The sequence below is a fragment of the Pseudomonas triticicola genome, assembly GCF_019145375.1.
Classification (GTDB): domain Bacteria; phylum Pseudomonadota; class Gammaproteobacteria; order Pseudomonadales; family Pseudomonadaceae; genus Aquipseudomonas; species Aquipseudomonas triticicola.
The window spans coordinates 4614025-4727972 of record NZ_JAHSTX010000001.1; the positions used below are offsets into that span (position 1 = coordinate 4614025).

The window sequence follows — 113948 nt, forward strand, 5'->3', positions numbered from 1 at the left end:
GTCGGGAGGAAAGATGGAAACTGTAGTTGGTCTAACCGCTATCGCTGTTGCACTGTTGATCGGCCTGGGCGCACTGGGTACCGCAATTGGTTTCGGCCTGCTGGGCGGCAAGTTCCTGGAAGGCGCAGCGCGTCAGCCAGAAATGGTTCCAATGCTGCAAGTGAAAATGTTCATCGTTGCCGGTCTGCTCGACGCCGTAACCATGATCGGTGTTGGTATCGCTCTGTTCTTCACCTTTGCGAACCCGTTCGTTGGTCAGATCGCTGGCTGATTACTCGGATCTTCCGGGTAATTTGGTGTGATGGACAACGTAACTGCGAGGTGTTGGCGTGAACATTAATGCGACCCTGATTGGCCAGTCCGTTGCGTTCCTGATTTTTGTACTGTTTTGCATGAAGTATGTATGGCCTCCGGTCATCGCTGCTCTGCACGAACGTCAAAAGAAGATCGCTGATGGTCTGGACGCTGCCAGCCGTGCAGCTCGCGACCTGGAGTTGGCCCAAGAGAAAGCGGGTCAGCAACTGCGCGAAGCGAAAGCTCAGGCAGCTGAAATCATCGAGCAAGCCAAGAAACGCGGTAACCAGATTGTCGAAGAGGCTGTTGAAAAAGCCCGTATCGACGCTGACCGTGTGAAGGTTCAGGCTCAAGCCGAGATCGAACAGGAACTGAACAGCGTCAAAGACAAGCTGCGTGCCCAAGTGGGCTTGCTGGCTGTTGGCGGCGCCGAGAAGATCCTGGGTGCCACAATCGATCAAAACGCGCACGCAGAGCTGGTTAACCAACTGGCTGCTGAAATCTAAGCGAGGGCGATCATGGCAGAACTGACCACGTTGGCCCGACCTTACGCTAAGGCGGCCTTCGAGCACGCTCAGGCCCACCAGCAACTGGCCAATTGGTCAGCCATGCTCGGCCTGGCAGCAGCGGTGTCGCAAGACGACACCCTGCAGCGCGTGCTCAAGGCCCCGCGACTGACGAGCGCAGAAAAGGCCGCCACGTTCATTGACGTGTGCGGCGACAAGTTTGATGAAAAGGCACGCAATTTCATCAACGTCGTTGCCGAAAACGACCGTCTCCTGCTTCTGCCGGAGATCGCCGCTCTGTTCGACCTGTACAAGGCCGAACAAGAGAAATCGGTAGACGTTGAAGTGACCAGTGCATTTGCATTGAACCAAGAACAGCAAGACAAACTCGCCAAGGTTCTCAGTGCACGACTCAACCGGGAAGTGCGCCTGCAAGTTGCGGAGGACGCTGCCTTGATTGGTGGTGTCGTGATCCGCGCCGGCGACCTGGTTATCGATGGCTCGATTCGCGGCAAAATCGCGAAACTTGCCGAAGCATTGAAATCTTGAGTTTGAAGGGGCAGCAGAGCAATGCAGCAACTCAATCCTTCCGAAATAAGTGAAATTATCAAGGGCCGCATCGACAAGCTCGATGTGACCTCCCAAGCCCGTAACGAAGGCACTGTCGTCAGCGTATCTGACGGCATCGTGCGGATTCACGGTCTGGCCGACGTCATGTACGGCGAGATGATCGAGTTTCCGGGCGGCGTCTACGGTATGGCCCTCAACCTGGAGCAGGACTCCGTAGGTGCCGTGGTATTGGGCTCCTACCAGTCGCTGGCTGAAGGCATGAGCGCCAAGTGCACCGGCCGCATCCTCGAAGTTCCTGTTGGTAAGGAATTGCTGGGCCGCGTAGTCGATGCTCTGGGTAACCCTGTTGATGGCAAAGGTCCACTGGGCAACACCGAGACCGACGCGGTCGAGAAAGTTGCTCCAGGCGTGATCTGGCGTAAGTCGGTAGACCAGCCTGTACAGACTGGCTACAAGGCTGTCGATGCCATGATCCCTGTCGGCCGTGGCCAGCGTGAGCTGATCATCGGTGACCGTCAGATCGGTAAAACCGCTCTGGCGATCGACGCGATCATCAACCAGAAAGACAGCGGCATTTTCTGCGTCTACGTAGCCATCGGTCAGAAGCAATCGACTATCGCCAACGTGGTTCGCAAGCTGGAAGAAAACGGCGCCCTGGCCAACACGATCATCGTGGCTGCCAGTGCTTCGGAATCTCCTGCGCTGCAATTCCTGGCACCGTACTCCGGTTGCACCATGGGTGAATTCTTCCGCGACCGCGGTGAAGACGCGCTGATCGTTTATGACGATCTGTCCAAGCAGGCAGTGGCTTACCGCCAGATTTCCCTGCTGCTGCGCCGTCCACCAGGCCGTGAAGCTTACCCAGGCGACGTGTTCTATCTCCACTCCCGTCTGCTGGAGCGCGCATCCCGCGTTTCGGAAGAATACGTAGAGAAGTTCACCAACGGCGCAGTGACCGGCAAAACCGGTTCCCTGACCGCACTGCCGATCATCGAAACCCAGGCTGGCGACGTTTCCGCGTTCGTTCCGACCAACGTGATTTCCATCACCGACGGTCAGATCTTCCTGGAATCGGCCATGTTCAACTCGGGCATCCGCCCTGCAGTGAACGCCGGTGTTTCGGTATCCCGTGTGGGTGGTGCCGCTCAGACCAAGATCATCAAGAAGCTCTCCGGTGGTATCCGTACCGCTCTGGCTCAGTACCGTGAACTGGCGGCATTCGCCCAGTTCGCTTCTGACCTGGACGAAGCGACCCGCAAGCAACTTGAGCATGGTCAGCGCGTTACCGAGCTGATGAAGCAGAAGCAATACGCACCAATGTCGATCGCTGACATGGCGCTGTCGCTGTATGCCGCTGAGCGTGGGTTCCTGACTGACATTGAAATCGCCAAGGTCGGCAGCTTCGAACAAGCGCTGATCGCTTTCTTCAACCGCGATCACGCCGATTTGATGGCCAAGATCAACGTTAAAGGTGACTTCAATGACGAAATCGACGCTGGCATGAAAGCCGGTATCGAGAAGTTCAAGGCCACCCAAACCTGGTAAGCCGCAGCGGGAGCCGCGAGGCTCCCGCTTGCTAACCTGATAGGTGTTACATGGCAGGCGCAAAAGAGATTCGCAGTAAGATTGCGAGCATCAAAAGCACGCAAAAGATTACCAGCGCCATGGAAAAAGTGGCGGTCAGCAAAATGCGCAAGGCACAAATGCGTATGGCTGCTAGCCGTCCTTATGCGGAGCGTATCCGCCAGGTAATTGGGCATCTGGCCAACGCCAACCCGGAATACCGCCACCCGTTCATGATCGACCGCGAAATCAAGCGCGTCGGTTATGTCGTCGTGAGCAGTGACCGTGGTCTGTGCGGCGGCTTGAACACCAACCTGTTCAAGGCCCTGGTCAAGGACATGGCGGTAAACCGCGAAAACGGCGTCGAGATTGATCTGTGTGTAGTCGGTAGCAAGGGTGCGGCCTTTTTCCGCAACTTCGGCGGTAACGTCGTTGCAGCTATCAGCCACCTGGGTGAAGAGCCGTCGATCAATGATCTGATCGGCAGCGTCAAGGTGATGCTGGATGCCTACCTGGACGGCCGTATCGACCGCCTGTCCGTGGTGTCCAACAAGTTCATCAACACCATGACGCAACAGCCTACCGTGGAGCAGTTGATTCCACTGGTGGCAACCCCGGATCAGGATCTCAAGCACCACTGGGACTATCTCTACGAACCGGACGCCAAAGAGCTGCTTGACGGCTTGATGGTCCGTTACGTCGAGTCGCAGGTCTACCAGGCGGTGGTCGAGAACAACGCGGCTGAACAGGCTGCGCGGATGATCGCGATGAAGAACGCTACCGACAACGCCGGTGATTTGATCAGCGATTTGCAGCTGATCTACAACAAGGCGCGTCAGGCTGCGATCACCCAAGAGATCTCGGAAATCGTCGGCGGCGCTGCCGCGGTTTAACGGTTCAAATATTCAGAGGATCCAGCTATGAGTAGCGGACGTATCGTTCAAATCATCGGCGCCGTTATCGACGTGGAATTTCCACGCGACAGCGTACCGAGCATCTACAACGCGCTGACTGTACAAAGCGCGGCCGCAACCACCCTGGAAGTTCAGCAGCAGCTGGGCGACGGCGTGGTGCGTACCATTGCGATGGGTTCCACCGAGGGCTTGAAGCGCGGTCTGGAAGTCACCGACTCTGGCGCAGCCATCTCCGTACCGGTCGGTAAAGCGACCCTGGGCCGGATCATGGACGTCCTCGGTAACCCGATCGACGAAGCTGGCCCGATCGACACCGAAGAGCGCTGGGGCATTCACCGCGCAGCACCTTCGTTCGCCGAGCAAGCAGGCGGCAACGACCTGCTGGAAACCGGCATCAAGGTTATCGACCTGGTCTGCCCGTTCGCCAAGGGCGGTAAAGTCGGTCTGTTCGGTGGTGCCGGTGTAGGCAAAACCGTAAACATGATGGAACTGATCCGTAACATCGCCATCGAGCACAGCGGTTATTCCGTGTTCGCCGGTGTGGGTGAGCGTACTCGTGAGGGTAACGACTTCTACCACGAGATGAAGGACTCCAACGTTCTGGACAAAGTGGCACTGGTTTACGGTCAGATGAACGAGCCGCCGGGAAACCGTCTGCGCGTAGCACTGACCGGCCTGACCATGGCCGAGAAGTTCCGTGACGAAGGTAACGACGTTCTGCTGTTCGTCGACAACATCTATCGTTACACCCTGGCCGGTACTGAAGTATCCGCACTGCTGGGCCGTATGCCTTCGGCAGTAGGTTACCAGCCGACCCTGGCTGAAGAGATGGGCGTTCTGCAGGAACGTATCACTTCGACCAAGGAAGGTTCGATCACCTCGATCCAAGCGGTATACGTACCTGCGGACGACTTGACCGACCCGTCGCCAGCGACCACCTTCGCCCACTTGGACGCCACCGTCGTTCTGTCCCGTGACATCGCTTCCCTGGGTATCTACCCGGCGGTAGATCCACTGGATTCGACTTCGCGTCAGCTGGACCCGAACGTGATCGGTCAGGACCACTACGACACCGCTCGCGGCGTTCAGTATGTTCTGCAGCGTTACAAAGAGCTGAAAGACATCATCGCGATCCTGGGTATGGACGAGCTGTCGGAAGCCGACAAACAGTTGGTTAACCGTGCTCGTAAGATCCAGCGCTTCTTGTCGCAGCCGTTCTTCGTGGCTGAAGTCTTCACCGGTGCTTCGGGTAAATACGTTTCCCTGAAAGACACCATTGCTGGCTTCAAAGGCATCCTCAACGGTGACTACGACCACCTGCCAGAACAAGCGTTCTACATGGTTGGCGGCATCGAAGAAGCGATCGAGAAAGCCAAGAAACTGTAATCCCGGCGCCCGGCAACGGGCGCTAATTTAGGTTGAGGCAATCAGATGGCTATGACAGTCCATTGCGATATCGTCAGCGCGGAAGGGGAAATCTTTTCCGGCCTGGTCGAGATGGTGATTGCGCACGGTGCACTGGGTGATCTTGGTATCGCTCTGGGTCACGCGCCGCTGATCACTAATCTCAAGCCGGGTCCGATCCGCCTGATCAAGCAAGGCGGGGAAGCCGAGGTGTTCTACATCTCCGGTGGTTTCCTCGAGGTTCAGCCGAACATGGTCAAGGTACTTGCCGATACCGTGCAACGTGCCGCCGACCTGGATGAAGCTCAGGCTCAGGCAGCTCTCAAGGCTGCCGAGAATGCCCTGAACGAAAAAGGCGCGGACTTCGATTACGGCGCCGCTGCCACACGTCTGGCCGAGGCTGCAGCCCAGCTGCGCACCGTCCAGCAGATCCGCAAGAAGTTTGGCGGTTAATCCGTCAGCCGCTTATTGTGCGATTGATAAAAAAGGGTAGCCTCGGCTACCCTTTTTTCTTTTCCGAATTCCCACAAACCGGTCGCAGTTGCTGACCACCCAGGATTGGTAGCCAGTCATGTCTCTCGAAATCGTTATCCTCGCGGCCGGTCAAGGCACTCGCATGCGCTCGGCGCTGCCCAAAGTGCTGCACCCGATTGCCGGCAACTCCATGCTCGGCCATGTTATCCACAGCGCTCGGCAACTTGATCCACAGCGCATCCATGTAGTGATCGGTCACGGTGCCGATGTGGTGCGTGAGCGTCTGGCAGCCGATGATCTGAATTTCGTGTTGCAGGACAAGCAACTGGGCACCGGCCATGCCACCGCCCAAGCGGTGCCGTTCATCGATGCCGACACTGTGCTGATCCTCTACGGTGATGTACCGCTGATCGAAGTCGAAACCCTGCAACGTCTGCTCAAGCATGTCGTGCCGGGCCAGATGGGTTTGCTCACTGTCGAGCTGGATGACCCGACCGGTTACGGCCGCATCGTGCGTGATGCTGACGGCAAGGTCGCGGCGATCGTCGAGCACAAAGACGCCAGCGAAGCGCAACGTGCGATCACCGAAGGCAACACCGGCATCCTCGCTGTGCCGGCCGATCGTCTGGCTGACTGGATGAGTCGCCTCTCGAACAACAACGCGCAGGGCGAGTACTACCTCACCGACGTGATCGAAATGGCGGTCAGCGATGGTTTGGTCGTGGCTACCGAACAACCGCACGACCCGATGGAAGTGCAGGGCGCCAATGATCGCAAGCAGCTCTCTGAACTGGAGCGTCATTACCAGTTGCGCGCCGGCCGTCGCCTGATGGCTCAAGGCGTGACCCTGCGTGACCCGGCGCGTTTCGATGTGCGTGGCGAAGTCAGCGTAGGCCGCGATGTGCTGATCGACATCAACGTGATCCTCGAAGGCAAGGTGATCATTGAAGACGAAGTACAGATCGGCCCGAACTGCGTGATCAAGGACAGTACCCTGCGCAAAGGCGTGGTGATCAAAGCCAACAGTCATATCGAAGGCGCCATTCTCGGCGAAGGCAGCGACGCAGGTCCCTTCGCGCGTTTGCGTCCTGGCACTGTGCTCGAAGCGCGCGCTCATGTGGGTAACTTCGTCGAGCTCAAAAACGCCCACATGGGCGAGGGTGCCAAGGCTGGCCATCTGACCTATCTGGGCGATGCTGAAATCGGCGCACGCACCAACATCGGCGCCGGCACCATCACCTGCAACTACGATGGCGCCAACAAGTGGAAAACTGTTTTGGGCGCTGATGTATTCATCGGTTCCAACAACTCGCTGGTTGCCCCTGTGGATATCTCCAACGGTGCGACCACCGCAGCCGGCTCGACCATCACGCAAAATGTGGATAACGCTCAGCTGGCGGTTGGCCGAGCCCGTCAGAAGAATATCGACGGCTGGAAGCGTCCGGTAAAGATCATAAAATCCTGATTTATCCACAACCTCCTGTGGGAGGGAGCCTGCTCGCGAATGCGGTTGCTCAGTCACGCCTTCAGTGGCTGAGACTGCCCTTTCGCGAGCGGGCTTGCTCCCACAGTCATTTCAACCTTTCTGAATTTTTCTCCCCGCGTCTTGACGGCGACCTTTCGATAGAGTTTCATTGCTTGCGTTATCTTTCGAATCGAAACTTAAGCAGCCATGTCCAAGCGCAATACTCCCCAACGTCGTCATAACATCCTCGCCTTGCTCAATGAGCAGGGCGAAGTCAGTGTTGATGAGCTGGCCAAGCGCTTCGAAACTTCCGAAGTTACGATTCGCAAGGATCTCGCGGCGCTGGAAACCCATGGTCTGTTGCTGCGCCGTTACGGCGGTGCGATCACCATGCCGCAAGAGCTGGTCGCAGAAACGGCGCAGAGTATTTCCAAGTACAAGCAGGCAATCGCCCGCGCGGCGGTCAAACGCATCCGCGAGCACGCGCGCATCATCATCGACAGCGGCAGCACCACCGCCGCGATGATTCCCGAACTGGGCCAGCAACCGGGTCTGGTGGTGATGACCAACTCGCTGCATGTCGCCAATGCCTTGAGCGAACTGGAACACGAGCCAGTGCTGCTGATGACTGGCGGCACTTGGGATCCACACTCGGAATCCTTTCAGGGCCAGGTCGCCGAGCAAGTACTACGCTCCTACGACTTCGACCAACTGTTCATCGGCGCCGACGGCATCGATCTGGTGCGCGGCACCACCACGTTCAATGAACTGCTCGGCCTCAGCCGGGTGATGGCCGACGTTGCACGAGAAGTCATCGTCATGGTCGAGGCCGACAAGATCGGTCGCAAGATTCCCAACCTGGAGCTGCCCTGGAGCAGCATCCATACCCTCATTACCGATGATCGCCTGCCCGTCGAGGCACGCGATCAGCTTCAGGCCCGCGGGATCACCTTGATCTGTGCGGCTGTCAGTCAGGAGAAATAACCATGTGTGGCATTGTCGGCGCTGTAGCTGAACGTAACATCACCGCCATCCTTCTCGAAGGCCTGAAGCGCCTCGAATATCGCGGCTATGACAGCGCCGGTGTGGCGGTTTATACCAACGACGAAACCCTGGAACGCTTGCGCCGTCCGGGCAAGGTCAGCGAACTGGAAACCGCCCTGGCCGAACACCCGCTGGCCGGCCGTCTCGGTATCGCCCATACCCGTTGGGCGACCCATGGCGCGCCGTGCGAGCGCAATGCCCACCCGCATTTTTCCGGTGACATTGCGGTGGTGCACAACGGCATCATCGAGAACCACGAAGCCCTGCGCGAACAGCTCAAAGCGCTGGGCTATGCGTTCAGCTCGGACACCGACACCGAAGTCATCGCCCACCTGCTGACCCACAAGCTCAAGGAACAACCGGACCTGACTGCCGCGCTCAAAGCGACCGTCAAGGAGCTGCATGGCGCCTACGGTCTGGCAGTGATCAACGCACAGCAACCGGATCGTCTGGTCGCCGCGCGCAGTGGCAGCCCATTGGTGATCGGCCTGGGCCTGGGCGAGAATTTCCTCGCTTCCGACCAACTCGCTCTGCGTCAGGTCACTGACCGCTTCATGTACCTGGAAGAAGGCGATATCGCTGAAATCCGTCGCGACAGCGTGCAGATCTGGGACGTAAGCGGTAACGCTGTCGAGCGCCAGACCGTGCAGTACACCGACGGTGCCGAAGCCGCCGACAAGGGCGAGTTCCGCCACTACATGCTCAAGGAAATCCACGAGCAACCGACCGTGGTCCAGCGCACTCTCGAAGGTCGCCTGGGCAACAATCAGGTGCTGGTTGAGGCCTTCGGTCCACAATCTGCCGAGCTGTTTGCCAAAGTACGCAACGTGCAGATCGTCGCCTGCGGCACCAGCTATCACGCCGGCATGGTCGCGCGTTACTGGCTCGAAGAACTGGCCGGTATTCCGTGCCAAGTGGAAGTCGCCAGCGAATTCCGTTATCGCAAAGTGGTGGTGCAGCCGGACACGCTGTTCGTGACCATCTCGCAGTCCGGTGAAACCGCTGACACCCTCGCGGCGCTGCGCAATGCCAAGGAGCTGGGCTTCCTCGCCAGCCTGGCGATCTGCAACGTCGGCATCAGCTCGCTGGTGCGCGAATCCGATCTGACCCTGTTGACCCAGGCCGGTCGCGAGATCGGCGTGGCCTCGACCAAAGCCTTTACCACGCAACTGGTCGGCCTGTTGCTGCTGACCCTGTCGCTGGGACAGGTGCGCGGCACTCTGGCTAACGGCGTTGAGGCCACGCTGGTCGAAGAGCTGCGTCGCCTGCCGACCCGCCTCGGCGAAGCGCTGGCGATGGACAGCACCGTGGAAAAAATCGCCGAACTGTTCGCCGAGAAAAACCACACCCTGTTCCTCGGCCGTGGCGCGCAATTCCCGGTCGCGATGGAAGGTGCCCTGAAACTCAAGGAAATCTCCTACATCCACGCCGAGGCCTATCCGGCCGGCGAGCTCAAACACGGCCCATTGGCGCTGGTGGATAACGACATGCCGGTGGTGACCGTCGCGCCGAACAACGAACTGCTGGAAAAGCTCAAATCCAACCTGCAGGAAGTCCGCGCCCGTGGCGGCGAGTTGATCGTGTTCGCGGATGAGAAGGCTGCGATGACCAACGGCGAAGGTACCCACGTGGTGCAAATGCCGCACATCCACGACATTCTCTCGCCGATCCTTTATACGATCCCGTTGCAGCTGTTGTCGTACTACGTTGCCGTGCTCAAGGGCACCGACGTTGATCAGCCACGCAACCTGGCGAAATCGGTCACCGTGGAATAAGTTATCCACAGATGATCTACGCTTCCACAATCGCAGCCTCGGCTGCGATTGTCGTATCCGCCGCCGAGGAATCCCATGGACCGCTTTCAGGAAATGCAGATCTTCGTTGTCGTCGCCCAGGAGCAAGGCTTTTCGGCGGCGTCGCGGCGTCTGGGTCTGTCGGCGGCAAGCGTCACCCGGGCGGTAGCGGCGCTGGAGCAGCATATCGGTACGCAGCTGCTGGTGCGTACCACGCGCACCGTGCATCTCACCGAAGCCGGGCAGCGTTATTTCGATGACTGCCGGCGGATTCTTGCCGAGGTGCAGGAGGCCGAGGATTCGGCGGCAGGCAGCCATGCCTTGCCGCGCGGGCAGTTGACGATTACTGCGCCGGTGCTGTTTGGCGATCTGTTCGTCACGCCAGTGATGGCCGATTACCTTTGTCGTTATCCGGATGTGTCGATCAACGCGCTGTTGCTGGACCGGGTCGTCAACATGGTCGAGGAGGGCGTTGATGTCGCGGTACGCATCGGTGAGCTGCCGGACAGCAATCAGCATGCGATTCGCGTCGGGGAAGTGCGACGGGTGATTTGCGCTTCGCCGACGTTTCTGGCTGAACACGGCCGCCCGGAGCATCCCCAGGCCTTGGCCGGGTTGCCGGTGGTGGCGACGTCGGCGATCGGTCAGCAACGCAACTGGCCGTTTCTCGACGGCGGTGAAGCCCTCAGCGTGCGCACCGAACCGCGCCTGACCGTCACGGCCAATCAGTCGGCGATCACCGCCGCGCGCAAAGGCCTGGGCCTGACGCGAGTGCTGTCCTATCAAGTAGCGGACAAGGTCGCAGCGGGCGAGCTGGAAATCGTCCTCGCCGAGTTTGAATTGCCACCGTTGCCGATCCATGTGGTTTATCAGGGCGGGCGCAAGGCGCCGGCGCGGATCCGTAGTTTTGTCGACTTCGCCGTGAAGGCGCTGCGTGAGCATCCGGCCTTGAGCGCTGCGGCGTTATTGCACGAGATGAAATAATCGATTGCAGCGGCTGGTTATTCTGTTGTTCCGGCAACCCATAGATGATGACTCCATCGGCGCGCTCATCCCCGTAGCGACGTCATTTTCCAGCGGAGTCGACCATGCAAGCGATCAAACTCTACAACTTCCCCCGTTCCGGCCACGCCCACCGCGTCGAGTTGATGCTGTCGCTGCTGCAACTGCCGACCGAACTGATCTTTGTCGACTTGGCCAAGGGGGAGCACAAGCAGCCGCAATACCTGGCGATCAACAGCTTTGGTCAGGTGCCGGCGATTGATGACAACGGCGTGGTGCTGGCCGATTCCAACGCGATTCTGGTTTATCTGGCGCAGAAATATGGCAACGGACGCTGGCTGCCGGCCGACCCGGTGGGCGCAGCGCGTGTGCAGCGCTGGCTGTCGGCAGCGGCGGGGCCGATTGCATTTGGCCCGGCGGCGGCACGCCTGATCACGGTGTTTGGTGCGCAACTGAATGCCGAAGAAGTCATTGGCCGTGCGCACAACCTGCTCAAGGTCATGGAACTGGAGTTGGGCAAAACTGCATATCTGGCGGGCGAAGAGCCGACCATCGCTGACGTGTCTGCCTACAGCTACATCGCACATGCGCCGGAGGGCAATGTCTCGCTGGATGACTACGCCAACGTTCGCGCCTGGCTGACACGGATCGAAGCCTTGCCGGGTTTTGTCGCTATGCCGCGCACGGTGGCCGGGTTGCAGAAAACCGCGTGACCTCCACTCAAGCGTAGGACAGAGCCTTTTCAGCCAGCAGTTCCTGATACAGCTCTGTCCACTTGCGACCCATCTCATCGGCGGTGAACAGCTGCCGATAGCGCGCTTCGGCTTTGACACCCATCTCGGCAGCACGCTCAGGGTTTTCCCAAAGCGTACGCATGGCTTCACGAAAGGCCTGTGGATTGCTCGGTGGCACCACCAGCCCGGTTTCGTTGTGGATATTGATGAAACTGGTGCCGGTGCCAATTTCGCTGGAGATCATCGGTTTGCCGTACATCGCGCCTTCGAGCAACGAAATCCCGAATGCCTCCGAGCGCAGGTGCGAAGGGAAGACAATCGCGTAGCTCAATTGCAGCAGCGCCACTTTGTCCTCTTCACTCAGACGGCCGAGGAAATGAATATTGCGCAGGCCCAGCGCGGCGGCCTGTGCATGCAGTTCCTGCTCCAGCGGACCGGCACCGACGATCACCACGGGATAATCGATGTCTTTGAGCGCATCGAGCAGGATGTGCAGGCCCTTGTAATAACGCATCACTCCGACGAACAGAAAAAACTTATCCCCAAGCTGTTGGCGCCAGCGGTTCATGCGTTCGGTATCGGGCTGTGGATAACCTGCTTTATTCAGGCCGTAGGGGATAACGCGGGTCTTGTGCTGAAACTGCTGCAGCACATCGCTGGTGTGCAGATAGTTCGGCGATGCAGCAACGATGCGGTCGGCGCTGGCGAGGAAGCGATTCATCAGTGGCCGATAGAGCTTGAGCAGATGCTTCTGGCGAATGATGTCCGAGTGATAGGTGACCACGCTCGGCTTGTTCACGGCGCTGGCGAAATGCACCAGGTCCATGAATGGCCACGGGAAGTGATAGTTGATCACGTCGGCTTCGGCGGCCAGCTCACGGAACTGCTTGAACACGCTCCAGGAAAAACCGGTCGAGGCGAACTGAATATCCAGCTTCGCCCGATGTACTTCGTGCTGGCCCAGTTGCACCACGGGCGGTGTCGGATCGGTGCTGAGGGTCAGCACTTGCCCATCAATGCCATGCTGGGCGCCGCTTTCGCACAACTGAAAGATGACTTGTTCGATGCCGCCGACCGAATCGGGCAGGTACGTCTTGAAGAAATGAAGAACGCGCATTCAACCTCCCATGGCCTGGCGATAGGCACCGGCCGTAGCCTGTGCACAACGTTGCCAGGAAAAAAGCCGCGCCTGCTGCAATCCTGCTTCGCGGCAGGCCTGCCAATGCTGCGAGTCGTCAAGCAGCCGGCTCATTGCATTGCGCAAGCCCTCGGCATCGTCCGCTTCAATATAGTTGCCAGCCGCACCGGCCACTTCCGGCATCGCCGAAGAACGGGTGGTCACCACCGGCGTGCCACTGGCCATGGCTTCCAGCACCGGCAAGCCAAAGCCCTCATACAACGATGGAAATATCAGCGCCCGGGCGCCGGCCAACAGTTGCGCCAATTGCTCATCGGGCAGATAGCCGAGCAGGCACACGTGGCCGCTGGCCAATGCCTGGCGTAGTGGCTCGCTGAACTGCTCGCGCTGCCAACCGGCCATGCCCGCGATCAACAAGGGAAAGCGCTGGCGCACAGCGTCGGGCAGCAGGGCGTGGGCCTGCAAAGCGAGGCTGAGATTCTTGCGTGGCTCCAAGGTGCCGACACAGAGGAAATATTCCCGTGCCTGGACGGCGTGAGCCTTGAGCACACTGTCGATTTCCTCAAGTGGCCGAGGACGGAAGCGCTCGGCCACACCCAACGGCGCCACCACGAATCGCTGTGCTGGGAGATTGAAGTAGGCCTGCGCCTCGTCAGCGATCGCCTGCGAATCGGTCAGAATGACCCGCGCTTGCTCGACGCCGGCGGCCAGACGACGTTCGATTTCCCTCAAACGTGCTGGTGGCTGGGTTTCTGGAAAATGCAGGTGCGTCAGGTCATGCAGGGTGATCACGGTCGGGCCGTCGAAGGCCAGCGGCCACAGGCTTGGCTCGTGATAAAGATCGATCCCTCGTGCACGTCGCTGATCGAAACGTTTCTGCTCCAGCCAGCGGCGGGCCTGATAGGCCCCGGGAATTTGCCGCAGCAATGGCGTCATGCGCGAGTAGCCGGGCATGGCTGCGGCCGGCAGGGCCGAACTCCAGCCCCATCCGTGAAACAGGCTTACGTCCACATCGGGTTCGCTGCGCAAGGCGTTGACCAGTTCGGCGACGTAGTGGCCGATACCGGTGCGCGGTGCTTGCAGGATGCGGGCGTTAAGAGCAATGCGCATGCGGCCTCGCTTGCATGCGCGGGGCCTGCTGAACATGGGCAAGGCTGCGTGTCGCCAACTGCTCACTGGCCTCGCGCCAGCCGATCCAGCGCCAGTCAGCGACGTCGCGGGCGGCGGGAAACTGTCCGCTGCGCTGATAGGTTTCGATCAGATCGGCAAGGCTTTGTGGATCCAGCAGATCGAAATACGCCATGAACTCGCCACCGATTTCGCGGAATACCGCGATGTCGCTACCCATCGCTGGCAAACCGCGCTGCATCGCTTCCACCAGCGGCAGGCCGAAGCCTTCGACGAACGAGGGGAAGACCAGCGCACTGGCCTGCGCGTATGCGTATTCAAGGCTGGTGTCGCTCAGATCATTGAACATGAACAGGCGCCGATTCAGTTCCGGATGATTGCGGATTCGCTCAAGCAGCGCCTCGCATTTCCAGCCGATACGCCCGGCGATGCACAAGCGTGCCGTCGAGCCGGCAGCCCAGGCGCGTTCGAAGGCGTCGAGCAGGTACCCATGGTTCTTGCGCGGCTCGATGGTGCTGACCATCAGAAAGATCGCTTCGGACCCGGCGAACAGATCCTTGAGGCGTGGTTCGATCGTTGCCGCGCTGTGATGCAGGTCGAGCTCGGACCCCAGATAAAAGTAATCGAACCAGCGCTTTTCAGTCTGCTCGGCACCGATTCTGCGTTGCAATTCACCACGCACCTGATCACGCACCGTGGCGGAAATTGCCATGTAGCCATCGGCCGTGCGGGTAATCCAGTCGAACCACTCATTGAAAACTTCGACCAGACGCGTGTCGTAAAACTGCGGATGCGTCAGTGGAATCAGGTCGTAGATCACCGCGATGATGCCCACGCCGTCGCGTTTGAGCTGCTCGACATGGGCGAAAAAGTCCGAGTGCCAGGATGAATCCAGCAGCACCAGTTGATCGCCCGGATGATGTTGAAGTGGCGAGCAGCGTTTAAGCAGCTGCCTGCGGTTGATCCGCCGGATCAGCCGAATCGGCAGGCCGAACACTGCAAATTGGGTCAATCGATAGCCCACATAAAGAACCCGGCGTGCCAGTTTTGAAGCGCACTGTGTATCGCGGCGCTGATGCCATTGCCAGAAGCGGTGGGCAAGGCGCTGCAAGCGTTCGCCGAAGGTTTCAAGGATGTTCCAGAACGGCGTATCGAACGGCGCCAGGCGCAGAACGCGATACAGCTCGCCATTGAGCACCACCACTGGCATGCATTCGACACCTTCGGCGCTGGCGGGCAATTGCTTTATGACGTTGCGCACCACGCGCTGGATCCCCGAATTGACCGTGGGGTGTTTGAATACGTGAGTGCATTCAACCAGCAGGCGGGTCATGGCGCACGCTCGACAGGCCGGGCCTCGGTTTCACGGGTAATGGTGGTTTTTGCGTCGAGCCAGGCACAACCGACGAAATCCTCCCGAGGGTTGTTGATCACCTGGAACACCAGTGCGCAGTCACGCCACTCGAAATTGCGATCCAGATGTGAGTCCAGACGCGACAGGCTCAGCGACACCGAATAATTGCCCTTGCCCAAGCCCATCACGAAGGCGAAACGGTAGGTAAAACGCTCCCCGGCGCGCAGATCGGTCAATGCCTTGTTCAGCCGGTGAGTGTTGATGCCGTACATCATCTGGCCGAGGCGATCCTTGAGGATAAAGCCCAGCACCAGCCGTTCGATGTCCTCGCGTACCTCGACCTGCACTTCGAGCACCACCGGTTGGCCGACTTCGACAGCGTCAATGCTGCGCTGGTTTTCATCGAGCAGGCGTACGCTCAGAATCGCCGCCTCGCCGGTGCCGGAGACCGTTTGCACCTCGCCGCCGGAGAGCGTTTCCTGGCGTACGACCTGACCCTCCCGTTCGGCCATCAGCGCATTGTAATAATCGAGAACCGGCTCCGGTTTGCCGCGCATGGCCACGCGCCCATCCTTGAGCAGAATCGCTGAGTCGCAAATCGACTGAATCGCGAAACGATCATGGGACACGATCAATAACGTCGTGCCGGATTTACGAAAGCTGCGGATGCGTTCGAAGCTCTTGTGCTGGAAATAGGCATCGCCCACCGACAGCGCTTCGTCGACGATCAGGATGTCCGGGCGCCGAGCCGTGGCGACGCTGAACGCCAGGCGCATCTGCATGCCACTGGAATAAGTGCGGACCGGTTGGTCGATCGCATCGCCAATTTCAGCGAAGTGCTCGATGTCGGGCATCAGCGCTTCGATTTCCTCGAGCTGCATGCCCAGTAACTGACCGGCCATGATTGCGTTCTGCCGACCGGTAAAGTCCGGATGGAAACCCATGCCCAGCTCCAGCAGGGCTGCGACGCGCCCCTGCAATTCAATCTTGCCCTGGGTGGGTTGTGTGGTGCCGGTGATCATTTTCAGCAAGGTGCTTTTGCCTGCACCGTTGGCGCCGACGATACCCACCGCTTCACCCGGAGCAATCTCGAATTCGACATCTTGCAGCACCCAGTGCTGTTGATGGCGGATCGGCGAAAACGGAATCAGCCACTCAGCCAGCCGTGCCCAGCGGTTTGGGTATTGCTTATAGGCCTTGCCCAGGCCGGTGACGCGAATATGTCCCATCAGAGTTCATCCACCATTTCTCCGACGCGCTGGCGAAACAGCCGCAGACCGATCAGACAGAACACCAGGCCGGTAATGAAAACCGGCAGCAGCGAACTCCATACCGGCCACTGACCGTAGAGAAACAGGTTCTGATAACTGCTGAACAGGTTGGTCAGCGGGTTGAGTTGCAGCAGGCGCTGCACCCATTCCGGCAGGATCGTGATCGGGTAGACGATCGGTGTCAGCCAGAACCAGAACTGCAGGCAGATGCCGAACAACTGGCCGACATCGCGAAAGAATACGTTCAATACGCCAAGGACCATGCCCAGCCCGGCGCAGAACATCATTTGCAGAGCAATCAGCGGAATCAGTGCCAGCAGAGCCATCCCCGGCCAGCGCCCGGTGATCAGCAGAAAACCGAGAAACAGGCTGATGATGATGGCGAAATTGATCCCGGCGTTGATCAGCACGATCACCGGCAGGCAGATCCTCGGGAAGCTGATTTTCTTCAGCAGGTTGGCGTTTTCCAGAAACATGTTCTGGCTGCGCAGGGTGATTTCGGAAAACAGCCCCCAGGCCAGCAGACCTGCGCACAGGTAGACGCTGTAGGCCATGCTGTCGTCCACACCGGGCAGGCGTGCGCGCATGATCTGGGAAAAGATCACCGTGTAGACAATGATCATCGACAGCGGATTGAAGATCGGCCATAGCGCGCCGAACAGCGAGTTGCGATAACGCGCTTGAAACTCGCGCTGCACGCTGCCGAGGATGAACCCACGGTAGCTGTACAGCGAGCGGTACAGGGAAAGCAGCATTCAGACCGTCCTGCCGTATTGATCTTCGAAGCGCACGATATCGTCCTCGCCCAGGTACTCGCCGCTTTGCACTTCAATGATGACCAGATCGATCACCCCGGGGTTCTCCAGGCGATGCTTGTGGCCGGCGGCAATGAACGTCGATTCGTTCTTGGCGACCAGGGTCGTGCCGGAGCCGTTGTTGGTGACCTTGGCCATGCCTTCGACCACCACCCAGTGCTCGTTGCGGTGATGGTGCATCTGCAACGACAACTTGCCACCGGGTTTGACCACGATGCGTTTGATCTTGAAACGCGGGCCTTCCTCCAGAACGGTGTAGGTGCCCCAAGGACGGCTGACCGTACGATGCAGCCGATAGGCTTCGTGGGACTTGTCCTTGAGTTGCTTGGCCACGCGGCGTACATCCTGTGCACGGTCGGCATGGGCCACCAGCACCGCATCAGCGGTGTCGACGATAATCAGGTTATCCACACCGACGGTCGCCACCAGCCGGCCCTCGCTCTGCACGAAGTTGTTGTGGCTGTCGATGAAGATCGCTTCGCCGCTGGCGCGGTTGTTGTCGGCGTCGGCGGGAATCAGCGCGGCGACCGCGTTCCACGAACCGATGTCGCTCCAGTCGAAACCGGCAGGTACCACCACGACTTTTTCCGAGCGCTCCATCAGTGCGTAGTCAATGGAGATGTCAGTGATTTCGGCAAACAGGGCCGGTGACAACTCCTGTTGCAGGCAGCCGACCGTTTCGACCGGTGCGCTGACGGCCATGCAGGCGCGGGTCTGTTCCAGCAACTCGGGTGCGTGCAGTTGCAGTTCGGCAATGAGCGTCGCGGTGGTGAAGCAGAACATCCCCGAATTCCACAGGAAGTTGCCGCTCTCCAGATAATGCGTAGCGGTCTGCAGGTCGGGTTTCTCGACGAAACGCTGCACCTTGGCCGCGCCTCTGGCGTCCAGCGGCGCACCGGTCTCGATATAGCCGAAGCCGGTTTCCGGCGCGGTAGGGACCACGCCAAAGGTCACCAGATAACCGTCCTTCGCCAGATTCACTGCGTGCTCGACCGCACTCTTCAGGGCGTCCTGATTGACGATCAAGTGATCCGCCGGCATCACCACCATGATTGCGTCGTCGCCGTGCAGCGCCTGCAATGACAGTGCTGCCGCTGCGATCGCCGGTGCGGTATTGCGCCCGCTCGGCTCCAGCAGAAAGTGCCCACGATGGCGCGATACGTGCGCCGCGCAATAGTGATCCTTGCTCTGGAAGTAATACTCGCGGTTGGTCACCGTGACGATATCGCCCCAGCCGTCCAGCAACGCCGCCGCGCGCTGGTAGGTCTTGCCCAGCAGCGACTGGCCGTCGGGCAGGGTCATGAACGGCTTGGGGTGGCCCTCGCGGGACACCGGCCACAAACGGGTGCCGGCACCGCCGGACAGAATCACCGGAATCAGCATGGCCTACTCCTTGGCGACGCGTTTCATGTCCGCATCCATCATCATGCGGATCAAGGTATCCAGGTCGGTTTTCGGTTTCCAGCCCAGTACACGCTGGGCCTTGGCCGGGTTGCCGAGCAGCACTTCGACTTCGGCCGGGCGGAAGAACGCCGGGTCGATCTTCACGTAATCGCGGTAGTTAAGGCCGACGTGATCGAAGGCAATGCGGCACATCTCGCGCACCGTGGTGGTGACGCCCGTGGCGACCACGAAGTCGTCGGGCTTGTCCTGCTGCAGCATCAGCCACATGGCCTCGACGTAATCGCCGGCAAAGCCCCAATCGCGTTTCGCGTCGATGTTGCCCAGCGCCAGCTCCTGCTGTCTGCCCTGCTTGATGCGCGCAGCGGCGTCAGTGACCTTGCGGGTAACGAATTCGATGCCACGCAGCGGTGATTCATGGTTGAAGAGGATGCCGCTGCTGGCGTGCAGGTTGAAGCTTTCGCGGTAGTTGACGGTGATCCAGTGGCCGTAGAGTTTGGCCACGCCGTAAGGGCTGCGTGGGTAGAACGGCGTGTTCTCGTCCTGCTGCTCAGCCTGGATCAGGCCGAACATTTCGCTGGTCGAGGCCTGATAAAAACGCGTGTGCGGACTGAACTGGCGGATCGCTTCGAGCAGGTGTGTCACGCCCAGCCCATCGACGATACCGGTGGTCACCGGTTGATCCCAGGAGGCGGCGACAAAACTCTGTGCGGCGAGGTTGTAGACCTCGTCCGGTGCCGATTTGATTACCGCACGCTGCACCGAACAGGCGTCCGCCATGTCGCCGTCGAGGTAGACGATATCGGCTTCGATACCCGTCTCGCGCAGGCGCCAGCGTGAATCGCTGCTGCGCCGGGCGACGAGGCCGTGAACCTTGTAGCCCTTGTCCAGCAGCAGTTTGGCCAGATAGGCGCCGTCCTGGCCCGTGATCCCGGTAATCAGTGCACTTTTTGTCATTGTTGTCGTACTCGCATCTCCCAGTCGGACAGGATCGCCCGCAGGGATTGTTGTGTGGTGGTGGCTGGCGCCCATCCTGTGGCGCTGGCCAGTTTTGCGTGACTGCCGCAGACGCGGCGCTGATCGGCGCGCCGCATGCGCGCCGGATCCTGCACCAGTTCTACCTCGACTTCGGCCAGATCGGCCAATTGCTCGATCAGGCTGCGAATGCTTTGCTCGCGGCCCGAGCAAATGTTGTAGACCTGCCCCGTTGTGCCGTTTTCCAGCAGGGCGAAATACGCTGCGATCACGTCGCCGACATCAAGAAAATCCCGCGTAACGTCGATATCGCCGACTTGCAGTTGCGGTGCTTGCAGACCCTGTCTGATACGGCAGATCTGCCGGGCGGCGCTGGCGATGACGAAGCTGTCTTTCTGCGCGGTGCCGATGTGGTTGAACGGACGCGCGATCAGCACCGGCCAGCCTTCGCTCAGGCCCCATTGCAGGGAGAGAAACTCCGCTGAAAGCTTGCTCACCGCATACGGATTGCGTGGCAGCGGCGGTTGTTGCTCGGTGATCGGCAGATGCTTTTCGCCGACTTGCCCGTAAACGTCGCCGGAGCTGACGTACAGGAAAGTGCCGGCAAAGCCGCGAGCCTTGAGCGCCTGCAGCAGGTTGAGGGTGCCGAAAAGATTGATATCGAAGGTGCGGGCCGGGTCACGAAAGGCTTCCGGCACGAAGGTCTGGCCGGCCAGATGAATGACTGCATCCGGCAACTCAGGCCAAAGGTCGATGAGGCTGTCGGCGTTCGTAAGGTCGTAGACCGATGCGGCAGGCAGCAGCGCCCACGACGAGCCCGGCGAAGCCAGACGAGACTGAATGTGTTGTCCCACGAAGCCGCTGAGGCCCGTGACGAACAGACGTTTTTTCAAACAGCGACCCCTTGGTCATGACTCGCGCCGCTTTCCTTGCACGCTTTGAGGAAAGCGCTGTCAGACCGGAGGAAATATCCAGTGAAACAGCAGGCGAAGCCGTTGTTGTAGTTGTTTGGGTGCCAATCTGTGCCAATTGCTCGGCAATTTCAACCGGGCAAACCGTGACTGGTCAGTTCTCGTCAGCATAGTCCGATTTATTCTCGCCGGGCGGTTCCCGGACTCGCGATGGATGTGTTTAGAATGGCCTTCGTCGTGAGTTGGCCGGTTGTTTTCCGGACGCCGCGACGCGGGGTGAAACTGACCACTAAAACAAGAACAGAGACGTGCCCGATGATGACGGACGAGTGCCGGCCCTGCCGACCCGATCCGCCACGCGGCCGTCATAGCATGAAGTCGCCGGGATGGCGCTTCATCGTGGGATGCCATGAATTTCATTCTCTATTCGGACGTCAACGACAGCTCCATCAGTTCCAGTCTCGGGCGTCCGGAATACAGCTATTACTTTGTCCTCAAGGCCTATCGCCCGGTGCTGGAAAGCCTGGGGCGCGTGCACGTGGCCGGATCTGTCGCCGACGTCGATGTGATTTACCGGCAATTGCTCGCCGCTGGCGAAGACAGTGTGTTTCTGTCCTTCACCCCACCGCAGAAAACTCCGGTTGATCTGCAATGCCCGACGATCTGCGTGGTGGCCTGGGAGTTCGATTCGATCCCCGATGAACAGTGGGACGACGATCCGCGTCAGGACTGGACACGCATGCTCGCGCACCACGGGCGGGTCATCACTCTGTCTAGCCACACGGCAACGGCCATCCGCCGCGCCATGGGCGAAGCGTTCCCGGTGCTGGTTTTGCCGACGCCGTTGTGGGACAGCTTCGCAACGATTCGTCAGCAACACCAACCGATGCCGGTCAACCCGGGCACTGCACTGGCAATCAAGGGGTGCATATTCGATTCGCGCACCCTCGGCCTGTCAGCCGATGCGCTGATCCCGACGCCAATCAGCCCTGAAGAGCAGGCTGCACTGGCCGCAGCAATTGAAGCCGCGCGCCCGCCACCGTTGACGTTCAAACGCCGACTGGTCATCGCTCGACATTATCTGCGCCTGTGGGCGCTGGATCTGGGACACGAGCAGGCGGAACCGGTGCCACGGGTGAAATTTCTGCACAACTGGTACTGGGAAGGCATTCGAGATCTGCTGCCGGACGCTTTGCATGGCTGGCTGCAACAACGGTTGCCTGCGATATGCGGCGCGGTCCCGATGCCAGTGATCGAACCTGCGCCACTCGATCTGCCGGACACCTCATCGGTGGTCGAAACCACAGTTGAGGGTGTGGTGTATGTCTCGGTATTCAACCCCAAGGATGGCCGCAAGAACTGGCATCGACTGATCAGCGCGTTCTGCTGGGCATTTCGCGAAACGCCCGACGCGACGCTGGTGCTCAAGATTACCCAGAATGATCTGGCGTCCTATTACAGCGAATTGATGACCCTGCTGGCGCAACTCACGCCGTTCGCCTGTCGGGTCGTGGTGATGCACGGTTACCTCGACGACGCGCAGTACGCCAGGCTTTATCAGGCGGCCAGTTTCTACGTCAACGCGTCACGCTGCGAAGGGTTGTGCCTGCCCTTGATGGAGTTCATGTCCAGCGGCAAACCGGTGATCGCTCCAGACCATACGGCGATGAAAGACTACATCGATGAGTCGGTGGCGTTCGTGGTCAGATCCAGCGAAGAGCTGACGATCTGGCCGCAGGACACGCGGATCATCTACCGCACGCTGCGGCACCGCCCCGACTGGGGCTCGCTGAAAAACGCCTACGAAAACAGCTATCGAATGGCCAAGGCCCAGCCGCAGGAATATCAGCGGATGTCTGCCGCCGCCGTCGCGCGCATGCAGCAATACTGCGCCTTCGCGCCGGTGCGCAAACGCCTCGCGGAGTTCTTTGCGCTGACAGCAGGCCCCACCGATGCTGCGTCTGTGACGGATAACGCCCCATGCTGATCATCATTCATTCGGAAACCAACCGGCACACCATTGCGCAGAACCTCGGACGCTCGGAGTACAGCTATTACTTCGTGCTCAAGGAATATCGTCCGGTGCTCGAACGCATCGGCCAAGTGGTGGAAGTGGCCGATCCGCAGACAGAAGTCGATGCGCTGTATCTGGAATGCCTGAGCCGTGGCGAGCCTTGCGTGTTTCTGTCGTTCTCGCCGCCGCATCGCACCCCCGTTCACCTGGCCTGTCCGACGCTGCCGGTGTTTGCGTGGGAGTTCAGCACGATCCCCAACGAGCCCTTTGCCGGGGAGCCGCGCAATGACTGGCGTAGCGTATTGCATGCCTGCGGGGCGGCGATTACCCATTCCAGTTATACGGTCAACGCCGTGCAGGAGGCGATGGGCGCCGAGTACCCGATCGTCGCGGTGCCGGCGCCGGTCTGGGACCGTTTTGCTGCCCGTGGCGCGAAAGTGCCCGAGCAACCGCTGGCCGCCGCGTACAGCCTGACGATCAAAGGCCTGGTCGCGGACAGCCGCACTCTCAATCTGAATGCATTCGGCCCTGCGCACCTGCGCAGCGGCGAGGGCATCGACTTCGCCGCGCCGGCCTGCGAGCAGACGCTGGTGCTTGATGGCGTGGTTTACACCTCGGTGTTCAATCCCGGTGACGGGCGCAAGAACTGGGAAGACATGCTCAGTGCGTTCTGTGTGTGTTTCCGCGATGTCGAAGACGCGACGCTGGTGCTCAAGCTCACTCACCATGACGCCGAAGAAGCGCTCAGCGATATTCTCCACCACTTGTACAAAAACCAGTCTTACCGCTGCCGGATCGTTCTGATCTACGGCTACCTCGCCGATCCGGACTACGAGCAACTGGTGCAGGCCACGCGGTATGTGGTCAACACCTCGTACGGTGAAGGGCAGTGCCTGCCGCTGATGGAGTTCATGTCCTGCGGCAAGCCGGCGGTCGCGCCGCGTACCACGGCGATGATCGATTACCTGAGCACCGCGAATGCCTTTCTCATCGAGTCCACGGATGAGCTGACAGCCTGGCCCCACGACCCGCGCAAGGCCTTCCGAACCCTGCGCTACGTGACCAACTGGACCTCGTTGTGCGAAGCCTATCGGGCCAGTTACGACGTCGCGAAAAACCAGCCGCAGCGCTATGCCGATATGTCCGCGCAGGCAGTCGACAGTTTGCAGGCGTTCTGCAGCCAGGCTGTGGCTGAACAGCGTTTGCGAGGGTTTCTGACGCAGTTGTTCGAGCATCGTGCGCCTGCCTTGGAAGCCCCCCAAGCATGAACGGCAAGCGCATCATGGACGTTGAGGTCCTGCGTGCGGTCGCGGTGCTCGCGGTGTTGTTCCACCATCTGCAGGACAATCTGTTCACCGACCCGGTGCCGTCGCTTGCCCGTATCCACGAATGGGCGCAGACGTGGTGGGGCGTTGACCTGTTTTTTGCGATCTCCGGTTTTGTCATCGCCCGGAGCTTGATCCCGGTGCTGCAAGGCTGCACGACGGGCCAGGAGCGCTGGCGACAGGTCCGCCATTTCTGGCTCCGCCGGGCCTTTCGTCTGTTGCCTTCAGCCTGGCTGTGGCTGGCGCTGATCCTGCTGGCCTGTATGTTTTTCAATCGATCCGGTGCGTTCGGAACGCTATCCGCCAATCTTCAGGCGACCCTGGCCGGGGTACTGCAATACGCCAATTTCCGCTTCGCCGACAGCTTCTTCCAATACGAATATGGCAGCAGTTTCGTTTACTGGAGCCTGGCGCTGGAGGAGCAGTTCTATCTGCTCTTTCCGTTGCTGATCCTGTTGTTTCGCCGACGCCTGGTCTGGACATTGCTGGCGCTGGTGGCGGTGCAGATTCTGACTGTGCGCACGCCGTTGCTGATGGTGGTGCGTACCGATGCGCTGGCCCTTGGCGTGCTGTTGGCCATGTGCAGTGCGCAGCCGGGTTTTCAGCGCTGGCAGCCCTCGTTCTTGCGCCGACCATGGCTTGGCATTTCAGCGTTGATGGTCATTGGAGCGCTGTTGAGCTTCATGGCTACCGACCGTTTTACCCTGGCCAATTATCGAATCGGTTCGATCGCCGTGCTCAGTGCGCTGCTGGTCTGGATCGCCTCGTACAGCCGTGACTACCTCATGCCTGCCGGACGCATTCAGAGCTGCCTGGCCTGGATCGGCAGCCGCTCCTACGGCATCTACCTGATCCACATCCCCGCCTATCTGCTGGTGCGTGAACTGATATTTCGTTTGCAGAGCAGCGGTCTGCCGAGCCCGGCCGGGCATCCAGTCATCATGCTGCTGATTGCCTTCGGCCTGATTGCGCTGCTCAGCGAACTCAACTATCGCTTGATCGAAATGCCGATGCGCAACCGCGGTGCTGCGCTGGTCAAGCGCCTCGACACCTCCCGAACCGCTGTTACCTCAACCGGAGCCACCTCATGCTGAGCTTTTTGAAGAAACTCTCGGCGACAACGCCTGCGCAAACTGCTGCAGAACCGGTCGCTGCGGTTGCCGACAAAGTCGATCCGTACATGCTCGGCCTTTACGATGCGAAGCTCAGCGGCTGGTTCAACCAGCAAACCCACGAGCTGTATACGGGATTTCCTGTGAGTGCCGACGACACATTGCTTGATGTCGGTTGCGGTGATGGCGGCAATGTGCACTTCTGCGGTGTGCGTGGAGCGAAGATCATTCTTGCCGACATCGATGCGGCCAAGGTCGAAGCCACGCGCCAGCGTCTGAGCGACACGCCGGCCCGGGACATCGAATGCCACGTTACCGACTGCAACCCCCTACCGATTGCCGACGCAACGGCGACGCGTGTGGTGTGTACCGAAGTCATCGAACACGTCGACGATCCTGCGCAGTTTCTTGCCGAACTGGTGCGGGTTGGCAAACCGGGTGCGTTGTATCTGCTGAGCGTGCCGCATCCCAGCTCCGAGGAGCTGCAAAAGGACATTGCCGCGCCGGAGTATTTCCAGAAACCCAATCACATACGCATCATCAGCGAAGACCAGTTCAAGGCCATGGTCAGCGAGGCCGGGCTGGAAATCGTCAGCCACAGTCAATATGGCTTCTACTGGTCGATGTGGATGATGCTGTTCTGGGAGGCCAAGGTCGAGTTCAGCAACCCCGATCACCCGATGCTCGAGCACTGGGCCAATACCTGGCAGGCGGTGCTGGATTCCCCGCGCGGTGCTCAGATCAAGCAGGCGCTGGATGCGGTGGTGGCCAAGAGTCAGGTGATCATCGCGCGCAAGCCTGCGGCATCCCTGTAGGCGCTGCGGCACGCTGCGATCTTTTGGTCTGGAGTCTTGAAGCAAGATCAAAAGATCGCAGCCTCGTTTCACTCGTCAGCTCCTACACGGTTTTTGTGTAACCTTGCGGCCTGTGGTCTCGGGGATTTTCAAGGTATGCGGTTTATTTTGGGTCTGTTTCTCGGCATCTTGCTTGCGGGGTGCGAGCAATCCGTCGCGCCTCCCCTCGACCAGCAACTCTACGTTTGGCAACGTCAATGGACGTCTGCGCATGAACCGGCATTGCGCGACAGTCGCACTGACTTCTCGACCCTGCGCGTGCTGGCGTTGCAGGCCTTTCCCGGCGAGCGGTGGAGCAGGGCGCGGGTTGATCCGGCGTTGTTGAAAGCTGACGGTCGCCCGCTGATCGCAGTGATTCGCCTCGATGGCCAGTTGCAGTCGCTGGACCAGCAGCAGGTCACCGCGCAGATTCTGCAAGTCATCGCCGATTGGCAGGCGCAAGGCCTCACGTTGAGCGGCGTCGAGATCGATCACGACGCCGGTACAGCACGGCTGCCTGCGTATGCCCAATTGCTCAAAGATCTGCGCGCGACCTTGCCGCCCTCGTTGCCTTTGAGCATCACCGCACTGCCGGCCTGGCTCGATAGCGCGCAATTGCCGGCGCTGGTGCAAAGCGTTGACAGCAGCGTGCTGCAAGTCCACGCGGTGAGCGATCCGCGACTGGGTCTGTTCGATCCCGAGCAGGCGTTGAAGTGGGCGAAGGCCTGGGCACGCATCAGCGACAAACCTTTCTATCTTGCGCTGCCGGCCTACGGCGTTGCGCTGTTGGACGCTGACGGCGGCGCGCCCGCAGTGGAAAGCGAAGTGCAACTGCAGCGCGGCGGGCAGCGCCGGGAGTTGCTCGCCGATCCTCTGCAACTCAGCCAACTGAGCCAGACCTTGCGTGAGGATCCGCCCGAGCATCTGGCTGGATTGATCTGGTTTCGCCTGCCGCTGGCCAGCGATCGTCGCGCCTGGAGCCTGACTACTTTACGCGCGGTGGCTCGCGGCGATGTGTTGAACAGTCAGTTGCGCCTGTCATTCAAAGAGCAGGGCGGTCTCTATGACATCCAGCTCGAAAACCACGGCAATCTAGACAGCCCGTGGCCTGCGCAAATCACGCTTAAGGCGCAGGGTTGTGCTGGCGCCGATGCGCTCGCCGGTTACTCGTTGCAACAAAGTGCCAATCTGCTTACCTTCACCCGCCTGCGTGACGGTCGCTTGCCGGCGGGCGGACAGCGCGCTGTCGGTTGGGCGCGTTGTGCACATATTGATCAAGGAGGTTCGCATGTTGACCCGTAACTGGCCCCGCCATCTGCTTTGCCTGAGCCTCAGCCTGCCGCTGGGTTCGGCGCTGGCGTGCGGCCCGGACTTCCCGATGCGCCTGCTCGACAACCGCGCGCAGACCCTCGCCGATCTGCCCGAAGGCAGTTTCAGCTTCGAAGTCAGTCGCCTCGGTAAAACCATTGCCGGGCTGAAAAATGTCACTGCTGCGACCCACAACCCCAACGATTATGCCGAAGACAACGCGTCAGAGCTGGCGCGCGAACAGGCTGAGCAGGTGGGCCTGAGCGTCGAGCAATACGCTTTGGTCAAGCGCCTGCGCGGGCTCAGCGATGCACGTCAGGCCGAAGAGCAGGGCGCCAGTCTGCCGGCGGAAATCCGCTTGTATGTCGCCGGCGCCGTGGCCTTTGCCACCGGCGATCATCAATTGGCTACGGCATATTTCAACAAGGTGCTGGCGCTGCCGGCAGACCAGCGTCCGTTGCGCAGCACGTGGGCGGCGTATTCCCTCGGGCGCATCGCCTTTGCCATGAGCAACGAGGCGCACGATCGCATCGAAGCGCTGGAAGAAGCGCGCGATGCCTTCCGCCAGGCCCGGCAACTGAGCATCGACGGCTTCAGCGATCCGTTGGAACTGGGCGTTGCCAGCCTCGGTGAAGAGGCGCGGGCGTTGCGCAGCGCGGGCGACTGGAGCGGCGCCATCGAACTGTACGAAGCACAGAACCTGCACGGTTCGGCCGTCGGTTACACCTCGCTCAAGCAACTGATGAACGAGCTGGCCGAATTGCCGGAATCTCAGCTGGCCAAACTGCTGCAGCAGCCAGCGGTGCAGCAACTGGTCACGGCATCGCTGGTCAGCCGTCAGGGCTGGTCATTTGGTGAGCAGCCGCCGAATGAAAAGAAACTCGTCACACTCCTGCAAAACAGCACCCGTGGCAGCCTCGACAATGCCGAGCGACTGGCGGCGATGAGTTATCAACAGGGCGACTACGCGTCTGCCAAGGCCTTTCTGGTAAACGCCGGGGACGGCGGACTGGCCTGGTGGCTGCGGGCAAAACTGGCAGTGCGTGACGGCGACACGACTGCCGCTGCCGCCGCCTACGCCAAAGCCGCCCAGGCCTTTCCACAGAATGAAGACTGGGGTTATCGCCGCACGCCGGACTGGGCGTTTGAAACGGTCCAGCCAAAATGCCGGGTCGACGGCGAAAGCGCGATCCTGGCGCTGCAACGCGGCGAATACCTGCAAGCGTTCGTGCAGCTGTATCGCAGCAACAGCCTTTACTGGTTCGATGCCGCCACCGTTGCCGAGCGGGTGCTGACAGTCGATGAGCTCAAGCAGTACGTCGATGAGAATGTGCCGGCGCCGCCGCCATTGACGCAGCAGGAGCGCGACAACTATGTGCCGCTGTCGGTTGCCGCCAATCTGCGCAATCTGCTCGGTCGGCGCTTGCTGCGTGAGGGCCGTTACGAGGAAGCGGTCGGTTATTTCGCCAGTGATGATCTGCAGCACAAGGCCCGGCTCTATGGCGAGCAACGGCTCAAGGCCGAGTCGGCGTGGTGGCCGAGCAAACGCGCCAGTGCGTTGTACAACGCCGCGTGGACGGCGCGGGAGTGGGGCATGGACATCCTCGGTTATGAGATGGCGCCTGATTACGCCACCTTCGGCGGCAATTACACGCTGGAGAGCACGAAGCTGGATGTCGGCCCGCTGATTTCAGCGGCGGAAGTGCAGCGCCAGCAGGCCAGCGCCGCGCAACCGGATCTGCGTTATCACTATCGTTTTGTCGCCACAGCACTGGCCAGTCGCGCCGCCGATAATTTGCCGCACACCAGTCAGGCGTTTGCTGCGGTGTTGTGCAATGCCGCCGGCTGGAACAGCAGCCTTGAGGACCAGAGCGCGCTGTATCAGCGCTACGTCAAGGAAGGCCCTTATGTGCCGTGGGCGCAAGACTTCGGCAATCAATGCCCGTATCCGGACTTCGAAAATGCCGACAAGCGCTACGTCACCCAAGTGACCGACGCGGTGCGTGCGACGCTGCGGCCGTACAAGTGGCCGGTGCAGATCGGCGCGGTGCTGCTGGTCGCTGTTGCTGCGTTAATGCTGATTACCCGTCGTCAGCGCAAGGTGCGCAAAGGCTAGGCCTGTTGAATGAAGCTCAGGCGTACGGCGAAGCCAATCAACAGACTGCCGAACAGCCATTGCTGAGCGCGCTGGGCGGTCGGACTGTGTTGCAGCCAACGGCCGAGTGCCGCGCCGGTCATGGCGACAACACTGTCGAACAGCAGGCCGACGCTGACCAGCACCAGGCCGAGTACGGCGAACTGTGTCAGCACCGGCGCGCCGCCGCTGACGATAAACTGTGGCAACAGTACCGAGCAGAACAGCAACGCCTTGGGATTGAGCAGGTTGGTCAGCAAACCGCGACGGATCGCACCGCGCCACTGGCCGTGGGCAGGCGCCTGCTCTTGGGCTTGCAGGTTCGGCACCAGCGAGCTGCGAAAACACTGGATGCCGATCCACAACAGATAGGCCGCGCCGGCGATGCGCACCACGTCAAACGTCCACGGCGCCGTTTTGAACAGCGCCGCCAGCCCCAATGCCGCCAGTGCCACGTGGCAGGCGCGGGCGATAGCCAGGCCCAGCGCGGTGGCCAGCGCCGCACCTCGACCTTGCCGCGCACCGGTTTGCAACAGCAGGATCATGTCCGGTCCCGGCAGTAGCAGAACCACAGCCAGCGTCAGAATAAACAGCCACAGACTTGCCACATCACACCCCTTTCGTTGTTTATTTGCTCGGGCCAGTCTAGAGCGAGAGGGCAGGGCAGGTGCTTGCGTAATCAGCTTCAAAAGTCAGTGGTTTTGGCATAATCTTCTGGTTTTCTGTTTGCAAACCATCAGGATCTGCCAAAGATGAAACTCGACGCCTATGACCGCAAGATTCTCGCCGCGCTGCAACGCAACGGGCGCCTGAGCAATGTCGAGCTGGCGGAAGAAATCGGCCTGTCGGCTTCGCCGTGTCTGCGCCGGGTGCGCATGCTGGAAGAGGCGGGGGTGATCCGAGGCTACCAGGCCAATCTGGATCGCGATGAAGTCGGGCTGGGGCTGACGGTGTTTGTTGGGGTCAAGGTCGAGCGGCACAACGAAGAACGCGCCGAGGCCTTTTATGCCGCTGTTACTGCGCTGCCTGAGGTGGTCTCAGCGTTTCTGGTGTCCGGCGAATCGGACTTTTTGTTGCAGGTAGTGGTGCCTGACTTGCGCGCTTATGACCGCTTTGTCAGCGGCCATCTGCTCAAGCTTCCGGGTGTGAGCGATATTCGCAGCAACTTCGCCATCCACACGGTGAAAGCGCCGGGGGCGTTGCCGTTAGGCCATCTGCCGCTGTAGACCGGGTGGCGCCATTCGCGAGCAGGCTCGCTCCCACAGAGGGAACGCATTCCAAAGTGGGAGCGAGCCTGCTCGCGAAGACGGCGGCAAGGTTTGGAACCTACATCTGCGTCGCCATCCCCTCGACATTCATCGCTGCCTGACGCAACGCTTCCGAACGCGTCGGGTGCGGATGGCAGGTCAGGGCAATGTCCTCGGCCGATGCGCTGAACTCCATCGCCACACAGAACTCGCCGATCATCTCGCTAACGCTCGGGCCAACGAGGTGCACGCCAAGCACTTCGTCCGTGCGCTCGTCGGCGAGGACTTTGGCGAAGCCCTCGGTTTCGTGATTGATCTTCGCCCGGCTGTTGGCAGTGAAGGGAAACTTGCCGACCTTGTAGGCGCGGCCCTCGGCCTTGAGCTGTTCTTCGGTCTGGCCGACGCTGGCCAGCTCCGGCTGGGTGTAGATGACGTTGGGGATCAGCGCGTAATTGACCTCGCCAGCCTTGCCGTGGATCTGTTCGACGCAGGCCATGGCCTCGTCTTCTGCCTTGTGCGCGAGCATCGGGCCGGACGTGACGTCGCCGATGACCCAGACCCCAGCCGCTTCGGTGCGATGTTGCTTGTTGGCGAGCATGCCGCGTTTGTCGGTACTCAGGCCGACGTTCTCCAGCCCCAGGCCCTGGGTGTACGGGCGGCGCCCGATGGCTACCAACACATAGTCGGCTTCGATCAGCTCAGCCGTGCCACCGGCGGCAGGCTCGACGCTAAGCTGCACGCCTGTGGCGGTGCTGGTGGCACTCGTAACCTTCGAGCTCAGTTTGAAGGCGATGCCTTGCTTGCTCAGTGCGCGCTGCAAGGTCTTGCCGGCCTCGCCATCGACGCCGGGGCAGATGCGATCAAGGTATTCGACCACGGTGACCTGCGCGCCGAGTCGGCGCCATACCGAACCCAGCTCCAGGCCGATCACCCCGGCACCAATGACCACCAGATGTTTGGGCACTTCAGTCAGCGACAGCGCGCCGGTGGAATCGAGGATGCGCTGGTTGTCGATCTCGACGCCGGGCAGGGGAGTGGGCTCGGAACCAGTGGCAATAATGATGTCCTTGGCGCTGAGTTCGCTCTTGTTGCCTTGGGCGTCGGTCACCGTCACTTTGCCCGGGCCGTCGATGTGACCCCAACCCTTGATCCAGTCGACCTTGTTCTTACGAAACAGAAACTCGATGCCCTTGGTCAGGCCGGCGACGCTTTCGTCCTTCTGCTTCATCATCTGCGCAAGGTTCAGCGTCGGTTTGACCTCGATGCCGAGATTGGCAAACTCCTTGCCCACCGCAGCGGCGTACAGCTCTGAGGCGTGCAACAAGGCTTTGGACGGCATGCAACCGACGTTCAGGCAGGTGCCGCCGAGGGTTGCGCGCCCTTCAACGCAAGCGGCCTTGAGCCCGAGCTGGCCGGCGCGGATCGCTGCGTTATAACCGCCGGGGCCGCCGCCCAGAATCACTACGTCATAGTTGCTCATGCGCTTGCTCCAGATTGCTCGAAGGGGATAGCCAAGATTAGTCGCGATAAAAATTATGTACGTAATATGAGCTTTGCCAGACATTTCGGTCAAGGCTTCAGGCAAGCGACAGCTGCGGCATCCTTGAATAAGCGTAATTGTGTACGAATATTTCACAGTTTGCGTTATATCGTAACGCTATGAACGCAGAGCCTATATTTTCGGGGTGTTATGCAAGTCGATCTTGAGTTGGACGCCACGCCAGTCACCGGGCTGCCGCGCTTTCAGCAGGCAGCCGCGCAGTCACGCAAATTGCGTCGGTTGGCGTATGGACTCGGCGCAGTGGCCGCGTCGGGGTGGGTGCTGGCGTTTTTCGTCGGCCTGTTTGCGCCGCAGTCCCTGTGGTTGCCGTTGTTGGTCAATCAGAGCGCGGCGTTGCTGGTGCTGGTCGCCGGTCTGCAATCGGCGTGGTGGGTGACGCGATGGCGCGCGCGGGTGATGCATCCGCCCGCTTCGCAACCGACCGTCGTGGAGGAGGGCGGCGCAGCCGAGGGCTGGTACGAAAGGCTGCTGGAGCGCTTGAGTCAGCAGAGCCGCCATCTGCTTGGACAAATCGGTGCGCCGACGTTGTGGCTCGGCGGCTGGGCGTTGCTGGTTCTGCTTGGTATTGAACAGGTGTGGAATCTCACGTTGCCTGCGGCGGCCTTGGGGCTGTCGGCGAGCATCGGTGCGGCATTGGCGTTGTTGCTGGCGTTTGCCCTCTTGGTGCTGGAGCGGCAACTGGCGCAGGAACCGCCGGCGCAATGGCCGGAAGCGGCTGCGCTGGCACAACTGACCCGGGTGGTGATCATCACCCTGTTGATCGGTGCGCTGTGTCTGTTGTTTGCCAGCGAAAGCGCAGTCTGGCCAGTACGCGTGGCGGTGCTCAGCGCAGTCCTGCCAATGTTGGTTGCCGGCGAACTGCTGTTGCGCGCGTTACTGTCTGTCTTCAGCCCGCGGCGTGAACAACTGGAACCGACCCTCCTGGCGCGCAGTTTTATCGCCGATATGCTGCGCTGGCCGCCGCAGCCCTGGCTGGCGTTGCAGCATGAAATGCACAATCGGTTCGGCATCGATCTGCGGCAGATCTGGGCCTTCAGTTACATGCGCCGAGCCTTGTTGCCGGTGTTGGTGGTGGTCGCCCTGAGCGGTTGGCTACTGACCGGCGTACATGAAATTCCCCTGCACGGTCGCGGCATCTACGAGCGCTTCGGTAAACCGGTACAGGTGTTCGGCCCGGGTTTGCATGCCGGTTTGCCCTGGCCATTGGGGCGTGTGATCTCCGTTGAAAACGGTGTGGTTCATGAACTGGCGACCAGTGTCGGCGACAAGCCAATCGCCGTGCAGTCCGACTCCGCTGAAGGCCCGGCGCCGCTGACCGCCAACCGTTTGTGGGACGCCAGCCACGTCAACGACAAATCCCAGGTCATCGCCAGCAGCCGCGGCGCGCAACAGGGCTTGCAAATCGTCAACATGGACGTGCGCTTCGTTTATCGCATCGGTTTGAACGACGAAGCGGCGCTTGCTGCGACCTACAACAGTGCCGATGTACCGACGCTGATTCGCAGCACCGCCAGCCGCATCCTGGTTCACGATTTTGCCTCGCGCACCCTCGACGGTCTGCTCGGCGACGACAGGGCTGGGCTGGCCGAGGAAATCGGTCGCGCAGTGCAAAGCGATCTGAACAGATTGAACAGTGGCGTGGAAATCCTCGCCACAGTCGTCGAAGCGATTCATCCACCGGCCGGCGCGGCGAATGCCTATCACAGTGTGCAAGCGGCGCAGATCGGCGCGCAGGCGTTGATCGCTCGCGAACGCGGGGCGGCTGCGCAGGCCACTAACGAGGCGCAGTTGCAGGCGAGCACGGCGCGGGATCAGGCAACGGCAAACGCGCGGGAGATCAGTGCCGCTGCGCAAACGGCAGACCTGAAATTCAGCGCCGAACAGAAAGCCTTCGCCAGTGCTGGCCAGGCCTTCGTGCTGGAGCAATATCTCAGCCAGCTCAGTCAGGGCTTGAGTAAAGCCAGGTTGCTAGTGCTCGACCATCGACTTGGCGGCAGCGCAAATGCGCCAACCATCGATCTGCGTACTTTCACACTGCCGACTGATTCGTCGCCCGCCCGTACCACCGCTCAACCAGGAGCCACCCATTGAGCCAGTCGCCTGTTCATGACGTTCACGACCACAGCGGCCACGACCACGGCCACGGCGGGCATCACCATCATCATGGTCATCATCACCATCACGGCGATCCGCAAGAGGCCGGGCCATTTCCATGGCGGCGTATGGGCTGGGCTGCGTTGCTGGTGGCGTTTGCCATTGCCGCCGCGAGTCTGGTGCAAGTGCGCTCCGGCGAAGCCACGGTCATCACGCGTTTCGGAAATCCGTCGCGGGTCTTGCTTGATCCCGGTTTGAGCTGGCGCTGGCCTGCACCGTTCGAAGCGGCGATCCCGGTGGACTTGCGTCTACGTACCACCTCAAGTGGTTTGCAGGACGTCGGCACCAAGGATGGTTTGCGCATCATCGTTCAGGCCTACGTGGCGTGGCAGGTGCAGGGTGACCCTGAACACGTGCAGCGTTTCATGCGTGCCGTGCAGAATCAGCCGGACGAAGCGGCGCGGCAGATTCGCACCTTTGTCGGCTCGGCACTGGAGACCACGGCCAGCAGTTTCGATCTGGCCAATCTGGTCAACACTGATGCCAAACAAGTGCGCATCGGCGATTTTGAAGCGCAGTTGCGTCAGCAGATCGACCAACAGTTGCTCGCCACTTATGGCGTGCGTGTGGTGCAGGTCGGTATCGAGCGGCTGACTTTGCCCTCGGTCACGCTCAGTGCAACCGTCGACCGCATGCGTGCCGAGCGTGAAACCATTGCCACCGAACGTACAGCCATTGGCAAACGCGAAGCCGCACAAATCCGTTCCGCCGCTGAGCGCGATGCGCGGATCGTCCAGGCCGATGCGACGGTGAAAGCCGCCGATATCGAAGCGCAATCGCGAGTCGAGGCTGCGCAGATTTATGGTCGCGCCTACGCCAGCTCGCCGCAGCTTTACAACCTGCTGCGCTCGCTCGATACCCTCGGCACCATTGTCACACCGGAAACCAAACTGATTTTGCGCACCGATGCCGCACCTTTCCGCGTATTGGTCGACGGCCCACCGACGCTCGACAACAAAGCTGGATCGCAACCATGAGCGAAGAAGTTCCACGTGGAACACATGCGTTGAACAGTCCGTGGATCCAGGCCGGACGTCTGACCTTCATCGCCCTGTATGCGATCACCGTGCTGGCGGCACTGGCATGGGCGTTCTCGAATGTCCGACAGATTGATCCGCAAAACCGCGCAGTAGTACTGCACTTCGGTGCGCTGGATCGCGTTCAGAATGCCGGACTGTTATGGGCGTGGCCGCAACCCTTTGAACAGGTTGTTCTGTTGCCGGCGGCGGATCGGGTGATCGAGCGTCGAGTGGAAAATCTGTTGCGCAGTGACGAGGCGTTGAAGGCTGACCGGGTAGCGTCCTTCGCCACGCCATTGAGCGATGCACTCGCCGGGTCTGGTTATTTATTGACCGGTGACGCCGGTGTGGTGCAACTGGACGTGCGAGTGTTTTACCAAGTCTCCGATCCGTACGAATTCGTGGTGCAAGGCGAGCATGTGCTGCCAGCTTTCGATCGGCTAGTGACGCGCAGCGCCGTGGCCCTGACCGCCGCGCGAGACCTCGACACCATTATGGTCGCTCGCCCGGAACTGATCGGCGCCGACAATCAGGCGGCCGAGCGTCGCGAGCGATTGCGCGGTGATCTGGTGCAAGGCATCAACGCGCGTCTCGCTGAACTGAAGGCGAGCGGGCAGGGCATCGGTATCGAGGTGTCGCGGGTCGATGTGCAATCGAGCCTGCCGGAGCCAGCGGTCAGTGCCTTCAATGCGGTTCTGACGGCCAGTCAGCAAGCCGATAAGGCTGTGGCCAATGCGCGTACCGAGGCGGAAAAACTTACTCAATCTGCCAACGAACAGGCAGACCGCACGCTCCAGGTGGCTCACGCGCAGGCGGGGGAGCGTCTTGCAAAAGCCTCGGCCGATACCGCAACAGTCTCGAGTCTGGCCACGTCTACCGACCCGCAAATGCTCCTGCGTCTGTATCGCGAACGCCTGCCGAAAATTCTTGGTCAGGCCGGGTCGGTCACCACCGTCAACCCGAAAGACGATTCCCGGTTGATCATTCAAGGAGCCAGTCAATGACGGCGACCACCGCTGCTCCAGGTCTGTTGTCCTCGGCCGAACAACGTCGTGCCGCGCGCCAGTTGACCCTGGCGATGCTTGCGCTCGGACTGCTGGGTCTGGGCTTGCTCTGGCGCTGGATGCTCCCGGAGCAAACCGGTGTCAGCCAATTGCTGCTCGGTTTCGCCTCGTTGCTGGTGGCGGTCCCGGTCATGCGTTCGGCGTGGTACAGCCTGCGTTACCCGAGCCTGCACGGCATTACCGATCAATTGATTGCGCTGGCCATGCTCGGTGCCTGGGCGACCGGCGATCTGCTCACCGCCGCGTTGTTGCCTATCATCATGATCTTCGGCCATGTGCTCGAGGAGCGCAGCGTGATCGGCTCCCAGGAAGCGATTAATGCGCTTGGCCAGTTGACCCGCAGCCATGCGCGCAAGCTGCAAGCAGACGGTTCGATCATCGAAGTGGACAACGGCACGCTCAGCGCTGGCGATGTTGTCGAGGTGCGGGCCGGTGATCGGGTGCCGGCGGACGGTCGGGTGTTGTCCGGCCAGGCGAGTCTCGATACGGCGTCGATTACCGGTGAGTCGGTACCGGTGGAAGCTGGCGTCGGCATGCTGGTGTTCGGCGGCGCGATCAACCTCGATGGATTGCTGCGCGTCGAAGTCACCCGCACCGGCGACGAATCCACCTTGGGTAAAGTCATCGCCCTGATGCAAAACGCCGAGCGCTCGAAACCGCCGATCACGCGATTGCTTGAACGCTATGCCGGCAGTTACATGGTGCTGGTCTTGCTGCTGGCGGCGGTGACCTGGTTCGTCACCCATGATGCACAGGCGATGCTCGCGGTGTTGGTGGCGGCGTGTCCGTGTGCGTTGGTGCTGTCGGCGCCGGCCACGGCGATTGCCGGTGTCGCCGTCGCCGCGCGTCACGGGATTCTGATTCGCAGCTCGGCGTTCCTCGAAGAACTCGCCGATCTGACCTCGCTGGTGGTCGACAAGACCGGCACGCTGACGTACGGCACGTTGCGTTTGCAGGCGATCGACAGCCTGAATGCGGACACCGCCGAAGTGCAGACACTGGCTGCCAGTCTTGGCGCGGCAAGCAGTCATCCGGTGAGCCGGGCACTCGCGGCGATGGCCGATCAAGAGACCTATTGGCCTCTAACTGATATCCATGAGCGCCAAGGCTTGGGCGTAGTGGCGACGACAGAGAAGGGCGAAGCTGCGCTCGGTCGTCCAGAGTTGTTCGCGCAACTGGGCATCACAACGCCCCTCGTTCCTGAACACGATGGCCCGATTGCCGGCCTGGCTTTGAACGGTGAATTCCTCGCCTGGCTGCTGCTAGCAGACAGCATCAAACCCGAAGCGCGCTTTGCCTTGAGCGAATTGCGCGAACTGGGGCTGGGACGCCAACTCCTGTTGACCGGTGATCGTCAGAGCGTTGCCCTAACCCTGGCGCAGGAAGTCGGGCTGAACGAAGTCCAGGCGCAAGCGCTACCGGAGGACAAACTCAATCGCGTGCTCAAGGAAATCGATCACGGCTTCCGCCCGATGGTGGTCGGTGACGGCATCAACGATTCACTCGCGCTCAAGGCCGGCGTGGTCGGCGTGGCGATGGGCGCTGGCGGGGCCGATATTGCTCTGGCTTCAGCGGACATTGTGCTGATCGGCAGCGATTTGCGCCGCCTCGGTACCTGCGTGCGCTTGAGTCGTCAGTGCCGGCGTACTTTGCAGGTCAATGTGATCATCGGTCTCGGCTGGACGCTGGCCATCGTGGTTTTTGCGGCTTTCGGTTGGCTCGGTGCCGCCGGGGCGATGATCGCGGCGCTGCTGCATAACCTGAGTACGTTGTTGGTGTTGGGCAACGCCGGACGTTTGCTGCGCTTTCAGGAGCCATTGCTCAGGCTCGACCCTCGGGATAAATGAAGGAAAATTCATCGAACCGCCGAGTGCGCAGGCAGTCATCTATCGTAAGGCGCGTCGTCTGTGGCGTTCAGCCGAAGTGCCGATCACGATAGACAAGGCCGATCGAATCGATAGCCTGCTATTTTTCCAGGTTGGTCTACCCTCAGATCAGACGTCTGAAACAAGGGGGGATTTTCCATGCTCGCGCAACTTCCACCGGCCTTACAGAATCTGCAGTTACCGCTTCGCCTGCGACTCTGGGACGGCCACGAGTTCAATCTGGGCCCGACGCCCAGCGTAACCATCGTCGTCAAGGACCCGCAGATGGTTACTCAATTCACCCACCCAAGCCTGGATGCGCTGGGTGCGGCGTTCGTCGAAGGCAAGCTGGAACTGGAGGGCTCGATCAGCGAGGTCATCCGGGTTTGCGACGAGTTGAGCAATGCGCTGCTCGACGAAGACGAAGGCAGGCAGCCGGTGCGTGCGCATCACGACAAGGACACTGACGCCAAGGCCATTTCCTACCACTACGACCTGTCAAATGCGTTCTACCAGCTCTGGCTGGATAGCGACATGGCGTATTCCTGTGCCTATTTCGAAACCGGCAGCGAAACCCTCGAACAGGCGCAGCAAGCCAAATTCCGCCATCTGTGCCGCAAGCTACGCTTGCAGCCGGGCGAATATTTGCTGGATGTCGGCTGCGGTTGGGGCGGCCTGGCGCGGTATGCGGCGCGAGAGTTCGGCGTAAAGGTGTTCGGTATTACTTTGAGCAAGGAGCAGTTGGCGCTGGCGCAGGAGCGAGTCAAGGCCGAAGGTCTGGCAGATCAGGTCGAACTGCAATTGCTCGACTATCGCGATCTGCCGCAGGACGGCCGCTTCGACAAGGTTGTCAGCGTCGGCATGTTCGAACACGTTGGCCATGCCAATCTCGCCGAGTATTGCGCAACGCTATTTGGCGCGGTGAAGGAGGGCGGCCTGGTGATGAACCACGGCATCACCGCCAAACACACCGATGGCCGCCCGGTTGGACGCGGCGCTGGCGACTTTATCGAAAAATACGTGTTCCCCAACGGCGAGCTGCCGCATCTGGCGATGATCTCAGCCGAGATCAGTGAAGCCGGGCTGGAAATCGTCGATGTCGAAAGCTTGCGCCTGCACTACGCGCGCACGCTCGATCACTGGAGTGAGCGACTGGAGGATAACCTCGAAGCTGCGGCGACACTGGTGCCTGAGCAAGCACTGCGAATCTGGCGCCTGTATCTGGCCGGGTGCGCGTATGCCTTTGCGCGTGGCTGGATCAATCTGCATCAGATCCTCGCCGTGAAAGCGCATCCGGATGGCAGCCACGAACTGCCGTGGACCCGCGACGACATCTACCACCCCTGAAACGGGGCGCTCAGAGTATCGGCGAAATCAGCCGGGCGATCCGCATGCCGACCTGTTGCAGGCGGTGGATCTCCCGGCTTTCTTCTTTGGCCACTTCATCGGCCAGGGCGAAATCGTCATTGAGCATTTGTTCCACGGCGGCGGCGAACTCGCTGTCGACGGTCAGCAACATCACTTCGAAATTCAGGCGAAACGAGCGATTGTCCAGATTGGCGCTGCCGATGGCGCTGATTTCGCTGTCGATCAGCACCACTTTCTGATGCAGGAAACCCGGTCGATAGCGGAACACCCGCACGCCGGCACGCACCGCCTCAAAGGCATACAGGCTGGACGCGGCATAGACAATGCGGTGATCAGGCCGTGACGGCAACAGCAGGCGCACATCGACACCACGCAAAACTGCCAGCCTCAATGCCGCGAACACCGCTTCGTCCGGGACAAAGTAAGGGCTGGTGATCCATACGCGTTGCGTTGCTGCGTGAATGGCTTCGACGAAAAACAGCGAGCAGGTTTCGTAGGCATCCGCCGGGCCGCTGGCGAGCAATTGGCAAAGCACGCCGTCCTCCGGATACGCATCCGGAAGGATCAACGGCGGCAGAGTACGAGCAGCCCAGAACCAATCTTCCGCAAACGATTCCTGCATGCAGGCCACCACCGGCCCGCGGACTTTGACGTGGGTGTCACGCCATGGCGCCAGCGGTGGTTTCTCACCCATGTATTCATCGCCGACGTTATGCCCGCCGACAAACCCGACTACGCCATCGACCACGACGATTTTGCGGTGGTTGCGGAAGTTGACCTGAAAGCGGTTGAGCCAGCCGCTGCGCGTGGCAAAGGCTTTGACCTCGACGCCGGCATCACGCAGCGCTTGCACGTAATGATGGGGCAGGGCATGGCTGCCAATGCGGTCATAGAGCAAATGAATCGACACGCCTTCGGCGGCTTTCTTCAACAGCAGATCACGCAAGCGCTGGCCGAGCCGATCGTCGTGAATGATGAAGAATTGGATCAGCACGGCTTCCTTCGCTTGTGCGATCGCCTGGAAAATCGCATCGAAAGTCTCGGTGCCGTTCACCAGCAGTTGCACCTCGTTGTTCGCCAGGCACGGCATGCGCCCCAGTTTCGGCATTGCGCGCAGTGAGGCGTAGGCACTCGACGCGCGAGCGGCCAAGGCTTCTTCCACCCACGGGCGCCAGTTCAACTCTGAAATGGCCAGACGCATCTGCTCGTTGGCCTGGCGCCGCGCCTTGATGTAACCATCGAAGGTGCTGCGACCAAAGACCAGATACGGAATAAGCGTGAGGTAGGGAATGAAGATCAGCGACAATGCCCAGGCGATCGAGCCTTGCGCAGTGCGCACGGTGAGCACCGCATGGATTGCAGCGATCGAACCGAGTGTGTGCAACAGGGCGATCAGGTAACCGAAAATGTGCGGTCCGAAAAAATCCATGGGGCAGCCTTGCTCCGTGAGATGCAATGCTTAACAGACCATGTTCTGCGGCGAATGTCTCTATTTAATCGGTGCATGAACCGACGCAACCGGCCGGCGTCTAACGGCCACAACTGATCAGGAGTTTCTCGATGAACGTTCGTCTGCTGGGTTTGGCGCTGGGCCTGGGTTTGGCATTACCGGTGGTTGCGCAAGCACAAATGCTGCAGCCGGGGTTGTGGGAAATGTCTTCGAGCAATCTGAAGGTCGATGATCAGGCCATGGACGTGCAATCGATCCTTGGCCAGATTCAAGGCCAGATCACCCCGCAGCAGCGCGCGGCGCTGGAGAAGAACGGCATCAACATCGGCGGCAAAGGTATCCGCGCCTGCCTGACGCCGCAGCAGGTCGCGACCAACGACATCCCGCTGGCCGATCCGCAATCGGGCTGCAAGCAGCAGATTACCGAGCGCACCGGCAACCAGTGGAAATTCCGCTTCAGCTGCCCGAAAGCCCAAGGCACCGGTGTGGCGACATTCCTCAGTGACCGCGAATTCACCACCGTCGCCAATGGCACCTTCAACGCCATCGGCATCAACCAGAAGGGCAGCCTGGAAACTCGCGCAGTCTGGTTGGGTCAGGATTGCGGCACGGTAAAACCCCGCGCTTAAACCCTCTGCGACGCCCACAGTTGGAAGCCATTCCAACTGTGGGAGCGAGCCTGCTCGCGAATAGATCGGAAGTGCACCTCAAGTCATGGCTGACTCAACGCCTTGTACAGCGTATTGAGGTTGTATTCGAACAGCCCGGTAAAGGTGCTCGCCGGTCCGCTCGCCGCCAGTGCATCCGAGTACAGCGTGCCGCCAATGTGCGCGCCGCTTTCATCCGCGATCTGCTTGAGCAGGCGCGCGTCCTTGATGTTTTCCATGAACACCGCTTTGACCTTGGCCTGGCGAATCTGCGTGATCAGCTCAGCGACTTCGGCGGCGGAGGGTTCGCTTTCGGTGGATAAACCCTGTGGCGCGATAAAGTCGATGCCATAAGCCTGACCCAGATAGCCAAAGGCATCGTGGCTGGTGACGATCTTGCGGTTGCCCGGCGGCAGCGCGCCGAGTTTGTTTTTGGCTTCGGCGAGCAGGGCATAGATCTGCTTGAGGTAGGTCTGGCTGTTGCGCTCGTAGTCAGCCTTGTTGCCCGGGTCGGCGGCGATCAGCGCCTTGGTGATGTTGGCGACGTACAACTCGGCGTTCGCCAGATTGTGCCAGGCGTGTGGATCGGGAACGGTCTCGCCGTCCTCATCGAGCGAACGTGGAATCACCCCGCGACTGGCACTGATCACCGTTGCCTTGCTGTCGGTGCTGGTCACCAGGCGATCCAGCCAAGGTTCGAAACCGAGGCCGTTCTTGATGATCACTTTGGCTTTGAGCAGCGCCTTGGCGTCATCCGGTGTCGGCTCGTAGGTGTGCGCATCGGCGTCCGCGCCGACCATGTTGGTGATCTGAACGTGCTCGCCGCCGACCTGATGAACCATGTCGGCGAGGATGCTGAAGCTGGTGACCACCGGCAGTTTTTCGGCGGCTGACAAGGACATCGACAGCATCAGGCTGAACAGCACGAGTAGAGCGCGCATCGGGAAACACCTCATTGGGATGTGAGCAAAGGCGGGCGGCGCAGCAAACCATGAACCGGTCCCAACAACACCGACAGCAGATAGCCGACCCCCGCGACCAGCACGATGGCCGGGCCGCTGGGCAGCGAGTAGTAGAACGACAGCAGCAAGCCCAGCCACACAGACACGCAGCCCATGACGGCGGCGGTGGCAATCAGTACCGGCAGACGACGACTCCAGAATCTCGACGCGGCAGCCGGAAGCATCATCAGCCCGACAACCATCAGTGCGCCGATGGCCTGAAAGCCGATCACCAGATTCAGCACGACCAGAGTCAGGAACACGCCATGAGCCAGTGGCCCGAGGCGACTGACCGTGCGCAAGAACAATGGGTCCAGTGTGTCCAGCAGCAGGGGTTTGTAGATCGCCGCCATCGCCATGAGGCTGACCGCCGAGACCCACAGCATGCCGGTCAGCGTCGGTCCATCCACGGCTAGCGCCGAACCGAACAGCAAGTGCAGAAGGTCGAGGCGCTTGCCGGCGATGCCAAGGATCAAAACGCCGCTCGCCAGTGAGATCGGATAGATCGCGGCGAGGCTGGCATCTTCTCGCAACCCCGTTCGCCGGGTGATCCAGGCAGCAAGTCCGGCCATGCTCAGCCCGGCTCCCAAGCCACCGAGGGTGAGTGCGGGAAGACTCAAACCGGCAAACCAGAATCCCAGCGCTGCACCAGGGAGAATGCCGTGGGCGACGGCGTCACCGATCAAACTCATACGCCTGAGGATCAGAAAAACACCCAAGGGCGCGGTGCTGCATGCCAGCACCAGGCCGCCGAGCAAGGCGCGGCGCATGAACACAAATTCGCTGAACGGCTGGCAGAAATGGCTGAGGGTGGCGAGCATCAGGCGACCTGCATGTGCGCTGTCGGCTGGATCAGTTCTCGGCTGGTTGCGTACACGCAGTGGCCGTTTTTGATCAACAGGGTATTCGGAATGTGTTGGCGGACAGCCGCCAGGTCGTGGCAGACCACGAGCAGTGTTCGGCCTTCGGCGTGCCAGTGATGAATGTGTTGCCAGAGCAATTGCTGGCCGAGTTCGTCGAGTGCGGCGTGCGGTTCATCAAGCAACAGCACCGGGGCGTCTGCGAGGCTCAGTCGCGCGAGCAGGGCACGTTGTAGCTCACCGCCGGACAGGGCCATCAACGGACGCTGTTCGAGTCCACTCAAATGCCAGTCTTCCAATGCGTTTTTCAGTCGCTGCGTGCGCAGCTGTGTCGAGAGCCGACGGCCCCAGAAACCTGCGGCGATGAGCTCTTCGAGGCTGATTGGAAACTGCCGATCCAAATGCTGCTGTTGCGGCAGAAAGGAAATTCCGCTTTGGCGTGGAACAGCCATTTCCACCTTGCCGGCCAAGGGCTTCTGCAAACCGGCGATGACTTTCAGCAGACTGCTTTTGCCGCAGCCGTTGGCGCCGATGATTGCGGTCAGGCTGGCGCTTTCGAACTCAAGACTCAAAGGCGTCGTCAGCGGTTGGCCGGGTGCGCCCCATACCAAGGATTGGCAGCGGATCATTTTTGCTCCCGCTGCCAGCTGCTTTCGGCGACCGCGTCGTGGGCATGCAGGCTTTCGGCGTGGATCACGCGGATGTGGAATTGGTTGACGCCGGGCGTGCGCTGCAGTGCCTGATTGAGGCGGCGGGCGGCGTCTTCGCAGAACATCAGGTTTTGCCCATTGGCAAGAGCGAAGGCTTGCTCGTCGGGGCGCTTTACTGCGGTCTGCACGGCGGTGCCGAGGGCTGCTTCGGCGCCATTGATGATCGCGGTCAGCGGTAGCTCGTCGATGAAACTGTCGAGATGCAGGTGCAGTTGCGCATAACTGCGTTGGCTGTGCGGTGTCGCCACGATCCCTTTGGTTGAGCCAAGCCATGCCAAAACATCTGCGTGTTGCAGAGCCTTGTTGGCGAAATCGTCGACGAATTGCTGTTGGATCATCTGCCTTGCCAAGGCTGCCGAGCATGGGCATGTCGAGGCATAGGGCACCTCGATTTTTAGTTCCACGTGGAACATTTGCTGTTTCAGGCTCGCTGAAATAATTGTCGGATAGGATTTCCAGCCGGCTAGGGGGCTGACTAACGCCGGCCGTTTCAGCAATAAGTCGGTGTGAATGTTCAGATATGCGCAGGCTGATAGACCTTGGTGACTTACCAGAAAACACTTGAGTACCTGATGCAGCAAAGCGGGAGAAAGGCTTCGCTGTTCGAGGGTTTCGAGTGCCAGATACAAGCGCGACATGTGAATACCACGTGCTTCACCATCGTCCAGACTCACACCAGCGTCGACTCTGGCGCTGAGACGTTGGCCTTCGAGCACAACGGGTAGAGCAATCCCACGCATTCCCACCCAATCCAGAGGCAATGTCTGGCGTGCAGATTGTGCGGCGATATCCGGGAGAGTAAGAGCATTCATAGTGAGACCGTCGTGTTGATCTCTATTTACGTTACAATATAACAATCCATTCGGCGATGCTTTTTTCATGAAAAGCTTTTCACTAGCAGCCCGTCATCCGGCTGCACGTGAACCTTGCGCTGCTACCACCCGAGCTGGAAAAGCGATTGAGTGTCGTCCAGCCGACACGACGGGTGTAGCCAACCCAAGCCTCGCCATCGGAGGCGATGCCGGTAAAAAAGGTTAATTGGCCGAAGCGGCTGTTGGTCTGTGCCCAATAGCGATGGCCGTCCTTCTCGAATCCGCGCAGGTAAAGCGTAGTGCCGACCGTATTGACGCTATAGGCGTTGCCGTCGGCGTCCACGCACGCCAGCAGATTAGCGCTGCGTGTGCAGTGCGCGAGCGCCGGCATCTGCGCTTGTGCTTGGCTGGCCAGCGACATGGCAAAGCTCAAAAGCAGGTATTTCAACCCCTTGTTCATTGCGAGTTTCCACGATCGGTGGTGCAGCAATTTGCGAAATCTCCTCTGCCGGACTGGCAAACTCAAGTTGTTATACTATAACATAAATCGCAACCAGCCTGAGCTGCCGATCACAATCGTATGCCTTCTTTGACCCGGTTAAATGAAGCGCAACACGCCAAGCGCACCTCAAAGCGCAAATCGGCTGCTATTTATGAGGATTATCCAATGTCAGCCAGATTGCCCGTCACCGTACTTTCAGGATTTCTCGGTGCCGGAAAAAGTACACTTCTGAATTACGTACTACGTAACCGAGACGGCTTGCGCGTTGCGGTGATCGTCAACGATATGAGCGAGATCAACATCGATGGCAGTGAAGTCCAGCGTGATGTCAGCCTGAACCGCGCTGAGGAAAAACTCATCGAAATGAGCAATGGCTGTATCTGCTGTACGTTACGTGAAGATTTACTGGAAGAAGTCAGCAAACTTGCCCGTGAGGATCGTTTCGATTACCTGCTCATCGAGTCCACTGGCATTTCCGAACCGCTTCCGGTCGCTGAAACCTTCACCTTCCGCGATGAACAGGGGCAAAGCCTCGCCGACATCGCTCGCCTGGATACCATGGTCACGGTCGTCGACGGCGTGAATTTCCTGCTGGATTACCAGGCGGCCGAAAGCCTTGCCTCTCGCGGCGAAATTCTCGGTGAAGAAGACGAGCGTTCCATCACCGATCTGTTGATCGAACAGATCGAGTTCGCCGACGTCCTGCTGATCAGCAAAATCGACATGATCAGCCAGCACGAGCGCGAAGAACTCACCGCTATCCTCAAGCGCCTGAATGCCCAGGCTGAAATCATTCCAATGGTGATGGGCGAAATCCCGCTGGAGAAAATCCTCAACACCGGTCGTTTCGATTTCGAACAGGCCGCACAAGCGCCCGGATGGCTACAGGAGTTGCGCGGTGAGCACGTCCCGGAAACACAGGAATACGGCATCGCCTCCACGGCCTACCGCGCCCGCCGGCCCTTCCACCCGCAACGCTTTTTCAGCTTCATTGACCGCCCATGGCTGAACGGCAAGCTGCTGCGCTCCAAAGGCTTCTTCTGGCTCGCCAGCAAACCCACCGATGCCGGTAGCTGGTCTCAGGCAGGCGGCTTGATGCGGCATGGATTCGCCGGTCGCTGGTGGCGTTTTGTGCCAAAGAATCAATGGCCCGAAGATCAGGAAAGCGCCCAGGCGATCATGGGAAACTGGATTCCAAGCGTAGGAGATTGCCGGCAGGAACTGGTTTTCATTGGTCAGAACATCGATTTCCTACAGCTCTCCGCCGAACTCGATGCCTGCCTTTTGACCGACGAAGAAATGGCCATGGGTGTAGAAGGCTGGCGTTTGCTGCCTGATCCATTCGGCCCGTGGCACGAAGAGGCCGCCTGATGCTCGTACTCAAGGACCGGCCGCTTCTTGCCCGTCATCAGTACCAGGGCCTGACACCGCAAACGTTGACGCGAATCTTGGAAGACCAGACCAATCTCGCGGTCTGGCAACGCCAGCTGCCCGTGCACATCGCCGATTTTGCGCAATTGGTGCTGTCGCTCAACGAGCCCTTGGCCGAGTCGCTTTGCCTGGAATTGGCTGACGAGGACGCTGAGCCGGATCTCGCCGGTCTGGCTGCAGGGCTGTGTGATCTGCAAGGATTCGAAGGCTTCATGAGCGACCTCAAGTGGCTGATCAGTGCCTTCGCCTGTCTGTTGGGCGCGCGGCGTATCGGCGTGCGTTTGCGCGTGCTGGACAAGGCCATGTGTCCGCGTTTCCACGTCGATCACGTGCCGGTGCGCCTGATCACTACTTACGCTGGCATCGGCAGCCAATGGCTTGAGGAGGGTGCGATGGACCGCGCGCAACTTGGCCAGTCCAATGCCGAACCGCAAGATCCAGCGTCGATTCGCCAGCTCAACAGCGGCGACGTCGCGCTGCTCAAAGGCGAAAAATGGCACGGCAATGAAGGCTTCGGCCTGATCCATCGTTCGCCGCAACCGGCACCCGGTGAGCGCCGTCTGTTGCTAACCCTCGACTGGCTCGGCTGACACATCAGGGCTTGCGCCAGACGCCCTGGCTCTGGCCTTCGCAATATGGCTTGAGATACGCCGTATCGGTGGCCACGCCGTAATAGTGGATATCCTGGCGATAGGGCATATTGGCGACTTGCGCGTTGCTGCACACGCCGAAAGCGCCGCTCGGGCACTGGTCGACGTATTCCACCTCGACCTTCTGCCCGGCCAGCGTCGGTTGGCAGAAGCCGTCATTGAACAATTTCTGCGGAATCGTCCGGTTCTGCTGACAGACTTTGACGTCGAGCCGTTCGCCCTGTGTGTGCACCACGCAGGCCTCGGCCCACGCTTCACTCGACAGCAGCGCCAACAGCAACGACCATCCCGACCAGCGCATCTTCGATCTCCTCAATAACTGTCCGCAGAAAGTACCCGCCATGTTGCAGAACATTCCGACCCACGTCATCGCCGGCCCGTTGGGCGCCGGCAAGACCAGCCTGATTCGCCAGTTGCTGGCGCAACGGCCGGCGGACGAACGCTGGGCGGTGCTGATCAACGAGTTCGGCCAGATTGGTCTGGACGCCGCGCTGCTGACTCGCGACGACGATGGTATCGCACTGGGTGAGGTGGCCGGGGGCTGCCTGTGTTGCGTCAATGGCGCGCCATTCCAGATCGGCCTTGGCCGCCTGCTGCGCAAGGCCAGGCCGGATCGATTGTTTATCGAGCCATCCGGGCTGGGCCATCCGGCGCAATTGCTCAAGCAATTGCACGAGGCGCCGTGGTTGGGCGTGCTGGCGGTTCAGCCCTGTGTGCTGGTTCTGGACGCTCAGGCGTTGCACGCAGGTAGAGCCTTGCCGGACGCCCAGCAGCAAGCATTGACCAGCGCGGGTTTGCTGCTGTTGAACAAGGCGGAAGATCTCGATGAAGCGATTCGAGAGAAAATCGCCAGCCAGTTGCCGCCCGTCAGACTGATCTGGACGCAGCAAGCGCAACTGCCTCTGAGCGAGCTTCCGGGGCTGGCAGTAAAAGCGAACGAAGGCGCAGGGCATCTGCCGCTGCCCACTGGATTGGCACAGCTGCCAGCGGTCTGGAGCGATCCGGCCGAACCGATTTGCCTGAGTCAGGCGCAGGAGGGTGGATGGAGCATCGGTTGGCGCTGGCATCCGCGGCAGGTATTTGATCAAGCACGTATCGCCGATTGGCTGAGCGCGCTCGACTGGAAGCGGGCCAAACTGCTTATCCACAGCACGGATGGCTGGCTCTCGGCCAATGCGCTGGAGGATGCCGAGCTGAGTTGGCAAGCCAGCGAATGGCGAAAAGACTCAAGAATCGAGCTGATCTTCGCTGAACCGCAGAACATCGAACAGCTGCAAGCCGGTTTGGCGGAATGCCGGATTCAGTGAGTCAGCTCAAGGCTTCCACTTCGTATGTTCCTGGCGCCACTGGCTCAGCTCGATGACTTCGGCGCGAGGCTTGTGCACTTCGACCACCGGCGGCGTATCGTCGAACGGCGCCGGGTAGGGTGCCAGTTCAATCTGCGCACTGTGCGCGCCGAACTGGGTGACGGTGCCGTTGTGGCGGCTTTCGCCGGTCACGGTGAACTCGAAGTTGTAGACCCGCGCCAGCCGCCGGCGACCGTTGGCATCCCTGATCAGACCGATCTTTTTCAGCGCGACGTTACCGTCCAGCAGTTCAACGCCAACATTGGTGCAATGCTGCTTGACCCGCTCCAGCGCGCGCTCGCGCAAGCCGTGGTTGTGCCATAGCCAGGCACCAGCGGCGGCGAACAGCATCAGCACGAAGATGTTTTCCAGGGTCAGCATCGACATCGAACTCCAAATGATGGCGTCAGCTTAACTGTCTCGCCGGTCTGTCGTACAGGCTGTGTTTCGTCGCATACTGCGCGGCTTGAATTTCAATCGTTTTACGGAATGACCCGAATGAAACGTACGCCTCATCTGCTCGCCATCCAGTCCCACGTGGTGTTTGGCCACGCCGGCAACAGCGCTGCGGTTTTTCCGATGCAGCGCGTCGGGGTCAATGTCTGGCCGCTCAACACCGTGCAGTTCTCCAACCACACCCAGTATGGTCAGTGGGCCGGTGAAGTGCTGGCGCCACAGCAGATTCCCGAACTGATCGAAGGCATCGCCGCAATTGGCGAGCTGGGCAACTGCGACGCGGTGCTCTCCGGCTACCTCGGCAGCGCCGCGCAGGGACGGGCGATTCTCAGCGGTGTGGCGCGGATCAAAGCGGTCAATCCGAAGATGCTGTATCTGTGTGATCCGGTCATGGGTCATCCGGAAAAGGGTTGCAGCGTGCCCACCGAGGTCAGCGATTTCCTCCTCGATGAAGCTGCGGCCGTGGCGGACATCATGTGCCCGAACCAGTTGGAGCTGGACAGTTTTTCCGGGCGCAAGCCGCAGTCGCTGTTCGATTGCCTGGCGATGGCACGGGCGCTGCTGGCGCGCGGGCCGAAAGCGGTACTGGTCAAGCATCTGGATTATCCGGGCAAACCGGCGGATGGCTTCGAAATGCTGTTGGTGACCGCCGAGGGCAGCTGGCATCTGCGCCGTCCGTTGCTGGCGTTTCCACGTCAGCCAGTGGGCGTCGGCGATCTGACCTCTGGTCTGTTCCTGGCGCGGGTGTTGCTGGGCGACAGCCTGCTGGCAGCGTTCGAATTCACCGCAGCGGCGGTGCATGAGGTGTTGCTGGAAACCCAGGCGTGCGCCAGTTACGAGCTGCAACTGGTGCGGGCGCAGGATCGCATTGCGCATCCGCGGGTGAAGTTCGAGGCTACAGCGATCAGTCTCTGAGACCGGGTCGTCTCTATTCGCGAGCAGGCTCGCTCCCACAGGAAGAATGCATTCCAGATGTGGGAGCGAGCCTGCTCGCGAAAGCTATTTGTCAGGCAACATCGATCAAGGCTGGTCAGGCGTCGCCCTTGATCTCCTGATAACGCTTCTCCAGCTCCTGGCGAATCTGCCGACGCTGCTGCGCCTGCATGAAGCGGCGCTTGTCTTCGCTGTTCTGCGGTTGCAGCGGTGGCACGGCGGCCGGTTTGCGCTGATCATCCACCGCGACCATGGTGAAGAAGCAGCTGTTGGTGTGGCGCACCGAGCGTTCGCGGATGTTTTCGGTGACCACTTTGATGCCAACTTCCATCGACGTGTTGCCGGTGTAGTTGACCGAGGCCAGGAACGTCACCAGTTCGCCGACATGAATCGGCTCACGGAAAATCACCTGATCCACCGACAGGGTTACCACGTAGCGCCCGGCATAACGGCTGGCGCAGGCGTAAGCCACTTCGTCGAGGTATTTGAGCAGGGTGCCGCCGTGGACATTGCCAGAGAAGTTGGCCATGTCGGGGGTCATCAGTACCGTCATCGACAGCTGGGCGTTTCCGGGTTCCATAACGTTCTCACGGATCAAGGCTGATTGCAGGAAGCGCCTCTGCGGGCACCTGGTGGCTTTTCAAAAAGCACCGTTATCGGGACGCCGCGCGGCGGGCCGCCGTCACGCCGGTAGCGATCTGTTTCCATATATTGCACCGGCTTCCAGAGCGAAGTCGCGGTGTTAACCTGCAAAAGCCCTGCCCAAGGGCAATTCCTACATCAAAAGCGGATTTTTACACTGCTCGCGCAGACCTTTCTGACGTCTGTCCGCGCGCCTCGTCATCAAGGAGCCCACGCCATGCATGCCATCAGTTTTATTCAGGACCTGGCAGTGATCATGCTGGTCGCAGGCGTGGTGACCGTGCTGTTCCACCGTTTCAAGCAGCCTGTGGTTCTCGGCTACATCGTTGCCGGCTTCATCATTGGCCCGCACACGCCGCCGTTCGGCCTGATTCACGACGAAGAAACCATCAAGACCCTGGCCGAACTCGGGGTGATCTTCCTGATGTTCTGCCTCGGCCTGGAGTTCAGCCTGCGCAAGCTGTTCAAGGTCGGCGCGACGGCGTTCATTGCCGCGTTTCTCGAAATCATTCTGATGATCTGGATCGGCTACGAAATCGGCCGCTGGTTCGACTGGAACACCATGGATTCGTTGTTCCTTGGCGCCATTCTGGCGATCTCCTCGACCACCATCATCGTCAAAGCGCTGAACGATCTGAAGATGAAGAACGAGCGCTTTGCGCAGTTGATCTTCGGTGTGCTGATTGTCGAGGACATCCTTGGCATCGGCATCATCGCGCTGCTGTCGAGCATCGCCGTCAGCGGCACGGTGAGCTCGGGCGAAGTGTTCTCCACGGTCGGCAAGCTGTCGCTGTTCATGATCGTCGCGCTGGTCATCGGCATCCTGCTGGTGCCGCGTCTGCTGGCTTATGTGGCGAAATTCGAAAGCAACGAGATGCTGCTGATCACCGTGCTCGGCCTGTGTTTCGGCTTCTGTCTGCTGGTGGTCAAGCTCGAATACAGCATGGTGCTCGGCGCTTTCCTGATCGGCGCGATCATGGCCGAGTCCCGGCAATTGCTGAAAATCGAACGGCTGGTCGAGCCGGTTCGCGATCTGTTCAGCGCAATCTTTTTCGTCGCCATCGGGCTGATGCTCGACCCGCTGATTCTCATCGAATACGCCTGGCCGATTGCGGTAATTACCGTGGCCGTAGTGCTCGGCAAGATGTTGTCCTGCGGCCTCGGTGCGTTTATCGCCGGCAACGACGGACGGACTTCGCTGCGAGTCGGCATGGGTCTGTCACAGATTGGCGAATTTTCCTTCATCATCGCCGCGCTGGGCATGACCTTGCAGGTGACCAGCAACTTCCTCTACCCGGTCGCTGTAGCCGTGTCGGTGATCACCACGCTGCTGACGCCGTACCTGATTCGCGCGGCGGATCCGTTGTCGATCAAGCTCTCGGCCGCTGTGCCCAAGCGGCTCGGGCGGGTGCTCGGCATGTATGGCGAATGGTTGCGCAGTATTCAACCGCAGGGCGAGGGTGCGCTGCTGGCGTCGATGATCCGGCGGATCCTGTTGCAGGTCGGGGTCAATCTGGCGCTGGTGATTGCGATCTTCTTTGCCGGCGCATACTTCGCCGAACGCATGTCGTTGTGGCTGCAGGACTGGATCAGCGATCCGAGCTGGCAGAAGGCACTGATCTGGGGCGGGGCGTTGCTGGTCTCACTACCATTTCTGATCGCGGCTTATCGCAAGCTCAAGGCGCTGTCGATGCTGCTGGCGGAGATGGGCGTCAAGCCGGAGATGGCCGGTCGTCACACGCAGCGAGTGCGCCGGGTGATCGCCGAAGTGATCCCGATTCTCTCGCTGCTGGTGATTTTCCTGCTGCTGGCAGCCTTGTCGGCCAGTATCCTGCCGACCAACAAGTTGCTGGTGCTGATCGCCGTCGTGGCGGCCGCCGTAGCGGCGCTGCTGTGGCGCTGGTTCATCCGCGTGCATACGCGCATGCAGGTGGCCTTGCTGGAAACCCTCGACAACCACAAGGAGTCGTCGGGGCATTGACCACCCGGGGCGTTTGGCGGATCAGCTTTCCAGCCAGACGTCCCGCGCCCAGTGCCACACCGATTCCCAGGTTTCTTCAGCAATCAGTTCTTCTTCGGCCTGCCACAGCACCACGGTGCCGTCTTCTTCGACACAATAGTAGTCATCGCCGTCCTGACAGATCGGGATCAAGCTGCGATCAACACCCACATCCCATGCATTGGCTGCCACATCCGGCAGGTAGGTGTGCGATTGCGGATCAGTGACGGTCACCGGCTCGAGACTGCCATAGACCACATCGCTGACGGTCAGCAAAAATTCTTTGAAGACGAATGGAATGTCGATGAACAGTTGTTCTTCGATTTCCACCAGCAGGTCTTCGTCAGGCAACTCCAAAGGAACCGGTACGGGTTCATTGGCTTCGCGCAGTTGTTCGATGATTTCTTCCACGTCCGGGATCCTCTTGCTGAATGGCGCGGTTTATATGGGCCGGTTTATACAGTAGCTCGCTATAGATGCAACCGTGAAATGAAAAACCCCGGCCGAGGCCGGGGTTCTGTTACCGCAAGTGAAGCGCAGCAGGGATCAGCCGTTCTGGCGGATACCGGCGACCAGCCAAGGCTGGTTGTCGCCCTGCGGACGTTCCATGTTCCAGCTTTCGCTGAACACTTCGCCCTGGTCGAAACGCGAGGTTTTCGACACGCCGGTGAAGGTCAGGGTGGCGATGGTCTTGTCGGCACGATCGTCGACGCCGTCCAGCTGTACCTGCAGGTTGTCGATGTAGGTCGACTGGAAGCCGTCGCCCAGATCCGCACGCTCACGCTTGAGGAACTCAAGCATTTGCGGGGTCACGAACTCGGCGATCTTGTCCATTTCGTTGGCGTCCCAGTGCTGCTGCAGCGACTGGAAGTGGCTGCGCGCAGCTTCAAGGAAGCGCTGTTCGTTGAACCAGGCCGGTGCATTGATCACCGGACGGGCAGCAGCCGGAGCGGCCGAACCACCGAAGATCGAACCCATGGCGGCAGGCTTCTGCTCGAACACTTCACGCTGCATCGGCGCGCCGGCCGGAGCGAATTGCTCCTGCTGCTTGCGACGACGGGCGGCGATGAAGCGGAAGATCACGAACGCGATCAGGGCCATGATCAGGATGTCGAAGATCTGCATGCCCTGGAAGCCGTCGCCCATGAACATCGATGCGAGCAGGCCGCCGGCGGCGATGCCCGCCAGCGGGCCGAGCCAGCGCGAAGCACCGCCGGCCTTGGCCGCGGCGCCAGCAGCACCGGCAGCGCCAGCGGTCGCTGCTGCGCCGCCCACGCCTGGAGAAGAAGGAGCCATCTGGCTGGTCTGGTGCGTCGGCGCAGCGCCGGCGCTTTTGCCACCACCAAAGCGCTTGGCGTTGGCGTCGAGGCTCATCGTCAGGCCGATGCACAACGCCATGGCGATGCTAAGAAAACGTTTCATAAAGGGTATTCCCGTTTTGTGGAGACACGCGCGCCATGTTGCACAGCTGAAGTGTTACTGGCTAGCGAGAGAGTGTTTCGGGCTTTTGCCTGACAGGTCGCGTTCAGCTTGGCGAGGCAATCAGCCGATGTACTTTTGTCTGTAGGAAAAGGCGATAGGTTCAGAGGGATTGATGCACTTGCGCCGCATAACCTGTGGGAGCGAGCAGGCTCGCTCCCACATGGGTTCAGTGCCGGTGGTTAGATCGCTTCCAGCTTGGCATAGCCGAGCATCAGCCACTTGCTGCCTTCGCTGAAGTTCACCTGCACCCGGGCCTGGGCGCCGGAACCTTCGAAGTTGAGGATCACCCCTTCGCCGAAGATCGAGTGACGTACGGCCTGACCGAGCACAAAACCGGTTTCCGGAATCTCGCTGCCGCTGAACAGGCTGCTGCCGCTCATCGACTGGTTGCCGCCAAACGGTCGGCTGACGCTGTTGGACAGGCGCACTTCCTGAATCAGGCCTTTGGGCACTTCGCGGACGAAACGCGACACCTTGTTGTAGGTCTCGCTGCCGTACAGGCGCCGGGTTTCCGCGTAGGTCATGACCAGATTCTGCATCGCCCGGGTGATACCGACGTAAGCCAGACGCCGTTCCTCTTCAAGACGTCCCGGTTCTTCCAGGCTCATCTTGTGCGGGAACAGGCCTTCTTCCATGCCCACGAGGAACACATAAGGGAATTCCAGACCTTTGGCGCTGTGCAGGGTCATCAGCTGAACGCTGTCTTCGTGCTCGTCGGCCTGAGTGTCGCCGGCCTCCAGCGATGCGTGGCCGAGGAACGCCGCCAGTGGCGTCAGTTCTTCGTCCTCTTCGGTGTTCTCGAAGTTGCGCGCGGCGCTGACCAGTTCCTCAAGGTTTTCCACCCGGGCCTGGCCTTTTTCGCCTTTTTCCGCTTCGTGATAAGCGATCAGGCCGGATTGCTCGATGACGGTTTGCGTCATCAGGTGCAGCGGCATCTCGGCGCACTTGGCGGCGAGGTTCTCGATCAGTTCGATAAACGCACCGAGCGCACTCGCGGCGCGACCGGTCAGGCCTTTGTTGGCCACCAGTAGGCGCATCGCTTCCCACATCGACACGTCGCTGTGCCGCGCATGCTCGCGGATCGCTTCGACGGTTTTCTCGCCGATGCCCCGGGCCGGTACGTTGATCACCCGCTCCAGCGCCGCGTCGTTGCCGCGACCCTCAAGCAAGCGCAGGTAGGCCATGGCGTTCTTGATCTCCGCGCGTTCGAAGAAGCGCTGACCGCCATAGATGCGGTACGGGATGCGCTCGCGCAGCAGGGCTTCTTCAAGCACCCGCGACTGGGCGTTGGAGCGGTACAGAATGGCGATATCGCTACGGGCCAGACCGGTTTTCAGCGCGCTTTCGATGGTTTCCACCACGTAACGCGCTTCGTCGTGCTCGTTGAACGCGGCGTACAGATTGATCGCTTCGCCGTCGCCACCGTCGGTCCACAGTTCTTTACCGAGACGCCCGGTGTTGTTGGCGATCAGCGCGTTGGCGGCTTTGAGGATGCCGGCGGTGGAGCGGTAGTTCTGCTCCAGACGAATCGTCTCGGAGTCCGGGAAGTCGGAAGAGTACTGATGGATGTTCTCGATCTTCGCCCCGCGCCAGCCGTAAATCGACTGGTCGTCGTCGCCGACCACCATCAGGCTGTCGCCACCCTTGCCGAGCAGGCGCAACCAGGCGTACTGCACGGCGTTGGTGTCCTGGAACTCGTCGACCAGAATATGCCGGAAGCGCTTTTGGTAGTGCGCCAGCAGACCCGGGTGATCACGCCACAGATCGAGGGCGCGCAGCAGCAGTTCGGAGAAATCGATCACGCCAGCCCGCAGGCACGCCGCCTCGTAGGCTTCGTAGATGCCGCGCATGGTGGCCAGGAACAGGTCGCCGCTGGCCTGAATGTGTTGCGGCCGCAGACCTTCGTCTTTCTGGCCGTTGATGAACCACTGCGCCTGTCGCGCCGGCCAGCGTTGCTCGTCCAGGCCCAGCTCGCGGATCACCCGCTTGACCAGACGCTGCTGGTCATCGCTGTCGAGAATCTGGAAGGTCTGGCTCAGGCCCGCCTCCTGCCAGTGCGCCCGCAGCAAGCGGTGCGCGAGGCCGTGGAAGGTGCCGACCCACATGCCGGCCGGGTTGATGCCCAGCAACTGCTCGATGCGATGGCGCATCTCGGCAGCGGCCTTGTTGGTGAAGGTCACCGACAGGATGGAGTGAGGCGAGGCGTTTTCGACCTGGATCAACCAGGCGATACGGTGCACCAGCACTCGGGTTTTACCGGAACCGGCGCCGGCCAGGACCAACTGACGGCCAACGGGGGCTGCTACGGCCTGGCGTTGGGCATCGTTGAGGGAGTTCAGCAGAAGGGAGAGATCATCGCGCATCGGGGCATTCTAGGGTGCGCCGCAGGCCCGGGCAAACCGTGCGTTGCATTAGCCGATGAAAGTGCTGCCGATGACGACCGGTCGGTCACTGGCTGCAGGCTTCGGCCCGTCTCGCCTGAGGGGTTGCAGCGGTGCGCAAGCGGCGGAAAATTTCCCCGCAATTGTGATCCGCAGCAGTTTGGCATCGGGATCGGCTTGTGTATGCTCCGTGCACGTTTCGGGCGCACGCCCTCCTTATAAGAACAAGAACGTTGCCCATGATCCTCAGCGCCGAACTGTCGGGGCCCTCCGTGGACCCCCGGGTGATCCGCAAGCACTATGCCGTCGAAATGGCGGTGGAGCGCACGCGTCTGCTGTATCAGGGCTCGTTGTTGCCCACGCTGTTCATGTTGATCAATGGTCTGGTCTGCGCCGCTCTGCTCTGGAGCCCGCAGCGCTACTTCGTGGTCAGCGTCTGGCTGGTATGGCTGCTGTCGCTGGTCGCGCTGCGGGTGATTCAGGTGGCCGCATTCGATTCGGCGATTCCCGATCGTCAGGCCCAGCCGATCTGGTTCCGCATGTTCCTGCTCGGTTCGACCATGACCGGTCTGACGCTGGCCGGAGCCGGCATCGCTCTGGTACCCGCTGACAACTTCATGCAGCAAGCCTGGGTGTTCGGCCTGATCGGCGCGGCAACGCTGTCGGCCAGCGTCGCCTACGCGGTGAGCCTGCCGGCGTTCCTGTCGTTTACCTTGCCGTGCCTGCTGCCAGCGATCGGCTACCTGTTCTGGGGCGGCGACGATCAGGCACGGGGCTGGGGCTGGCTGGGGTTGATCCTGCTTGGCTCGCTGAGCGTGGTGGCGTGGCAGGTCAATCGGCTGATCGATCGCGGATTGCTCCGGCGTTTTCAGAATCAGCACCTGATCGAGCATTTGCGGCAAGCGCAAACGCGCAGCGAACAACTCAATCAGGAGCTGGGCAAAGAGATCGAACAGCGCCGATGTGCCGAGGCGCAATTGCGTGAAGCGCAGGTCGATCTGGAAGATCGCGTGGCCCAGCGCAGCCGCGAACTGGATGCCGCCAATCAGGCCCTGAGCAAAAGCGAAGCGCGCCTGGCGCTGGCGCTCAAGGCCAGTGAACTCGGATTGTGGGACTGGAACCTGCAGACCGACGAGGTCCATCACACGCAGATTCAGGAACTGTTCGGCCTCGCCCCGGAATACGTCACGGCGCTGCTGCGCGACCTCAAGCCGCGACTGCATCCTGAAGATGTGCCGTCACTCAAGTTCGCCCTGGTCGAGCATCTGAAGGGGCGCACCGAGGATTATCAGGTCGAATATCGCCTGCGCCACGGCGACGGTCACTGGGTGTGGATCGAGGACCGTGGCCGCGCCGTAGAGCGCAGCGCCAACGGCCGGGTGATCCGCATGGTCGGCACTCGCCGCGATATCAGCGCCAGTAAAAGTCTCGAAGAACAGCAACGACTGGCGGCCACGGTGTTTGAAGCGGCCAGCGAAGGCATCGTGATTCTCGACCCGGATTACGCGCTGATCGCGATCAACCAAGCTTTCAGCCGGGTCACCGGTTACGAGATCGACGACATGCTCGGGCGCAACGTCGTCGAGTTGCCGTGCAGCCGCGATGCCCGTCGTCACTATGTGGCGATCCGTCATGCGCTGGAGCAGCACGGCAGTTGGCAGGGCGAACTCGTGGAAACCCGCAAGAACGGCGAGCTGTATCCGCAGTGGCTGCAACTCAATGCCGTGCGTGATAGCCGTGGCAATGTCAGCCATATCGTCGGCTTCTTCGCCGATCTCTCGGCGCGGCGGGAGTCGGAAGAGCGCATGCGCTATCTGAGCCATTACGACGAACTCACCGGACTGGCCAACCGTTCGCTGTTTCGCGAACGCCTGCACGAAGCCCATCAAAGGGTTCGGCAAGGTGGGCGGCGCAGTCTGGCCTTGCTGCACATCAATCTCGATCGCTTCAAGTTGCTCAATGACAGCCTTGGCCATGAAGTCGCCGATCAGTTGCTGCAGAAGATGGCGCGGCGGCTGGTCAATGCCTTGCCGGAAGCCGACACCATTGCGCGCTTGTCGGGAGACGAATTTGCCGTGCTGTTCGATGCCTACGGCAATCTGTCGAGCCTGGCTCGGGTGGCGACGCGGTTGTCGGCCAAGCTGCGGTTGCCGCTGAGCGTCGACGGGCATGAACTGGTGGTCAGCGCTTCGATGGGCATCAGCCTGTTGCCCGACAATGCGCGGGAAATCTCGGCGCTGGTCAGCCAGTCGAACATGGCCATGCAACATGCCAAGCATCTGGGCGGCAACAACTTCCAGTTCTACACCGACAGCCTGCAAGCCAGCACCCTCGAGCGTTTGCAGTTGGAAAACCACCTGCGCCGAGCCATTGAAGAACAACAACTGACGGTGTTCTACCAACCGAAACTGTGCCTGCAAACCGGCCGCATGAATGCCGCTGAAGCGTTGGTGCGCTGGGATCATCCGAGTATGGGCCAGGTGCCTCCGGCGGATTTCATTGGCCTGGCTGAAGAGACCGGTCTGATCGGGCCGATCGGTGAATTCGTTTTGCGTCAGGCGTGCTGGCAAGCGTGCGAATGGCAGCGCCAGGGCCTGGCGCCGATCCGCGTGTCGGTGAACCTGTCGGTGCATCAGCTGCGCCAGGGCAAGCTGGTCAGTCTGGTCCGGCAGGTGCTGGAAGAAACCGGGCTGGCGCCGCGCTACCTCGAGCTGGAGCTGACCGAAAGTCATTTGCTCGACAGCGTCGAGCACATCATTGCGACGTTCCAGCAACTGCGCGATCTGGGGGTGAAATTGGCGATCGATGATTTCGGTACCGGGTATTCGTCGTTGAGTTATCTCAAGCGCATCCCGGTGGATTACGTGAAGATCGATCAGGCGTTCATTCGCGGCTTGAGCGAGGGCAGTGCGGACGCGGCGATCACTCGCGCGATCATCGCCATGGCCCACGGACTGGCCCTGAAAGTCGTGGCCGAGGGCGTCGAGCGTGAGGATCAGCTGGCATTTCTGCGCGCCGAACACTGCGACGAGGTGCAAGGTTATCTGATCAGCCGGCCGGTAGACGCTGCTTGTCTGGCCGGGCTTTTGCTTGATCAGAAAAACCCGCAGTAAGGGCTACATGCTCCTCAGCGTGCCTGACGCCGGGACATCGAGTTACGCATTGAGCAGGCAAAATGCCCATTCATGTAGTATAACTACAAGCTTGCTACATCCTTGCCCACAAGAAGAGTCCAGCCCCTTGAATCTGCTGCAACACATCGCCCAGTCACGTCACCTGTTACGCAAGTCGGAGCTCAAGGTCGCCGACCACGTGCTGCTTGACCCTGCGGCAGTGATGCACAGTTCCATGGCCGACCTGGCTCACAGCGTCGGCATCAGCGAGCCGACCATCGTGCGTTTCTGCCGCGCGATCGGTTGTTCCGGCTTTCAGGATCTCAAACTGAAACTGGCGCAAAGCCTGGCCGCCGGCGCCAGCTTCGGCCAGTTCGCGATCCACGAAGATGACTCCGTCGCCGACTACAGCCTGAAGATTTTCGACACCACGCTGCACACCCTGATGGAAGTGCGCGAGAAGCTCGACCCGGTCGAGTTGCAGCGCGCGGTGACGCTGATGTCGCAGGCGCAGCGTGTCGAGTTCTACGGCTTCGGGGCCTCGGGCGCGGTGGCGGCGGATGCGCAGCACAAGTTCTTCCGTTTGCTGCTGACTGCGGCGGCGTATTCCGATCCGCACATGCAGGCGATGTCGGCGGTGACGTTGAAGCCTACCGATGTGGCGATCTGTATTTCCCAGTCGGGGCGTTCCAAGGACTTGCTGATCACCGCCAACCTCGTTCGCGAGAGCGGGGCGTCGTTGATCACCCTGTGTCCGAGCCAGACGCCGTTGGCCGAACTGTCGACCGTCAATCTGGCGATCGATGTGCACGAAGACACCGAGATCTACACGCCGCTGACCTCTCGTATCGCGCACCTGGTGGTGATCGATGTGCTGGCGATGGGCGTGGCCATGGCGCGCGGGCCGAGCCTGGTCAATCACCTCAAGAGCGTGAAGCGCAGTCTGCGCAGTCTGCGCTTGTCTCCAAAAGCCGTGAAAGCCCTGGATGATTGAGCAAGGTCGTTCCGACCTTGTTCGCGAGCAGGCTCGCTCCCACAGGGGATCTTCTGAGAACATAAATTCTGGGTCATAACGGGATCAAATGTGGGAGCGAGCCTGCTCGCGAAAGCGTCTTCAACAACAGCACACCCCTGCGCACATTTCATCACATTGTCATCCCCGCGCAGCCAAACCGTCATCCCCCACGCCTATCGTGAAACTCCCGTACTCGCCCTGGGAGACTCGAAATGGCTCAGCCCTACGAAGAACGCAACAGCGCCGCGAAAACCCGTCGTCAGCAGGAAGACCAGCGCCGCATGGAATTTCGCCGCGCAATCGAGGATCGCTTCGAACTTCGCCAGCTTCAGGCCGAGATCGGCGATTTTCCCGAGATCACGCACTGGCAGGCGACGCCCGCAGCTTCCCGTCGAAACGCTCAACCAACGCAATAATCTGCGCCCGCTCGCTGCGGATAAACGCCAGGAAGGCGTGCGCCACCGGTGACAGCCGCTTGGCTTTGGCCTGCACCAGACACCAGCTGCGCAGCAGCGGCAACTCTTCGACCGGCAGCTCGACCAGGCCGCCGGTCGCCAGCTCCAGGTTCAGGGCGTGGCGCGTCAGCAGCGCCAGGCCCAGACCCGCCACCACGCATTCGCGCTGGGCTTCGGCCGAGGCTACCTCCTGGGTCTGGGTGAAGTGCACGCGCTTTTCCTTGAAGTATTCCTCGCAGGCCAGACGTGTGCCCGAGCCCGGCTCGCGGATCAGCAGCGTATACGGTTCCAGATCCTGCAAGCGCAGCGGGCCCATGTGCGCCAGCGGGTGATCCGGGCGCGCCACGGCGACAATCGGATTGTTGAGGAACGGCAGGAATTCCAGGCCCATGTCCTGCGGCACCATCGACATGATCACCAGATCATCGCGGTTGTCCGAGAGGCGGCGGATGACCTGGCCACGGTTGACCACGGTCAACTGCAAATTGACTTCCGGATGCTGGCGCTTGAACGCAGCAAACAGATGCGGCACGAAATATTTGGCGCTCGATTCCACTGCCAGTTTCAGTTGACCCTGCAGCGAACCCTGCATGTCCGACAGTTGCATATCGAGGTTTTCCAATCGCCCGAAAATGTCGCGGCTGGCACGTTGCAGCGCTTCCGCCGCCTCGGTCATGTAAAGTTTTTTGCCGACATAGTCGAACAGCGGCTGGCCAATCAGCTCTTCCAACTGCCGAATCTGTAGGCTCACCGCCGGTTGTGTGAGGGACATTTCCTCGGCGGCGCGGCTGTAGGAGCGTAAATCACACACCTCATTGAAGATCTGCAACTGACGCAATGTCATACGCATCAATGACTTACGCATTTTATTCAGGCTCTGACGGAATACGGATGCTTCGACTATAAGTGTTTACTTATGCCTGACCCAATTTTTATTCATTTTTGTTAATCCCTCAGCAGCGCTAGTGTGGACCTGCGACTGAATTGAAACATTTGGTCACGCGTCGACCTAGCTCCAGCAGGTCGTGGTGCCACCGGCTCAAGGGAATTTCCAAGTGATAAAAAAGATCCTGATCGCCAACCGTGGTGAGATTGCCGTACGCATCGTACGAGCCTGCGCCGAAATGGGCATTCGCTCGGTTGCGATTTTCTCCGACGCCGATCGCCATGCCTTGCATGTGAAGCGCGCGGACGAGGCCCACAGCGTCGGTGCCGAGCCTTTGGCCGGCTACCTGAACCCGCGCAAGCTGGTGAACCTGGCCGTGGAGACCGGCTGCGATGCGCTGCACCCCGGCTACGGCTTCCTGTCGGAAAACGCCGAGCTGGCGGAAATCTGCGCCGAGCGCGGAATCAAATTCATCGGCCCGTCGGCGGAAGTCATCCGGCGCATGGGCGACAAGACTGAAGCGCGGCGCAGCATGATCAAGGCCGGCGTGCCAGTGACGCCAGGTACTGAGGGCAATGTCTCCGGCATCGAAGAAGCCTTGGTCGAAGGTGACCGCATCGGTTACCCGGTAATGCTCAAGGCCACCTCCGGTGGTGGCGGACGCGGTATCCGTCGCTGCAACAGCCGCGAAGAACTCGAACAGAACTTCCCTCGTGTCATCTCCGAAGCCACCAAGGCGTTCGGTTCGGCGGAAGTGTTCCTGGAAAAATGCATCGTCAATCCCAAGCACATCGAAGCGCAGATCCTTGGCGACAGCTTTGGCAACGTCGTGCACCTGTTCGAGCGTGACTGCTCGATCCAGCGCCGCAATCAGAAGCTGATCGAGATCGCGCCCAGCCCGCAGCTGACCCCGGAACAACGCGCCTACATCGGCGACCTGTCGGTGCGTGCGGCCAAGGCTGTGGGTTACGAGAACGCCGGTACCGTGGAGTTCCTGCTCGCCGAGGGCGAGGTGTACTTCATGGAAATGAACACGCGGGTGCAGGTGGAACACACCATCACCGAAGAAATCACCGGCATCGACATCGTCCGCGAGCAGATTCGCATCGCTTCCGGCCTGCCGCTATCAGTGAAGCAGGAAGACATCCAGCACCGTGGCTTTGCGTTGCAGTTCCGTATCAACGCCGAAGACCCGAAGAACAACTTCCTGCCGAGTTTCGGCAAGATCACCCGTTACTACGCCCCCGGCGGCCCGGGCGTGCGCACCGACACGGCGATCTACACCGGTTACACCATTCCACCGTTCTACGACTCGATGTGCCTGAAACTGGTGGTTTGGGCACTGACCTGGGAAGAGGCGATGGACCGTGGCCTGCGCGCCCTCGACGACATGCGTCTGCAGGGCGTGAAGACCACCGCCGCCTACTACCAGGAAATCCTGCGCAACCCGGAATTCCGTAGCGGCCAGTTCAACACCAGCTTCGTTGAAAGCCACCCGGAACTGACCAACTACTCGATCAAGCGCAAACCCGAAGAGCTGGCCCTGGCCATCGCCGCCGCCATCGCCGCCCACGCAGGCCTATGAATGAAGCAGCTGCGAGCTTTCAGCTGCAAGCGGCAAGTAAAAGCAGATTGGCTTTTCTTGCAGCTCGTAGCTTGAAGCTTGCCGCTATGAGGAGATACCAATGACTAAGAAGATCTTCGTTACCGACACCATCCTGCGCGACGCTCACCAATCGCTGCTCGCCACCCGCATGCGCACCGAAGACATGCTGCCGATCTGCGACAAGCTCGACAAGGTCGGCTACTGGTCGCTGGAATGCTGGGGCGGCGCGACGTTCGACGCCTGTGTGCGCTTTCTCAAGGAAGACCCGTGGGAGCGCCTGCGCCAACTGCGTGCGGCGTTGCCCAACACCCGTCTGCAAATGCTCCTGCGCGGGCAGAATCTGCTCGGCTATCGCCACTACAGCGATGACGTGGTCAAAGCGTTCGTCGCCAAGGCAGCGGTGAACGGCATCGACGTGTTCCGCATCTTCGATGCGATGAACGATGTGCGTAACCTGCGCGTGGCCATCGAAGCGGTGAAGGCTGCCGGTAAACACGCACAGGGCACCATCGCCTATACCACCAGTCCGGTGCACACCATCGATGCTTTCGTCACCCAGGCCAAGCAAATGGAGTCCATGGGCTGCGACTCGGTGGCGATCAAGGACATGGCCGGTCTGCTGACTCCATACGCCACCGGTGAACTGGTGCGCGCGTTGAAAGCCGAGCAGTCGCTGCCGGTGTTCATCCACTCCCACGACACCGCTGGCCTGGCCGCCATGTGCCAGCTCAAGGCGATCGAAAATGGCGCCGACCACATCGACACCGCAATCTCCAGCTTCGCCTCGGGCACCAGCCACCCGGGCACCGAATCAATGGTCGCCGCGCTGAAGGGCACCGAGTACGACACCGGCCTGAATCTGGAGCTGCTCCAGGAAATCGGCCTGTACTTCTATGCCGTGCGCAAGAAGTACCACCAGTTCGAAAGCGAATTCACCGCCGTCGACACCCGTGTGCAGGTCAACCAGGTGCCGGGCGGGATGATCTCCAACCTCGCCAACCAGTTGAAAGAGCAGGGCGCTCTGAACCGCATGAGCGAAGTGCTCGCAGAAATCCCGCGCGTGCGTGAAGACCTCGGCTTCCCGCCGCTGGTGACCCCAACCTCGCAAATCGTCGGCACCCAGGCGTTCTTCAACGTGCTGGCCGGCGAGCGCTACAAGACCATCACCAACGAAGTGAAGCTGTATCTGCAGGGCGGCTACGGCAAGGCACCGGGCGTGGTCAATGAAAAACTGCGGCGTCAGGCGATCGGCAGCGAAGACGTCATCGACGTGCGCCCGGCCGATCTGCTCAAGCCGGAAATGACCAAGTTGCGTGCCGATATCGGCGCACTGGCCAAGTCCGAAGAAGACGTACTCACCTTCGCCATGTTCCCCGACATCGGCCGCAAGTTTCTCGAAGAACGCGCCGCCGGCACTCTTACGCCGGAAGTGCTTTTGCCGATCCCGGAAGCGGGCGCCGTTGCCTCGGCGGGCGGCGAAGGCGTGCCGACCGAGTTCGTCATCGACGTCCACGGCGAAACCTATCGCGTCGATATCACTGGTGTCGGCGTCAAGGCTGAAGGCAAGCGCCACTTCTATCTTTCCATCGACGGCATGCCGGAAGAAGTGGTGTTCGAACCGCTCAACGAATTCGTCGGTGGTGGCAGCAGCAAACGCAAACAGGCCTCGGCGCCGGGCCACGTCAGCACCACCATGCCCGGCAACATCGTCGATGTGCTGGTCAAGGAGGGCGACACCGTTAAGGCTGGCCAGGCGGTACTGATCACCGAAGCGATGAAGATGGAGACCGAAGTCCAGGCTGCCATTGCCGGCAAGGTCACCGCTATTCATGTGGCCAAGGGCGACCGGGTCAACCCGGGCGAAATCCTCATCGAGATCGAAGGCTGAGATAACAGTCGCGATCCAACGCTTTAAACCTCGGGGGGGCATGTGCTCCCCTTTTTTTTGCCTGTGATTTTCGACCTTGTCAGGTCATTGCCAAGGATCACATGTGGGAGCGAGCCTGCTCGCGAATGCGCCAGGTCAGCCAAAAGCATCTTTGAATGATGCACCGCTTTCGCGAGCAGGCTCGCTCCCACAGAGGCGTGCTTACTCCATCAGAACGCCATGCGCCATTGACCCGCTACGCCATACGTTCGGCTGTCATTACCCAGCTCACCCGTTAAGCCCACGCCCAATGTGTGCGCCGCCGAAAGACCAAGATCGAGCCCCGCATCCACCGAGAGGCTGTTCCGATCCAGTGCCGCCCCGGTCACTTCAAAGCGCTTGCCGCCCTTGCGCAGTTGCTGGCGGGTGTCGCTGTCGACCTCGCCGAAGGTATGTTTCCAGCCTGCGCTCAAGCGCGGGGTCAAATACATGCCGTTATCCAGCGTATTGATCTGCGCAAGCCGCAGGCCAAAGGTGCTGCTGAAGTTGTCGCGAGTCTGCCCGAAGACTTTCAGTGCCGCATCGCCGCCCTTTTCGTTGTAGCTGTCGCGTTGATAACGCTGGTAGCCGAGGCTGGCGAAGGGTTCGAGGGTAAGGTTGTCGCGGCCCAAATTGAACCCGGCTTCGGCGAATGCCTGTTGAGTATGGGCGTCGTAGTTGCCCTTGAGACGATCGCTGAAACCCTTGAATGCGACCCGCCGTGTGCTGCTGCCGTCATGGCTGGCGTAGGTCGCGCCGAGGCGCAGTGACAGCGGGCCATCCTGACGCATGGCGTAGGCGCCGAAGTGCCAGCTGTCGAGGTCGCCGTCGTACTGGCGGGCATCGAATTTCGTCTGCGATTTGCCGCCAATCAGGCCGACATGCCAGTGCTCGTCGAGTCGCCAGTCAGCGCCCACGACCAGCCCTTGCGTAGCATGTTGGAGGATGCCGTCAGCGTCGCGATCAACCTTGCCGCCGTGGCCCAACGCCTGAATCCACACCCGCCCGGAGTCTTCGCTGCCTGCGGCCTGACGCGGTGAACTGCGCGAGCCGTAGGTCAAGGCGGAATGATTGTCCAGCTGCCGCATTGCCGAAAGCATGCTCGTACTGACCGGCGTGATACTGCTCAGCGTGGCTTTGGCGAGGTTGGCGTTGCTGGCGGCGGCAAGTTGATCGAGGGCGATGGGCGCGGTGGTTTTATCGCTGGTCAGCAGTGCGGCGACCGCTGCGTTGATCGGCCTTGTGGGCCCGGACGCGGACCGTGGGATAACTGCGCTGGTTTGTGAAGTCACGATTGTGTTTGATGTAGATGATTCCACCGAAATGGCGTCTTCAGCCTGGGTCGCAACCGAGGCCGGGGCTGGCGATGCTGCTGGGATTGCATCTGCTCTTGAGGCTGGAGCGGGCGTTTGCATCGTAGGCGTTGATATTGGTGCAGCGGGGGATCCTGGTGTTTCAGGCTCGATGATACTTTCGCCAAGTGAACCCCCGTTTTCTGAAGTGGCGAGATTTTGAATCGGTTCACCATTACGAGCGTAAGTCAGCCCAACCGATTTCTTGTTGTATTGAGCCGTGGCCGTCATATACGCCAGATCGTTCTCGATCCTGCCGAATTCGCCTTTCACCTCACGGGCTTCGATGATTTTGTATTGGCTGCTCTGCGGATATTCACCCGCCGCGACGACTTTCAGGGTGGCGCCGTCAAGCTGAGCTGTGCCATCGACCTTGATCGTCTGACCACCAGCGGGAGTGACCTCGTAAGCCAATTCGGCACCAGGCGCCAAGTGCAAATTACCCTTCACTCGCGGTGCGCCAAGCGCTGCATTGACGGTGAGCAGCCCACCTACCTCAAGATTTCCCAGCGTGCCTTTACCGGCGAAACTGCCGCCATTCTGGACATACACATCACCCTTGATGCTGCCGAGGTTGGTCAACGCTCCACCGCTGTTGACCAGAACACCTTCATGGAAATCGCCTTTGGAGCTCAGCGTCCAGTTGCCTTGGGCCACGAATAACCCATTGAAGTTGCGCGTGTCGTTCAACGTGCCGCCATCCGCAGCATTAAGGAACAACACATTATCGCCCTTGCCGCCATCCAGCCGACCCGTGAAGCTTGCGCCGTCGGTTAGGGTAATCAAGTCGTTGACGTCAGTCCCTTTGAACAAGGTTTCCGGTGTCGTAAAGGTTATCGGTACCGTGCTCGCGTCGGTGAGAAAACCCTGTAGCCGTTCCATCGCCTGTTGCTTGGGGTTGGTTTCGGGCTGCTCCGTCGTTTCCATGCTTGGGGGCTGCTCTATTGCTTCAGTGGATTGCTCGGCGTTAGCCAGCGCTACGCCACCCATTGCCAATGAAATAGCCAGAGCCAAGTGTTTTGGTGCGAATAGGTGTTGAGTGGGCATCAAGTCCGACCTCCTTATCGAGAAGACCCAACTCTATTGCTGCCTGAAAAAAACCGATGTCGGCCGCTTCCCACATCCACGCAGGCGACATCGGATCGTTGTGTAGAAAATCCTCACTGGTTTCCACAAATCACAGCTTTTGCGCAGTGGTGGCTGTTCTTTTTCCTACGGCTTTCTACCGTTGAAGAACCTTAACCAGCGGCAAGTCAGACGCTTAACTGCATTAATTTGCGTTCAGACGACCACATGGGAATGCTAATCTGCATTTTGTTGCAGATATTCCGGCGCGTGAAACTGCTTGGATGCACTATATTGCATGCATTAACAATTCTTTCTCGCTGAGCTGCATTTAAATGCATACGGAATCAACATGTACAACCTGACACTCCAGATCTTCACCGCCGGGCAATGGCACGACGCGATGATTCTTGACTTCGATGATCCGGAAAAAGGCTTCGAAAGCCGCTGCAGTTTTGGCTATGAAGCGGACTATCTGGTGGAAAACATCGAGTTGATCGGGTCGCCTTTTTCCCAAGCCGTGAGTGCCCTGTATCCGCTGGATTGGGAAGGTCGGCGCGCGAAGACACCAGCCTTTGTCCACGACATCGCACCGGCAGGGGCAGCGAGGCGGTTTCTGCTCGCCCGCCTGGGTCAGGAAAGACCCGCCGAGATCAGCGCCGATCTGTTTCTGCTGGGTCGCAGTACACCGGCTCCCATTGGCAACATGCGAATAAAGGAATCGGCGGAAGCAGTCGATGAGAGGAAGCCGATCGGATTCAAGCGCGAGGAGGTCATTGGCCGCGACAACCGCTTTCTTGAATATGCCTACGAGCTAGGCGCGGCCATCGGTGGCGCGACAGGGGCAGGTGGGGAAGCTCCGAAGCTATTACTGGCAGAGAACAGCGCCGGGCTTCTGTATCCCGATGCGGTATTGGACGATGAAGAAGTGCGACAGCACTGGTTCGTGAAATTCGCCAGAAACAGGGGCGGGCAGACCGACCAGGACATCCTGCGCAGCGAATTCCATTACTACAAAGCGCTGCAAACATTGGGCATCGAAACGGTCGCGGCAGAAGGCCTGGCCTTGGAAGAGGCGAACAAACCGAGTTTGTGGATGCGGCGTTTTGATCGACAAGTGAAAGATGGGGCGGTGTCGCGCTTTGCCGTCGAATCGATTTATTCGCTGGCTGAAGTGACGACGCCAGGCAGCGCCATGAATCATCTGGAAGTGATCCGCATGCTCGCCGGGCTCTGGCGCAAAGCGGGTCAGGCCAGCCAGATTGCCGGCCTCGTCGCCGATTATCTGCGTCGCGACCTGATCAATAAAATCCTCGGAAACTCAGATAACCACGGTCGTAACACGGCGATCATCCGGCAAGAGAACGCTTTCCAGCTCGCGCCGATTTATGACCTCGCCCCGATGGTCATGGATGACGAAGGCGTGACTCGTACGACCAAATGGCCAAGAGAATTGGAGCGGGCGGGCGATGTCGATTGGCGAGGTGTCTGCCGCGTATTGGCCGATAGCGCAGATCCGCACGATTCGTTGGCGGGGCTGGATGCCCCGGCGCTGTTCGAAGGCCTGCGCGCGGATGCCCACCGTCTGGCCGCACTGCCGGATATTCTTGCCGCCAGCGGTTTGCCCGCCAGAACCATGAATCACCCGAGCGTTCATCTGAAAAACCTCGAGCAACGTTTGAAAGAGTGGGACCTGCAATGAGTCTGACCGTCCTCGAGCGCACGGCGCTCATCGAAAGCATTCAGCAATCATTGGCCGAAGGCACTCTGGAAATCGGTGACGCCGTGCGCCGTTTACGGGTCGAAGTCACCGGTCTGCATCAGTCCCAGTTCGCGAAGATGTGCAAGATTTCAGTGCGCACGCTGGTGCATATCGAACATGGCGAAGGCAATCAGACCCTGAAGTCGCTGAACGCGGTGTTCCGCCCATTCGGCATGAAAATGGGCGTTGTGCGAATACGCCGGGACAACGCTTGATACCTTCGCGGCTGTTTAGCCACGCCGCACATACGCCTTGCCGTAATGCCGCTCCATCCGTGCCTGAATCAGCTCCAGCCCGATCGACATCAGCCAGTAGATGATCGCCGCCGTGGTGAGCATTTCGATGTAGCGATAGCTCGAGCGCCCGTATGACTGGGCGAGAAACATCACTTCCCAGACGCCCATTACCGAGATCAGCGACGAGTCCTTGAGCATCGAGATGAACTGGTTGGTGGTCGGCGGGATGATGGTGCGCATGGCCTGGGGCAGGGTGATGCGCCAGAAGATCACGCTTTCGCGCAGGCCCAGCGCCAGGGATGCTTCGCGTTGGCCGTGATCGACGCCGAGAATCCCGGCGCGGAAGATTTCGCTCAGGTAGGCGCCGTAATTCAGCGACAGGGCAATGATGCCGGCAACGATGGCGCCGGGCACGATGCCCAGTTGCGGCAGGCCGAGGTAGATCAGCAGGATTTGGATCAGCAGTGGCGTGCCACGGAAGAACGAGGTGTAGAAACTGGCGATGCCAAATGCCACGGCGCTGTTCGACAGGCGCGCCAGCGCGGTGATGAAACCCAGCAGCGACGAGGCGATGATCGAGCAGGCGCAGAGAAACAGGGTCAGCGCTGCGCCTTGCAGGAAGCCGTTAGGCGCCAGCTTCAGGCCAACGAGGTTGGGCAGCTTGTCGAGGATGATCGCGAGCTTCAGGTCGAAGCTGAGGAAGAATCCGGCGAACAGGCAGAACAGCGCCGCCCACGTCAGGTACAGGCGCGTGCGGAAACCAAAGAGCTTTTGCAGGCGTGTTTCAGCCACCGGTTGCGGTGGCTGTGGCGGGGTCGGAAAGGAAGTCATTGGCTGATATCGGCGCCGATCCATTTTTGCGACAGCTTGCTCAGGGTGCCGTCCTGTTTCAGTTGTGCGAACACCTCGCGTACCTTGGCGTCCCACTGCGGGTCACCCTTTTCGATGGCCACGGAGTTGGGTTCCGAGTACAGCGGTTCGCCGGCCAGTTTGAAGCGCTGGTCCTGGTTCAGGCGCGGCTGCGCGGTGACCAGATTGGTGAGGATCGCATCCAGGCGCACGCCGGCGCCCAGGCCCAGATCCTGGAAGGCGACGTTGTCGGTGTCGTACGGAGCGATCTGCACATCCTCGAACGGATACTGCAACTGCGAATCCTCGGCGCCTTCGATGACCAGGTTCTTGTTCAGATAACTTTCGTAGCTGGAGGCGCTGGTCAGGCCGACCTTTTTGCCGCTCAGGTCCTTGGCGCTGTGGATGCGCTCGTCCTTGGCATTGACCACGATTACCGCTGGCGAGGCGTAGTACTCGACCGGGAAGTCGAACACTTCTGCGCGGGCCTTGCTCGGGGTCATCGAGCAGATGCAGATGTCGTAGCGCCCGCTCCAGCGGCCGGCGGCGATCACGTCCCAGGACGGCGTTTCGAGACGCAGTTTGACGCCAAGCTTGTCCGCCACCGCTTTGGCAACGTCTACATCGAAACCGTCGAGTTGATTCTGCTCATTGAGAAACGAGAAGGGCGGATAGCTTTCCATGAGCACGCCGACCAGCTCTTTTTTCTGCTCGACGCGGTCCAGCGTCGCGCCGCCGAAGGCTTGGGTGGAGGCCAGAATGGTCAGGCCCAGGGCCAATAGCGGTTGGAGTTTCACAGTCGCTTCCTGTTGAAAAAAGAGGTTGTTATTAACTGAGTGGTGCGTATTAAATAGTTATAAGAACGACTCTGATAGTGAGTTATTTTCATAAGCATATGAGTGAAAAGCATATGGGCGCAGCGAACAGGGTTATTCTCGACGGCGGCATGGGACGCGAGTTGCAACGCGCCGGCGCGCCGTTTCGCCAACCGGAGTGGTCGGCACTGGCGCTGAGTGAAGCGCCGCAGGCGGTCGAGGCGGTGCATGCCGCTTACATCAACAGCGGCGCGGACGTGATCACCAGCAACAGTTACGCGGTGGTGCCGTTTCACATTGGCGAAGCGCGCTTTGCGGCTGAAGGCCAGGCGCTTGCGGCACTGGCGGGGGAGTTGGCGCGGCGGGCGGTGCAGGCATCCGGCAAGTCAGTGCGTGTTGCCGGTTCGTTGCCGCCGCTGTTTGGTTCGTATCGTCCGGATCTGTTCGAAGCGGATCGCGTGAGCGAGCTGCTGACGCCGCTGATCAATGGGCTGGCCTCGCATGTTGATCTGTGGCTGGCGGAAACCCAGAGTTCGATTATCGAGGCGCGGGCCATTCACGCCGGGTTGCCGAAGGACGGCAAACCGTTCTGGCTGTCGTTCACCCTCAAGGATGAAGACACCGATGAAGTGCCACGCCTGCGCTCCGGTGAGCCGGTAGCCGAAGCGGCTGCGCTGGCGGCTGAACTCGGCGTCGAGACCCTGCTGTTCAACTGCAGTCAGCCCGAAGTGATTGGCGCGGCCATCGACGCGACGCGCGCAACCTTTGAGCGTCTCGGCGTCACGATCAATATCGGCGCGTATGCCAACGCGTTTCCTCCGCAACCGAAAGAAGCCACGGCCAACGACGGGCTCGACCCGTTGCGTGACGATCTCGATCCGCCGGGGTATCTGCACTGGGCGCTGGACTGGCAACAGCGCGGCGCCAGTCATCTGGGTGGTTGCTGCGGGATCGGGCCAGAGCACATTGCGGTGCTGGCGCAGAAGCTGCGTCGTTAAGCCAGACTTCGCCAATTGTGGGAGCGAGCCTGCTCGCGAAAGCGGTCAGTCAGTCAATATTTTCTGTGACTGACACACCGCCTTCGCGAGCAGGCTTGCTCCCACAGGGCTTTGTGACGATCAGCTACGGCACTCGGCCAAGCCTTTCACCTGTCCACCAGGCGTCTGGTTTTCAGCGCTCAGCCAGCGCTCGAACCCAGCACCAATCGCTGGCCATTCCCCATCCAGAATCGAATACCACGCGGTGTCGCGGTTCTGCCCCTTGACCACCATGTGCTGGCGAAACACGCCTTCGAAACTGAAGCCCAGACGCTCGGCCGCATATTTGGAGCGGGCGTTGCCGTTGTTGCACTTCCACTCCAGGCGCCGGTAACCCAGCTCGAACGAGTACTTGGCCAGCAGGTACACCGCCTCGGTGCTTTTCGGCGAGCGCTGCATTGGCGCGCCAAAAGTGACGTGGCCGATTTCGATGCGGCCCTGCGCCGGGACGATCGACATCAGGCTGAGGATGCCTTGCACCTGACCAGTCGCGCGGTCGATGACGCTGAAGAAATACGGGTCGCTGTTGGCCGCATGATTGTTCAGCCAGTCGTTGAACGCGCTGCGCTCGCGAAACGGACCGTAAGGCAAGTAATCCCAGAGCTTCGGATCGGCACCCGGCCCTTCGAGGGCGGCGTACAGTTGCTCGGCATGGCGCGCCGGGTCGAGTTTTTCCAGGCGGATGAAACGACCTTCGAGCAAGGTGGCGGAGGGGGCGGGGACGCCTTTCCAGTCAGCGAGTGAAGCGGTCATGTGCGCGTCTCCTTAAAGGGCTTTACGAAACTGGATGAAGCCCGGACGTTCGGCAATGCGCTCGTAGAGCTGGATCGCCGTTGCATTGGTTTCGTGGGTCAGCCAGTGGACTTTGCAGCAACCATCAGCCTTGGCGGCAGCGTAGACATGCTCGATCAACAGCCGACCGACACCGGTGCCACGGGACTCGGGCAGCACCAGCAAATCCTGCAGATAGCAGGAATTTTCGATGCTCCAGTTCGAGCGATGATAGATGTAATGCACCATGCCCAGCGCTTTGCCTTCAGCCCAGGCGAGGGCGGCGTGGGTCGGTTCATTCGGGTCGAGAAAGCGCTGCCAGGTGCTTTGGGTGACGGCGCCCGGCAGTTCCGTGTTGTAGAAGCGCAGGTACGCCTGCCACAGCGGCAGCCAAGCGGCGTGGTCATTGGCGCTGACCTGGCGAATGTCGATCTGGGTCATGGGTAGATCCTTAGCGCATCAGGCTGGCAAGGGTTTGGTCGTTGGCGTCGGGGCTTGCGGCGAGGCCTTCGCGCACCCCGGCGATATCTTCGGCGCTACGGTTCTGGCTGAGCTTGCGTTTGCCTTCGAGGCGGTCGATGGGAATGGCAAACCCGACGATGGCCTTGAGCATGGCGTCGATGTATTCAGCTGGCGCGTCGTCCACCGACCACGGCTGCGCGCGGCCCGCTTCGTGGCGGTCGGTGAGGGTGCTGACGATGTCGAGCAACCGGCCGCCATCGCTGAAGGTCTCGGCCTGGCCGTAGGCGTGCACGGCGATGTAGTTCCAGGTCGGCACGACCTTGCCGTGCTCGGCTTTGCTCGGATAGAAGCCCGGGCTGACGTAGGCGTCCGGGCCGGCGAAGATCAACATCGCCTCGGCGCCGTCCCGCAGGTCCTTCCACTGCGGATTGGCCTTGGCCAGATGGCCGTAGAGCGTGCCGTATTCACCCTGTTCGCGATGCAGCAGCACCGGCACGTGGCTGGCTTGCAATCCGCTGTCACCGTGGCTGACCAGAATGGCCAGGCGCGTGGCGAGGATCAGTTCGTGCAGTTGGGACAAGTCTTCGATGGCAAAGGCGCGTGGCGTGTACATGGACAGATTTTCCTTGGCGAATGCCTGCATCCTAGGCAGGCTATTGGTCCGTTGTAAGAGCCATTGCTGAGCCATTTCATAGGTCCATTCGCCATGCCTGATCTGCCACCCTTGTCGATGCCTTTCAATCCGGCCGGTATCGAGCTTGATCGCCGCCAAGGTCTGAGTCGCCAGCTCTATCAGTCTTTGCGCCTGCGGGTGCTGGATGGGCGTCTGGCCAGTGGCACGCGATTGCCGGCCAGCCGAGACCTGGCCTCGGCGCTGGGCATTTCCCGCAACAGCGTGGTGCGCGCCTACGATCAGTTGTATGCCGAGGGCTTTATCGAAGGACGCGTCGGCGACGGTACTTACGTGGCGCAATTGGCTCAGGCATCCACGCCTGAGAAAAAACTATCCACAAATTCATCCACAGGCTTGTCAACAGGCTTACCCACAGCTTTATCCACAAATTGGCTGGATTTACCTGTGAATCCATCCAGCAAAGTTATCCAAGGCGACGGATTTGCCCGCATTGAAAAGCATCATTTGCCGCGACCACCGAGCGGTCCGCCGCGCGCTTTTCGGGTGGGAGTGCCGGCGTTCGATCTGTTTCCGTTCGAGGTCTGGGCCAAGCTCAACGCGGCTTTCTGGCGCAAACCGGATCTACAGCAGTTGTGTTACGGCGACCCGGCCGGGGACGCGCGGCTGCGCGGCATGATTGCTGCGTATTTGCGCAGTTCGCGCGGCATGCAGTGCACGGCTGAGCAAATTGTGATCACCAGTGGCGCGCAGCAGGGCATCAGCCTTTGTGCACAGCTGCTGGTCGAGCCAGGGGACGGCGTGGCGATCGAAAATCCGGGCTATCGCGCCGCCGGACACGCCTTCGCTGTAGCGGGGGCGAAATTGCATGGGGTGGCGGTGGACAGCGACGGCATCGATTGCAGCGCCATGGCTCAGCTCAATGACTGTCGGGTGGCTTACGTCACGCCTTCTCATCAGTACCCGACCGGCGTGGTGATGAGTCTGGCCCGGCGTCTGGAATTGCTCGCCTGGGCCGAGCGTGTCGGCGGCTGGATCGTCGAGGATGATTACGACGGCGAGTACCGCTACACCGGCGCACCGCTGGCGCCGTTGGCGGCACTTGATCGTCAGGGGCGTGTGCTCTACGTCGGTACGTTCGGCAAGGTCGCTTTTCCGGCGTTGCGCCTTGGTTATCTGGTGCTGCCGCCCGCGCTGGTCGAGGCGTTCGCGCAACGCCGCGCCGTCGATGTGCGGCATTCGGAGGTCAGCACGCAAGCGGTGATGGCCGAATTCATGGCCGCCGGGCATTTCCAGCGGCATATCCGCCGCATGCGCCGGGCTGCGCTGAGCCGACGCAACTGCCTGCTCGAAGGCTGGCCGACGGTCGCCGGCGTCGGTCAACTGCCCGCCGTGCCGGCCGGGCTGCACCTGACCGTCGCCGTGGACAGCATCGAGCGCGAGCAGCAATTGATCGCTCAGGCCGCTGATGTCGATGTTGAAATCAACGGCCTGAGCAGCTACTGGCTCCCCGATTCGACTACGCCCATGGATAAGCGCGCCGGCCTGGTGCTGGGTTTCGCTGCTGTACCAGAGCTTGCGATCAAAGCGGCGTTGTCGCGGCTGCGGCAGGCTTGGCGAGGTTGAAGAACAGCGTTTCGGCGCTGCGACTGGAAATTTCGCTGCGATGGATTTCAATCAGCCTCTGATTATCCACATCGGTTATTTCAGAGGTGCCTCCCAGGCGGTGCTGGGCAACTGTCTTCATATGTCCACGCAAAAATGCGCCATCGGGCGCGTCGGCGCTGCTGTAATGGAAATGCGCATAGCAGAGGACCTTGTCGGTATGCGCATCACGAATCTGATACTCGTCGAGAAAATCGTTCTGATGGCGCCTCAGACGCCTTCGGGTCAGGGTTTTCGAAATTTTCACTTCGCCCTTGTCCTTGAGCCACTCGACCCCCGCGGCTGTTGGCAGTTGTTGCTTGACCAGACGGATTCGCGTGCTGGTGCCCTTTTGCTCCAGTGTCGTGGCCGCAGCGTCGAGCTTGTGGTTGAGCGTTTCGGACGGTTCATGCAGAGCAGCGGTGAGGTTACTCGCCGTCAACGCTTCATCGATCGCGGCACCGGCCTTGCGCAACAGGGCGGCGTGGTTGTGGTATTCCTCTTCGACTTCCACCGGAATGCGCGAGCCGCGTTTCAGGCGCGCCTCGATGCGCCGGTGAAACGCGGCCAGGCCGTCGATCAATGCCTGCCCGGCGCTGATGCTTTTGTTGAGGTTGGGCCTGGCTTTTGGCGACGGCGTCGGCCGTGCACTCTGCTCGACCCAGATACCTGGCGACTCCTCCTTGAATGTCGCGATGACTCTCGTCAGTGCTGTACTGACTTCGACAAGACCGGTGTCTTCGCCGTCGAGGCTTTTTTTCCGTTCGCCGACCAGGGTGCCTTTGTTGCGTGTCTTGATGATCCGCCGATTCGAAGATGAGGTGGAAGGTCTCGACGGACCGGCTTGCGGCACCAGTAAATGCCGGTAGCGCAACAGGTCGGCGAGTCGGTTGTCGGCGCTAACCTTGAATGAGGCCACGCGCGCCTGCAATTGCCTGAGTTTTTCCGTGTGTATGTGTTCGGAATATTCACTCGCCAGGTCATCGAAACGCTTGTCCACGGAAGCGAACTGTTCGCTCACCTGGCTCAGGGCGTCGATGCGTATGCGCAGATCACTGAGGCTTTCATCGGCGCTCAGGTCGCGCGAACTCTGAACGTTCAGCGCAGCATCTTCGAACAGACCGGCCAGCGCTTGTTGTGCCTCGACATGGGCGGTGGAATCGCCGGGCTTGATGCAGGTGTACTGGCCGAGACTGATTTGCAGAGTCTTCAGATCATCCAGCGGGTAGGGCGCCAGGCTGATGTTGTATTCCTGCTTTATCTCCACGCCATCCGCTCCCAGCTTGGTCAGTTCCTCCATGCAGGCTTCAGCCGACTCCATTTTCTCGATAGTGGATTGAGTGACATCGTTCAACTGCTCGAACGCAGAGCTGACTGCCTGCGATTCGCCGCGCAGTTCGTCGTCCAATATCGCCTGCACCGCCAGTAGCCGCTGCTGATAATCCGAAGCGTTATTACTGAGCCACTCCTGTCCCAGAAACAACAGCAGGTCCAAACGCTGCGGCATGACCGTGCGGTAGTTGGGAATGGATTGTTTGCTGTTGAGCTTCTTGATCAGCTGAATGTTCGCGGCATATTCGTTGTGCTGTGAATCGAGCGTGGCGAGGTACTGCGCAAGCGCTTGCTCGCGTTCCTGCGGAAGGGCATCGAGCAGGCTGTTGCGTTCGGCATCGACACGGCTCCTTTTGCTCTCCATCGTCAAATCGAACGCAGTAATCTGCTCGGCCAATACGGCCACCTCCTTGTTTCTTATGCCTTGCGCGGCTTGGCGACCTTCCTCCAATCCGCCGCCGCGCAGACGCAAGCGCAGATCGATTACCCACTGGCCGTTGGCGGTATAGACCAGCCTGGGTCCGGCAGGTCGGGTGGGCTGACGCGTATCGACGATGTGCATGTCGCCATGCGCGTTGCGCGCTACTTCAAACCAGCGTTCACCGACGCGGGCGTACCATTTGTCTGCGTGGGCGTAGAGGCCTCGGTCCGCGCCCTCCCTGGTGGCAGCACCAAGCCCTTTGGGCTTGCCGACCTTGAACGTATCCAACAGCTTGGCGAGTGCCACCGGGGATCGTTTCAGCGCCGCGATGCTGTCGATCGATGTGCCATGGACTTCGGTCAATTGCGGGCCAGTGATATCCGGCTGGCGCAGCGCTTTGACGATTCTGGCGGCAGGTTTGCTCGTCGCTGTGTCCTCTTCGAGCGTTGTGTCCACGGGTGTCGATGGCGCATCGCCCATTGCCGCACGGTGGGCGAGCACCATGCCCAGCGCCAGGAGAATATCGGCGATGGCCGTCCAGGCGATCTTCCCCGATTGCTCGTTGGCGCTGTCGGTGATTTCCTGCAGATCATCCATGATCTGCCAGATCCACGCCGCTGTGCCTACGCTGCGGCCCAGAAACGGCAGTGCGGCATTGAGCATCACCCAGCCGCCCTGTTTCAGCGAGGCCCAGCGTGCTTCTGCATCGGAGACCGATTGCCGGTCGGCTTGGGTGACAAGCGCCTTGACGTTGCGTTCGTGCAGGGTTGCGAGGATATCGCTGGCGATGACCTCAGTGCCCAGCGCGACGGCCCCTGACATGTCCAGTGCTGTGGTCGGGTTGATCATCAGTTGCGGGATCGTCCACACCGACGGCAGCCTGGCGGTAAAGACGAACTGGCTGTAATTGAAGCGCGTATCGTCCGGCAACCAGGCCAGCACCGAGTCGCGCAGATGTCGCGAATGCTGGATCGCAAAGAGCAGATTGGCGGGCCCCGGATATTGCAGCAGAGTCTTGTCGAACAGCGGTCGATACAGCACGCACGGCCCTTTGTCCGGATCGCGCGGGCCTATGACATACATATTGTCGACAGTATCTGCGGTGGAACGGCTGCGATGAGCGACGAAAGCCAATGGGCGAATGACGATTTCCTCGCCTTCGACGTAGCGTTCCGCGCCAGTCGTGGCGAATGCGGCGACCACGTATCGATAACCCGATTCGTCAATGCCGGCTTTGCCCCGGATCTTGTGCTGCAACGCCAGCAATGGCAGCTCAATGCGCAGCTGACTGGTGTAGAGCCCTTGCAACAGCGGCGCTTGCACGGGGTCGTCTATCAGTACGGCCTTGAGATGCGCCGGGTAGGTCTTGCCGATGTCGACCGTGCTGACCAGCTTCTCCAGAAAAGTCGCGCTCATCCACTCGGGTACCGGGCTGCCATCCTTGTACCGCACGGTCTTGTTGCCCAAGGGCAGGCCTGCCAGGTTTTGCAGAGCAAGCTCCGATAGCGTCCATGTCTGAGTCTGAGTATTTCCCGGCAACACAAACGTGCCCCAGACCACGAGACTGGTGATGGTGATTTCGATGTTGTCGATGTTCACGTCTTTGGCGTCGGGCTGCTCCTTGAGAATCTGTTTGATCAGCGCTGCACGAGTGAACGCCTGAAGGCTGGTGATTTCGCTCTGAAAGGATTTGCCGTTGTTCTCGTGCTGCAGCGTCGTCAGATCCAGCAGGTGCCGACTGTAACGCGTCTGATCCATGGGCAGGGCGTCGTTCAGCCAGTCCGGAAGCATCGGCTGCAAACGCTCGAAGTGCGCTTCGAGGCGCGGTGTCGGTTGTGCCGGTTTGCCGGCCGTGCCGGTATGCGGATAGACGCGTTTAGCAGGGGAATCCTGAAAAAAACTGATTTCGCCCAAAGCGTCTGCTTCCATGGAAATCAGCGTGCAGGCCTGCTGGTCGAAGAAATTGCCCTGGGGTTCGACCAGCCGCCACTTGAGATCTTTGCCCGAGGCGCTTGCGCCATATATCCGCAGCAGAGCCTCGCCGAGTTCCTCCAGTGAATCGAAACGCTGAAAGCCCTGGGTGACCGCGTGGGTGAGAATCAACTTGCGCTCTGCAATTGTGCCGATCACTACTGCGGCGTCGACCAGGGTCAAGTGCGATGGCGTGTCGGCGCCTCCGCGATCGAGGTCAATCAGATATGCCTTTGCCGAGTACGGGTCGGGGGCCAGGCGTTGTTGCGGGTCGGGCTGTTTGAAAATCGCCTGGGCCAGGGCAATCTCGTCAGCGTCCCAGCCGACGCTGGCATCGACGTTCCACAGGTTGCGCAGCGCCTCGGACAGTTGCTGCCAGCGCGGTTGCCCGGGGTAGGTGAACTCGTCCCAGTAGTCGACGTGCTGCTCCTTGTAAGCGATGAACAGCAGCGGTGCCAGTTCGTTGAGCAACAGGCCGATGGCATCGATCTTCACCGGCAGATGCGCAGGGGCAGGTACGCCGGGTTGCAGGGTCAGATAATGCTCGCCATCGAGGTACGTCACCGTGGTACCGGACAGGCCGAGCCGCACCAGGGCGTTGGTCAGCGATCCAGCCTGATACCCGTCGGGTAGTACTCGACCATCCACAATGGCCCAGATGGGTTGCACGACCATCGCCAGACGCGGGTCTATGTCGAGATTCGGATACAACGTCTTGAGGGCATCGCGCAGCGTTTTTGAAGCGACTTCTTGCAGCGAGGGGCCGGTAACCAGCTGAGTCACGATATCGACGGCACTGGCTTTGGGAATGGCGGTCATGATGGTTTCCTGCTCTGTCGGGACGCCGCGAGGGCGGCGGAGCAGGGCAAGTTAAAAGGCGCGACACCGACCCGTGCGGTAGATAAAGCTGCCAGGCGAAAAAAGACCCGCATCGGCGGGTCTTGAGTAAACGAGCCGGTTTCAGGTCCCGGATTTGATTTTCGTCCAGGCGCGGGTTCGTGCGCGTTCGGCATCCCGAGGCAGCGGCTGCAAGGTGTAGAGCGTGCTCATTGCCGCGTCGGTCGGGTACAGGTTCGGGTTGTTGCGAATGGCTGGATCGACCAGGCCGGTGGCGTCCTTGTTCGGGTTCGGATAGCCGACAAAATCGCTGACCGGTGCAATCACCGCCGGTTGCAGCAGATAGTTGATGAAGGTGTAGGCGTCCTCGGTGTTCTTCGCGCCTTTGGGAATGGCGAGCATGTCGAACCAGATCGGCGCGCCTTCTTTCGGCAAACGCATATCGACCACCACGCCGTTTTTCGCTTCCTTGGCGCGATTGGCCGCTTGCGAGAAACTGCCGGAATAACCGACGGCCACGCAGATGTCGCCGTTGGCGATGTCGGCCATGTATTTGGAGGAATGGAAGTAGGTCACGTGAGGGCGGATCTTCATCAGCAGCGCTTCAGCCTTGGCGTAATCCGCCGGCTTCTTGCTGTTGGGGTCGAGACCGAGGTGTTGCAGAGCCAGCGGCAGAATCTCCGACGGCGAGTCGAGCAGGGCGACGCCGCACTGCTTGAGTTTGCTGATGTTCTCTTCCTTGAAGATCAGGTCCCAACTGTCCACGGGCGCGTTGTCGCCCAGCGCTGCCTTGATCCTGGCCGGGTTGAAACCAATCAGGATGGTGCCGTACATGTACGGCACGGCAAATTTGTTTCCCGGATCATTGGCCTCGATCAGCTTCATCAGTTTCGGATCGAGGTGATTCCAGTTCGGCAGCTTGCTGCGATCCAGCGGCTGGAACACCCCGGCCTCGATCTGCTTGGCGAGGAACACGTTGGACGGCACCACCACGTCATAGCCGGAGTTGCCGGTGAGCAGCTTGGCCTCAAGTGCTTCGTTGGTGTCGAAGATGTCGTAGATCAGTTTGGTCTGGCTATTCTGTGCCTTGAAGTCGTCCAGCGCCTTGGGCGTGATGTAGTCGAACCAGTTATAGACGCGCAGCGTGCGTTCTTCGGCGTGGGCGCCAGCGCTCAGCAGGGTCGCGCACAGCGCCGAGGCGATCAGTGGCTTTTTCATTGTTCAAAACCTTCCAGCACGTTTACTGCGTTGATGCCGATCTCTTCAACGGCGTAGCCGCCTTCCATGACGAACAGGGTCGGCTTGCCGAGGGCGGCGATGCGCTTGCCCATGGCCAGGTAATCCGGGCTGTCGAGTTTGAACTGCGAGATCGGGTCGTCCTTGAATGTGTCGACGCCGAGGGAGACGACGATGATGTCCGCGCCATAGCGCTCGATCTCGTCGCAGGCCTGATCCAGCGCCGCGCTCCAGACATCCCAGCCGGAACCGGCCGGCAGCGGATAGTTGAAATTGAATCCTTCACCGGCGCCTTCGCCGCGCTCGTCGTCGTAGCCGAGGAAGAACGGAAACTCCGCTTCCGGGTGGCCGTGGATCGAAGTGAACAGGACGTCGCTGCGTTCGTAGAAAATCGACTGGGTGCCGTTGCCATGGTGGTAGTCGACGTCAAGGATCGCGACTTTCTTGTGGCCCTGATCGAGAAAGGCCTGAGCGGCGATGGCGGCGTTGTTGAGGTAGCAATAACCGCCCATCAAGTCGCTGGCGGCGTGATGTCCCGGCGGACGGCACAGGGCGAAGGCCGCGCGTGCGCCACGCTGGATTTCAGCCTGCGCGGTAAGCGCCACTTGCGCCGCGCTGTAGGCCGCTTGCCAGGTGCCGGCGGTAATCGGCGCGCCGCCGTCGAAGCTGTAATAACCGAGCTGGCCATGCAGGCTGGTCGGTTTGATCGCACGCAGCGTGCGCGCCGGCCAGGTGTAGGGCAGCAGGTCGCCGTCAGTGTTGAACTCGGTCCAGCGCGCCCACGCACCTTTGAAAAATTCCAGATAGTCACGGCTGTGAATGCGCGCGATCGGCTCCAGGCCGAAATCCTTCGGCGCTTCGACGGCACCGAGGTTTTGCTTCTGCACGCGTTGCAGTACGTGGTCGGCACGCGACGGCATCTCGAAGCACGGCTTGAGCTGGCCATCGATAAGTTCGCAGCGGCCATGGTGCAAGTGGTGATCGTCCGAGTAGATCGTCAGCATTTGTTGTTCTCCGCAAGGCTGGTTCGGTGGCCTTCAGTGTTGCGGCGCGCGATGGATCGGAGAACGGCAGGAGCGGCCAAAAGGGGATGGATCCGGCCAAAAAAGCTGACCTTAAATCGCCCCTTTGTGGGAGCGAGCCTGCTCGCGAAAGCGGTGGTTCAGCCAGCCCTCATGTCGATTGACACACCGCCTTCGCGAGCGGGCTCGCTCCCACATCAGTGCGGGCGAAACTGGCTGGGTGCCACGCCGCTCCAGCGTACGAAGGCATGGCGGAAACTTGCGGTCTCACTGAAGCCCAAAGTTTCGGCGATGCGGTAGATCGGCAACCGATCCTCACACAACATCTGCTTGGCCCGCTCGAAGCGCAGCTCGTCTAGCAGTTCCTGATAGCTGCTGCCCATGTCCTTGAGGTGCCGGCGCAAAGTGCGCGGTGAGCATTTCATCTGCTGCGCCAGACCGTCGAGCCCCGGCGCGGCATTCAATTGTGCGCTGAGCAACTGCCGAATCCGCCCCAGCCATGCCTGGCGTCCGGTGAACTCCAGGTTCTGTTTGCGACAGCGCTCTGCCATGGCCTGATGGGTGATCGCGTCGGCCAGCGGCAGCGGCTGATCGAGCCAATGGCGGTCGAAGGCGAAGGCGTTGTCCTTGGCCGAAAAGTGCAGCGGCGAGTCGAAGGGTTCGGCGTAGCTGGCGCGATAGTCCGGCGCTGCATGTTCGAAACGCGTGGCGCGCAGCGGCAGCGGATGGCCGAGCAAGTCGTCGCAGATGACTTTCAGTGACACCAGACAGAATTCGGCGTTGAACACCGCCATCGCCGCGCTTTCACGGTAATCAGCAGCGACGAACCACACCTGCTCGCCATCGTCTTCCAGGCTCAGTTCGAACAACGTGCCCAACAGCGCCGGATAACGGATCGCCAGCCGCAAAGCGTCACCGAAGGTGGCACAGGTCAGCAGGGCGTAACCGAGCATGCCGTAACAGGACACGTGCATGCGTCGGCCCAGTTCGAGACCGATGTCACGCTTGAGCGCGACCGCGTTGGTGCAGACCTGCATCTCTTGATGGGTGGTGATGCGCGTATCGGCACGCTGCAGATCGGCCGCCACGATGCCGCTGCCAGCCAGCAGCGCCTCGCTCGACAGGCCTTCGGCCTTGAACGTGTTGAGGATCAGCGAGACCGCGTTGAGGGTGGTGAGGTGGGAGTGGAGCATGGGATCTTCCAGCCTGGAGGTGGCTGGAACGCAGCAAGTTGCATGCCGCAGGCCCTCACCCCAGCCCTCTCCCAGAGGGAGAGGGGGCCGAACGGGGGATATTGCAGAAATACACCGACGTGAGACACCGCCGTCGAATCCATAATCGACACTGTTTATCAGGTCGGTGTATAGCGCAAGACACTACGGTCAGTTCCCTCTCCCTCTGGGAGAGGGTTAGGGTGAGGGGCAATCCAGCGCCGAGCTCAGATCAACTCACCACACAAATCCAGTTCGATCAATCGACGCACTTCCGCCGTTTCCAGCCCGGCCCCCAGCAACCCATGCAACTTGCCAAACGCTGCTTCCCGGGTCATACCGCCACCGGACAACACGCCAACACCGCGCAAGCGGCTGCCAGCCTCGTAGACATCCAGCTCGACCCCACCTTCATGGCATTGCGTCACTGCAACCACCACCACGCCGTTATCCCGTGCGCGGCCAAGGCTGGCGAGGAACTCTGGATTGTCGCTCGGCCCGGTTCCGCTGCCGTAGCATTCCAGCACCAGACCTTGAATGCCGCTGTCGAGCAGGCCGTCGAGAACCTCGGCACTGATCCCGGGAAACAGCGGCAACACCGCCACTTTCGCCAAGTGCTTAGGCTGGTTGTAGCTCAAACTGGCTGGAATCGAAGGCGCCTTCACACCACCGCCCTGACGCTCCAGGCGTTTGAACGGATGGCGGCCGAAGCTGCGCACTTTCGCGCAGCGGGTCGGCGCCAGCAGTTCGCCGTGGAAGTACAGGTGCACGCCCGGCGCCAGGCCCTGGCCGAGGGCGACCAGCGCGCCGCCGAGGTTTTCCCAGGCATCGCTGTCGGTCACACCTGCCGGCAGCATCGAGCCGGTGAAACACACGCGGGCATGCAGGCCGAGCAATTGAAAACTCATCGCCGCCGCGCTGTACGCCAGCGTGTCGGTGCCGTGCAGGATCAGCACGCTGTCGCAGCCTTGCACGTCCACGGCATCGGCCACCGCTTCGCGCAGTTGCTGCCAGTAGGCCGGGGTCATGTTGGCGCTGTCGATCAGCGGCGACATTTCCCGAAACTGCCACTGCGGCACTACCAGCTCAGGCTGGCTGTGCAGGTAGTCGCGCATCCGCGCTTCGAAACCGGACGCCGGGGCCAGACCGTTGGCGCTGGCCTGCATGCCGATGGTGCCACCGGTGTAGAGCACCATGACGTGTTGAGCGGCGGGGTAGGTCGACGAGCTCATAGGATTCTCCGAAACGATGAGGGCCTTGCAGGAGCGAGCAGGCTCGCTCCTGCAGGTTATTGCATCACAATAACTGACGGGCGCAGGGGATGCGCCCGTCATTCACCTGTCAGCGTTGCGCTGCAGGTACGCCTTGCGGCGCAGTTTCAGTCTGGCCCGGCGCTGCTGGCGGGTTGACCGGCCAGGCGTTGCGATCCAGATCCAGGTCGGCGAATTTGCTCGAATCGAACACTGGCTGTTTGACGCCGGCGCGACGCTGCTCGTCGTAGTCGCGCATCACCCGCAGGCCGACCTTGAACAGCATGGCCAGGGCCACGAGGTTGACGAAAGCCAGACAGGTCATGGTGATGTCGGCGAAGGCGAATACCGTCGTCAGGTCCTGCATCGAACCCCACACCACCAGCGCCAGCACCAGGCCGCGGAACAGCATCAGCAGGGCGCGGTTGCGGCTGAGGAACTGCAAGCTGTTCTCGCCCAGGTAGTAGTTGTAGAGGATGCAGGTGAAGACGAACAGCGACAGCGCGACGCTGACGAACATGCGACCCCAGTCACCGACCACGGCAGCCAGCGAGTTCTGGGTCAGGACGATGCCGTCACCTTCGAAGCCCGGGGTGTAGAAGCCCGACAGCAGGATCAGCAGCGCGGTGCAGGTGCAGATCACGAAGGTGTCGAGGAACACGCTGAAAGCCTGGACCACGCCCTGCGCGCCCGGGTGCTTGACGGCGGCCACAGCGGCGACGTTCGGCGCACTGCCCAGGCCCGCTTCGTTGGCGAACACGCCACGCTTCACGCCCATGACAATGGCGCTGCCGAGCAGACCGGCAAAGGCCGGGTCGAGGCCGAAGGCGCTCTTGAAGATGGTTTCCAGCATGGCCGGTACGTGTTCGATCTGGGTGCCGATCACGTACAGGGTCACGCCGATGTAGGCCAGGGTCTTGATCGGTACCAGCAGGTCGGAGACCGAAGCGATGCGCTTGATTCCGCCGATAAAGGTGATGGCCAGCAGCACCGCGAGGACGATACCGGTGTGTTGTGGGTTGAAGTCAAAGGCGTTCTGCAGCGAGTGGGTCACGGTGTAGGACTGCAGGCCGATGAAGGCGAAGCCGTAGGTGACCAGCAGCAGAACGGAGAAGACTATCGCCATGCCCTTGAGCTTGAGCCCGTGCTGGATGTAATACGCCGGGCCACCACGGTACAGGCCGTCGCCATCGGCGCGCTTGTAGACCTGGGCCAGGGTGCACTCGAAGAAGCTGCTGGACATACCGACCAGTGCGGTCACCCACATCCAGAACACCGCACCCGGACCACCGAGGGTCACGGCGATGCCGACACCGGCAATGTTGCCTGCACCGACGCGGCCGGCGAGGCTGAGCATCAAGGCCTGGAACGAGCTGAGTTGCCCGGCGCTGCCTTTGAGGCTGTCGCGGAACACCGCGAACATGTGGAAGAAGTGACGCAGTTGAACGAAACGCGAGCGAATCGTGAAGTAGCTACCGAGCCCGACAATGAGCACGATCAGTACTTTCCCTGAGAGGAAGTCGTTGATGACTTCGAGCATGGATTTATCCTCGCTGTTTTTTGTGGGTGCAAATGCTGGATCGGAGAAACATCGTGTTACACCGGCCTGCGCGCGGCACGACGGGTGAGGCGAAGGTTTCGTCCCGGATCCATATCGCGGGTTTTGTTATTAGTTCGGGTTTCGCATGGGTTATGGCCTCGTTACCGACGACCGCTCACGCGAAGAGGGGCGGCACTATACCGATCAGTGGCGCGCCCGTCTGCACGGTAGTGGTGCAAGCGACGAAACGAGGTTGCTGCAAATCAAAAGATCGCAGCCTTCGGCAGCTCCTACAGGTGCACGTCAATCCTGTAGGAGCTGCCGAAGGCTGCGATCTTGGCGGTATCGAATACACAAAGCATCTAACGTCCTGCCCGCAAAGAAGTTAAAAAAAAGGGCTCGGGGACAAAATCCCCAAGCCCTCAAAAGGTGAGAGGTGTCTAGTCCCTCGACCTGGTGAGCGGTGCTACAAGTTCGCGTCGGCTCAGGCTTTGAGCGGAACCAGACGCGGGGCAATCATGTTTTCCGGGCGCAGGATGTCGGCGAGCATGGCTTCGTCGAGCAGACCTTCTTCGCGCACCAGTTCCAGCACGCCACGGCCGCTTTCAAGGGCGATACGGGCGATGCGGGTGGCGTTTTTGTAGCCGATGTACGGGTTCAGTGCGGTGACCAGACCGATCGAATGCTCGACCAGTTCGCGGCAGCGCGCTTCGTTGGCGGTGATGCCGACGATGCAGTGCTCGCGCAGCATGTCCATGGCACGTTGCAGCAGGCGGATCGAATCGAGGATCTTGAAAGCGATCAGCGGCTCCATCACGTTCAGTTGCAGCTGGCCGCCTTCGGCTGCCATGGTCAGCGCCAAGTCGTTACCGATGACCTGGAACGCGACCTGGTTCACGGCTTCCGGGATCACCGGGTTGACCTTGCCGGGCATGATCGAGCTGCCTGGCTGACGCGCCGGCAGGTTGATTTCATTGATGCCGGTGCGTGGGCCGCTGGACAGCAGACGCAGGTCGTTGCAGATCTTCGACAGCTTGACCGCGGTGCGCTTGAGCATGCCGGAGAACAGCACGAAGGCGCCCATGTCGGAGGTCGCTTCGATCAGGTCGGCGGCCGGTACCAGCGGTTGTCCGCTGATCAATGCCAGACGTTGAACAGCCAGCGCCTGATAACGCGGGTCGGCGTTGATGCCGGTGCCGATCGCGGTGCCGCCGAGGTTGACTTCGGTCAGCAATTCCGGGGCCAGCGTCTTCAGGCGCGCGAGGTCTTCGCCCATAGTGGTGGCGAAGGCGCGGAATTCCTGGCCGAGGGTCATCGGCACGGCGTCTTGCAGCTGGGTACGGCCCATTTTCAGGACGTGGTCGAACTCTTTGCCCTTGGCCGCGAAGGCCTGGATCAGGCTGTCGAGACTGGCCAGCAGCGCGTCGTGACCGAGCAGCAGACCCAGACGGATCGCCGTCGGGTAGGCGTCGTTGGTCGACTGCGCCATGTTCACGTCGTCGTTCGGATGCAGGTACTGGTATTCGCCTTTCTCGTGACCCATCGCTTCCAGAGCAATGTTGGCGATCACTTCGTTGGCGTTCATGTTGGTGGAAGTACCGGCGCCACCTTGAATCATGTCGACCACGAACTCTTCGTGGTAATCGCCGCGGATCAATCGGGCACAGGCTTCGCTGATGGCAGCGTGCTTGGCTTCGCTCAGGTGACCCAGCTCGCGGTTGGCGTCAGCGGCGGCCTGTTTGACCATCGCCAGGCCCACAACCAGTTTCGGGTAATGCGAAATCGGAACGCCCGAGAGGCGGAAGTTGTTCACCGCTCGCAGGGTCTGGATGCCGTAGTACGCATGGGCCGGTACTTCGAGGGCGCCAAGCAGGTCGGTTTCTGTGCGGAAAGATGCAGCGGAGGACATGATAGAAATCATCTCGATAAGGACCCGGTCTGTGCCGGAACGCTGCGAATGCTAGGCTTGTGGGGATTTTTGGGCCAATGCTGTTCAGCACTGCCCTATGCACATTCGGCATAATGCCCATGTGACGCCGCCTGTGCGGCAGACGTGTGACCTGTTTTGGTGCGTGTCCGGGAGGACGTGATGAATCTGGAAAGCAAATGGCTCGAGGACTTCAGTGCCCTGGCCGCCACCCGCAGCTTCTCGCAGGCGGCCGAACGGCGCTTCGTGACCCAGCCGGCGTTCAGTCGGCGGATCCGCAGCCTCGAAGCCGCGCTGGGGCTGACCTTGGTCAATCGCTCGCGCACGCCGGTCGAACTGACGGCGGCGGGGCAGTTGTTTCTGGTGACCGCGCGCACCGTGGTCGAACAGCTCGGTGAAGTGCTGCGCCATCTGCATCATCTGGAAGGCGGGCAGGGCGAGGTGATGCAGGTGGCGGCGGCGCACTCGCTGGCGCTGGGCTTTTTCCCGCGCTGGATCGCCCAGTTGCGTAACGAAGGGCTGAACATCGCCACGCGGCTGGTGGCGACCAACGTTGGCGACGCCGTGCACGCTTTGCGTGAAGGTGGCTGCGATCTGATGCTGGCGTTCTACGACCCGGATTCGGCGATGCAGATGGACCCGGAAATCTTCCCGTCGCTGCACTTAGGCCAGACCGAAATGCTGCCGGTGTGCGCGGCAGATCTGGATGGCAAACCGCTGTTCGATCTGGAAGGCGAGGCGAGTGTGCCGTTGCTGGCGTACAGCGCCGGAGCGTTTCTCGGCCGTTCGGTGAACGGCTTGCTGCGCCAGCGCCAGTTGCGCTTCACCACGATCTACGAAACCGCGATGGCCGACAGCCTGAAAAGCATGGCGCTGGAAGGCCTCGGCATCGCCTGGGTGCCGCAACTGAGCGTACGCGCAGAGCTGGCCCGCGGTGAACTGGTGGTGTGCGGCGGCCCGCAATGGCATGTGCCGCTGGAGATTCGTTTGTACCGCTGCGCCCTGGTGCGCAAGGCCAACGTGCGCTTGCTGTGGCGAAAACTAGAAGGCGGCGCCGCACAAAGCGCTTGAAGATGATGAAGATCGAATGTTGGAGCGAGCCTGCTCGCGAATGCGGAGTTTCAGGCGCTGAGGTATCGTCTGACGCAACGCTTTCGCGAGCAGGCTCGCTCCCACAGGGGGATTTTTGCGGTGTTCTTTCGCTGACCTCAAGGTCAATAAAACCGGGCGTTTCGCTCATTTGACAGATGGTCGTTTCGGGGGCTGTTTATTGCTTTCTTTGCGGTATACTGCGCGGCCTTCGGCCGGCACGTCCGGCCATTTTTCGTACAATCAAGCCACGCAACCTGCGTGGCTTGTTGTTTTATGACGCGCCTGCGGGCGCTCCAGAGAGAAGAGGCGCGACGATGAGTGCACTGGTTGGCGTGATCATGGGCTCCAAGTCCGATTGGTCCACCCTTAGCCACACCGCCGATATGCTGGAAAAGCTCGGCATCCCGTACGAGGTCAAGGTGGTTTCCGCCCACCGCACCCCGGATCTGCTGTTCCAGTACGCCGAAGAGGCTGAAAGCCGCGGCATCGAGGTGATCATCGCCGGTGCCGGTGGCGCAGCCCACCTGCCAGGCATGTGTGCGGCCAAGACCCACCTGCCGGTGCTGGGCGTGCCGGTGCAGTCGGCCATGCTCTCGGGCGTCGATTCGCTGCTGTCGATCGTGCAGATGCCGGCGGGCATTCCGGTTGCCACCCTGGCCATCGGCAAGGCTGGCGCGATCAACGCCGCCCTGCTCTCGGCGAGCATCCTCGGCGCCAAGCACCCGCAATTTCACGCGGTACTGAAAACCTTCCGTGCCGAGCAGACAGACAGCGTCCTGGACAATCCAGACCCACGTATTGCCTGAGGTTGTTGAAATGAAGATCGGTGTAATCGGTGGCGGCCAGTTGGGTCGCATGTTGGCCCTGGCGGGGACTCCGCTGGGGATGAACTTCGCTTTTCTCGACCCTGCGCCGGACGCTTGCGCCGCTGCATTGGGCGAACACCTGCGGGCCGATTACGGCGATCAGGATCATCTGCGCCAACTGGCCGATGACGTCGATCTGGTGACCTTCGAATTCGAAAGCGTGCCGGCGGAAACCGTGGCGTTTCTCTCGCAATTCGTGCCGGTGTACCCGAGCGCCGAAGCGCTGCGCATCGCCCGTGATCGCTGGTTCGAAAAAAGCATGTTCAAGGACCTCGGCATTCCGACCCCGGCCTTCGCCGACATCCAGTCGCAAGCCGATCTGGAAGCCGCCGTCGCTTCCATCGGTCTGCCGGCCGTGCTGAAAACCCGCACCCTGGGTTACGACGGCAAGGGCCAGAAAGTCCTGCGCAAGCCGGAAGATGTGGCGGGTACTTTCGCCGAACTGGGCAGCGTTGCCTGCCTGCTGGAAGGCTTCGTGCCGTTCACCGGCGAAGTGTCGCTGATCGCCGTGCGTGCCCGCGATGGTGAAACGAAGTTCTATCCCCTGGTGCACAACACCCACGACAGCGGCATTCTCAAGCTGTCGGTTGCCAGCACCGATCACCCGTTGCAGGCGCTGGCGGAAGATTATTCCAGCCGTGTGCTCAAGCACCTCGACTACGTCGGCGTGATGGCTTTCGAGTTCTTCGAAGTCGACGGTGGCCTGAAAGCCAACGAAATCGCCCCGCGCGTGCACAACTCCGGGCACTGGACCACCGAAGGTGCCGAGTGCAGCCAGTTCGAAAACCACCTGCGTGCCGTGGCCGGCCTGCCGCTGGGTTCGACCGCCAAGGTCGGCGAGAGCGCGATGCTCAACTTCATCGGCGTAGTGCCGCCGGTGGAGAAAGTCATCGCCATCGAGGACTGCCACCTGCATCACTACGGCAAAGCCTTCAAGGCCGGACGCAAGGTCGGCCATGCCAACCTGCGCTGCGCCGACATGGCCACCCTGCAAGCGCAGATCATCAAGGTCGAAGCGCTGTTCGCCGAGTAAACCAGTTTCATGTGGCAGCGGCGGAACCATTCAGGGGCCGCCGTTCTCTCATGGCAGGATGCCAAAGTCTGTCTAGGCTTTGGCATATCTACCAAATCAGAGGGAAATGCCATGGGAATTATCGGAACCATCTTTATCGGCTTGATCGTCGGCCTGCTGGCTCGGTTCCTGAAACCGGGCGATGACAGCATGGGCTGGATCATGACCATCCTGCTCGGTATCGGCGGTTCGCTGGCAGCCACCTACGGCGGCCAGGCTCTGGGCATCTATCAGGCGGGCGAGGGCGCGGGTTTCCTCGGCGCACTGGTCGGCGCTGTCGTGTTGTTGGTGATCTACGGTCTGATCAAAAAGAACTGATCGAAAGCGACCAAGCCCTCTCGGCCAGCGCGGCCGGGAGGGCTAGAATGCACGGCGACTCACCGTCCATTCCTTTGCCTGCCGAGCACCTTCATGCGCCGTCTTCTGTTGACTCTCCTCTTGCTGGGCAGCTATCTCGCCCACGCCGGCGAACTGCCGGAAACCGACTGGCTGGAACTGATGCCCAAGTCGGACCAAAAGGCCCTCGAGGCCATGCCGGAAATCGACCACAACTCCCCCGAAGCCACCGGCACCTTCACCGAGAAAGGCGGGATGAAGCAGGCCAAAGGTCTGCCGGCGGTGATGTATTCGACGAAAACCGTGGCGTCGATGAACGACAAGCACATCCGCATCGGTGGTTACCCGGTGCCGCTGGAGTCCGATGCCAAGGGCCGCAGCACGTTGTTCTTCCTCGTGCCGTATCCGGGCGCCTGCATCCACGTACCGCCACCGCCGCCCAATCAACTGGTGCTGGTGCGATATCCGAAGGGTTTGAAGCTGGACGATATCTACACACCGCTGTGGGTGACCGGCACGCTGAAGATTGAGAAGGTCAGCAATGACCTCGCTGATGCGGCGTATGCGCTGGAGGCGGAGAAAGTGCGGGTGGTGCAGGAGGCTGACCTCTAAAGCGCGCCGCACATAAATTCAGGAGCGAGCCTTTTTGGCGAGGGGATTTATCTGTGGTGAAGGGATTTATCTGTGGCGAGGGGATTTATCCCCGCTGGACTGCGCAGCAGGCCCCAGCTTTTGATTTAAAAAAAGCGGGGGCCGCTGCGCGACCCAGCGGGGATAAATCCCCTCGCCACAGGGCTCTTTGCCCTTTTGTATGGCGCTAGAGCTTAGAGCGGCGTAGCAGCTACGCTGACACCCATGGTATGGCTCGCCCCCGGCGCCAGGGTCACCAGATCATCCATCACGTTCGCCGTTTCGATGCACAGCATGCGCTGCCAGCCATCGTTGTCCATGTCCGGCAGGGCGGCGGCGCGGTCGATCCATGGGTTCCAGATCACCGCCGTGCGTGAGCCGGTGGAGGTCAGCACAATGCGTCGTTCCCAGCTCGGATCAACGATGCTCAATTGCGGCGGAACGTCGAGGTAGATGCGGTCGGTCTCGCCGGCGAAATGCAGATCGCCGCTCTGGCTGGCCGTGTTCCAGTCATCCAGGGTCTCGATGTAGTTGAGCCCGGCCACGCCGTCGACATGCACATTACGCACGTCACTCACGGCGAAATAGGTGTGCAGCGCCTGACTCAGCGTGACGCTGTCAGTACCCCGGTTATGGCTGGTCAGACTGTAATGCAGTTGATCCGCCAGATGCAGGGTCAGGGTCAGATCGACCTCGTGCGGCCAGCCCGGCAGGCCACCTTCGGGGTAGGGCAGCTTGAACTCGACCTTGATGCCGTCAGCCTCTGATTCGATGTTGCCCAACTGCCAATCCATCGCCCGCACCAGACCGTGCGCGGGGGCCGGTTGCGCGCCGGTGTACATGGCCTGCACGCTGCTCGGGTTGCGTTCGAATTTGCCAAACCACGGCCAGCACACCGGCACGCCGGCGCGGATGCTTTTGCCGGTCTTGAACTCGGCCTTGTCGTTGAGCCAGATGATCGGCGGCTGGCCGTCGATCTGATAACTGAGGATGTGCGCGCCTTGCTGGGCCACCAGCACTTCGGCCTTGCCGTGGCGGATGCGCCAGCAGTTCAGTTCATCCTGTTTCACGGCTTCAACGTTGGGCGTGTTCATGGGCAACTCTCGATCAGACACTGGGGACGACTATCGACCGCAAAACGGCCGCGAGGTTTAACGCGCGCGTGGCGGCACCGAACGGGTGCGACCGCTGCCGTCGATGGCGACGAAAACGAAAACCGCTTCGGTGACCTTGCGCCATTCGCTGGACAGTGGGTCATCGCTCCACACTTCGACCATCATCTGGATCGAGCTGCGACCGATTTCCAGGGTCTGGGTATAAAAGGACAACTGCGCGCCGACGGCGACCGGGACGAGAAACGCCATGCGGTCGATGGCGACAGTGGCGACGCGGCCACCGGCCACCCGGCTGGCCATGGCGGTGCCGGCCAGATCCATCTGCGCGACCAGCCAGCCGCCGAAAATATCGCCAAAGCCGTTGGTTTCGCGCGGGAGTGCGGTGATTTGCAGGGCCAGGTCGCCCTGTGGAATCGGATCTTCTTGTTCGAGCTCTATCATGCCGAGGGGCCTCTGACCCGTGACTCTTCGTGGGTATTGCGGGTGGTAGCCGTCTTCAAGAAAAACGATTCAACACCGAACACACTGCGTTCGTCACGTTTTCCATCAGGCGCCTAAAGGGAAACTCTGCGAAAAAGGCTAAATCCCGAGCAAAGGACGGGCCAACAACGTTTTCGCACAGCAACCTCTTACAAATCCTGCGCAGGTGGCGAGTATATCGGTCGATAGACCCCGCGACGACCACCCGGTTCTGATTTCGACCGTCAATTACGCGCCTCTATGTGCTTTTTCGAACAATTTGCTATGGTGCCGAACCTGTCCGAGCCACCGCCAGCGTTGTTGTGGCGACAGATTCGACTATAAGAGAAGCCCTTGCCATGACCACAGCGCCTTCGAGCCTCGCGCAGCCCGAGCAACCCGCACGACCGTTGACCCGCAATGACTACAAGACTCTGTCGCTGTCCGCCCTCGGCGGGGCGCTGGAGTTCTACGATTTCATCATCTTCGTTTTCTTCGCCACCGTCGTCGGCAAGCTGTTCTTCCCGGCCGACATGCCCGAGTGGCTGCGCTTGATGCAGACGTTCGGCATCTTTGCTGCCGGCTATCTGGCGCGCCCTTTGGGCGGCATCGTCATGGCGCACTTCGGTGACCTGCTGGGGCGCAAGAAAATGTTCACCCTGAGCATTTTCATGATGGCCGTGCCGACGCTGATCATGGGCCTGCTGCCGACCTACGCGCAGATCGGCATCTGGGCGCCGATCCTGTTGCTGCTGATGCGGGTGATCCAGGGTGCGGCGATTGGCGGTGAGGTGCCGGGGGCGTGGGTCTTCGTTTCCGAACACGTACCGCAAAAGCACATCGGTTATGCCTGCGGCACGCTCACCAGTGGCCTGACTGCCGGCATCCTCCTCGGCTCGCTGGTCGCCACGGCGATCAACAGCATTTATACGCCAGCCGAAGTGTCGGATTACGCCTGGCGGATCCCGTTCCTGCTCGGCGGCGTGTTCGGCCTGTTCTCGGTGTACTTGCGTCGCTGGCTGCACGAAACTCCGGTGTTCGCCGAACTGCAACTGCGTAAAGCGCTGGCCGAAGAAGTGCCGTTGCGCGCGGTGCTGCGTGATCATCGCGGCGCCATCGCCATTTCGATGCTGCTGACCTGGCTGCTGTCGGCCGGCGTCGTCGTAGTGATCCTGATGACCCCGACCGTGCTGCAAACGGTCTACCACTTCTCGCCGACCACGGCGCTGCAAGCCAACAGCCTGGCCATCGTCTTCCTCAGCCTCGGCTGCATTGGCGCCGGCGCGCTGGCCGATCGCTTCGGCGCCGGCCGTGTATTCGTCTTTGGCTGCCTGGGCCTGCTGATCAGCTCCTGGACCTTCTACCACAGCCTCGCCGACCACCCGGACTGGCTGTTCCCGCTGTACGCACTGACCGGTTTGCTGGTCGGCACCATCGGCGCGGTGCCGTACGTGATGGTCAAAGCGTTCCCGCCGGTGGTTCGCTTCAGTGGCTTGTCGTTCTCGTACAACGTCGCGTACGCGATCTTCGGTGGCTTGACGCCGATGGTGGTGAGCCTGCTGCTGAAAGAAAGCGCGATGGGGCCTGCTTACTATGTGGCAGTGCTGTGTGCGATGGGGATTCTGGTCGGGGCGTGGCTCTGGAAGAAGGGGCGCTAAAGCCCAGGATCTGCTCCACCAATACCGGCCACTTCGCGAGCAGGCTCGCTCCCACAGTTGGAATGCATTTCAATTGTGGGAGCGAGCCTGCTCGCGAATGGGGACGTCACAAATCATCCAGCAAAACCCGATGCTGGCCTTTCATCCAATTGTCATATTTCAGCCATAGAGTGTTCACATGGCCTGCTGATACTTGGCCCCGACTTAACACACCCTATCTGCTAGGAGTAAGGCATGAAACTGAAGCGTTTGATGGCGGCAATGACTTTTGTCGCTGCTGGCGTTGCGACTGCCAACGCGTTCGCCGCTGTTGACCCTGCTATCCCGAGCTACACCAAGACCACTGGTGTGTCGGGCAACCTGTCCAGCGTCGGTTCCGATACCCTGGCCAACCTCATGACCCTCTGGGCTGAGAACTACAAAAAAGAATACCCGAACGTCAACATCCAGATTCAGGCTGCCGGTTCTTCCACCGCGCCACCTGCACTCACCGAAGGCACCGCCAACCTGGGCCCGATGAGCCGCAAGATGAAGGACAACGAGCTGCAGGCTTTCGAACAGAAGTACGGCTACAAGCCGACGGCAATCCCGGTTGCCGTGGATGCCTTGGCGGTGTTCGTGCACAAGGACAACCCGATCAAGCACCTGACCATGGCTCAAGTCGATGCGATCTTCTCCTCGACGCGCCTGTGCGGTGCCAAAGCTGACGTCAAGACCTGGGGTGACCTGGGCGTAACCGGTGACCTGGCCAACAAGCCGGTTCAGCTGTTCGGCCGTAACTCGGTGTCCGGCACTTACGGCTACTTCAAGGAAGAAGCCCTGTGCAAAGGCGACTACAAGCCGAACGTCAACGAACAACCAGGTTCGGCGTCGGTGGTGCAGTCGATCAGCAGCTCGCTTAACGGCGTCGGCTACTCGGGCATCGGCTACAAAACTGCCAGCGTGAAAACCGTCGCCCTGGCCAAGAAAGAAGGCGGCGAGTTCATCGAAGACACCGAAGAAAACGCCCTGAACGGCAAGTATCCGCTGTCGCGCTTCCTCTACGTTTACGTCAACAAAGCCCCGAACAAGCCTCTGGCCCCGCTGGAAGCCGAGTTCGTGAAGCTGGTGCTGTCGAAACAGGGCCAGGAAGTGGTAGTGAAAGACGGCTACATCCCGCTGCCAGCCAAGGTTGCCGCCAAGGCACTGGCTGACCTCGGTCTGCAAGAAGGCGGCGCTGTCGCCAAGAAGTAACACCCTGAGGCCGGCCTGAAGCCGGACTCCTGTGGGAGCGAGCCTGCTCGCGAAGGGGGGGCACATGCAGCATCGATGTGACTGACCCGACGCCTTGGCGAACAGACGCGCTCCTGCAACCACCAAATTTTCGACTCCGCTGCCGGACTTCCGGCTGGCGGATTTGCTGCGTCACTGCACTGTCATCTTTCTGTCATACAGGATCGCTAGGGTGTGCGCATGAATGATCTGGCCAATTCCCCAATGACTACGTCTTCCCCTCCCAAGCGCATTGATTTCAATACGCCTGAGCTGCAACGCAAGCGCCGCATCCGCGCGCTCAAGGATCGCTTCACCCGTTGGTACGTCCTCGTCGGCGGCCTGGCGGTGCTCGCGGCCATCACCCTGATCTTCTTCTTCCTCGCTTACGTTGTAGCGCCGTTGTTTCAAGGTGCCGACCTGACCGCGAAAGACTCGATCACCCCAGCCTGGATGCAGGACGCGGGCAAGCCGCTGATGATCTCGCTCGAAGAGCAGAATCAGGTGGCCATGCGTGTATCCGACAAGGGCCAGGCGCTGTTCTTCGATCTCGACAGTGGCGCTGAATTGAGGCGTGTCGATCTGCCGCTGCCAGCGGGCGCTACCGTGACATCTATTGGCGAAGACCAGCCGGGTCATCCGCTGGTGGCCGTGGGGCTGTCCAACGGTCAGGCGCTGGTGTTCCGTCATACCTATAAAGTCAGCTACCCCGATGGCAAGAAAACCATCAGCCCGGCCATCGAATATCCCTATGGCGAAGCACCGATCGCGCTGAACGAAAGCGGCGGCGCGCTGGAGCATGTCAGCCTCAATGCCACCGACTCGACGCTGATGCTGGTCGGCTCCACCGGCTCGCAACTCAATGTGCTGTCGCTGACCAGCGAAGAAAACATGATGACCGGCGAGGTCACCAACGAGCAGACGCGCATCGATCTGCCGCAGATGACCGAGCCGGTGAAAAACATCTTCGTCGACCCGCGCCAGCAGTGGCTGTACGTGGTCAACGGGCGTGCCCAGGCCGACGTGTTCAGCCTGCGCGACAAGAGCCTCAACGGGCGCTACAAACTGCTGGAAAATGCCGACGCCCAAGTCACTGCCACCGCGCAGCTGGTCGGCGGTATCTCGCTGATCGTCGGTGATTCCAAGGGCGGTCTGGCCCAGTGGTTCATGGCTCGCGATACCGATGGCGAGCAGCGTCTGAAGCAGATCCGCACCTTCCAGATGGGCACCACGCCGATTGTGGAAATCGCTGCCGAAGAGCGCCGCAAAGGCTTCCTCGCCCTCGATGCCAGCGGCAAGCTCGGCGTGTTCCACAGCACCGCACACCGCACGTTGCTGGTCGATCAGGTGGTTGAAGGCCAGGGCCTGTTCGGTCTGTCGCCACGCGCCAACCGAGTGATCGTCGAAGCCGGCGGCAAGCTGCAGCCGTTGCTGCTCGACAACCCGCACCCGGAAGTATCGTGGAGCGCGCTGTGGAGCAAGGTCTGGTACGAGAACTACGACGAGCCTAAATACGTCTGGCAGTCGACCGCGGCCAACACCGATTTCGAACCGAAACTGAGCCTCTCGCCGCTGACCTTCGGCACCCTGAAAGCCGCGTTCTACGCCATGCTGCTGGCCGCGCCACTGGCCGTCGCTGCGGCGATCTACACCGCGTACTTCATGGCCCCGGGCATGCGCCGCAAGGTCAAACCGGTGATCGAACTGATGGAAGCGATGCCGACGGTGATCCTCGGTTTCTTCGCCGGCCTGTTCCTCGCGCCGTACGTAGAAGGCCATCTGCCGGGCATCTTCAGCCTGCTGATGTTGCTGCCGATCGGCATTCTGGTCGCCGGTTTTACCTTCAGCCGCCTGCCTGAATCGATCCGCCTGAAAGTCCCGGACGGTTGGGAAAGTGCGCTGCTGATTCCGGTGATCCTGTTTGTGGGCTGGCTGTCGCTGTACATGAGTCCGTTCATGGAGAACTGGTTCTTCGGTGGCGACATGCGCATGTGGATCTCCCACGACCTGGGCATCACCTACGACCAGCGCAACGCTTTGGTGGTCGGTCTGGCCATGGGCTTCGCGGTGATCCCGAACATCTACTCGATCGCCGAAGACGCCGTGTTCAGTGTGCCGCGCGGCCTGACCCTGGGTTCGCTGGCCCTCGGTGCGACGCCGTGGCAGACCATGACCCGCGTGGTGATCCTGACCGCCAGCCCGGGGATTTTCTCGGCGCTGATGATCGGCATGGGCCGTGCGGTCGGCGAAACCATGATCGTGCTGATGGCCACCGGCAACACCCCGGTCATGGAGATGAACCTGTTCGAAGGCCTGCGCACCCTGGCCGCCAACGTCGCGGTGGAAATGCCCGAGTCGGAAGTCGGCGGCAGCCACTACCGCGTGCTGTTCCTCTCGGCGCTGGTGCTGCTGCTGTTCACCTTCGTCATGAACACCCTGGCAGAACTGATTCGTCAGCGTCTGCGCAAGAAATACTCGTCGCTTTAAGCAAAGGTAGAAGTCTGTGAAACAGAACTCCCTGAAAGGATGGTTCAAGAGCGGCGCCCCGGGCGTCTGGATCAGCGGTGGCGCGGTGTCCATCGCGGTCATCATGACCATTGGCCTGTTGGCGGTGATTGCCGTGCGCGGTCTCGGTCACTTCTGGCCGGCGGACCTGATCCACGCCCATTACGACGTACCGGGCCAGGCCAATCACCTGGTGATCGGCGAAGTGGTGCAAAAAGAAGAAGTGCCGCGCGCACGTCTGAAGAGCGCCGGCCTGCCGGTGCCTGACGAAGGCCCGGAATTCATGACCCGCGAGCTGATCAAGGTCGGCAACCGTGACTTGAACGGCAACGACTTCACGTGGATCGTCGGCGAGTGGCTGACCAAGCAGACCACACCGCCAGAATTGATGGCGATCGAGCGTCGCGAGTGGGGCAACTTCTACGGCTACCTGGTCAACGTCAAACAGGATGGCAAGGTCATCGCCGAGGGCGAGGCCGCATGGCCTGAACTGCAAGCGCGCATCGATCGGGTGAACGATCTCGCGGCTCAACTGAAGACGCTGGAAAAAACCGATATCGGCGCGATCAACGCCGGTCTTGAACGCATCCGATTGCATGGGCGCAAACTCGAGCTGGAAGGCAAACTCGACGCCACCGCGCAAGCGGACATGGAATCCGAGCGCGCCGAGCTGGACGCGCGCTACAAAGACATCGAAGCACGTCTGTCTGATTTGCATGCTCAGTTCAACCGCGACGCCTTGACCGCCCGTGACGCCAACGGCAAGGAAATCGAAATCGGTCTGGGCAAAGTCGTGCATGCCTACCAGCCAAACGGCATGAGCACGTTGACCAAGGTTGGTTTCTACTTCAGCAAGATCTGGGAATTCCTCTCCGACGACCCGCGTGAAGCGAACACCGAAGGCGGGATCTTCCCGGCGATCTTCGGCACCGTGATGATGACCCTGATCATGGCGATGATCGTCACCCCGTTCGGCGTGCTGGCAGCGGTGTACCTGCGCGAATACGCCAAGCAGAACACCCTGACCCGCGTGATTCGCATCGCGGTGAACAACCTCGCCGGCGTACCGGCGATCGTTTACGGCGTGTTCGGTCTGGGCTTCTTCGTTTACGTGCTGGGTGGCTCGGTCGACCGCTTGTTCTTCCCTGAAGCTCTGCCGGCGCCGACGTTCGGTACGCCGGGCCTGCTCTGGGCTTCGCTGACCCTCGCGCTGCTGGCCGTGCCAGTGGTGATTGTGGCGACCGAAGAAGGTCTGGCGCGGATTCCCCGCACTGTGCGTGAAGGTTCGCTGGCCCTCGGCGCGACCAAAGCGGAAACGCTGTGGAAAATCGTGATCCCGATGGCCAGCCCGGCCATGATGACCGGCATGATCCTCGCCGTGGCCCGTGCCGCCGGTGAAGTGGCGCCGCTGATGCTGGTGGGTGTGGTGAAACTGGCGCCGTCGCTGCCGGTGGACGGCAACTACCCGTACCTGCACCTGGACCAGAAGATCATGCACCTGGGCTTCCACATCTATGACGTCGGCTTCCAGAGCCCCAACGTCGAAGCAGCCCGCCCGCTGGTGTACGCCACCGCGCTACTGCTGGTGCTGGTGATCGCGACGCTGAACCTGTCGGCGGTGTATATCCGCAACCACCTGCGCGAAAAATACAAAGCACTGGATAGCTAAAGCCATTAGCCACAAGCGGCAAGCTACAAGCCGCTTTTGCTCAAACTTGCAGCTTGCAGCCAGAAGCTTGCAGCTACGAACGGAGTGAGACCCATGCAGCACGAAACACACAGCCACGGCATCAACATGTCTGCCCTGGGCCGCGACAAGCAGAGCCTGGACCTGGCGCAGGAAACCGTTGCCATCGAAGTACCGGGCCTGAGCCTGTACTACGGCGAGAAACAGGCCCTGTTCGACGTCAGCATGAACATCCCGAAACAGCGCGTGACCGCGTTCATCGGCCCGTCCGGCTGCGGTAAGTCGACGCTGCTGCGTACCTTCAACCGGATGAACGATCTGGTCGACGGCTGCCGCGTCGAGGGCGCGATCAATCTGTACGGCAACAACATCTATCGCAAGGGCGAAGATGTTGCCGAGCTGCGTCGTCGCGTCGGCATGGTGTTCCAGAAGCCCAACCCGTTCCCGAAGACCATCTACGAAAACGTGGTCTATGGCCTGCGCATCCAGGGCATCAACAAGAAGCGCATCCTCGACGAAGCCGTTGAATGGGCGTTGAAAGGCGCGGCATTGTGGGACGAGGTCAAAGACCGTCTGCACGACTCGGCCCTCGGCCTGTCCGGCGGTCAGCAACAGCGTCTGGTGATCGCGCGCACCATCGCGGTTGAGCCGGAAGTGCTGCTGCTCGACGAACCGTGCTCGGCTCTCGACCCGATCTCGACGCTGAAAGTCGAAGAGCTGATCTACGAGCTGAAGTCCAAGTTCACCATCGTCATCGTTACCCACAACATGCAACAGGCGGCACGGGTGTCCGACTACACCGCGTTCATGTACATGGGCAAACTGGTGGAATTCGGCGACACCGATACCCTGTTCACCAATCCGGCGAAGAAGCAGACCGAAGACTACATCACCGGTCGCTATGGCTGATTGGGGCAGCTGCAAGCCGCAAGCTACAAGCGGCAAGAAAGAATTGGTGCGATATCAGGACTTACACATAACTGCTTGAAGCTTGCAGCTTGAAGCTTGCAACTTTCGCGGAGCGAACAATGATTTCCAAAGAAGGCCTTACTCATCACATTTCCGCGCAGTTCAATGCTGAACTGGAGGAAGTGCGCAGTCACCTCCTTGCCATGGGCGGGCTGGTCGAGAAGCAGGTCAACGACGCGGTCACGGCCCTGATCGAGGCCGACTCCGGCCTGGCTCAGCAGGTCCGTGAGATCGACGACCAGATCAACCAGATGGAACGCAACATCGACGAAGAATGCCTGCGCATTCTCGCCCGTCGTCAGCCGGCAGCCTCCGACCTGCGTTTGATCATCAGCATTTCCAAGTCGGTGATCGACCTTGAGCGTATCGGCGACGAAGCCACCAAGATCGCCCGTCGTGCCATCCAGTTGTGCGAAGAAGGCGAAGCGCCGCGTGGTTACGTCGAGGTCCGTCACATTGGCGACCAAGTACGCAACATGGTGCGCGATGCGCTGGACGCCTTCGCCCGTTTCGACGCCGATCTGGCCTTGTCGGTGGCGCAGTACGACAAGATCATCGACCGCGAATACAAAACCGCCCTGCGTGAGCTGGCCACCTACATGATGGAAGATCCGCGCTCTATCTCGCGGGTGCTGAGCATCATCTGGGTCCTGCGTTCACTGGAGCGCATCGGCGATCATGCGCGCAACATCTCCGAACTGGTGATCTACCTGGTGCGCGGTACCGACGTGCGCCACATGGGCCTCAAGCGCATGAAAGAAGAAGTTGAAGGCACAAGCGCTGAAACCGCTAATGTTCCGGGCGAAGCTGACGATAAGTAAGATTGCCTGAGAAAAGCGCCCGGCCCTCTGGCCGGGCGTTTTTGTTTCTGCTTTTCAGAAGCGGATTCGTATCAAAAGCAGCACCCGCGAACGAAAAGTCCCGGCGTGACTGAAGAGTTTTGGCAATGTGCCATCAGCCAGCGTTATGCTTGCCGGGATTTTAATAGGGGTGTTGGATGAGCAAGATCAGTGTGTTGGTCGTGGACGATGCTTCGTTCATTCGTGACCTGGTGAAAAAGTGCCTGCGTAATTACTTCCCGGGGATCCGCACCGAGGACGCCATCAACGGCAAAAAGGCCCAGGCCATGCTGGCCAAAGAGGCTTTCGACCTGGTGCTGTGCGACTGGGAAATGCCGGAAATGTCCGGCCTCGAACTGCTGACCTGGTGCCGCGAGCAGGACAACCTCAAGACCATGCCGTTCGTCATGGTCACCAGCCGTGGCGACAAGGAAAACGTCGTGCAGGCGATTCAGGCCGGCGTATCCGGTTACGTCAGCAAGCCGTTCACCAACGAGCAGCTGCTGACCAAGGTCAAGCAGGCACTGAACAAGGTCGGCAAGCTCGACACCTTGATGAACAGCGCGCCGACCAAGATGAATTCGGCATTCGGCAACGATTCCCTGAGCGCACTGACCGGCGGCAAGCCGGCCGTGGTCGGCGGCGCTGCGGCCAGGCCTGCCGCTGCCGCTGCTGCCCCCGCTCCAGCCGCTGCGCCGTCGCGCGGTTTGCTCAACAGCCCGCCAGTTCAGGCGCCCGGTGCATCCAAGGCGCCGGTGGGCGGTCGTGGTCAGGGCCAGTTGCGCCTGCCGAGCGGTACTCAGCAATGCGTGATCAAGGCCTTGAGCATCAAGGAAGCCCTGCTGGTAGTGAAGCGCACCGAAACCCTGCCGCAGATCCTCGACAGCGCTGTGCTCGATCTGGAGCAGGGTGACAACGCCGAGATCGCGCGGCTCAACGGTTATCTGCACGCCATCGTCGCCCACGAGCAAAAAGCTGACAGCGACTGGCTGCAACTGACCTTCCGCTTTGTCGACCAGGATGCGCAGAAGCTCGACTACATCTCGCGCCTGATCGCCCGGGGCACTGCGCAGAAGCACTTCGTACCCGGCGCGTAAGCTTCGTCGCCCGATAGGCCGCCTTCGCGAGCAGGCTCGCTCCCACCCTGGAACGCATTCCAAATGTGGGAGCGAGCCTGCTCGCGAAGGGGCCAGCCGAAACACCACTTGTCTCTCGTGCTCTGATCGTTCCCACGCGCAGCAAAGGAATGCCTCAACCGGACGCTCCGCGTCCTCTGTGCAGGGGACGCAGAGCGTCCCGGGCTGCATCCCCACGCAGAGCGTGGGGACGATCATTTGAAACATCTGTCGACTAGCCTGGTCTGTCTCAGCTGCTAGGCTGATTCCCAGGCCTTCCTTCGACAGACTTTTGCCCATGCTCGCGCGCCTGCTGTTTTTCTGCGGTCTCTGCCTGGCCTCCCAGCTGGCGATGGCCATGACCATCTACAAATCCACCGACGCCAACGGCGTGGTCTCGTACAGCGACCGCCCGAGCAAAGGCGCGAAAGTGTTCGTGTTTCAGGACCGCATGGTCGAGCGCCTCGACCGCCAGGTGTACCTGGACATCAAGAAGCAGAAGGGCGTCGACGTGGTGTTTGCGCGCAACGATCTGTACGCGCCGGTCGAGGTTGCCCTGGCCTTCATCGGCACGAGCAATGTGCGTGGCGCGCCGTCGCGAGCGATCCGTCGTGTGCTGCCACCGCGCAGCAACACGCGGCTGGCGCTGCTGACGGCGATCAGTCGTGACCAGCCGCTGGTGTATTCGCCGCAGTTCCAGTATTCGCTGGGCGACCCCGCAGGCACCGCGCAGAGCTATCGCTATCCGCTGCCCTGGCGTGGCGGGCCGTTTCGCCTGAGCCAGGGCGCCAACGGCCAATACAGCCACTACGGGCCGAAAAACCGCTACGCCATGGACATTGCCATGCCGGTGGGCACGCCGATCATCGCCGCGCGAGCGGGTGTGGTAGTCAAGACCGAGAACTCCCAGAGCGGGCGCGGCACCGATGCCTCCGGCAATTTCGTCCGAGTGCTGCACGACGACGGCACCATGGGCGTGTACCTGCATCTGAAACAGGGTTCGGTGAGCGTGCGCGAAGGCCAGCGGGTCAAGGTCGGCAGCCCGCTGGCGCTGTCCGGCAACACCGGCAACAGCAGCGGCCCGCACCTGCATTTCGTGGTGCAGCGCAATACCGGCGAAGGGTTGGTGTCGATTCCCTATCAGTTCAACCAGCCGCTGGGGGCGTTGCCCAACTTTGCGTTGGGCAAGCAGTAGGCGCGATAGGGTGTTGAGGGTTTTTGTGGCGAGGGGATTTATCCCCGTTGGGCCGCGAAGCGGCCCCAAATATTGCAACTCTGTACTAACTGACTGCATTCAATGGTTTTGGGACGGCTGCGCCGTCCAACGGGGATAAATCCCCTCGCCACAAGAGCCCCCCAAACTCCCATCAATCGAGCATCAACACCTTGGCCAGAACAATCTTCGGCCCTTTCATCTTCTTGATGATGATGCGCAGGCCTTCGACTTCCAGCACTTCTTCCTCTTCCGGCACCCGTTTCAGGGTTTCGTAAACCAGCCCGGCAAGGGTTTCCGCTTCGATGTGATCAAGATCGATGCCGAGCAGGCGCTCGACCTTGAACAACGGCGTATCGCCACGCACCAGCAACTTGCCCGGCTGATAGGCAAGGATGCCGCGCTCTGCCTTGCGATGTTCGTCCTGAATGTCGCCGACCAGCACTTCCAGCACGTCTTCCATGGTCAGGTAGCCGATGATGTTGCCGTCAGCCTCCTCGACCACGGCGAAGTGCGAGCCGCCCTTGCGGAACTGCTCCAGCAGCTGCGACAGCGGCATGTGCCGCGATACGCGCTCCAGCGGGCGGGTCAGCTCGGCCAGGTTGAACGACTCGGGAATGTGGTCCAGCGCCGCCAGTTCCAGTAGCAGATCCTTGATGTGCAGCAGGCCGACGAACTCCTGGCGCTCGCTGTCGTACACCGGATAACGGCTGAACTTGTGGCGACGGAACATCGCCAGGATTTCTTTCAGCGGCGCGTTGAATTCGAGGGTGATCAGGTCTTCGCGGGAATTGGCCCAGTCGACCACTTCCAGCTCGCCCATTTCTACGGCCGAGGCCAATACGCGCATGCCCTGATCGCTGGGATCCTGGCCACGGCTGGAGTGCAGGATCAATTTCAGTTCTTCGCGGCTGTAATGATGTTCATGGTGCGGGCCGGGTTCACCTTGCCCGGCGATACGCAAAATCGCATTGGCGCTGGCGTTGAGCAGGTAGATCGCCGGGTACATCGCCCAATAGAACAGGTACAGCGGCACCGCCGTCCACAGCGACAGCAGCTCGGGTTTGCGGATCGCCCATGACTTGGGCGCCAGCTCGCCGACCACGATGTGCAGGTACGAAATGATGAAGAACGCGGTGAAGAACGACACGCCTTTGATGATCTCGGGCGAGTCGACGCCGACCGCGCTCAGCAGCGGCTCGAGAATATGCGCGAACGCCGGTTCACCGACCCAGCCCAGACCGAGAGAGGCGAGGGTGATGCCGAGCTGACACGCCGACAGGTAGGCATCGAGCTGACTGTGCACGGTGCGCAGGATATGTCCGCGCCAGCCATGTTGTTCAGCGATGGCCTCGACCCGGGTCGAGCGCAGTTTGACCATGGCGAATTCCGCCGCAACGAAAAAGCCGTTGAGCAAAACCAGGATCAGAGCAAAAAGAATCATGCCGAAGTCGGCAAAAATGGTCGCGAGGGACAAGCCAGGGGAAGGGTCCATGATGGAGTTTTGCGGGTTCCGTGTGATTCGAAAGTAGGGAGAAACAGCGCCTGAAAGGCAGGCACAAGTCAGCCAATGTAGCGGCTGACCGTGCGATTGCCTAGTGGCGTGTGCCGGGCGGCATCACTCGGTGGCGCTGATCGCCCGTGCGCTGGCCACCTGGGCCGGGGCGAAATGGCAGGTGAAGGTGCTGCCGTGACCGGGCACGCTGCTGATCTCCATCCGCGCGCGGTGGCGCAGCAGCACGTGCTTGACGATGGCCAGGCCGAGGCCGGTGCCACCGGTGTTGGAGTTGCGGCTGGAATCGACGCGGTAGAAACGTTCGGTCAGGCGCGGCAGATGTTTGCTGTCGATGCCGATGCCGGAATCCTGCACGCTCAGGTGCGCGCCCTGATCGTCGCCCCACCAGCGAATGCGGATGTTGCCCTCGGCCGGGGTGTACTTGACCGCGTTGAACACCAGATTGGAGAACGCACTGCGTAGTTCGGCCTCGCTGCCCTTGAGCAGCACTGCGGCATTGGCCTCGAGGCTGATGCGCTGGTTCTTCGCCCCGGACAACTGCTGCGCATCGCTGGTGATCGATTGCAGCAGTGTGTCGATCTGCACCGGCTGGTTGTCCGACGGGTAGTCGGTGGCTTCCAGTTTTGCCAGGAGCAACAGGTCGTTGAGCAGCGTCTGCATGCGCCCGCCCTGTTGCTGCATCTGTTGCAGGGCTCGGCTCCAGCGCGGGTTCACTTCCTCGACATTGTCGAGCAGGGTTTCCAGATAGCCGCAGATCACCGTCAGCGGTGTGCGCAGCTCGTGGGAGACGTTGGCGATGAAATCCTTGCGCATCTGTTCCAGCTGATGAATGCGCGTCACGTCGCGGACCAGCATCAGGTGTTCATTGTTGCCGTAGCGGGTCAGGTACAGCTGAATGCGCACGCGATCGTTGGTCGGCGAAGGGATTTCCAATGGCTCGGCGAAGCTGTCCTGCTCGAAGTATTCCTTGAAGCGCGGATGGCGCACCAGGTTGGTCACCGGTTGACCGCTGTCCTGCGGAGTCTTCAGACCGAGCAGGGTTTCGGCGGCGCGGTTCCACCATTCGAGATTGCCGTCGCTGTCGAGCATGATTACCGCGTCTTTCAGCGCGGCGGTGGATTCCTGCACCCGGTCGATCACCGCTTGCAGACGCCCGCGCACCCGTTGGTCGCGGCGTTGCAGGTGATAGATGCTGTCGAACACCTCGCCCCACAGACCATAGCCATCGGGCGGTGCTTCGTCGGGTTGATGCTGGCGCAGCCATTCGTGCAGACGCAGCAATTGCTTGAGCGTCCAGGCCAGATAAAGCCCCAGACCCGCCGCGAGGCTCCAGCCGTAATAGCCGGTGATCAGGCCGATCACCAGGCAGGCGGTGACCAGCAACAGCATGTGGCGAATCAGGGTGCCATGCCAGTTTTGATTCACGGGGCGTCCTTAGCCGCAGCGTCAAGTTTCAAGCTACAAGCTGCAAGTCAGAGCGGCTCGCTGTTTCTTGCCGCTTGTGGCTGAAAGCTTGCAGCTGCTTTTATGCTTTTGTGGAGAAGCGGTAGCCGGTGCCGCGCACGGTTTGTACCAGATTTTCGTAAGCGTCGCCGAGGGCCTTGCGCAAGCGGCGGATGTGCACGTCGACGGTGCGCTCTTCGACATAGACGTTGCCGCCCCAGACCTGGTCGAGCAACTGGCCACGGGTGTAGGCGCGTTCCTGATGGGTCATGAAGAATTGCAGCAGGCGGTACTCGGTCGGGCCCATCTCGGCGGGTTTGCCATCGATGGTCACGCGGTGGCTGATCGGGTCGAGCAGCAGGCCGCCGACTTCGATCGGCGCTTCGCCATCGGTCGGTCCGGCGCGGCGCAGCACGGCTTTGAGACGGGCGACCAGTTCACGCGGGGAAAACGGTTTGGTGATGTAGTCGTCGGCGCCGACTTCCAGGCCCTGAATCTTGTTGTCCTCTTCGCCCTTGGCGGTGAGCATGATGATCGGGATGTCCCCGGTCAGCTCGTCACGCTTGAGGCGCCGGGCCAGTTCGATGCCCGAGGTACCGGGCAGCATCCAGTCGAGCAGGATCAGGTCCGGTTTGCGGTCGACGATGATGGCATGCGCCTGCTGCGAGTTCTCTGCCTCGAGGCAGTCATAGCCGGCCATTTCCAACGCCACGGCGATCATTTCGCGAATGGGCGCTTCGTCGTCGACGATCAGAATGCTCCTGCCAACCATGCCTTAATCCTCTTGTCATTTAACTGTCTTGCGCCGCATTAGATAACGGAATTATTGCAGTCGTGTGACAGTATTTCAGAGTGGCGGCGTTTGTGCTGATCCTGAACTAAGCTCCAAGTCCGAATCCTGACAACCACAAAAGAAGGTTTCCATGACTCAGATGACTGCTTCGTTCAAAGCCCTGCTGCTGGCCGCCGCCCTGACATTGCCGGGGCTGGCCATGGCGGCCGATCCGGCGATGGAAAAGGACGGCATGTACACCGATCAAAAGGGCATGACCCTGTACACCTTTGCCAAGGACTCCGCTGGCAAGTCCGCGTGCAATGACAAGTGCGCGGCAAACTGGCCGCCGCTAATGGCGACAGCGAATGACAAGTCGATGGGGGACTGGACGGTAATCACTCGTGATGATGGCAGCAAGCAGTGGGCCTACCAGGGCATGCCGCTGTACACCTTCGTGATGGACAAGAAGGCCGGCGACATGACCGGCGACGGCAAAATGGACGGCGCGTGGAAAGTCGCCAAGGCCAAATAACCACGGTCCAAAACCCTGTGGGAGCGAGCCTGCTCGCGAAGCGTTGTGTCAGTTGTCGCAGAGGTGACTGACATGACGCCTTCGCGAGCAGGCTCGCTCCCACAGGTGTCATGCATCAGCGCAGCGCGTAATCCAGCACGATCCCGACAAATATCGCCAACCCTGCCCAATGGTTGTGCAAGAAGGCCTGGAAGCAGCGCATGCGGTCTTTGCTGCGCGTGTACCAGAACTCCCACGCATAACATCCCGCAGCCACCAGCAAACCGAGGTGGAACCAGATCCCCAGCTCGAACTTCGACCCGGCCAGGATCAGACAGCCCAACGACAGCGCCTGCAAGCTGAGGATGATCACCCGATCCGCATCGCCAAACAGAATCGCCGTGGATTTCACGCCGATCTTCAGGTCGTCATCGCGATCGGTCATTGCGTAATAAGTGTCATAACCCACCGTCCACAGCAGATTGGCGATCCACAGCAGCCAAGCCGCCGCCGGCAATTCTCCGGTCTCAGCGGTAAAGGCCATCGGCATGCCCCAGGAAAACGCCGCCCCCAGCACCACTTGCGGGTAGTAGGTGTAGCGCTTCATGAACGGATACGTGAATGCCAGCGCCAGACCGCCCAGCGACAGCCAGATCGTCGGTGCGTTGGTGCACAGCACCAGCAGAAAACTGATGCCCATCAGCACGGCAAAGAACACCAGGGCTTCCTTCGAGCTGATCCGGCCAGCAGCAAGCGGCCGTTGCGCGGTGCGTTTGACGTGGCCGTCGACCTTGCGGTCAGCCCAGTCGTTGATTACGCAGCCGCCGGCACGGGTCAACACCACGCCGAGGACAAAGATGACGATGTTGGCCAGCGACGGCGAACCCTTGCCGGCAATCCACAACGCCCACATCGTCGGCCACAGCAGCAGGTAAATGCCGATCGGCTTGTCCATGCGCGTCAACTGAACGAAATCCCAGGCGCGCGGGTTCAGACGGTTGAGGGACTTGAGCAGGCTCTGATACATCAGCAGTTCTCCGGATGGGCGCGGGCGACGTCCCACAGGCTGGGCAGGAAGATTTCCGCGACCAGCACGCTCAGCGCGCCACGGTCGAAACGCGAACGCCGGCCCCACAGCTCAGGGGCTTGCACCGCTGGCGGCAACCATTGTTCAGGGTAGTGGCAGACTTCAATCGCGCGGCGCTGGAACGCCTGATCGCAAAACAGCAATTCGCCCAGCGAGCGGCTGCCCAGTTCATCCATGTGCAAACCATCACCTTGCAGGGCCGCCCGCGAGGCAACGCTGCGGGCAAACACCCAGGCCTCGCCGTGGCCGCGCAAATACACCTCGCGCACCCAGCCTTCGCTGCCCTCGGCCAGATCCAGTGCCGCGCATTCATCAGCGCGCAAGGTGTCCCAGCCTTCGAACAGCGGCGACACGCTGAAGCCGTCCTCGGACAAACGGGTCAAACGGCGGGTCAGCGAGCCTTCGTCGAACAACCAGTCCAGCGTCAACGAATCGGGGCGGGGCGTCAGGCGTTGCTGGGTCAGCCAGAGCGGGGCGGGGCAGGCATTTGAATGTTGCACAATGAGTCATTATTGGCCGCAAATGAGGCGGCGAGCTTACCATGGCGGGCGACAGGATTGAGCGGCGCCGGCCGCCGTTGCGCCGAACAGGCTTGCATCTGCGCGGCACCCTCAGTACAAAACGCCCTGAGCCGGATGGCAACGCAGCACCCATCGACCGTCCGCGCCGGCACTACGCCTGAACCCTGAGGAAGTACCTGAATGAAGAAGTGGCAATGTATCGTCTGTGGCCTGATCTATAACGAAGCCGATGGTTGGCCGGATGACGGCATCGCGGCGGGCACCCGCTGGGAAGACGTACCGGCAGACTGGCTGTGCCCCGACTGCGGCGTCGGCAAGATGGACTTCGAAATGATCGAAATCAACTAAGCAAATCAGAGGAGTAAGGCATGAGCGCACCAGTCGTCATCATCGGCACCGGGCTTGCGGGCTACAACCTGGCCCGCGAGTTTCGCAAGCTCGACAGCGAAACCCCGCTGCTGCTGATCACCGCCGATGACGGCCGCTCTTACTCCAAGCCGATGCTCTCCACCGGTTTCGGCAAGAACAAGGACGCCGACGGCCTGAGCATGGCCGAACCCGGCGCCATGGCCGAGCAGTTGAAGGCCGAAGTGCGCACCCACACGCGCATCAGCGGTATCGACGCCGGCCACAAACGCTTGTGGATCGGTGAAGAAGCCGTGCCCTATCGCGACCTGATTCTGGCCTGGGGCGCGGAAACCGTGCGCGTGCCGATCGAAGGCGACAGCGCGGAACTGGTATTCCCGATCAACGATCTCGAAGACTACGCGCGCTTCCGTGCCGCAGCGGCGGGCAAGCGTCGGGTGTTGTTGCTCGGCGCCGGGTTGATCGGCTGCGAATTCGCCAATGACCTGATTCTCGGCGGCTACGAAGTGCAACTGGTCGCGCCGTGCGAACAGGTCATGCCGATGCTCTTGCATCCCGCCGCTGCGGCGGCCGTGCAGGCCGGGCTGGAAAGTATCGGGGCGAAGTTTCACCTCGGCCCGGTGCTGACCCGGCTGGAGAAAGTCGCCGATGGCCTCGAAGCGCACCTGTCCGACGGCCAGATCATCCCGTGCGATGTGGTGGTCTCGGCGATCGGCCTGCGCCCGCGCATCGATCTGGCGGCGGCCGCCGGCGTGCAGGTCAATCGCGGCGTGATGGTCGATCGTTACCTGAAGACCTCTCACGCCAACATCTACGCCTTGGGCGACTGCGCCGAAGTCGATGGGCTCAATCTGCTCTACGTGATGCCGCTGATGAGCTGCGCGCGCGCTTTGGCGCAAACCCTCACTGGAAACCCGACCGCGGTCAGCTACGGGCCGATGCCGATCACCGTGAAAACCCCGGTGTGCCCGCTGGTGGTTTCGCCGCCACCACGGGGCAGCGAAGGCGTTTGGAGCGTCGAAGGGCAGGGCGCCGACATCAAAGCGCTGTGCCACAGTGCCGACGGTCAGTTGCTCGGTTACGCCCTGACCGGCGGGGCGGTCATGGAAAAACTGGCCCTGAACAAACTGCTGCCGCCGCTGCTGGCGTAAATGCCGGTCGTTCTGTCGCAAACACCGCTCTTTTGCCCCGACAAAGGTCTTGGGGAGACTGGCGCCGCCGTTGGCGGCGTGCCATTCTCACTCCCGTCTGCCGCAGAGTAGAGCCTGCGGCGCCTTGGGCGCTGTTCCAACGAGAACAGCACGGACATAACAACAAAAAACCGTCAAAGGGGCTTCACTAATGCGTAAACCAGAACTCGCCGCTGCAATCGCCGAAAAGGCAGACCTGACCAAAGAACAGGCCAATCGCGTCCTCAACGCCGTCCTCGAAGAAATCACCGGCGCCCTGCACCGCAAGGACAGCGTGACGCTGGTCGGCTTCGGCACCTTCCTGCAACGCCACCGCGG

Annotated in this window: 99 protein-coding genes (1 of these 99 running past the window's edge); 56 read left to right on the top strand and 43 right to left on the bottom strand. The window is 60.7% G+C overall.

Features of this window, described 5'->3' with window-relative positions; genetic code table 11:
* Positions 1-13: 13 nt before the first annotated feature.
* From atpE to KVG85_RS20370, 12 genes are all read left to right on the top strand, one after another.
* Positions 14-271 (top strand): F0F1 ATP synthase subunit C, encoded by a 258-nt coding sequence (atpE, locus tag KVG85_RS20315; protein ID WP_003097235.1) that lies wholly within the window; start codon positions 14-16, stop codon positions 269-271.
* 58 nt (positions 272-329) lie between these two features.
* A complete protein-coding gene (locus tag KVG85_RS20320; RefSeq protein WP_016772403.1) occupies positions 330-800 on the top strand; it encodes a F0F1 ATP synthase subunit B in 471 nt (156 codons plus the stop codon).
* Between the two features lie 12 nt (positions 801-812).
* Positions 813-1349: a F0F1 ATP synthase subunit delta gene (locus KVG85_RS20325; RefSeq protein WP_016772404.1), complete on the top strand. Its 537-nt coding sequence runs from the start codon at positions 813-815 to the stop codon at positions 1347-1349.
* Positions 1350-1370: 21 nt separating this feature from the next.
* Positions 1371-2915 (top strand): F0F1 ATP synthase subunit alpha, encoded by a 1545-nt coding sequence (atpA, locus tag KVG85_RS20330; protein WP_016772405.1) that lies wholly within the window; start codon positions 1371-1373, stop codon positions 2913-2915.
* 50 nt (positions 2916-2965) lie between these two features.
* Positions 2966-3826, top strand: a complete 861-nt coding sequence (atpG, locus tag KVG85_RS20335; RefSeq protein ID WP_007911960.1) for a F0F1 ATP synthase subunit gamma — start codon at positions 2966-2968, stop codon at positions 3824-3826.
* 27 nt (positions 3827-3853) lie between these two features.
* Positions 3854-5233: a F0F1 ATP synthase subunit beta gene (atpD, locus tag KVG85_RS20340; protein WP_016772406.1), complete on the top strand. Its 1380-nt coding sequence runs from the start codon at positions 3854-3856 to the stop codon at positions 5231-5233.
* A 45-nt stretch (positions 5234-5278) separates the two neighbouring features.
* Positions 5279-5704 (top strand): F0F1 ATP synthase subunit epsilon, encoded by a 426-nt coding sequence (locus KVG85_RS20345; protein ID WP_016772407.1) that lies wholly within the window; start codon positions 5279-5281, stop codon positions 5702-5704.
* Positions 5705-5822: 118 nt separating this feature from the next.
* The gene (gene glmU / locus KVG85_RS20350) at positions 5823-7190 is read left to right on the top strand and encodes a bifunctional UDP-N-acetylglucosamine diphosphorylase/glucosamine-1-phosphate N-acetyltransferase GlmU (protein WP_217864786.1); all 1368 of its coding nucleotides are present in this window, start codon (positions 5823-5825) and stop codon (positions 7188-7190) included.
* A 207-nt stretch (positions 7191-7397) separates the two neighbouring features.
* Positions 7398-8174, top strand: coding sequence for a DeoR/GlpR family DNA-binding transcription regulator (locus KVG85_RS20355; RefSeq protein WP_041476528.1), 777 nt, complete (start codon positions 7398-7400; stop codon positions 8172-8174).
* A 2-nt stretch (positions 8175-8176) separates the two neighbouring features.
* Positions 8177-10009: a glutamine--fructose-6-phosphate transaminase (isomerizing) gene (glmS, locus tag KVG85_RS20360; RefSeq protein WP_217864787.1), complete on the top strand. Its 1833-nt coding sequence runs from the start codon at positions 8177-8179 to the stop codon at positions 10007-10009.
* Positions 10010-10084: 75 nt separating this feature from the next.
* Positions 10085-11011, top strand: a complete 927-nt coding sequence (locus KVG85_RS20365; RefSeq protein ID WP_217864788.1) for a LysR family transcriptional regulator — start codon at positions 10085-10087, stop codon at positions 11009-11011.
* Between the two features lie 104 nt (positions 11012-11115).
* A complete protein-coding gene (locus KVG85_RS20370; protein WP_217864789.1) occupies positions 11116-11742 on the top strand; it encodes a glutathione S-transferase family protein in 627 nt (208 codons plus the stop codon).
* A gap of 7 nt (positions 11743-11749) precedes the next feature.
* Here the strand turns inward: KVG85_RS20370 and KVG85_RS20375 are convergent, their stop codons facing one another.
* Genes KVG85_RS20375 through KVG85_RS20410 form a run of 8 tightly spaced genes read right to left on the bottom strand, consistent with a single transcriptional unit; the run spans position 11750 to position 20738 of the window.
* Positions 11750-12880, bottom strand: a complete 1131-nt coding sequence (locus KVG85_RS20375) for a glycosyltransferase family 4 protein (protein WP_217864790.1) — start codon at positions 12878-12880, stop codon at positions 11750-11752.
* Entirely contained in the window at positions 12881-14011 is a 1131-nt protein-coding gene (locus KVG85_RS20380) for a glycosyltransferase family 4 protein (protein ID WP_217864791.1), read from the bottom strand. It abuts the gene before it with no gap.
* Positions 13995-15362 (bottom strand): glycosyltransferase family 4 protein, encoded by a 1368-nt coding sequence (locus KVG85_RS20385; RefSeq protein ID WP_217864792.1) that lies wholly within the window; start codon positions 15360-15362, stop codon positions 13995-13997. Before KVG85_RS20385 ends, KVG85_RS20380 begins: the two co-directional genes overlap by 17 nt.
* Positions 15359-16612, bottom strand: a complete 1254-nt coding sequence (locus KVG85_RS20390; protein ID WP_217864793.1) for an ABC transporter ATP-binding protein — start codon at positions 16610-16612, stop codon at positions 15359-15361. The genes KVG85_RS20385 and KVG85_RS20390 overlap by 4 nt, the downstream gene beginning before the upstream one ends.
* The gene (locus KVG85_RS20395) at positions 16612-17409 is read right to left on the bottom strand and encodes an ABC transporter permease (protein WP_217864794.1); all 798 of its coding nucleotides are present in this window, start codon (positions 17407-17409) and stop codon (positions 16612-16614) included. The genes KVG85_RS20390 and KVG85_RS20395 overlap by 1 nt, the downstream gene beginning before the upstream one ends.
* The gene (locus tag KVG85_RS20400) at positions 17410-18852 is read right to left on the bottom strand and encodes a mannose-1-phosphate guanylyltransferase/mannose-6-phosphate isomerase (RefSeq protein ID WP_217864795.1); all 1443 of its coding nucleotides are present in this window, start codon (positions 18850-18852) and stop codon (positions 17410-17412) included.
* Between the two features lie 3 nt (positions 18853-18855).
* Positions 18856-19827, bottom strand: a complete 972-nt coding sequence (gene gmd / locus KVG85_RS20405; RefSeq protein WP_217864796.1) for a GDP-mannose 4,6-dehydratase — start codon at positions 19825-19827, stop codon at positions 18856-18858.
* On the bottom strand, positions 19824-20738 hold the full coding sequence (locus KVG85_RS20410; RefSeq protein WP_217864797.1) for a GDP-mannose 4,6-dehydratase: 915 nt from the start codon (positions 20736-20738) through the stop codon (positions 19824-19826). Before KVG85_RS20410 ends, gmd begins: the two co-directional genes overlap by 4 nt.
* 427 nt (positions 20739-21165) lie before the next feature.
* Here KVG85_RS20410 and KVG85_RS20415 point away from each other — a divergent pair, with 427 nt between their 5' ends.
* The 6 genes from KVG85_RS20415 to KVG85_RS20440 all read left to right on the top strand — a co-directional run bounded on the left by KVG85_RS20415 (position 21166) and on the right by KVG85_RS20440 (position 29464).
* Positions 21166-22743 (top strand): glycosyltransferase, encoded by a 1578-nt coding sequence (locus KVG85_RS20415; protein ID WP_217864798.1) that lies wholly within the window; start codon positions 21166-21168, stop codon positions 22741-22743.
* A complete protein-coding gene (locus tag KVG85_RS20420) occupies positions 22737-24038 on the top strand; it encodes a glycosyltransferase (RefSeq protein ID WP_217864799.1) in 1302 nt (433 codons plus the stop codon). Before KVG85_RS20415 ends, KVG85_RS20420 begins: the two co-directional genes overlap by 7 nt.
* Positions 24035-25189 carry an acyltransferase family protein gene (locus KVG85_RS20425; RefSeq protein ID WP_217864800.1) on the top strand — a complete coding sequence of 385 codons (1155 nt, stop codon included), beginning with the start codon at positions 24035-24037 and terminating at the stop codon, positions 25187-25189. Before KVG85_RS20420 ends, KVG85_RS20425 begins: the two co-directional genes overlap by 4 nt.
* Complete coding sequence (locus tag KVG85_RS20430; protein WP_212617483.1) at positions 25183-26022, top strand: class I SAM-dependent methyltransferase; 840 nt, start codon at positions 25183-25185, stop codon at positions 26020-26022. Before KVG85_RS20425 ends, KVG85_RS20430 begins: the two co-directional genes overlap by 7 nt.
* A 135-nt stretch (positions 26023-26157) precedes the next feature.
* A complete protein-coding gene (locus KVG85_RS20435) occupies positions 26158-27342 on the top strand; it encodes a DUF3142 domain-containing protein (RefSeq protein ID WP_217864801.1) in 1185 nt (394 codons plus the stop codon).
* A complete protein-coding gene (locus KVG85_RS20440; protein WP_217864802.1) occupies positions 27329-29464 on the top strand; it encodes a hypothetical protein in 2136 nt (711 codons plus the stop codon). Before KVG85_RS20435 ends, KVG85_RS20440 begins: the two co-directional genes overlap by 14 nt.
* Here KVG85_RS20440 and KVG85_RS20445 read toward each other — a convergent pair.
* Positions 29461-30090 carry a LysE family translocator gene (locus KVG85_RS20445; RefSeq protein WP_217864803.1) on the bottom strand — a complete coding sequence of 210 codons (630 nt, stop codon included), beginning with the start codon at positions 30088-30090 and terminating at the stop codon, positions 29461-29463. The genes KVG85_RS20440 and KVG85_RS20445 overlap by 4 nt on opposite strands.
* 144 nt (positions 30091-30234) lie before the next feature.
* On the opposite strand from KVG85_RS20445, the gene KVG85_RS20450 reads away from it, so the two are divergent.
* Positions 30235-30708: an Lrp/AsnC family transcriptional regulator gene (locus tag KVG85_RS20450; protein ID WP_041476556.1), complete on the top strand. Its 474-nt coding sequence runs from the start codon at positions 30235-30237 to the stop codon at positions 30706-30708.
* A 100-nt stretch (positions 30709-30808) separates the two neighbouring features.
* On the opposite strand, the gene lpdA is transcribed toward KVG85_RS20450, so the two are convergent.
* Positions 30809-32209, bottom strand: a complete 1401-nt coding sequence (gene lpdA / locus KVG85_RS20455; RefSeq protein ID WP_217864804.1) for a dihydrolipoyl dehydrogenase — start codon at positions 32207-32209, stop codon at positions 30809-30811.
* A 210-nt stretch (positions 32210-32419) separates the two neighbouring features.
* Between lpdA and hflK (KVG85_RS20460) the strand changes: the two genes are divergently transcribed.
* From hflK (KVG85_RS20460) to cfaB, 5 genes are all read left to right on the top strand, one after another.
* On the top strand, positions 32420-34381 hold the full coding sequence (gene hflK, locus KVG85_RS20460) for a protease modulator HflK (RefSeq protein ID WP_217864805.1): 1962 nt from the start codon (positions 32420-32422) through the stop codon (positions 34379-34381).
* The gene (gene hflC, locus KVG85_RS20465; RefSeq protein WP_217864806.1) at positions 34378-35421 is read left to right on the top strand and encodes a protease modulator HflC; all 1044 of its coding nucleotides are present in this window, start codon (positions 34378-34380) and stop codon (positions 35419-35421) included. The genes hflK (KVG85_RS20460) and hflC overlap by 4 nt, the downstream gene beginning before the upstream one ends.
* Positions 35418-36467 carry a protease modulator HflK gene (gene hflK, locus KVG85_RS20470; protein ID WP_217864807.1) on the top strand — a complete coding sequence of 350 codons (1050 nt, stop codon included), beginning with the start codon at positions 35418-35420 and terminating at the stop codon, positions 36465-36467. The genes hflC and hflK (KVG85_RS20470) overlap by 4 nt, the downstream gene beginning before the upstream one ends.
* Entirely contained in the window at positions 36464-38374 is a 1911-nt protein-coding gene (locus KVG85_RS20475) for a cation-translocating P-type ATPase (RefSeq protein ID WP_217864808.1), read from the top strand. Before hflK (KVG85_RS20470) ends, KVG85_RS20475 begins: the two co-directional genes overlap by 4 nt.
* 177 nt (positions 38375-38551) lie before the next feature.
* Entirely contained in the window at positions 38552-39739 is a 1188-nt protein-coding gene (gene cfaB, locus KVG85_RS20480) for a C17 cyclopropane fatty acid synthase CfaB (protein ID WP_217864809.1), read from the top strand.
* 10 nt (positions 39740-39749) lie between these two features.
* On the opposite strand, the gene cls is transcribed toward cfaB, so the two are convergent.
* A complete protein-coding gene (gene cls, locus KVG85_RS20485) occupies positions 39750-41189 on the bottom strand; it encodes a cardiolipin synthase (protein WP_217864810.1) in 1440 nt (479 codons plus the stop codon).
* A gap of 131 nt (positions 41190-41320) precedes the next feature.
* Between cls and KVG85_RS20490 the strand changes: the two genes are divergently transcribed.
* Positions 41321-41839, top strand: coding sequence for a DUF3617 domain-containing protein (locus KVG85_RS20490; RefSeq protein WP_016772436.1), 519 nt, complete (start codon positions 41321-41323; stop codon positions 41837-41839).
* Between the two features lie 83 nt (positions 41840-41922).
* Here the strand turns inward: KVG85_RS20490 and KVG85_RS20495 are convergent, their stop codons facing one another.
* From KVG85_RS20495 to KVG85_RS20515, 5 genes are all read right to left on the bottom strand, one after another.
* Positions 41923-42798: a metal ABC transporter substrate-binding protein gene (locus KVG85_RS20495; RefSeq protein WP_217864811.1), complete on the bottom strand. Its 876-nt coding sequence runs from the start codon at positions 42796-42798 to the stop codon at positions 41923-41925.
* An 11-nt stretch (positions 42799-42809) separates the two neighbouring features.
* Complete coding sequence (locus tag KVG85_RS20500) at positions 42810-43679, bottom strand: metal ABC transporter permease (protein WP_217864812.1); 870 nt, start codon at positions 43677-43679, stop codon at positions 42810-42812.
* A complete protein-coding gene (locus KVG85_RS20505; protein WP_217864813.1) occupies positions 43679-44347 on the bottom strand; it encodes a metal ABC transporter ATP-binding protein in 669 nt (222 codons plus the stop codon). Before KVG85_RS20505 ends, KVG85_RS20500 begins: the two co-directional genes overlap by 1 nt.
* Positions 44344-45240, bottom strand: a complete 897-nt coding sequence (gene folE2 / locus KVG85_RS20510) for a GTP cyclohydrolase FolE2 (protein WP_217864814.1) — start codon at positions 45238-45240, stop codon at positions 44344-44346. Before folE2 ends, KVG85_RS20505 begins: the two co-directional genes overlap by 4 nt.
* Before the next feature lie 82 nt (positions 45241-45322).
* Positions 45323-45661 carry a glutamine synthetase gene (locus KVG85_RS20515; protein ID WP_437182203.1) on the bottom strand — a complete coding sequence of 113 codons (339 nt, stop codon included), beginning with the start codon at positions 45659-45661 and terminating at the stop codon, positions 45323-45325.
* Positions 45662-45907: 246 nt separating this feature from the next.
* Here KVG85_RS20515 and zigA point away from each other — a divergent pair, with 246 nt between their 5' ends.
* Both zigA and KVG85_RS20525 read left to right on the top strand, forming a co-directional pair.
* Positions 45908-47113 carry a zinc metallochaperone GTPase ZigA gene (gene zigA, locus KVG85_RS20520; protein WP_217864816.1) on the top strand — a complete coding sequence of 402 codons (1206 nt, stop codon included), beginning with the start codon at positions 45908-45910 and terminating at the stop codon, positions 47111-47113.
* Positions 47113-47763: a DUF1826 domain-containing protein gene (locus tag KVG85_RS20525; RefSeq protein WP_217864817.1), complete on the top strand. Its 651-nt coding sequence runs from the start codon at positions 47113-47115 to the stop codon at positions 47761-47763. Before zigA ends, KVG85_RS20525 begins: the two co-directional genes overlap by 1 nt.
* Positions 47764-47767: 4 nt before the next feature.
* Here the strand turns inward: KVG85_RS20525 and KVG85_RS20530 are convergent, their stop codons facing one another.
* Positions 47768-48124 (bottom strand): hypothetical protein, encoded by a 357-nt coding sequence (locus tag KVG85_RS20530; protein WP_056790991.1) that lies wholly within the window; start codon positions 48122-48124, stop codon positions 47768-47770.
* Between the two features lie 40 nt (positions 48125-48164).
* Between KVG85_RS20530 and KVG85_RS20535 the strand changes: the two genes are divergently transcribed.
* A complete protein-coding gene (locus tag KVG85_RS20535) occupies positions 48165-49130 on the top strand; it encodes a CobW family GTP-binding protein (RefSeq protein ID WP_217864818.1) in 966 nt (321 codons plus the stop codon).
* Between the two features lie 6 nt (positions 49131-49136).
* Here KVG85_RS20535 and KVG85_RS20540 read toward each other — a convergent pair whose 3' ends face one another.
* Positions 49137-49550 carry a DUF3301 domain-containing protein gene (locus tag KVG85_RS20540; RefSeq protein WP_038861179.1) on the bottom strand — a complete coding sequence of 138 codons (414 nt, stop codon included), beginning with the start codon at positions 49548-49550 and terminating at the stop codon, positions 49137-49139.
* 117 nt (positions 49551-49667) lie between these two features.
* Between KVG85_RS20540 and pdxY the strand changes: the two genes are divergently transcribed.
* Positions 49668-50540: a pyridoxal kinase PdxY gene (gene pdxY, locus KVG85_RS20545; protein ID WP_042608042.1), complete on the top strand. Its 873-nt coding sequence runs from the start codon at positions 49668-49670 to the stop codon at positions 50538-50540.
* Positions 50541-50655: 115 nt separating this feature from the next.
* Here pdxY and KVG85_RS20550 read toward each other — a convergent pair whose 3' ends face one another.
* Positions 50656-51138: an acyl-CoA thioesterase gene (locus KVG85_RS20550; protein WP_016772447.1), complete on the bottom strand. Its 483-nt coding sequence runs from the start codon at positions 51136-51138 to the stop codon at positions 50656-50658.
* Positions 51139-51417: 279 nt separating this feature from the next.
* Here KVG85_RS20550 and KVG85_RS20555 point away from each other — a divergent pair, with 279 nt between their 5' ends.
* Positions 51418-53181 (top strand): cation:proton antiporter, encoded by a 1764-nt coding sequence (locus tag KVG85_RS20555; protein WP_110599748.1) that lies wholly within the window; start codon positions 51418-51420, stop codon positions 53179-53181.
* 21 nt (positions 53182-53202) lie between these two features.
* On the opposite strand, the gene KVG85_RS20560 is transcribed toward KVG85_RS20555, so the two are convergent.
* The 3 genes from KVG85_RS20560 to uvrD all read right to left on the bottom strand — a co-directional run bounded on the left by KVG85_RS20560 (position 53203) and on the right by uvrD (position 57044).
* The gene (locus KVG85_RS20560; RefSeq protein ID WP_038359443.1) at positions 53203-53610 is read right to left on the bottom strand and encodes an SMI1/KNR4 family protein; all 408 of its coding nucleotides are present in this window, start codon (positions 53608-53610) and stop codon (positions 53203-53205) included.
* 135 nt (positions 53611-53745) lie between these two features.
* Positions 53746-54621 carry a Tim44 domain-containing protein gene (locus KVG85_RS20565; RefSeq protein WP_122506273.1) on the bottom strand — a complete coding sequence of 292 codons (876 nt, stop codon included), beginning with the start codon at positions 54619-54621 and terminating at the stop codon, positions 53746-53748.
* A gap of 239 nt (positions 54622-54860) precedes the next feature.
* Positions 54861-57044 (bottom strand): DNA helicase II, encoded by a 2184-nt coding sequence (gene uvrD, locus KVG85_RS20570; protein ID WP_016772450.1) that lies wholly within the window; start codon positions 57042-57044, stop codon positions 54861-54863.
* Between the two features lie 257 nt (positions 57045-57301).
* Here uvrD and KVG85_RS20575 point away from each other — a divergent pair, with 257 nt between their 5' ends.
* The 3 genes from KVG85_RS20575 to KVG85_RS20585 all read left to right on the top strand — a co-directional run bounded on the left by KVG85_RS20575 (position 57302) and on the right by KVG85_RS20585 (position 61606).
* Positions 57302-60175 (top strand): GGDEF domain-containing phosphodiesterase, encoded by a 2874-nt coding sequence (locus tag KVG85_RS20575; RefSeq protein ID WP_217864819.1) that lies wholly within the window; start codon positions 57302-57304, stop codon positions 60173-60175.
* A 127-nt stretch (positions 60176-60302) separates the two neighbouring features.
* On the top strand, positions 60303-61169 hold the full coding sequence (gene hexR, locus KVG85_RS20580; protein ID WP_007962240.1) for a transcriptional regulator HexR: 867 nt from the start codon (positions 60303-60305) through the stop codon (positions 61167-61169).
* Between the two features lie 233 nt (positions 61170-61402).
* Positions 61403-61606: a PA3496 family putative envelope integrity protein gene (locus KVG85_RS20585; RefSeq protein ID WP_081932351.1), complete on the top strand. Its 204-nt coding sequence runs from the start codon at positions 61403-61405 to the stop codon at positions 61604-61606.
* Here KVG85_RS20585 and KVG85_RS20590 read toward each other — a convergent pair.
* Positions 61548-62510 carry a LysR family transcriptional regulator gene (locus tag KVG85_RS20590; RefSeq protein WP_122612790.1) on the bottom strand — a complete coding sequence of 321 codons (963 nt, stop codon included), beginning with the start codon at positions 62508-62510 and terminating at the stop codon, positions 61548-61550. The two genes, KVG85_RS20585 and KVG85_RS20590, sit on opposite strands and share 59 nt — an antisense overlap.
* Before the next feature lie 190 nt (positions 62511-62700).
* Between KVG85_RS20590 and KVG85_RS20595 the strand changes: the two genes are divergently transcribed.
* On the top strand, positions 62701-64116 hold the full coding sequence (locus KVG85_RS20595; protein WP_024014853.1) for an acetyl-CoA carboxylase biotin carboxylase subunit: 1416 nt from the start codon (positions 62701-62703) through the stop codon (positions 64114-64116).
* 100 nt (positions 64117-64216) lie between these two features.
* A complete protein-coding gene (gene oadA, locus KVG85_RS20600; protein WP_133335561.1) occupies positions 64217-66025 on the top strand; it encodes a sodium-extruding oxaloacetate decarboxylase subunit alpha in 1809 nt (602 codons plus the stop codon).
* Between the two features lie 209 nt (positions 66026-66234).
* Here oadA and KVG85_RS20605 read toward each other — a convergent pair whose 3' ends face one another.
* Positions 66235-68442, bottom strand: coding sequence for an autotransporter family protein (locus KVG85_RS20605; protein WP_217864820.1), 2208 nt, complete (start codon positions 68440-68442; stop codon positions 66235-66237).
* A 370-nt stretch (positions 68443-68812) separates the two neighbouring features.
* On the opposite strand from KVG85_RS20605, the gene KVG85_RS20610 reads away from it, so the two are divergent.
* Together KVG85_RS20610 and KVG85_RS20615 are read left to right on the top strand one after the other, a co-directional pair.
* Positions 68813-70162: a HipA domain-containing protein gene (locus tag KVG85_RS20610; RefSeq protein WP_217864821.1), complete on the top strand. Its 1350-nt coding sequence runs from the start codon at positions 68813-68815 to the stop codon at positions 70160-70162.
* Complete coding sequence (locus KVG85_RS20615; protein ID WP_217864822.1) at positions 70159-70437, top strand: helix-turn-helix domain-containing protein; 279 nt, start codon at positions 70159-70161, stop codon at positions 70435-70437. The genes KVG85_RS20610 and KVG85_RS20615 overlap by 4 nt, the downstream gene beginning before the upstream one ends.
* 15 nt (positions 70438-70452) lie before the next feature.
* On the opposite strand, the gene KVG85_RS20620 is transcribed toward KVG85_RS20615, so the two are convergent.
* Positions 70453-71289, bottom strand: coding sequence for an amino acid ABC transporter permease (locus KVG85_RS20620; RefSeq protein ID WP_217864823.1), 837 nt, complete (start codon positions 71287-71289; stop codon positions 70453-70455).
* Positions 71286-72104: an ABC transporter substrate-binding protein gene (locus tag KVG85_RS20625; protein WP_217864824.1), complete on the bottom strand. Its 819-nt coding sequence runs from the start codon at positions 72102-72104 to the stop codon at positions 71286-71288. The genes KVG85_RS20620 and KVG85_RS20625 overlap by 4 nt, the downstream gene beginning before the upstream one ends.
* A gap of 113 nt (positions 72105-72217) precedes the next feature.
* On the opposite strand from KVG85_RS20625, the gene KVG85_RS20630 reads away from it, so the two are divergent.
* On the top strand, positions 72218-73120 hold the full coding sequence (locus KVG85_RS20630) for a homocysteine S-methyltransferase family protein (protein WP_217864825.1): 903 nt from the start codon (positions 72218-72220) through the stop codon (positions 73118-73120).
* A gap of 120 nt (positions 73121-73240) precedes the next feature.
* Here KVG85_RS20630 and KVG85_RS20635 read toward each other — a convergent pair whose 3' ends face one another.
* From KVG85_RS20635 to KVG85_RS20645, 3 genes are read right to left on the bottom strand one after another with little or no spacing between them, the layout of a single operon-like run.
* The gene (locus KVG85_RS20635; RefSeq protein ID WP_217864826.1) at positions 73241-73912 is read right to left on the bottom strand and encodes a GNAT family N-acetyltransferase; all 672 of its coding nucleotides are present in this window, start codon (positions 73910-73912) and stop codon (positions 73241-73243) included.
* Between the two features lie 12 nt (positions 73913-73924).
* Positions 73925-74371, bottom strand: a complete 447-nt coding sequence (locus tag KVG85_RS20640; protein WP_217864827.1) for a GNAT family N-acetyltransferase — start codon at positions 74369-74371, stop codon at positions 73925-73927.
* Positions 74372-74381: 10 nt separating this feature from the next.
* Complete coding sequence (locus tag KVG85_RS20645; protein ID WP_217864828.1) at positions 74382-75005, bottom strand: FMN-binding negative transcriptional regulator; 624 nt, start codon at positions 75003-75005, stop codon at positions 74382-74384.
* Positions 75006-75098: 93 nt separating this feature from the next.
* Here KVG85_RS20645 and pdxR point away from each other — a divergent pair, with 93 nt between their 5' ends.
* Positions 75099-76649: a MocR-like pyridoxine biosynthesis transcription factor PdxR gene (pdxR, locus tag KVG85_RS20650; protein WP_217864829.1), complete on the top strand. Its 1551-nt coding sequence runs from the start codon at positions 75099-75101 to the stop codon at positions 76647-76649.
* Here the strand turns inward: pdxR and KVG85_RS20655 are convergent.
* The 7 genes from KVG85_RS20655 to aspA form a co-directional block, all read right to left on the bottom strand.
* Entirely contained in the window at positions 76606-81210 is a 4605-nt protein-coding gene (locus KVG85_RS20655; RefSeq protein WP_217864830.1) for a coiled-coil domain-containing protein, read from the bottom strand. The two genes, pdxR and KVG85_RS20655, sit on opposite strands and share 44 nt — an antisense overlap.
* Positions 81211-81351: 141 nt before the next feature.
* Complete coding sequence (locus tag KVG85_RS20660; protein ID WP_217864831.1) at positions 81352-82446, bottom strand: polyamine ABC transporter substrate-binding protein; 1095 nt, start codon at positions 82444-82446, stop codon at positions 81352-81354.
* Positions 82443-83468 carry a histone deacetylase family protein gene (locus tag KVG85_RS20665; RefSeq protein WP_217864832.1) on the bottom strand — a complete coding sequence of 342 codons (1026 nt, stop codon included), beginning with the start codon at positions 83466-83468 and terminating at the stop codon, positions 82443-82445. The genes KVG85_RS20660 and KVG85_RS20665 overlap by 4 nt, the downstream gene beginning before the upstream one ends.
* Positions 83469-83683: 215 nt before the next feature.
* Positions 83684-84679 carry an AraC family transcriptional regulator gene (locus KVG85_RS20670; RefSeq protein ID WP_217864833.1) on the bottom strand — a complete coding sequence of 332 codons (996 nt, stop codon included), beginning with the start codon at positions 84677-84679 and terminating at the stop codon, positions 83684-83686.
* 245 nt (positions 84680-84924) lie between these two features.
* Positions 84925-85929 carry an asparaginase gene (locus KVG85_RS20675; protein WP_217864834.1) on the bottom strand — a complete coding sequence of 335 codons (1005 nt, stop codon included), beginning with the start codon at positions 85927-85929 and terminating at the stop codon, positions 84925-84927.
* Positions 85930-86038: 109 nt separating this feature from the next.
* Positions 86039-87487, bottom strand: coding sequence for an alanine/glycine:cation symporter family protein (locus KVG85_RS20680; protein WP_122506256.1), 1449 nt, complete (start codon positions 87485-87487; stop codon positions 86039-86041).
* A gap of 484 nt (positions 87488-87971) precedes the next feature.
* A complete protein-coding gene (aspA, locus tag KVG85_RS20685; protein WP_016772472.1) occupies positions 87972-89396 on the bottom strand; it encodes an aspartate ammonia-lyase in 1425 nt (474 codons plus the stop codon).
* 180 nt (positions 89397-89576) lie between these two features.
* On the opposite strand from aspA, the gene KVG85_RS20690 reads away from it, so the two are divergent.
* From KVG85_RS20690 to KVG85_RS20710, 5 genes are all read left to right on the top strand, one after another.
* Positions 89577-90485 (top strand): LysR substrate-binding domain-containing protein, encoded by a 909-nt coding sequence (locus KVG85_RS20690; protein WP_024014837.1) that lies wholly within the window; start codon positions 89577-89579, stop codon positions 90483-90485.
* Positions 90486-90820: 335 nt separating this feature from the next.
* Positions 90821-91312 (top strand): 5-(carboxyamino)imidazole ribonucleotide mutase, encoded by a 492-nt coding sequence (gene purE, locus KVG85_RS20695; RefSeq protein ID WP_007920220.1) that lies wholly within the window; start codon positions 90821-90823, stop codon positions 91310-91312.
* Positions 91313-91322: 10 nt separating this feature from the next.
* Entirely contained in the window at positions 91323-92405 is a 1083-nt protein-coding gene (locus tag KVG85_RS20700; protein ID WP_217864835.1) for a 5-(carboxyamino)imidazole ribonucleotide synthase, read from the top strand.
* A gap of 111 nt (positions 92406-92516) precedes the next feature.
* A complete protein-coding gene (locus KVG85_RS20705) occupies positions 92517-92762 on the top strand; it encodes a GlsB/YeaQ/YmgE family stress response membrane protein (protein WP_016772475.1) in 246 nt (81 codons plus the stop codon).
* Positions 92763-92855: 93 nt separating this feature from the next.
* Positions 92856-93392 (top strand): DUF3299 domain-containing protein, encoded by a 537-nt coding sequence (locus KVG85_RS20710; protein ID WP_016772476.1) that lies wholly within the window; start codon positions 92856-92858, stop codon positions 93390-93392.
* A gap of 212 nt (positions 93393-93604) precedes the next feature.
* Here the strand turns inward: KVG85_RS20710 and KVG85_RS20715 are convergent, their stop codons facing one another.
* Both KVG85_RS20715 and KVG85_RS20720 read right to left on the bottom strand, forming a co-directional pair.
* Positions 93605-94504 carry a D-hexose-6-phosphate mutarotase gene (locus tag KVG85_RS20715; protein WP_110599780.1) on the bottom strand — a complete coding sequence of 300 codons (900 nt, stop codon included), beginning with the start codon at positions 94502-94504 and terminating at the stop codon, positions 93605-93607.
* 57 nt (positions 94505-94561) lie between these two features.
* Entirely contained in the window at positions 94562-94966 is a 405-nt protein-coding gene (locus KVG85_RS20720) for an acyl-CoA thioesterase (protein ID WP_003229628.1), read from the bottom strand.
* Positions 94967-95343: 377 nt separating this feature from the next.
* Here KVG85_RS20720 and KVG85_RS20725 point away from each other — a divergent pair, with 377 nt between their 5' ends.
* The 8 genes from KVG85_RS20725 to KVG85_RS20760 all read left to right on the top strand — a co-directional run bounded on the left by KVG85_RS20725 (position 95344) and on the right by KVG85_RS20760 (position 106203).
* Entirely contained in the window at positions 95344-96642 is a 1299-nt protein-coding gene (locus KVG85_RS20725) for an MFS transporter (protein WP_217864836.1), read from the top strand.
* 234 nt (positions 96643-96876) lie between these two features.
* On the top strand, positions 96877-97875 hold the full coding sequence (locus KVG85_RS20730; protein WP_016772480.1) for a phosphate ABC transporter substrate-binding protein PstS: 999 nt from the start codon (positions 96877-96879) through the stop codon (positions 97873-97875).
* Between the two features lie 219 nt (positions 97876-98094).
* Positions 98095-100380 (top strand): ABC transporter permease subunit, encoded by a 2286-nt coding sequence (locus tag KVG85_RS20735; protein WP_024014834.1) that lies wholly within the window; start codon positions 98095-98097, stop codon positions 100378-100380.
* A gap of 16 nt (positions 100381-100396) precedes the next feature.
* The gene (pstA, locus tag KVG85_RS20740) at positions 100397-102067 is read left to right on the top strand and encodes a phosphate ABC transporter permease PstA (protein WP_016772481.1); all 1671 of its coding nucleotides are present in this window, start codon (positions 100397-100399) and stop codon (positions 102065-102067) included.
* A gap of 93 nt (positions 102068-102160) precedes the next feature.
* Positions 102161-102994, top strand: coding sequence for a phosphate ABC transporter ATP-binding protein PstB (pstB, locus tag KVG85_RS20745; RefSeq protein WP_016772482.1), 834 nt, complete (start codon positions 102161-102163; stop codon positions 102992-102994).
* Between the two features lie 119 nt (positions 102995-103113).
* Complete coding sequence (phoU, locus tag KVG85_RS20750; RefSeq protein WP_016772483.1) at positions 103114-103875, top strand: phosphate signaling complex protein PhoU; 762 nt, start codon at positions 103114-103116, stop codon at positions 103873-103875.
* A 176-nt stretch (positions 103876-104051) separates the two neighbouring features.
* Entirely contained in the window at positions 104052-104990 is a 939-nt protein-coding gene (locus KVG85_RS20755) for a response regulator (protein WP_039757306.1), read from the top strand.
* 316 nt (positions 104991-105306) lie between these two features.
* Entirely contained in the window at positions 105307-106203 is an 897-nt protein-coding gene (locus tag KVG85_RS20760; RefSeq protein WP_016772485.1) for a peptidoglycan DD-metalloendopeptidase family protein, read from the top strand.
* Between the two features lie 172 nt (positions 106204-106375).
* Here the strand turns inward: KVG85_RS20760 and KVG85_RS20765 are convergent, their stop codons facing one another.
* The 3 genes from KVG85_RS20765 to phoB form a co-directional block, all read right to left on the bottom strand.
* The gene (locus tag KVG85_RS20765) at positions 106376-107716 is read right to left on the bottom strand and encodes a hemolysin family protein (RefSeq protein ID WP_016772486.1); all 1341 of its coding nucleotides are present in this window, start codon (positions 107714-107716) and stop codon (positions 106376-106378) included.
* Positions 107717-107839: 123 nt separating this feature from the next.
* A complete protein-coding gene (gene phoR / locus KVG85_RS20770) occupies positions 107840-109126 on the bottom strand; it encodes a phosphate regulon sensor histidine kinase PhoR (protein ID WP_240997448.1) in 1287 nt (428 codons plus the stop codon).
* A gap of 136 nt (positions 109127-109262) precedes the next feature.
* The gene (phoB, locus tag KVG85_RS20775) at positions 109263-109952 is read right to left on the bottom strand and encodes a phosphate regulon transcriptional regulator PhoB (protein ID WP_007896474.1); all 690 of its coding nucleotides are present in this window, start codon (positions 109950-109952) and stop codon (positions 109263-109265) included.
* 151 nt (positions 109953-110103) lie between these two features.
* Between phoB and KVG85_RS20780 the strand changes: the two genes are divergently transcribed.
* A complete protein-coding gene (locus KVG85_RS20780; RefSeq protein WP_016772488.1) occupies positions 110104-110487 on the top strand; it encodes a COG4315 family predicted lipoprotein in 384 nt (127 codons plus the stop codon).
* Between the two features lie 115 nt (positions 110488-110602).
* Here the strand turns inward: KVG85_RS20780 and ubiA are convergent, their stop codons facing one another.
* Together ubiA and KVG85_RS20790 are read right to left on the bottom strand one after the other, a co-directional pair.
* Complete coding sequence (gene ubiA / locus KVG85_RS20785) at positions 110603-111493, bottom strand: 4-hydroxybenzoate octaprenyltransferase (RefSeq protein WP_217864837.1); 891 nt, start codon at positions 111491-111493, stop codon at positions 110603-110605.
* Entirely contained in the window at positions 111493-112053 is a 561-nt protein-coding gene (locus KVG85_RS20790; RefSeq protein ID WP_217864838.1) for a chorismate--pyruvate lyase family protein, read from the bottom strand. The genes ubiA and KVG85_RS20790 overlap by 1 nt, the downstream gene beginning before the upstream one ends.
* Positions 112054-112254: 201 nt before the next feature.
* Here KVG85_RS20790 and KVG85_RS20795 point away from each other — a divergent pair, with 201 nt between their 5' ends.
* From KVG85_RS20795 to KVG85_RS20805, 3 genes are all read left to right on the top strand, one after another.
* Positions 112255-112422, top strand: a complete 168-nt coding sequence (locus KVG85_RS20795) for a rubredoxin (protein ID WP_016772491.1) — start codon at positions 112255-112257, stop codon at positions 112420-112422.
* A 20-nt stretch (positions 112423-112442) separates the two neighbouring features.
* Positions 112443-113591, top strand: coding sequence for an NAD(P)/FAD-dependent oxidoreductase (locus KVG85_RS20800; RefSeq protein ID WP_217864839.1), 1149 nt, complete (start codon positions 112443-112445; stop codon positions 113589-113591).
* A gap of 190 nt (positions 113592-113781) precedes the next feature.
* A protein-coding gene (locus KVG85_RS20805; RefSeq protein WP_003213368.1) for an HU family DNA-binding protein crosses the window boundary here: on the top strand, positions 113782-113948 show its 5' portion. 109 nt of this gene lie beyond the right edge of the window; the window shows 167 of its 276 coding nt (coding positions 1-167); it begins with the start codon at positions 113782-113784; its stop codon lies off the right edge, out of view.

What these genes read in the sequence shown, in the direction of transcription:
- atpE (WP_003097235.1), top strand. Translation starts at nt 14, where the DNA reads ATGGAAACTGTAGTTGGTCTAACCGCTATCGCTGTTGCACTGTTGATC.
- KVG85_RS20325 (WP_016772404.1), top strand. Translation starts at nt 813, where the DNA reads ATGGCAGAACTGACCACGTTGGCCCGACCTTACGCTAAGGCGGCCTTC.
- atpA (WP_016772405.1), top strand. Translation starts at nt 1,371, where the DNA reads ATGCAGCAACTCAATCCTTCCGAAATAAGTGAAATTATCAAGGGCCGC.
- atpG (WP_007911960.1), top strand. Translation starts at nt 2,966, where the DNA reads ATGGCAGGCGCAAAAGAGATTCGCAGTAAGATTGCGAGCATCAAAAGC.
- atpD (WP_016772406.1), top strand. Translation starts at nt 3,854, where the DNA reads ATGAGTAGCGGACGTATCGTTCAAATCATCGGCGCCGTTATCGACGTG.
- KVG85_RS20345 (WP_016772407.1), top strand. Translation starts at nt 5,279, where the DNA reads ATGGCTATGACAGTCCATTGCGATATCGTCAGCGCGGAAGGGGAAATC.
- glmU (WP_217864786.1), top strand. Translation starts at nt 5,823, where the DNA reads ATGTCTCTCGAAATCGTTATCCTCGCGGCCGGTCAAGGCACTCGCATG.
- KVG85_RS20355 (WP_041476528.1), top strand. Translation starts at nt 7,398, where the DNA reads ATGTCCAAGCGCAATACTCCCCAACGTCGTCATAACATCCTCGCCTTG.
- glmS (WP_217864787.1), top strand. Translation starts at nt 8,177, where the DNA reads ATGTGTGGCATTGTCGGCGCTGTAGCTGAACGTAACATCACCGCCATC.
- KVG85_RS20365 (WP_217864788.1), top strand. Translation starts at nt 10,085, where the DNA reads ATGGACCGCTTTCAGGAAATGCAGATCTTCGTTGTCGTCGCCCAGGAG.
- KVG85_RS20370 (WP_217864789.1), top strand. Translation starts at nt 11,116, where the DNA reads ATGCAAGCGATCAAACTCTACAACTTCCCCCGTTCCGGCCACGCCCAC.
- KVG85_RS20375 (WP_217864790.1), bottom strand. Translation starts at nt 12,880, where the DNA reads ATGCGCGTTCTTCATTTCTTCAAGACGTACCTGCCCGATTCGGTCGGC.
- KVG85_RS20380 (WP_217864791.1), bottom strand. Translation starts at nt 14,011, where the DNA reads ATGCGCATTGCTCTTAACGCCCGCATCCTGCAAGCACCGCGCACCGGT.
- KVG85_RS20385 (WP_217864792.1), bottom strand. Translation starts at nt 15,362, where the DNA reads ATGACCCGCCTGCTGGTTGAATGCACTCACGTATTCAAACACCCCACG.
- KVG85_RS20390 (WP_217864793.1), bottom strand. Translation starts at nt 16,612, where the DNA reads ATGGGACATATTCGCGTCACCGGCCTGGGCAAGGCCTATAAGCAATAC.
- KVG85_RS20395 (WP_217864794.1), bottom strand. Translation starts at nt 17,409, where the DNA reads ATGCTGCTTTCCCTGTACCGCTCGCTGTACAGCTACCGTGGGTTCATC.
- KVG85_RS20400 (WP_217864795.1), bottom strand. Translation starts at nt 18,852, where the DNA reads ATGCTGATTCCGGTGATTCTGTCCGGCGGTGCCGGCACCCGTTTGTGG.
- gmd (WP_217864796.1), bottom strand. Translation starts at nt 19,827, where the DNA reads ATGACAAAAAGTGCACTGATTACCGGGATCACGGGCCAGGACGGCGCC.
- KVG85_RS20415 (WP_217864798.1), top strand. Translation starts at nt 21,166, where the DNA reads ATGAATTTCATTCTCTATTCGGACGTCAACGACAGCTCCATCAGTTCC.
- KVG85_RS20420 (WP_217864799.1), top strand. Translation starts at nt 22,737, where the DNA reads ATGCTGATCATCATTCATTCGGAAACCAACCGGCACACCATTGCGCAG.
- KVG85_RS20425 (WP_217864800.1), top strand. Translation starts at nt 24,035, where the DNA reads ATGAACGGCAAGCGCATCATGGACGTTGAGGTCCTGCGTGCGGTCGCG.
- KVG85_RS20430 (WP_212617483.1), top strand. Translation starts at nt 25,183, where the DNA reads ATGCTGAGCTTTTTGAAGAAACTCTCGGCGACAACGCCTGCGCAAACT.
- KVG85_RS20435 (WP_217864801.1), top strand. Translation starts at nt 26,158, where the DNA reads ATGCGGTTTATTTTGGGTCTGTTTCTCGGCATCTTGCTTGCGGGGTGC.
- KVG85_RS20440 (WP_217864802.1), top strand. Translation starts at nt 27,329, where the DNA reads ATGTTGACCCGTAACTGGCCCCGCCATCTGCTTTGCCTGAGCCTCAGC.
- KVG85_RS20450 (WP_041476556.1), top strand. Translation starts at nt 30,235, where the DNA reads ATGAAACTCGACGCCTATGACCGCAAGATTCTCGCCGCGCTGCAACGC.
- lpdA (WP_217864804.1), bottom strand. Translation starts at nt 32,209, where the DNA reads ATGAGCAACTATGACGTAGTGATTCTGGGCGGCGGCCCCGGCGGTTAT.
- hflK (WP_217864805.1), top strand. Translation starts at nt 32,420, where the DNA reads ATGCAAGTCGATCTTGAGTTGGACGCCACGCCAGTCACCGGGCTGCCG.
- hflK (WP_217864807.1), top strand. Translation starts at nt 35,418, where the DNA reads ATGAGCGAAGAAGTTCCACGTGGAACACATGCGTTGAACAGTCCGTGG.
- KVG85_RS20475 (WP_217864808.1), top strand. Translation starts at nt 36,464, where the DNA reads ATGACGGCGACCACCGCTGCTCCAGGTCTGTTGTCCTCGGCCGAACAA.
- cfaB (WP_217864809.1), top strand. Translation starts at nt 38,552, where the DNA reads ATGCTCGCGCAACTTCCACCGGCCTTACAGAATCTGCAGTTACCGCTT.
- cls (WP_217864810.1), bottom strand. Translation starts at nt 41,189, where the DNA reads ATGGATTTTTTCGGACCGCACATTTTCGGTTACCTGATCGCCCTGTTG.
- KVG85_RS20490 (WP_016772436.1), top strand. Translation starts at nt 41,321, where the DNA reads ATGAACGTTCGTCTGCTGGGTTTGGCGCTGGGCCTGGGTTTGGCATTA.
- KVG85_RS20495 (WP_217864811.1), bottom strand. Translation starts at nt 42,798, where the DNA reads ATGCGCGCTCTACTCGTGCTGTTCAGCCTGATGCTGTCGATGTCCTTG.
- KVG85_RS20500 (WP_217864812.1), bottom strand. Translation starts at nt 43,679, where the DNA reads ATGCTCGCCACCCTCAGCCATTTCTGCCAGCCGTTCAGCGAATTTGTG.
- KVG85_RS20505 (WP_217864813.1), bottom strand. Translation starts at nt 44,347, where the DNA reads ATGATCCGCTGCCAATCCTTGGTATGGGGCGCACCCGGCCAACCGCTG.
- folE2 (WP_217864814.1), bottom strand. Translation starts at nt 45,240, where the DNA reads ATGAATGCTCTTACTCTCCCGGATATCGCCGCACAATCTGCACGCCAG.
- KVG85_RS20515 (WP_437182203.1), bottom strand. Translation starts at nt 45,661, where the DNA reads ATGTCGCTGGCCAGCCAAGCACAAGCGCAGATGCCGGCGCTCGCGCAC.
- zigA (WP_217864816.1), top strand. Translation starts at nt 45,908, where the DNA reads ATGTCAGCCAGATTGCCCGTCACCGTACTTTCAGGATTTCTCGGTGCC.
- KVG85_RS20525 (WP_217864817.1), top strand. Translation starts at nt 47,113, where the DNA reads ATGCTCGTACTCAAGGACCGGCCGCTTCTTGCCCGTCATCAGTACCAG.
- KVG85_RS20530 (WP_056790991.1), bottom strand. Translation starts at nt 48,124, where the DNA reads ATGCGCTGGTCGGGATGGTCGTTGCTGTTGGCGCTGCTGTCGAGTGAA.
- KVG85_RS20535 (WP_217864818.1), top strand. Translation starts at nt 48,165, where the DNA reads ATGTTGCAGAACATTCCGACCCACGTCATCGCCGGCCCGTTGGGCGCC.
- KVG85_RS20540 (WP_038861179.1), bottom strand. Translation starts at nt 49,550, where the DNA reads ATGCTGACCCTGGAAAACATCTTCGTGCTGATGCTGTTCGCCGCCGCT.
- pdxY (WP_042608042.1), top strand. Translation starts at nt 49,668, where the DNA reads ATGAAACGTACGCCTCATCTGCTCGCCATCCAGTCCCACGTGGTGTTT.
- KVG85_RS20550 (WP_016772447.1), bottom strand. Translation starts at nt 51,138, where the DNA reads ATGGAACCCGGAAACGCCCAGCTGTCGATGACGGTACTGATGACCCCC.
- KVG85_RS20555 (WP_110599748.1), top strand. Translation starts at nt 51,418, where the DNA reads ATGCATGCCATCAGTTTTATTCAGGACCTGGCAGTGATCATGCTGGTC.
- KVG85_RS20565 (WP_122506273.1), bottom strand. Translation starts at nt 54,621, where the DNA reads ATGAAACGTTTTCTTAGCATCGCCATGGCGTTGTGCATCGGCCTGACG.
- uvrD (WP_016772450.1), bottom strand. Translation starts at nt 57,044, where the DNA reads ATGCGCGATGATCTCTCCCTTCTGCTGAACTCCCTCAACGATGCCCAA.
- KVG85_RS20575 (WP_217864819.1), top strand. Translation starts at nt 57,302, where the DNA reads ATGATCCTCAGCGCCGAACTGTCGGGGCCCTCCGTGGACCCCCGGGTG.
- KVG85_RS20585 (WP_081932351.1), top strand. Translation starts at nt 61,403, where the DNA reads ATGGCTCAGCCCTACGAAGAACGCAACAGCGCCGCGAAAACCCGTCGT.
- KVG85_RS20590 (WP_122612790.1), bottom strand. Translation starts at nt 62,510, where the DNA reads ATGCGTAAGTCATTGATGCGTATGACATTGCGTCAGTTGCAGATCTTC.
- oadA (WP_133335561.1), top strand. Translation starts at nt 64,217, where the DNA reads ATGACTAAGAAGATCTTCGTTACCGACACCATCCTGCGCGACGCTCAC.
- KVG85_RS20605 (WP_217864820.1), bottom strand. Translation starts at nt 68,442, where the DNA reads ATGCCCACTCAACACCTATTCGCACCAAAACACTTGGCTCTGGCTATT.
- KVG85_RS20610 (WP_217864821.1), top strand. Translation starts at nt 68,813, where the DNA reads ATGTACAACCTGACACTCCAGATCTTCACCGCCGGGCAATGGCACGAC.
- KVG85_RS20615 (WP_217864822.1), top strand. Translation starts at nt 70,159, where the DNA reads ATGAGTCTGACCGTCCTCGAGCGCACGGCGCTCATCGAAAGCATTCAG.
- KVG85_RS20620 (WP_217864823.1), bottom strand. Translation starts at nt 71,289, where the DNA reads ATGACTTCCTTTCCGACCCCGCCACAGCCACCGCAACCGGTGGCTGAA.
- KVG85_RS20630 (WP_217864825.1), top strand. Translation starts at nt 72,218, where the DNA reads ATGGGCGCAGCGAACAGGGTTATTCTCGACGGCGGCATGGGACGCGAG.
- KVG85_RS20635 (WP_217864826.1), bottom strand. Translation starts at nt 73,912, where the DNA reads ATGACCGCTTCACTCGCTGACTGGAAAGGCGTCCCCGCCCCCTCCGCC.
- KVG85_RS20640 (WP_217864827.1), bottom strand. Translation starts at nt 74,371, where the DNA reads ATGACCCAGATCGACATTCGCCAGGTCAGCGCCAATGACCACGCCGCT.
- KVG85_RS20645 (WP_217864828.1), bottom strand. Translation starts at nt 75,005, where the DNA reads ATGTACACGCCACGCGCCTTTGCCATCGAAGACTTGTCCCAACTGCAC.
- pdxR (WP_217864829.1), top strand. Translation starts at nt 75,099, where the DNA reads ATGCCTGATCTGCCACCCTTGTCGATGCCTTTCAATCCGGCCGGTATC.
- KVG85_RS20655 (WP_217864830.1), bottom strand. Translation starts at nt 81,210, where the DNA reads ATGACCGCCATTCCCAAAGCCAGTGCCGTCGATATCGTGACTCAGCTG.
- KVG85_RS20660 (WP_217864831.1), bottom strand. Translation starts at nt 82,446, where the DNA reads ATGAAAAAGCCACTGATCGCCTCGGCGCTGTGCGCGACCCTGCTGAGC.
- KVG85_RS20665 (WP_217864832.1), bottom strand. Translation starts at nt 83,468, where the DNA reads ATGCTGACGATCTACTCGGACGATCACCACTTGCACCATGGCCGCTGC.
- KVG85_RS20670 (WP_217864833.1), bottom strand. Translation starts at nt 84,679, where the DNA reads ATGCTCCACTCCCACCTCACCACCCTCAACGCGGTCTCGCTGATCCTC.
- KVG85_RS20675 (WP_217864834.1), bottom strand. Translation starts at nt 85,929, where the DNA reads ATGAGCTCGTCGACCTACCCCGCCGCTCAACACGTCATGGTGCTCTAC.
- KVG85_RS20680 (WP_122506256.1), bottom strand. Translation starts at nt 87,487, where the DNA reads ATGCTCGAAGTCATCAACGACTTCCTCTCAGGGAAAGTACTGATCGTG.
- aspA (WP_016772472.1), bottom strand. Translation starts at nt 89,396, where the DNA reads ATGTCCTCCGCTGCATCTTTCCGCACAGAAACCGACCTGCTTGGCGCC.
- KVG85_RS20690 (WP_024014837.1), top strand. Translation starts at nt 89,577, where the DNA reads ATGAATCTGGAAAGCAAATGGCTCGAGGACTTCAGTGCCCTGGCCGCC.
- purE (WP_007920220.1), top strand. Translation starts at nt 90,821, where the DNA reads ATGAGTGCACTGGTTGGCGTGATCATGGGCTCCAAGTCCGATTGGTCC.
- KVG85_RS20700 (WP_217864835.1), top strand. Translation starts at nt 91,323, where the DNA reads ATGAAGATCGGTGTAATCGGTGGCGGCCAGTTGGGTCGCATGTTGGCC.
- KVG85_RS20705 (WP_016772475.1), top strand. Translation starts at nt 92,517, where the DNA reads ATGGGAATTATCGGAACCATCTTTATCGGCTTGATCGTCGGCCTGCTG.
- KVG85_RS20710 (WP_016772476.1), top strand. Translation starts at nt 92,856, where the DNA reads ATGCGCCGTCTTCTGTTGACTCTCCTCTTGCTGGGCAGCTATCTCGCC.
- KVG85_RS20715 (WP_110599780.1), bottom strand. Translation starts at nt 94,504, where the DNA reads ATGAACACGCCCAACGTTGAAGCCGTGAAACAGGATGAACTGAACTGC.
- KVG85_RS20720 (WP_003229628.1), bottom strand. Translation starts at nt 94,966, where the DNA reads ATGATAGAGCTCGAACAAGAAGATCCGATTCCACAGGGCGACCTGGCC.
- KVG85_RS20725 (WP_217864836.1), top strand. Translation starts at nt 95,344, where the DNA reads ATGACCACAGCGCCTTCGAGCCTCGCGCAGCCCGAGCAACCCGCACGA.
- KVG85_RS20730 (WP_016772480.1), top strand. Translation starts at nt 96,877, where the DNA reads ATGAAACTGAAGCGTTTGATGGCGGCAATGACTTTTGTCGCTGCTGGC.
- KVG85_RS20735 (WP_024014834.1), top strand. Translation starts at nt 98,095, where the DNA reads ATGAATGATCTGGCCAATTCCCCAATGACTACGTCTTCCCCTCCCAAG.
- pstB (WP_016772482.1), top strand. Translation starts at nt 102,161, where the DNA reads ATGCAGCACGAAACACACAGCCACGGCATCAACATGTCTGCCCTGGGC.
- phoU (WP_016772483.1), top strand. Translation starts at nt 103,114, where the DNA reads ATGATTTCCAAAGAAGGCCTTACTCATCACATTTCCGCGCAGTTCAAT.
- KVG85_RS20755 (WP_039757306.1), top strand. Translation starts at nt 104,052, where the DNA reads ATGAGCAAGATCAGTGTGTTGGTCGTGGACGATGCTTCGTTCATTCGT.
- KVG85_RS20760 (WP_016772485.1), top strand. Translation starts at nt 105,307, where the DNA reads ATGCTCGCGCGCCTGCTGTTTTTCTGCGGTCTCTGCCTGGCCTCCCAG.
- KVG85_RS20765 (WP_016772486.1), bottom strand. Translation starts at nt 107,716, where the DNA reads ATGGACCCTTCCCCTGGCTTGTCCCTCGCGACCATTTTTGCCGACTTC.
- phoR (WP_240997448.1), bottom strand. Translation starts at nt 109,126, where the DNA reads ATGCTGTTGCTGGTCACCGCCTGCCTGGTGATCGGCCTGATCACCGGC.
- phoB (WP_007896474.1), bottom strand. Translation starts at nt 109,952, where the DNA reads ATGGTTGGCAGGAGCATTCTGATCGTCGACGACGAAGCGCCCATTCGC.
- KVG85_RS20780 (WP_016772488.1), top strand. Translation starts at nt 110,104, where the DNA reads ATGACTCAGATGACTGCTTCGTTCAAAGCCCTGCTGCTGGCCGCCGCC.
- ubiA (WP_217864837.1), bottom strand. Translation starts at nt 111,493, where the DNA reads ATGTATCAGAGCCTGCTCAAGTCCCTCAACCGTCTGAACCCGCGCGCC.
- KVG85_RS20795 (WP_016772491.1), top strand. Translation starts at nt 112,255, where the DNA reads ATGAAGAAGTGGCAATGTATCGTCTGTGGCCTGATCTATAACGAAGCC.
- KVG85_RS20800 (WP_217864839.1), top strand. Translation starts at nt 112,443, where the DNA reads ATGAGCGCACCAGTCGTCATCATCGGCACCGGGCTTGCGGGCTACAAC.